Raw genomic sequence first — 99,212 nt, forward strand, 5'->3', positions numbered from 1 at the left:
CTTCGCCCCGACGCTCCGCTACCATGACGGCTGGTTTTATATGGTGACTACCAATCTGGGCGGAGTCGGGAACTTTTTCGTCAAAACACAAAACCCGGAAGGGCCATGGTCCGATCCGATCCCCGTAGCCCAGAATGGCATAGACCCGTCACTGCTGTTTGATGACGATGGCCGGGTTTATTTTCAATCTTCGCGGACTGGCGACCAGGGGGAGGGGATCTATCAGTGCGAAATCGATATCGAGACTGGCCGCATGCTGACGGAAAGCCGTCTGCTTTGGAAAGGGACCGGAGGAGCGTATCCGGAAGCGCCGCATCTTTACAAGATTAACGGACTCTATTATTTGATGATTGCCGAAGGCGGAACCGAATACGGGCATATGGAGACCATCGCCAGAAGCGTGCATCCTTATGGGCCCTATGAGTCTTGCCCCCATAACCCGGTTCTTTCGAACCGGAGTTTGAAAAGCAGCATTCATGCGGCCGGCCATGCGGATCTCATCGAAGCGCACGACGGAAGCTGGTGGGCGGTTTGTCTGGGCATCAGGCCGGTTTCTTATCCGATGGGCCACCATTTGGGCAGGGAGGTTTTCCTTGCGCCGGTTGAATGGACGAAAGAGGGCTGGCCGCTTATCGGGAAAGAGACGCATCTTGAACCGGTCATGGAAGGACCTTCCTGGACGGAAGTCCAATGGCCAGCCAAGCCGGTAAGAGACGATTTTAATGAATCCCGGCTCGGGATGGAATGGAATTTTCTGCGCAATCCCAAACCGGGCAGCTGGTCCCTCGTCGAGCGCCCGGGATATCTGGTGCTGCATGGCCATGAAGCGACGGTGGATGAAACGAAAGCGCCCGCTTTTATCGGCCGCAGGCTGTGCCATTTCAGCGCCAGAATCGAGGCCCGGGTCGAATATGAACCGGCTCATGACGGAGAGGAAGCAGGATTAACGGTATACAAAAACGATAAACACCATTATGATCTGGTCATCAGAAAGATAAACGGCCGGAAAAAGCTTGTCTTCCGCCGGACCGTCGGCTCCATGAAAACGGAGGATATTCGGGACTGTCCGGAAGGGTCGCTCGTTCTTCAAATTCAGGCCCATCCGGAGAAGATTGAGGCCTTTGTCCGGTCATCCGGGTCGGACCCCATCAGGATGGGAGAGGGGGAAACCCATCTGCTGTCTACCGAGATCAGCGGCGGTTTTACCGGTGTATACATCGCCATGTATGCCACGAGCGAGACGGGGACGGCGGCTCCAGCCTCTTTTGACTGGTTTGATTACGAACCTGCTGAATAACCCCGTCTGACTGAACACGAAAAGACATCCGAATCCTCGGTTCGGGTGTCTTTTTGCCGCTGAGCGCACAAGCTGTGCGTGCAAAAAATGAAGGCGCAGGCCTCCCATCCCTGTTTTCCGATTAGGCAGCTCAACGCTGCTGCCGGAAGGCTTTCGGAGAGAGGCCGAAGGTTTTTCTGAACTGGCGGGTAAAATAGTTGCTGTCATTAAAACCGCTTTCATAAGAAATTTCCGTAATTGAAAGCCCGGTTTGCTTAAGCAGCGTACAAGCCCGCTCCAGGCGAAGGCGCAAGAGATAAGCCATAGGCGTTGTCTGGTAATAAGACCTGAAGATGCGGTTGAGGTGCCTCACGGAGATGTCCGACCTCTTTGCGATGTCTTCCAGGGTGACCGGATCGAGATAATGATCTTCGATATAGGAGATGGCATTGGCCAGATGCATCAGGCTGTTGTCGACGCCTTTCTCCTGGTGATCGTATTGCCTGGACAAATAGACGACAAGCTCCATGAACCGGGAGGCCAGCAGGGTCTGGTAGCCGTGCAGTTTATTCTCATATTCCTCAATCATGCCCGAAACTAAAACCGAAATGTGCTCCAAACCCGGGATCGACATATTGAGTTTGCTTTCGTACGTCTTAAAGCTCCGGTAAAACGGCTCCAAAATAAAAAGCGCCTGAAAGCCGTTCAGCGTCCTTAAATCCGGTCCGGCCGTCTTGAGCATTTCCGGTTTGAACATGATGTTGCAGATTTTAAAATCATGAGGATCCTTATACGCATGCGGGGTGTCGCCGTTAATGACAAACACGTTTCCTTTTTTAATAAACGTTTCTTCCTGATTGACGACATGCGTCGCATGCCCGTTCAAGACAATCACGAGTTCTGAAAAGTCTACATGCCTGTGATAGCTGGTGTCTTCGTCATGCCCCCCGTATTGAATAAAAAAAGGAAATTGCTCATCCGTCGTAAACCAATTAAGATAGACTTTGCTCAAATGTCTCCCACCTGACTCTGAATCTTTGATGTCTATATCATGCTATTAGGTGACTTGAAAATCAAGGTTTATCACCCAACCCTGAACTAAAATAAGTCCTGTAGCGGAAGATTGAAAGCGGCTACAAAAGTGAGCCTGCTTCTTGAGACAAGGCGGGTTTTATGGAGCAGGACGCAGCAACGTACAGTAAATAAAGGGGGAACAAGCCAAGATGACTGGAAACTTGACGAAAAAGTTCGGAAGTATGCTTCTGGCCGGCATGCTTTTGGTAGCTGCGGGCTGCAGCAATTCCAGCAGCAATCCCGGAAATTCCGCAGATGCGGGCAGCGGGGACGATACGAGCCCGATTACCTTCTCGTTTTTCGGTGCGGATGCCAGTCCGAACTGGAACAATATGCAGGATGAGATCGGCAAAGAAATCACGGCCAAAACCGGAGTAACCCTGAATGCCGAATATGATGTAGGCAGCGGCGGCGGACAAAGCAAAATCGCTTTGATGGCGGCAAGCGGCCAATATCCGGACCTGATTTATGCCAAAGGTGAACTCGGCAAGCTGGTGGATGCCGGAGCCGTCATCGATTTAACCGATCTGATCGACAAATATGCGCCGCACATCAAAAAAGTGATGAGCGAAAACATGAACCGCATGAAATACAGCAAAGACGACCCGGCCATTTACGCCATTCCGACCAATGTAGGCGTAGACCAGCAGTATTTTGATGCGGACAGCGGTTTTGAGGTGCAGCTTCGCGTCCTGAAAGAGCTGGGCTACCCTCAGATCAAAACGGTGCAGGATTTTGAAAACGTCCTCAAACAATACGTGGCCAAACATCCGACTACGGACGGGCAGCCTACTATTCCATTGACTATCAATGCAGACGACTGGAAAATCATGATTACAGTGACCAACCAGGCGAACAACACGACAAACGGCACGTACGACGGCGAATATTATGTAGATCCGGATACTTATGAAGCTATGCTCCATTACAAACGTCCGGAGGAAAAAGAATACTTCCGCTGGCTGAACCATATGTACAACGAAGGTCTGCTGGATAAAGACGCGTTCGTGCAGAAGGAAGACCAATACAAGTCTAAAATTTCCAGCGGCCGGGTACTCGGCCTGACTTCCGTGGAATGGGAATATGCGGATGCGGAGAACGCCTTGAAAACGGCGGGCAAAGATGAATATACGTACGCTCATTTTCCGGTCACGATGGGGGAGCAATATAAAGATCATGCGATGCAGTCCTTTGGGGTAGACGGTTACGGAATCAGTATTACAACGGCCTGCAAGGATCCGGTCCGCGCGATCAAATTTCTGGACTGGCTGTCTTCCGATGAAGGACAAGTGCTTCGGAATTGGGGCATTGAAGGCAAACAATATCAGGTTGAGAACGGCAAACGTGTGATCCCCGAGGACGTGCAGAACCGAAAAGTGAACGACGCAGCCAACTTTACCAAGGAAACCGGTATCGGTTTGTATTCCATCTTCGGCGTCCGTTATGGAGACGGGGTCAAAGATTCTACGGGCAATTATTACACCACCAACTTCCCGGAGCAGATCATCGCGGGTTATACGGATGCCGAAAAGGAAGCGCTGGCTGCTTATCATGCGACTACCTGGAAGGACCTCTTCCCCAAAGAAGATGAATTTCCGGTCAAAGAATGGGGCGCTTTATACAATATGCAGGTGCCGACCGACGGGGATTATCAAATCATCTATCAGAAAACGCAGGATATCATCCGAAAACGGATTCCGGAAGCGGTGCTCGCAAAACCGGCCGACTTCGATAAAATTTATGACGGCTTCATTGAAGAGCTGAACAAAGCGGGAGCCGAGAAAATGGAGCAGGAATACACACAGCTGGTTAAAGACCGGGTATCGGTTTTTACCGGTAAAGACATCAAATAGAGAAGATAGGCAAGTCCAATTGAGTAGAGGATTTAAGAACGGAATAAGAAGCGAGGACCCGGACCGGAAGGTCCGGTTTTTTTTGGCTTCCAACGCGCCAAAGAACCTGAAAAAAGCGGGATTTACCGCCTTTTCCTATCGGAAATGCGATTTTCTTTTTTTTGAATTATTCCAATTTTACGCCTTGAAAAGGAAAGGGAAACCGGACTATAATACCCCAGGATGACCTAAACTTTTTTTAGAAAGGAAACCTGGATAATGGCAGTTGGATTGGCTGTGATCGCCGGAATGATAATGTTTTGGCTTATTCGTCAGCATTGGCCCGTGCGTAATCTTTCTTTTTTTGAAGCGCAGGACTGGAAGAACAACAAGAAGCACTGCCCCGAGATGAAATTGCTTGATGTCAGGGACGCTTCGGACTTTCAAAATCTACATCTTCCTTGCTCGGTTAATATTTCGCTGGGCCGGCTTCCTTTCATGTGGAATAAGGCGTTGTCCCCGGAGCAATGCGTGGTCATTGTATCCAACCGCACCTTTAAGACTAAAAAAGCAGCTAGAATTTTAAGGAAGCAGGGATTCCAGAGGCTGTATGCCATTCGGGGGGATATTTTCAGACGTGATCCCCTTGTTGTGGAAGGGTTAAAATCGGATTGCCCCAATGGACACGGATTCAGTCTTTGAGATAGATGTATGATATAAACAAACAACGAAAAGAAACAACGGCGCCTCCCGTCCGCATTTCCTGTACTTTCAGGTCATGCGAAGCGGGAACGCCGTTGTTTTTCTTTTTGTTCTTTAGCGCGTATTTAAGCTTTTACTTTTCATTCAGCTTCCACAAAGCCGGCGTGTTTGGCGGCTCCCAGGTAACGATGGAAGTGTGGGCCTGAAGGCAAGTGTATGTTTTTCCCCCGTAAGTCACTACATCCCCGACATGGTAGGAAACGCCGGCAGCCCAGCCGGAAACCCCCGGAGGCGGAGTTGGCGATGGGGTAGGCGTCGGGTTAGGTGTTGGGGTTGGTGCAGGGCTAGGACTCGGCGTTGGAGTTGGGCCGGGCGTCGGTGTAGGAGTAGGGGTAGGACTTGGGGTAGGATTCGGCGTTGGCGTAGGTCCCGTTCCGCCGTTCAGGTCCGTATTTAACTTGTTTTGCAGCGTTTTGTTGCGGTCGCCGCTTAGCTCCCAGAACATGGCGCCGCGCAAACCTTTGGACTTCAAATAAGAAATTTTATAGCCTATGGATTCGGAATCGTCATAACTGATAAAAGTTTTTGTGGAAGGATTATAAAGATAAGGTACTTTAGCTGTATCGTTCCAGTAGCGGGTGTAACCATTTTTATTAATATAGTTGGCTTCGAGATCGTAAAAATCATAGCTGCCGTTCTCCCAGGTGCCGGTATTGGATAGGCCGGATGAGACCTGATATTGACCGTTGCCCGAGCTTGGGGCTCCGCTCCAACCGCGTCCGTAAAAAGGCATGCCCAACACAAGTTTACTGGCGGGTACGCCGTTCGCCAGGTAGGTGGTGACGGCTTTGTCGATATTGAAGTTTTGAGGATCCGTCAAACCCGAAGAGCTGGCTGCAGGATCATAGTACAGCGGAGCGTTATGCCCGGTGGTGGTGTTCCAGGCTCCGTTAAAATCATAAGTCATGATATTAATCCAGTCCACGACTGACGCGATCCCGGCCAAATTATTGTTGGCTGCATACGACGGGCTAGCGCCGGATGCGATGGTGAGGAGATACGTCTTGCCGTCTGCTTGCCCGGCTGCATTCAGCTTCTCGCGAATCTTTTGCAGGAGGAGAACGTAGTTCTGTTTATCTTCTGCGCGTACGCTGTTCCCCGCGAGACCGCCGCTTACCGGGTACTCCCAGTCCAAATCCACGCCATCCATTTGGTATTTGCGGATGAAATCGACGGCGGAGTTCGCAAAAACTTCACGTGTCGCAGCCGTTGCGGCCACGTCTGAGAAGCGGTTCGACCAGGTCCAGCCGCCTACGGAAATGACGGTTTTTAAATTCGGGTTCCGTTCCTTCAGCTTCCAAAGCTGCTTCAGATTTCCTTTGATGGGGTCGTCCCACTTGTCGCCGTCAAAGCTTTTTCCCGTATCGATCCAGGGATCGCCCAGGACAATGGTTCCGTTAGGAACGCTAATGGCCTGGCCTTGTTCATTCTGACAGCTCCAGGTTACCGGGTTCGGTCCCGTCGGATCAGGGTTGCCATGGATGCCGTTCCAGCAAATATCCGCAAAGGCGTAATTAATGACGTTCATTTTGGAGGGATCGATATCCGTTACATTGTAGCCGCGCGCATAAGCGGCCCATGAAGGGTAGTAACCGACCAGCTTGTAATCCTGAGCGGCCGTAGCGGTTTTGACGGATGAACCCAAAACGGGGAAAAGGGTGAGCACAAGCACGGCAATCATTCCGATAGAGAAGGTTTTACGTAAACGCTTTTTCTTAAAGAACATTGCGATTTACCTCCCTTGTCTGAGATTAGGCAGCACATCCCGATCGATTGAACGCTGAAAAATCCAGACTCACCCCCTCGGAAGACGAATTTACCTTCACTTGGTTGATGGACTGGTGAAGAGAAAACGAAAAATCCGGGTGAAGGTATTTCTATTTTCATCCAGATTTCTCCAGGGGTCTAGGGATAAAATCCAACAATAATGGGGGAATTATCAGCAATACCCCTTTTCATCGACTGACAAGCAGAAAACGCACAGGCGCCTTATCCTTGGGCATCCGTTTTTTTATATTTTAAGGCCGTTGAAGCCAAGCCGGTAACGCTGCAGCTCCTTTTATTGAAATCTCGGAGAGGGAGGTTTATTCTATACAAAGAGAAGAAACAGTCTTAACGAAAGATTCGGCTGATGGGTGGTTTAACGATGAATAATGGGGAATTTCAAACGGTGCTCGACCAGATGCGGCTTCAATCCGGCTATGACTTTATGGCCTTGGCGCTGGTAGAATCGGCCGAATTCAATTATGTAATCAAATGGAAATTTGCATCCGGAAATTTAAACGAAGGTTATAAACGGATTGTGCTTAAATCAGGCCGGGGGGTCCCCGGAATCGTGTTCAAGACGGGCAAACCGCTGACGATCCCTTTTGTGCCGGATTTTGTGAATCCGGAGGACCTTTTTCAATATCCGATTATCAAGCTGGAGGAGTTGTCCAGCCTGGCGGCGGTGCCGGTCTGGCATGACGGGCGCGTTGCGGGAGTTCTTCTCGGCGCTTACCGAAGCGGACAGCGGGTGGCTTCCTCGTCTGCAGACGAACTGCATGCCTATGCGGCCGGTGGACTCGCGGATTTAAACGGGAAGGAAAGGATGCCAAGTTGATGACCGAAAATAACATGCAGATGGACGCTTTGATGACGAGGCTTTATGCCGGCAGCATGGAGGCTATTCTTTTCTTTGACCAGGATGGAAATGTACTCGCCATGAATCCCGCTGCGGAGAAAATTATGTCGGACCAAGCCATAAAGCAGCTGCTGCAGGGTGAGGAGAACGGCATATGCGAGGTTTGCAGAGGGTTTACGAGCGAGACGGAGCAAAGAACCTGTTCGAACTGTTACATGCAAAGCCAAGAAACCCGGGATTTCAGTTCCTTTCAGGTTTTTATCGATACCAGGGATGAAGGAATTCTGCCTTATACGGCTTCTTTCCAAACACTGGACGCCGGGCGGGGCATTCGGGTGCTGATGCTCAGAGGGTTGACCAAGCAGTATCAAACCCAGGAAAGATTGTACCAGAACAAGATCATGAAACATGTCATCGAAGCTCAGGAGAATGAGCGGAGACGGATCTCCCGCGAACTGCATGACAGCGTGGCCCAGGAGCTGATGAGCGCCGTGGTGGATGTCCGAGTGCTCAAATATTTAACCGACGATACGAAGCTCCTGACCAAAATGAATCAAACTGAAGCCTTGATGACCCGGCTGCTGGACGACATCCGGAACTTATCCGTGGAGCTCCGCCCGGCGACGCTGGACGACTTTGGGCTGGAGGCCGCCTTTAAAACGCATTTTAAACGGATGGAGCAAAGCTACGGCCTGTTAATTGATTTTACCTCTTCTTTGGATCAAAAACGGTACTCCAGTGAAATCGAAACGGTGGTGTACCGGATCTGCCAGGAAGCGGTGCTGAATGCGCTCAAATATGCGCAGGTCGACCGTGTGGAGGTGCTGCTGGAGGAAAGAGACGGCTCGCTGCAGCTGATCGTCGAAGACCGGGGAGCAGGGTTCCAGCCGGGGCAAGAGCCGCAGGGCACAGGTTTGGGGCTGTTCGGGATGCAGGAGCGCGCCGAGCTGGTCGGCGGAGTCTGTCGCATCTTGTCCAAGCCGGGGGAAGGGACACGGGTTACCTTGCAGGTGCCCGTCCCTCCAGCGGAGTAAGGAGGGGAGAAACTTTTTTATGAAAATTGTAATTGCCGACGATCATGCGGTTGTCCGCAGCGGCTTCTCCATGATTTTAAATTTCCAGGAGGACATGGAGGTAGTCGGGACTGCGGCGGACGGGCTGGAGGCTTATTCGGTTGTGGCTAAACACCGCCCGGATATTCTGATCATGGACCTCAGCATGCCGCCGGGCGAAGGCGGACTTATCGCCACCGGAAAAATCAAAGAGGATTTTCCGGATACAAAAATACTGATCCTGACCATGTATGACGATGAGGAATATTTGTTTCACGTTTTGAAAAGTGGCGCTTCCGGTTACGTGCTGAAAAATGCGCCGGAAGATGAATTGCTGTTTGCCATCCGCACGATTTACGGCGGCGATATTTATATTCAGCCCAAAATGGCCAATTCTCTGGTAAAGCAGTGGATGAAGACGGATCAGAGGGATTCGTCGGAGGATCCTTTTGAGCTGCTTTCCAGACGGGAGATCGAGATTTTGCCTTTAATCGCCAAGGGTTACGGGAACAAGGAGATTTCGGAGAAGCTTTTCATTTCCGTAAAAACCGTAGAAGCGCATAAAGCCAAAATCATGGAGAAGCTGAATTTGAAAAGCCGCCCTGAATTGGTCGAATACGCCTTAAAGAAAAAATTGCTGGGCTTTTGATCCTTCTTCTCAAGGAGAAGGAAAGTCCTGAAAGAAGCAGCGTTTTTCTTCTGGGCATTTTTTCATTAGGGAGAACCCTATAGACCACGCAGGAAAAAGAGCTTATTCGTAGCGGGACTCCCCTCAAATTCAGGCATTTCCCTAATAGGTTCGCCTACAAGGGTGTGATACATTTAAATCAGATAAGTGAATGAAATCACAAACTTGGAGGGAGTCTCATGGCGAGGGAAAAGCTGCTGCTGATAGGGAACGGGATGGCGGGCGTAAGAACGGTTGAGGAAATCCTGGATCGGGACGCCGAACGTTACGACATTACCATTATCGGGGAAGAAAACTATACCAATTATAATAGAATCATGCTTTCCAATGTGCTGCAGAACAAAAACACAATAGAGGAGATTATCACCAACCCGGCAAGCTGGTATGCCGAACAGCGGATCGAGCTGGTTCATCACGATCCGGCGGTGAGCCTGGACTCTGGGGCCAGGAAGGCGCGCACCCAAAGCGGCAAAGAAATCGGCTTCGATAAATGTATTTTGGCGACGGGTTCGAGATCGTTCATTTTGCCGGTGGAAGGTTCAAGCCTGGAAGGCGTTTTGGGTTTCAGAACCATTGACGATACGCTGAGCATGCTCGAAATGGCCAAAAGCTACCGGAAAGCGGCTGTTATTGGCGGAGGACTTTTGGGGCTGGAGGCAGCCAAGGGACTTGTTGATCAGGGCATGGACGTCACGGTCGTTCATCTGGAGAAATGGCTGATGGAAACCCAATTGAACGAAATGGCCGGCAAACTGCTGAAAGCGGATTTGGAGCAGCAGGGCCTGAAGTTCCTTATGGAGAAAAAAACAAGCCGAATCCTTGGCGACACCCGCGTCACGGGAATTGAATTCAGCGACGGCTCCATACTGGAAGCCGATATGGTCATCATGACCGTCGGCATACGCCCGGAAACGACTCTGGCCCGTCACGCAGGTTTAACCGTAAACCGCGGGATTGTCGTAAACGATTGGATGGAGACTTCCGCTTCGGGCATTTATGCGGTTGGCGAATGCGCCGAACACCAGGGGAAAATATACGGACTGGTGGCCCCGCTGTTTGAGCAGGGCAAAGTGCTGGCCGACGTTCTAACCGGGAGTGAAACCGCCCCTTATGGCGGAAGCACAACCTATACGTCGCTTAAAGTTTCGGGCTGCGATCTTTTTTCGGCAGGAGAGATCAAGGAAGTGGGCGGCGTAAAAAGCATAGAAGCCTATGATGGCCTGGCTAACAGCTATAAAAAGCTGTTCATCCAAGACAGCCAGGTAGTCGGCATCGTCCTTTACGGAGACACCTCCGAAGAGAACCGTTACTTCAAGCTGCTGAAGCAGAAGCAGGATATTTCGGCATTCACTTCAGTTTCCCTGCTGTCTGCAGGCGGCGGATGCTGCGGGGGAGCCGCTGCGGACGATGTGACCCAGTGGGCCGATGATGAAACGGTATGCGGCTGTAACGGGGTAACTAAAGGCACGATTCTGCAGGCGATCCGAGGCAAGGATCTCAAGTCGGTAGCAGAGGTAACCAAAGCGACCAAAGCTGGCGGTTCGTGCGGAAAATGCAAGGGCATGATCGGAGACCTGCTGACCTGTGTATTGGGCGATCAAGTGGCCACAGCGCCGACGGGCATTTGCGGCTGCACGGACCTGTCGAGGGACGAAATTGTGCTGCAGATTCATGAGAAAGGACTGACCACCACGGACGAGGTTTACGAGCAGATCGGATTCCGAAACCGGGAAGGCTGTCCGAAATGCCGGCCTGCCGTCAATTTTTACCTGAATGTCGCCTTTCCGAAAGAACATGCGGATGAACCGGCTTCCCGTTTCGTCAACGAACGTCTGCATGCCAACATCCAGAACAACGGCACGTTTTCCGTCATTCCGAGAATGCGCGGTGGACAAACTACACCTCAGCAGCTGATGCAAATTGCCCGTGTAGCTGAAAAATACGAGGTGCCTCTGGTCAAAGTTACCGGCAGCCAGCGGATCGGACTCTACGGCGTCAAGAAAGAAGACCTGCCGAACATGTGGGAAGAGCTGGACATGACCTCGGCTTCCGCTTACGCCAAAGCGGTGCGTTCCGTGAAGACCTGCGTCGGCGCCGCTTTCTGCCGGTTCGGCACGCAGGATTCGATGGGTCTCGGCATCAAGCTGGAGGAGCGTTATGAATTTATCGATACGCCGCACAAATTTAAAATGGGCGTGTCGGCTTGTCCGCGGAGCTGCGCGGAAACCGGAGTGAAAGATTTTGGCGTCATCGGCGTCGAAAACGGCTTCCAGATCTACATCGGCGGCAACGGCGGGACCGAGGTGCAGGAAGGTCAGCTGCTGACAACGGTCGAAACGGAGCAGGAGGTCATCGATATTTGCGGGGCTTTCCTTCAATACTACCGGGAAACCGGCATTTACGCCGAACGGACGGCGCCTTGGCTGAAACGGATGGGCTTTGACCCTGTGAAAAAGATTTTGTTAAGCGCGGAGCAGCGCGCCGAACTGCTGAAACGCTTGGATGAAGCGGTGGAAGGCAAACGCCGGAATCCTTGGCAGCAAGTCGTCGAAGATCAAAAACTTCAAAAAGACCTGTACACGGTCGTAAGGGGATAATCCGGATGCCAAAAACAAAAGTTTATGTTGCCAAACAGGAGGAGCTCCTTCCGCGAATCGGATACAGCGTGGTTTGCGGGGAGCGGAAGATAGCCGTTTTCCGTCTGAGCGACGGCCGCATCAAAGCATTGGAAGACGTCAGCCCTTATCGCGAGGGTCCTTTGGCGGAAGGAACGGTTTCGGGGGAATACGTATATTGCCCGCTCTATGACTGGAAAATTTCCCTGCTGGACGGCCAGGTGCAGGAACCCGATCACGGAACGGTCGCTACCTTCGAAACGCTGCTGGAAGACGATAAGGTATACATTTGGGTATAACGCGTTTAGCGGCGAAACCGCCCAATTAGAGGCACTCCAACCAAACGGGTGCCTTTTTTTGCGGGATTTGGTATGCTTACGAAGCAGTGTTTAGCGTTGTTCGAAGAGCCAAACTTAAGGAGGAAATCTGCGCTATGAGAATCGAAATGAATGCCTGGACGGAGCGGAAGCTAAATGAATATTTAAAGGGAACAGCGGGCTGCTTTAAGTTTTATTATGATACGCAGGACTGCGGCTGCAATGGCGTGCTGGTTCTTCAGCTTTTGGATCGGCCTCTGGAAACCGATGTGAAGGCTGAGGCCGATTCATTTACCATTGTCGTTGACCGCCAGCAGCTCCAGCAGTTTGATGAAGTGATGCGGATCGAAGCGGATGCCAGTTATCCTTCCTTCAAGGTAAGCAGCGATGCTTCTTTGTACAGTTCGAATGTAAGAATCCAGGATCTGCGGAGCCGTTAAGCTCTCTTGGCCTAAAAAAGCCTCCGGGTGGAGGCATACTTGACATTAAATAAATGATCGTTTAAGGAGAGTTTACAAATGTCGAAACCCAAAGTATGGATGATAACGGGAAGTTCAAGAGGGCTTGGCCGAAGTATAGCGGAAGCGGCATTGATGAAAGGGGATTATGTGATTGCCACTGCGCGTAACCCGAAATCCTTGGACGATTTGGTTCAACGATACGGGAATCAAATCCATCCGCTTGCTTTGGATGTTAGGGACGAGCAGGCCGTAATTAAGGCAGTTGAGCAGGGCGTTCAAGTGTTCGGGAGCTTGGATGTTATGGTGAACAATGCCGGTTATGGGGATATTGCTTCCATAGAAGATGTTAAGATGGATGATTTCCGGGCAAAGCGCGAAGGGGGCAGTTGGAGGTTTCTCGGAGGTGCTGGCGCAGGAGGTAGCCCCCTTTGGGATCAACGTTACCGTGATTGAACCCGGCGGCATGCAGACGGATTGGGCGGGTTCTTCCATGACCATTCCTCCGATTAGCGAACCTTACGAGCAGACAGTAGGCACCTTCGTAAAAATGATTCGGGAGCATGCCGGACAGGAGCCCGGCGATCCCGCCAAAATCGCGGAGGTGATTACAAAGCTGTCCGAAATGGAAGAGCCGCCCGTCCGCCTCTTGATCGGCAGTGATGCCGTTGCTTATGCCGGGGCCGCGCAGCAAGCACGGGCGGCATCGGATTTGAAATGGCGGCACTTGAGCGAGTCGGTTAACTTTACTTCTTAATCTCAAACCAATAGAAACGTCAGGTTAGGGAATAAGGTCGTTCTGGAATTTAGTTGCATTTAATGTCCGGGACGGCCTTCACCGTTTTCAGGAAGACCAATCACACTTCCTTCATCAAGTCCAGGCGCTGGAAGGCGGCCAGGGCCTGCAGCGCTGCCTGCCTGTTTTTTTGATAATCCAATTGGTAGATATAGGAGTAAAGGACGTTTAGTACATACTCAAGCGTAATTTGGGAATAGAAGGTTCCGATTTTGGCAAGCGGATCTTCATCGTCCGGCAACTGGATGCAAATAGAGCTCAGTTCAGCCAGCTCGCTTCGGGGGGATGAAGTCATCGTGACAAAAGGAATGCCCGAGCTTCGGAAATGCCAAGCAGCCTTAATATAAGGTTCGTATTGTCCGCGGTAGGTCAGAAAAAGAGCGCAGTCTTCAGGGGTCATATTCATCATATGATAGGCCCACTCAGACCGCTCGGTAGCCAGGATGACATATTTATTGATTTTGATCAGCCTGTTTTTAAAGCTTTCGGCCCGGATCTGAGAATCGCCTTTGGCGAAAATAAATATTCGGTTTGCTTTTTTTAAAAGAACGGCCGCCTCGTTCAGCTTGCTGCCGTCTAATAAATGGTAGGTTTTATCTATGCTTTCCTTCATCAGCTCCGCCATTTCCTTGGCCATTTGCTCGGCCGAAGCTCCCGGCCGGAAAGGCAAATTAGGGTCCACGCCGGCAACCTTTTCAATCGACGCTTGGAATTCCTGGGCGAGTTTGATTTTAAAATCCTTGAATCCGGGCAAGCCCAATTTCTGAGTGAGCCGGATGACGGCGGAATGCGAGGTAAAGGTGAGCCGGGCCAGCTCCTGCACGCTTAAAGGCAGGCAGCTTTCGCGATGCTGCAGGATATAGGCGGCAATGCTTTGCTCATTAGGCGTAAAACCTTTCATTTCCTGGAGTAATTTCAGTGTCTTCATCCTGTTCACCTCTGACCCATTTTAGCAGAGAGTCTGCAAAACTCCAAAATGAACAAATTGTTCAGCCCCGGCTTCTTAATCTATAAAATCCGTTGAACGAAAATACCATTCTATCGTTTATCTCTTAATAAATCGTCACATTCTTCTTATAATCAGGATATAGAAGACAGGAGAGTGGATTGTAATGAAATTAGGTATAGCAGGTTCAGGAAAAATCGTTATGGAGCTGTTGAGCTTCATCCATGAGATTCCTTCGATTTCAGTCACGGCGATTAGCGGTACTCCCAGAAGCCGCGAGAAACTCCAACAAATCCGGAATCAATACGGAATTCCGGCTGTTTATACGGATTACGACCGCATGGTGGAGGACACGGAGAATCAAGTCGATACCGTATATATTGGCGTTCCCAACCATTTACATTTTGATTTGGCCAAAAAGGCGCTTCTAAACGGCAAACATGTCATTTGCGAGAAGCCTTTTACCTCCAATTTGCAGGAGTTCCGTGAGCTTGAACAGCTGGCAGGAGAGCGGAAGCTGATGCTGCTTGAGGCGATCACAACGATTCATTTGCCCCATTACAAATCCATTCGGAAGCGGGTTGAAGCACTTGGACCCGTAAAAATTGTGCAGTGCAACTACTCCCAATATTCGTCGCGATACGACGATTTCAAAAAAGGCAACATCCTGCCTGCTTTTGACCCGGCGATGTCCGGAGGTTCCCTGATGGACATTAATATTTATAATATCCACTGGGTAATCGGGTTGTTTGGCCGTCCCGAGCATGTAGAGTATCTGGCGAACATGGAGAATGGGATCGATACGTCCGGCGTGCTGCTGCTGGACTATGGCCGGTTCAAGGCGGTCTGCGTCGGGGCGAAGGACAGCTCCAGTCCGTCCTTTTGCAGCGTACAAGGAGAGAAAGGCAGTCTTTATATGGAGGGGTCGCCAAACGCGTGCGAAACTTATCAATATACCTTAAACCAACAGGATCCGATAACCGTTAATCATCAGGAACAGCGGCACCGGATGTTCCAGGAATTCGTGGCGTTTGAACGGCTGATTGGGCAGCAGGATTGGCCCGCTGTACAACAATTGCTGGACCACAGCGGACAAGTCATGGAGGTTCTGGAGGCGGCTAAAAAATCCGCAGGGCTGGCCTTTGCAGCAGATGCCCGTTAACGTGAAGAAGGGGAAAGGCCCGGCCTCTCGAAAGAGAGCCGGGCCTTTTGTCGGGATTAGAGCGATTTTCGGGGATTGAAGACCTTAAACCGGATTTAATTCCAATTCGTCGTTTTCATTGCTGTTAAAAACGCTGCGGTCTAACTCTCCTTCGGAATCGGCTACCAAAACGGAAGTGACGGTAGTGCCGGTAGCGTTTACGGCGGTACGGCCCATATCGATAATGGATTCTACCGCAACGACCAAACCGATACCTTCCAGAGGAAGTCCCAATGCAGTCAACACCACCGTGGTTGCAATGGAGGCGGGGCCGGGAACTCCGGCTACGCCTACGGAAGAGATGATGCTGACAAGGACAATCAGGACGTAATCGGTAAAGCTCAGGTTGATATTGTAGACATGCGCTACAAAAACCGAGACGATTGCCGGCCAAATGCCTCCGCAGCCGTTAAAGTTCATCGTTGAGCCGAGGGGGGCTACAAAGCTGGCTATTCGGGAAGAAACCCCAAGCCGTTTTGTGATGACTTCCAGGTTCACCGGCAGGGTGGCGTAACTGCTGCGCGTCGTAAAAGCTACTGCAATGGTAGGATACGCCTTTTTAAAGAAGCGTAACGGATTCAGCTTGGCTACAAAAGATATAAGGCCGCCAAAAACCAGGACAAAGTGGAGAATCAAAGCCACGTAGCTGACCAGAATCAGCATGGCTAGCGGTTTAAGCGTTTCAAGGCCATACCGCGCAGCCATTACCGCTATAAGCGCATATACGCCGTATGGCGTGAAACGAAGGACGAATTTGACAACCTGATGCAGAATCTCCGTCAGGGAAGCGAACAAGGTTTTTACGGGCTCGACCGTTTCGGGTTTTCGGGCTCCGACCTTGACGATGGCAATCGCGATGAAGATGGCAAAAATCAGTACAGGCAGCACCTTGCCGTCGGCCGCTTCACTAACCGGATTGGAAGGCACCTGATCCAAAATGACCTGAAAGAAGCTGGGAACTTCGCGGGCCTCGAAATTTTCAGGTGTGCTCGCCGTAAAACTTCCTGCAGGGTTCAGCGCAAGGGCAATCAGCAGGCCGATAATGGCTGCGACTCCCGTAGTCCCGAGGAACCAGGCGACGGTTTTTATGCCGATTTTCTTAAGAAACGCAATGTTGGTAATAGAAATAATACTGTTAATTACGAGTACAAAAACAAGGGGGATTACAATCATACGTATCAGACTTACATAAATGGACCCGATCGTGCTTACGCCTTCGAACTGCAGTTCAAACCGGTTGAAAATAAATCCGGCAACGAGTCCCAATCCCAGCGCGATAAGCACTCGGGTTCCAAAACCTACCCTCTTCTTAGCCAAATAATAAAGCAATGCGAGGATCACTGCCGATACCAGAAGCGTAATCCAGTTGTTCTGTATGGCATTGACCAGGTTGTTTTCCAATCCAAATCATCCTTTCTGTCGTTTAATCTGTTAATGTGACAATTCCTATGTAATTACTTTGTTTATGTCGTACGTAATATAACATCAACCCAAGTTTACTGTCAATCCTTAGAATTTATGTGGATTCAAACAATAAAAAAAACTTGAGCGTGCCGCTATATAATGTTCTAGAAGCGCATGATAAAATGGCAGGAACGGCCCTATTATAAAAGCCGTTTCCAATATGAATATAGATGAAAAGGAGTTCCCTAATGACCCCTAGCAGAACGAATCCCAAGGTCGACGAGTTTATAAGCAAAGCCGGAAAGTGGAAGGAAGAATACGAGAAGCTTAGAACGATCGTGCTTGACTGTGAACTGGCCGAAGATTTTAAGTGGATGCATCCTTGTTACACGTTTAACAATAAAAATATTGTTTTAATTCATGGCTTTAAAGAATATTGTGCCCTGCTGTTTCACAAAGGCGCCTTAATGGAGGATCCTCACGGAATACTAATCCAGCAAACGGAAAAAGTTCAAGCAGCGCGCCAGATCCGGTTCACGAATGCCAAAGAAATCACTGCGATGGAAAGTATTTTGAAAGCGTATATCAACCAGGCTATTGAAGTGGAAAAAGCCGGCTTGGAGGTAGCGTTTAAAAAACATACGGAATTTGCGGCTCCTGAAGAGCTGCAGCGACAATTCAATGAAAACCCCGCTTTAAAAACGGCTTTTGAAGCGTTGACTCCCGGACGCCAGCGGGCCTACCTTCTTTATTTTTCGGAGGCCAAACAATCGAAAACCCGGGAAACCAGAATTGAAAAATATAAGCAGCAAATTTTAGAAGGAAAGGGTTTGAACGATTAGGCTGTTATTCCATTTTAAGCAAACTGATTATATTCATAAGCCCAATTGCCTGGTCCATAAGCCGCATATGATGCGGTTTTTTTATTTGTATTTTTATGGTCTATACGTCTATTCCTGCTTCTTTATAACTCTTTCCAGGATCCTACAATTGACAGGCCCTAATTACGTGTACTATATTTGCTTTGTAAAATTTAATAGCTCACAATTAAATTATTTTTGAAAATATCGAGTGCAATTTTTGTTTGACTTTAGCAGGATTCTATTTTTCAAGGAGTGCGTAATGGATGTTTCAATGGTCAAAGAGCGAGGAGCGGTTGCACCGTTATGTAGGAATGGTTAAAGGCAAACATCTTTCTTTTATTACTCATTACTGGGGAGTAGCTCGTAATTTGCCGGCTAATGAAAGGCACAAGCACCCCTTTTTTGAAGTTTGTTATGTCATCGCAGGAGAGGGAACTTACGAGGAAGCCGGGTATATATTGCCTTTGGAAAAAGGGACTGCTTTTTGTTCCCGTCCGGATATTTATCATCAGATCAAGGATGTTAAGGATTTGGATCTTTTGTATATTGCATTTGAACCCGACAAAAACCTTTCGGAATCCCATGTTTATCAGGGTTATACGAAATCTCTTCTTCATGGGGCAATTAGTACGATCCTGCCGGAGCCAGCTCCGATTGCAATGTTATGGAAATCCCTCTTAATTCCCAATAACTGTGCCAACCCCGTTTCATCATCCCTGCTGTCCTCCATCGCTCACACGCTGCTTGTGTCCTTTACCGATCTTTTTGGAACGGAACCCGTCAAGGATGAAGCTATGATCACCGCAAATACTGCAACCCTTTTTATGAAAGCGCAGCAATATATTCGGAATCACATTAGTGACGTTTTATCGCTGCGGATGGTTGGAGAATCCTTAAATATATCTGAACGGCATCTGTCGCGTATCATTACGAGCAGCATTGGCAAACCTTTTTCAACATTAGTCAGGGAAGAGCGGATACGCGCTGCGGAGCAAATGCTTGCGTCCACAGATTTGCCGATTAAAGAAATAGCCTATCAAACCGGTTTTTCTTCGGTTCATTATTTCACGCGGGTTTTCGTTAGAACGAAGAAGATATCCCCGGCGGCTTTTCGTGAACATCTAAGAAAAATATAACCCGGCTTTCCTATGGCCTGATAATGCAAAATTGCGGCAGGACTCTGCAAATACTAGCAATAATAGAAATTATTATAATCAAATAGGAGTTGAGAAAGGCTCTGAAAACCTAACAAAAGATTTATGAAGACGGAGGAAACACAGATGAAAATGACGGCCGCTTTAACCGCAGAGAAAGGAAACGCCTTTGAACTAAAAGAGCTTGAGCTTGCGGAACCCAAAGAAAACGAAGTCCTCATTCGTATTATTGCAGCAGGCGTTTGTCATACAGACGCAGCCTCAAGAGACGGGCAAATTCCCGTTCAATATCCGATCGTGTTGGGTCACGAAGGTTCCGGCATCGTCGAAAGGGTAGGAAGCCAGGTAACCTCTGTTGTTCCGGGGGACCACGTTGTGTTGTCCTATGCTTCATGCGGCAATTGCGAGTACTGCTTGTCCGGAGAACCTGCTTACTGCAGCAGTTTTCTGCCTTTGAATTTCGGAGGAGGGATGGCGGACGGTACAACGCCGCTTCACCATCATGGAACAAACGTTAAAAATTTCTTTGGCCAATCTTCCTTTGCTACTTTCGCCGTAGCAAACGAAAGAAGTGTGGTAAAAGTCGGAAAAGAGGTTGATCTTGCGCTTCTGGGTCCGCTGGGCTGCGGCATTCAGACCGGGGCTGGGACGATTTTTAACGCACTCAGGCCGAAATTCGGTGAAAGCGTAGTTATTTTTGGGGCAGGCAGTGTGGGATTAAGCGCCGTTATGGCGGCCAAGCTTGTAGGCTGCTCGAACATTATTGCCGTTGACATCGTCCCGAGCAGGCTGAAGTTGGCACAAGAGCTTGGGGCTACCCATGTCATTAACGGGGAACAAGAGAATGCCGTCGCAGAAATTCGCAGAATCACGAACGGCGGGGCTGATTACAGTATCGATACTACGGGTTTGCCGGCAATCGGCATTCAAACCGCTGAAGCGATTCGTGTGAAAGGGACAGCTGCCTATCTCGTCCAAATGGCGGATTTGTCGCAATCCCCAACGGCTATTCTTGGCAAACATTTTGTTTCCTTATGGGAAGGCAACTCCATTCCGCAGTTGTTTATCCCGCAGCTCATTGAGTATTACCAAGCAGGAAAGTTTCCTTTCGACAAGCTTGTCCGGTTCTATGATTTTGAACAGATCAACCAGGCCTTTCAAGATTCAAAAACGGGTGAAACTGTAAAACCCATTCTAAAAATGCAGTAACGCCATGTTGTTCAGCGGACTCGAGTTTAAGGACAGGAATTATTTTAATTATCCGGAGGTTGTGCAAGATGGGGAAATACATTCTTACCGTTATATCTAAAGCTAAAGACGGGAAAGAGGAAGAACTTAGAAGCTGGTATAAAAACGTCCATATCCCTGAGCTTCTGCAGTTCTCCGGGTTTAAGAACGGAACCAGGTATTATAACGAAAACGCCGAAAAGCCCTATATGGCCATCTATGAAATTGTGTCAGAAGATATTCAAGAAACGATGGAACATTTACAGGCAAATTCCTCAAGCTTGACCTGGTCCGATTCCATCGATATGGAGTCTATCAGCATGCAGGTCTATGAGTTGTTGGATTGAACACGTTGGAAAATAAGAAGAAAGGAAAGATGAAATTGCTGCAAAAAAAAGTTTGGTTCATAACCGGTGCCTCAAAGGGGTTTGGTTTAACGTTAGTCAAAAAACTTTTGGAAATGGGCTATAGGGTTGCAGCCACCTCCAGAACAATCAATGAACTTGAGGCTGTTGTCGGTGTTCATGAGCATTTTCTTCCGCTCCAAATGGACGTAACGAATGAATCCGAGGTCAAGACGGCTATAACTGCGGCCGTAAAACGTTTCGGTCGATTGGATGTAGTCGTTAATAATGCCGGATACGCTCAAATCGGATCGTTTGAAGAGGTGCCGGATTCCCTAATCCGAAAAAACTTTGAAGTGAATGTTTTTGGTGTCTTCAGCGTGATCAGACATGCGCTGCCATACCTTCGGGAGCAAAGGTCGGGGCATATCTTTAATCTTTCGTCCATAGCCGGATATCAGGGGCAGATGGCAAGCGGGGTATATGCGGCCACAAAATTTGCTGTGGACGGGTTAAGCGAATCCTTGGCGCAGGAAGTCGCCCCCTTAGGAATCTTTGTTACATCGGTAAAACCGGGTTATTTCCGGACAAACTTCTTTTCCGAAGGTTCAATAAGCGCCGGCGGAAATCCAATCGTTGAATATGAGGCCATCAGACAAGGACAGGAGGCCGGTCTGCGTATGTTCGACAAGAACCAGCCGGGCGATCCTGCTAAAGGGATGGAGGTTTTAATTCGGGTTTCTGAATCGGACCATCCTCCGGTACATCTGTTTTTGGGGGCCGACGCGTATGCGGCCGCAGATCAAAAAATTGCGAATATTCAGCAAGAAATGCAAACTTGGAAAGCCTCAGCGAGTAAGACGGATTTTGAATAAAAAAAGAACAGGCCATCCTGCAAAGGATGGCCTTATATTTCCATATTTCCGTATTCAGGGAAGATGGAAAATCACCTTTTAGCGTTTGACCCAAGCCCCCTGCAAATCCATTTCCCGGATGCAGTCCTCCGAGTCCTGGCTGCTGTCTTCAATAAGCGGCGTCACCGCATAAATATCCATGTCTTCAGCGGCATGAGAACGTAAAATCGGATCCAGCGCATCAAGCTCATTCGTATCCTCGTCAAGCCAGCGGCTCATGTCTTCTTTGGACAGAATCGCGGGCATCCGGTTTTCGAACTCTCCGATCAGCGGGTTGGCCTCCGTCATGACCAAGGTAAAGGTGCGGAGAGGTTCTCCGCGCGTATCCCGCCAAATTTCGTAGAGGCCGGCCACCCCGAACATGTCCCTGTTTTTCATGACCACTCTTACCGGATATTCTTTTTTGCCTTCTTTTCTCCAATAATAGAAACCGTTGCACGGAATTACGCACCGCTGCTTGTCTATGATTTTGCGGTAGCTTGGATTTTGGTGCACATTCCTCAAATCAGCATTTACCGCGTCTTTTCCCCAGTAAGGCATAAATCCCCAGCGGAATTCATCCAGAATCCGGACTCCATTTTCCTGGAGCACAACAGGCGTGTGTTGCGTTGGGCTGATGTTATACCGGTTTTTATAGAAATACATCACCCGCTCAATTTCAAAATGCTCCTGAACCTCCGGCAGCTCGGCCGCCATGGAAAAACGTTGACACATGAATCAACAGCCTCCTTTAGGCCGTAGTATTTGCCAATGGTGGAAGATTATTCATGAGTTTGGGGAGGGGAATTAACCGAAAAGGCTTGATCTCCAAGGATATGGAAATAAATTCCGGTCCACTTTTGTACAAAATCTTGGTAAGGTAGGGGATAGCATTCAGAAAAAGGTGATGAGTTCAGCATGATTAAGAAACGTTGTTTATTCTGCGACAAGATCGTTCCAAGCCGGCAGGAAGGCGAATACGAGAGGTTTATCGGCTGCTTGTGTTCTCCCGGCGGCTCATACAGCTTGCGGGCAGACAGCTATGAACCTATTCAATCGCTGCCGCACCAGCAGAAACGCGACGTTCTGCATCTTATATCCGCTTATATCCGAGAGCAAACCGACCGTGGGGAACAGGTAGTCATTTCGGCCGATGATTTGGATTCCATAACGAATTCTCCAAAAATTCCAGTAACTATTGAAGATAAAGGCAACCGGCTGCTGCAATATTTGTACAGGCATTCCGAGGGCCCGGAAGAACCAGTCGTCATTCAGCCGCTTTCCAGCAGCTTTAATTTGACTTACTCCCATAATTTGCAGGAGCTGGTCTATATTCTCGACAAACTGGGCAGCGAGCAGCTGATCATCAGGGAAGGCATGACTTTCAAGCTAACGGAAAAAGGCTGGAAAGAAGCAGCCGCCACGGCCGGCGGCAAAAAATTCAAAAATTGCATGATTCTGCTTGCCAAAGAAGAGAATTATCGGACATTGTGGCAGGAGAGCTTATTCGCTAAAATCGAGCAGATGGGCTATTTGCCGCATTTGCTGCCGGCTGCGGGTTCACAAAACACCCTAGAAGGGGTCGCTGAGAGTCATGTTGTGATAGCTGATCTAACCGGCCAATCTCCGGATGTTTTTTTAGCGGCAGGATATGCGGTGGCTTTAAACATTCCGGTCATTTGGACCATGAGCGGCAAAGACACGGGTCCCTTTGAAGTTTCCTTTAAAGGGGTGCGGCCTATCGTTTGGAATACTTTAGACGAGCTGATGGTAATGATTGAACAGAGGCTGAACAAGTAGAGCAGGACTGATTATTTAACTGAGGACAGCGGCGTCCAGGATTCCCTAAGCATATCCGGATTGCCGCTGTTATTTTCGTTCTTTAATCTACCGGTCTTCTTGAAACAAACATTAAGGAAGGGTTAAAGCAGCGTGGATACCTCTGGATACAAATGGCTGATATGCTTCATGGTTCCTTTTAAATTCATAAGCGCGAACATTTTGGCTTCGTCCACGTTTTGGCCAACCAGGGCGTCGTATAAATTTTCGTGAATAGGTGTACTGTCGTCGTAAAGCTCAATATCCAAAATTAATTGACTCAAGATGGCCCGAAGAGCCGAGCTGAAGGTCCGGTACAATTCGATCAGCAAATCATTATGGGTCGCTTCAGCAATCGCTTTATGAAATTCAACATCAAATTCGACAAAGTCCGAATATTTGCCGTCCCGCAGGGCGTTGTTCCGTTTATCAAGAAGAGAGCGGATTTTACGCAAGTCCTCCTCATTTCGGCGGGCTGCTGCAAGGGAGCATACCTCAAGATCCAGCATTTTTCGGACTTCGTAAATTTGCAGCATCCCCGTTTGACGCATAGCTCTCTCTAGTGAATTCCCGGACTGCTCCGTAGATTTGACGAACGTGCCGTCCCCTTGTTTAACTTCCAAAATATCCGCATAAACCAGAATTTTTACCGCTTCTCTTACCGTCGAACGGCCAACTCCAAACTGTTCCATTAATTCCGCTTCGGTAGGCATCCGATCCCCGGCTTTGAATTGTCCTGAATAAATTTTGCTTTTTAGCTGCTCCAGCACCTCATCGACCAACTTTCGACGAGTTACGGTTTTAAAGGATTGATTATTATTCATCAGATCATCTCCTGGATAAAATTATAACACAACCGCCGCTATAGTGCCTAATCTGGGGAGTTATTGAGGAGGTATTCGATTCATTACAATCGCTTTCATCTCTTGACATCAGACATCTGATGTTTTAATCTGGTTCTATCTTAAACGGATAACCTCAAGGCCGCTTCATGAATCAAGTGGCCTCCCAGGCAGAAGGGAAAAGGATTGTCCGTGACATATCAACATTATTTCAGAGTAAGCGGGTGCTGCATCAGTGAACAAAAACAAATTAACGTTAATGATTATTGCCGTATTGCTTGTATCCATGAATTTAAGGCCAGCGATTACTTCCATTGCCGCTCTTCTTGAAACGATTCAAACAGAGCTCTCGATGAGCAGCACGATGGTCAGTTTGCTAACCGGAATTCCGGTGATATGCATGGGGGTATTTGCCCCGTTAACCTCTAGAATCAGCAAGCGGTTCGGGCTGGAACGCACCATTACGTATTGTCTGATTCTGATTGGAATCGCTACAGGCCTGCGTTTCTTTGCAGAAAACGTCGCTTTATTCCTGTTGACCGCGGGGGTGATCGGCATCGGCCTGGCGATCGTAGGCCCTTCCTTATCAGGGTATATCAAGCAGCAATTTCCCCGGTATGCCCATCTGATGATCGGCGTATATTCGGCCGGTATCGGACTGGGGGCCTCGCTTGGAGCGGGACTTACTTTGCCTGTGCAAAACGGGCTAGACCTCACTTGGCCGTCCGCTCTGGCCATTTGGTTTGTGCTGGTGCTTGTCGCCCTGGTTTTGTGGCTGGCGGCTACGCCTAGAATGGCTCATTTGAACGCTGACTCCAAACCGCAGAAAAATCCTTTTCCCTGGAAAAACAAACGCGCGCTGCTGGTGATGCTTTTCTTCGGATTGCAGGGCTGTCTGAACTATTCGATCACCGCCTGGATTGCGCCGATCTCCCAAATCAATCATCTTTCGGAGTCTCTTGCAGGCACGATAGTTACGGTTTATACCCTGATTCAAATGGGAGCTTCCTTGCTGATTCCATTCATCGCAACGAAAGTTCCGAAGCGTCTATTCTGGATGCTGTCCAGTGCATGTATACTGTTTGTCGGATTGCTGATGCTTAGTTTCCTAAACGGCACAAGTATTCCTTGGATCGCCGCCGTTTTGCTCGGATATGGCTCAGGCGGATTGTTTTATCTGGCGCTACTGTTACCTCTTGATGAAACCGGCAACGCCAATGAGGCAAGCTCCTGGACAGCCATGGTTCAATTTGGCGGTTATATCCTTTCCGGAATTGGCCCTATTTTTACAGGATGGATTCATGATCTTACTGGCAGTTACCCTATCTCCTTTATTGGATTAGCCGTTATCGGTTTGCTCGTGATTATCGTAAGCTTGCTGATTGGAAACAAAAGAGGAACAGAAGAGGGGAGGCCGGAACTCTCATGATCATTGATATCAAAGACGTAAGCTGGGTACGGCAGGGAACGACAATTTTGCAGGATGTAAGCTGGCAGGTTCAAGCTGGGGAGCATTGGTGCATTGTAGGGTTAAACGGTTCAGGCAAAACGACCCTCCTGAATATGATTAATGGTTATATCTGGCCTACGAGAGGAGAAATTTCCGTTCTGGGCCATAAATTCGGCGAGGTTGATCTCAGAGAGTTGCGCAAATCCATAGGTTGGGTTAGCTCTTCGCTTCAGCAGCGGCTGTACGGCAGTGAGACGGCACAGAATATTGTGCTGAGCGGCAAATTCGCTACGATCGGCTTATATGATCATACCGGGGAGGAGGATCAGGCGAAAGCCCATTCCCTCCTGAAGCTGCTTGGCTGTGACAAGTTAACAAACCGCCGATACGATACCTTTTCTCAGGGAGAACGGCAGCGGGTGCTCATTGCCCGGGCGTTAATGGCGTCCCCGAAATTGCTGATTCTGGATGAGCCCTGCACAGGACTTGACGTGTTTGCCCGGGAGCTTCTGCTAAGCATGGTCGACAACGTTAGCAGGCAGCCGGATGCGCCGACTTTTTTATTTGTGACTCATCATATTGAGGAAATCATGCCTGTGTTTCGAAAAACCTTACTGATCAAAGAGGGGAAAATATTCAGGGCTGGCGACACGCTCAGCTTGCTTAACAGCCAACTGCTTTCCGGATTTTTTGATGCTCCGCTTAAGGTAGAACGACGCAATCATCGGACATGGCTTTTGCCGCTGAGCAGTGCAATTCAAGATAAGCTCACCCGGAAATAACGGAAGGGGCAAGGACTGAAAACAAACGAAAAGAATTTCTGGCTTCCGTTATTCATTTTAGAGAGCGTTTGCATCCTTAAAGATCAGATGATCTGATATATGAGAATTGTTAAAGCGTGAGTGTTGAAGATGAAATAGAACTTTGAGGAGGTGGTGCCCAGTTAATTTATAAGGTCCATACGCTGTCGAACTGATATTTAATCAATCCATAGATTTGGAGGTAATAAGCAATGGAAACTAAAATGAAAATGATCTTGGATGTAGACACGGGAATCGATGATGCGCTGGCGATTCTGTACGCGGTTAAATCCGGAACGGTAGAGCTTTTGGGTGTAACGGCCGCTGCCGGTAATGTAACTGCCGCGCAGGCGGCGCTGAATTCCAGACAGGTCCTTGAGCTTGGGGGAGCCGATGTTCCGGTGTTTCAAGGAGCCGAGAAACCGCTTGCCCGGGAATGGAATGGCGGAGCCCGTCATGTCCATGGCGATAACGGAATCGGCGATTTCGAGCTTCCGGTTCCTGATGCCGCAAACCCGTCCGTAACAGCCGTAGATTTCCTGATCAACAAGATCAGTGAGCTCCCGAATGAAATCACTTTGGTTTGTACGGGATGTTTAACGAATTTGGCGCTAGCCCTGCAGAAGGAGCCTTCTATCTCAAGCAAGATCAAGAAGCTTGTCCTGATGGGGGGAGCCTTGAGGGTGCCCGGCAACGTGACCCCCAAAGCGGAAGCGAATATTTATGGGGACCCTGAAGCGGCCAAAATAGTGTTTGAATCCGGTATTCCTCTTACGATGGTAGGTTTAGACGTAACGATGAAAGCGCTTTTTAAAGAAGAGCATTTGTCCGAGCTGCTGGACAGAGCTCCGAACGAGCAGAAAGAGATGTTTGCTTTTGTTGAGCACATTCTTAAATTCCGATTTGAAGCCTACCTGCGCAAAAAAGGAATCAGCGGCACCGCCTTGCACGACCCGCTTGCGGTAGCGGTTGCCATTGATCCTGGTTTGGTGACGATCGTTGATACATTTGTACGGATCGGAGTGGAGGACCCGGTGGAATTGGGGGCTACCATTGAAGAGCAGCGGCCGTCGAGCACGGCCGTCCCTGCGCAGGTTTGCGTGGATGTGGACGTTAGTGCTTTTATAGAACGGTTTATCCAAACCCTAACGAAATGAGGACCTGAATATGCGGATACTTATTGCGATTTTTGGTTTAGCTCTGATCTTTCTCCTTTGTTATGCAACAAGCAGGGACAGACGGAACATTCGCTATCGTCCTTTACTTGTTATGGTTGCGGTACAGTTGATCCTTGCCTTTGTTCTACTGAACACAGGCATTGGATCGTTTCTGGTGCAGGGATTCGTATCCGTGTTTGCCAAGCTGCTTAATTTTGCGGCGGAAGGCGTTAATTTCGTGTTCGGCGGCATCGCCAACGACAACTCGGATCCCTTTTTCCTGAATGTGCTGCTTCCTATTGTGTTCATTTCAGCTTTAATCGGTATCTTGCAGTATCTCAAGGTTCTGCCTTTTATCATTAAATATATAGGGCTCGCGCTCAGTAAAATTAACGGGATGGGAAAATTGGAATCCTATAACGCAGTTGCCTCCGCCATATTGGGCCAGTCCGAAGTGTTTATTTCGGTAAAAAAACAGCTGCATCTCCTTCCCAATCAGCGTTTGTACACGCTCTGCGCTTCCGCCATGTCAACCGTTTCGATGGCAATTGTAGGCGCTTACATGCAAATGATCAAACCGGAATATGTGGTGACTGCTTTGGTTTTGAACCTCTTCAGCGGCTTTATGATTACTTCGATGCTTAATCCTTACGTGGTACCCGAAGAAGAGGATATAGTTACCGTGCAGGAGGAAAAAAAGCAGACGTTTTTCGAGATGCTCAGCGAATATGTCATGGACGGATTTAAAGTAGCTATCGTGGTTGCGGCCATGCTGATCGGTTTCGTAGCCCTGGTTGCGATGATCAATACGCTGTTCAGCTGGATCTTCGGGTTATCGTTTCAAGAGCTGCTGGGATATGGCTTTGCCCCGTTTGCTTTCCTTATGGGGATTCCCTGGAAGGAAGCGGTTGAGGCGGGAAGCATCATGGCTACCAAGCTGGTAACCAACGAATTTGTTGCTATGCTTGAACTGGGCAAGCATACGGAATTGTCTGCACGGGCTGCCGGAATCGTTTCGGTCTTCCTTGTATCCTTTGCCAATTTCTCGTCCATCGGGATTATCGCCGGTGCGGTGAAGGGACTTCATGAAGAGCAGGGGAATGCGGTCGCGCGTTTCGGCCTCCGTTTGCTTTATGGGGCAACGCTGGTTAGCTGCCTTTCAGCCACTTTGGCCGGTTTGTTCATTTAAAATCGGAAAAAATCGAAACGCAAAAAATGAGGGCGTTTACATGATAAAAATAGGCGTGATGGCCTGACGTTGATTTTTCTTGTGACGTCAGGCCATCACGCTTTGTTGAATATGGAGGGGAAGTTCAGCAACAAAAGTTTTGTCATTGCCTCGAAGGAGACCATGGACTATACAACATGGATTGCAGAGCCGAATAAACATTTACTAAAAACTTGAAGCTTAGGCCCAATGGGTCTAGAATATGAAATTGGAATGATTTTGAGGCGGCGTTGTCTCCCCGTACTTCCAGACATCCTAGATGAGAACGCTCCTGTGAAAATTGATAAAGACCTAACGAAATTCAAGGAGGATAACCATGCGTCAGACTCAGACTAGAGAAAGAAAACCGGACTGGCTTCGGATCTCGCTGGACACCGGGGAGGAATATAAAGAACTTAAGAAAATGATGCGCGGCCGGAAGCTTCATTCCGTCTGCGAGGAAGCGAAATGCCCAAACATTTACGAATGCTGGAGCCAGCGGACGGCTACCTTCATGATTTTGGGCAGCATCTGCACGCGTGCCTGCCGGTTTTGCGCGGTCACCAGCGGACTGCCGACGGAGCTGGATTTGGAAGAGCCGATGCACGTCGCCGAGTCGGTCCGTGACATGGGCCTGAAGCATGTTGTAATTACGTCTGTAGCGCGCGATGATTTGAACGATCATGGGGCATCGATGTTTGCGGCTACCATTCGGGCGGTACGCGAACTTAATCCTCTTACGAACGTGGAAGTGCTGATTCCTGACCTGGGGGGAGTGGGAGAACGCATTCAGGTTGTTCTCGATGCGAAACCGGATGTCCTGAACCACAACCTGGAAACGGTCGCCCGGCTTTCGGACAAAGTCCGGGCCAAAGCCAAATATGACCGTTCATTAAGCGTATTGCGCCAGGCGAAGGAGCTCCGGCCGGGTCAAACGACGAAGTCCGGCATTATGGTAGGGCTTGGGGAGACCAAGGAAGAACTCATTCAGGCGATGACTGACCTGCATGCGGCAGGCGTTGATATCATTACAATCGGGCAATATTTGCAGCCGACGCTGAAGCATATTCCGCTGGAACGGTATTACACGCCGGACGAATTTGCCGAGCTGAAGCAGGAGGGGCTGCGCATCGGATTTGCCCACGTGGAATCCGGACCGCTCGTCCGAAGCTCGTACCATGCGCACGAACAAGCCGAACATGCCAAAAGCCGGCAGCAGGAGCCTGTAGCAGAATAACGGAGGGAGATGCTATCCGATTTGAACGGGAACGAAACGTTAAACCCATGGACAGCGGAGGAAACGCCCGCATGGCGTTTTGTCCATACGGGCCGGCGTACCGGCGCCATGAATATGGCGATCGACGAAGCCATGATGATCGCGCAGCAGGAGGGGAAAGTGCCGCCGACCGTAAGGTTTTATAACTGGCTCCCTGGCACGCTGACGGTGGGGTATTTCCAGAAAGCCGAGAAAGAGATCGACTTCGCCGCCGTTGAACGTCACGGAGTAGGTTTTGTACGGCGTCCGACCGGCGGTCGGGCCGTCCTTCACGACCGTGAGGTGACCTATTCTTTGGTTGTGCCGGAAACGTATCCCGGCTTACCGGCACGGGTGGATGAAGGCTACCGCGTGCTGAGCGAAGGCCTTTTGTACGGCTTCCGGCGGCTTGGCCTGGATGCGGAGATGACGGGCGGCTACAGTCTGGCTGCCGGAGAAACGCCTCAATCGGCCCGGCTTTCCCGCTCGGCAGCCTGCTTTGATTCGCCGTCGCGGTACGAGCTGACGGTTGAAGGACGGAAGATCGCCGGCAGCGCACAAATGCGGACGCGGGGAATCGTGCTGCAGCACGGTTCGATCCCGGTTGAACCGCAGATTGATTTTTTGTTCGAGCTGCTTCATTTTCCGGAAAGCCGGACGAAAGAGCGCTGGAAACGGATCGTTGAGGAGAAGGCCGTAGCGATTAACGAAGTGTTAAAGCGGAAAAATGGCCGTCAAGTTACGTTGGAGGAAGCGGAGGAAGCCTTTCGCATCGGGTTTGCGGAAGCCTTTGGCGCTCCCCTTGTCGCTGAGCCGCTTTCGGAATATGAGGAGGAGCTGGCGGCAGAGCTGGTTCGAACCAAATATGGAACCGAAGAATGGAACCGGTCCAGATAAAGAAGTTTTAATATATTTAAATATATAAGCCGTTATCGTAGGTGAAACTTGCCTGATCGAAACGGCTTTTTTTCTTGCCTGCAGAATTCATTTCTTGGCGAATAGCGGCTGTCCAAGCATAAACCCGGAAAATGGTGAGAAGCTATGCGTGAAATCATTGGAGGTGAATCTGGCCGTGAATATGCAGCCACTGGCTCCTCATGAATCTCTGGAGCTTCATGAAGCGCTTAACTTTAAAACCTTATGCTTAGCGAAATCCAAATTGATGCAGGGGCTTGTTTTTGATCAGGAATTAAAAGCTTTGATGCAAAAAGACGTCGAACAGAACCTGAAGGCTATCGCAGAAATCCAGGCTGTTTATGCCAAAGCGCCCTTCCAGGCACCTGTTCCTCAAAGCCGTCCGACGCCTATTATAAACTAAGGGGAGAGTCCCATGAACCAAGATTATTTAGATCCTATAAATGCGCTTAATATGCCGGAAATGGCGGACATGACCCTGGCCATGGATTTTCTTGTCCGAGCTAAAGAAGGCGTAAGAAATACGGCAATTGCCCTGACGGAAACGGTTTCCCCCGATGTCAGACAGCTTCTGAAAAAGCAGTTAAGGGAAGGGATTGCCCTGCATCAGGAAATTTCCGACCTGATGATCCGCAAAAAATGGTTCCATCCTTACGAATTAAAGGAGCAGTACCAGCTTGATCAGCTATCCGCCAACAATACGGTCATGATCGGACAAATGAATTTATTTCCAAACGGCAGCAACCGCAAAGGCATGTTCGATCGAGTGCCGGACGAGCATCAAGGGGGGCACTACGCATGAAGGCCGTTACGTATCAAGGCATCAAAAACGTCGTAGTGAAAGACGTCCCTGCACCCAAGATCGAAAAAGCGGACGACATGATCGTAAAATTAACGAGTACGGCGATCTGCGGCTCCGATCTGCATCTCATTCACGGCATGATGCCAAACCTGCAGGAAAATTACATCATAGGGCATGAACCAATGGGGATTGTCGAAGAGGTAGGTTCGGGAGTTGCCCATTTGAAAAAGGGCGACCGGGTTATTATCCCTTTCACGATCGCCTGCGGCGAGTGTTTTTACTGCAAAAACCACTTGGAAAGCCAATGCGACAACTCCAATCCGAACGGGGACATGGGAGCCTATTTCGGTTATACCGGCAATACCGGCGGATACCCTGGCGGACAGGCGGAATATTTACGGGTTCCTTGCGCCAATTTCACGCATTTTAAAATCCCGGAAAGCTGCGAGCAGCCGGATGAAAAACTTTGCCTGATTGCAGATGCGATGCCGACGGCTTATTGGAGCGTTGATAATGCGGGCGTTAAAGACGGGGACACGGTAATCGTGCTCGGCTGCGGACCGATCGGACTGCTGGCCCAAAAGTTTGCCTGGATGAAGGGCGCAAAAAGGGTAATCGCGGTCGATTACGTCGACTATCGTTTAAACCATGCGAAACGGACGAATCAGGTGGAAACCGTAAATTTCGAGCAGGAGAAAAATGTGGGCAGTTATTTGAAGGAGATCACTCAAGGCGGAGCGGATGTCGTTATTGATGCGGTGGGAATGGATGGGAAAATGAACGATCTGGAGTTTCTGGCCACCGGCATGAAACTGCAAGGCGGAACGATGAGTCCCTTGGTCATCGCTTCCCAGGCTGTCCGCAAAAGCGGCACGATCCAGATCACCGGCGTTTATGGAGGCCGTTATAACGGTTTTCCGCTCGGCGATATCATGCAGCGCAACGTCAACATTCGTTCCGGACAAGCTCCGGTCATTCATTATATGCCCTATATGTATGAACTGATCCAATCCGGCAAGGTGGATCCAGGAGATATCATTACCCATGTCATTCCGCTATCAGAAGCCGAGCATGGCTACAAGATTTTTGATACAAAGACGGATAACTGCATCAAAGTCATTTTAAAGCCCTAGTTAAAGGGACAGGAGGCAGACATGAATTCGAGATACGGTTTGCATGAAACGTTGGAGGTTCACGAAATAGCCGCGTTCAAAACGGTATGCGCCACTAAATCCAAAGGCATGCAGATTCTGGTGACCGACCCGGAATTAAAAGCAATCCTGCAGAGGGATACAGAACTGTCCAAAATCCAGCTGCAGGAGCTCAGCACACTGCTGTCCAAAACCCAATAAAGGAGGTTTGAACGATGATTCCGTTCCTCGAACGTTTGATGGGAATGAGCGATTTGACCGATCAGATCATCGCCATGGATTTTTTGAACAACGCCAAAAGCGGGGTCCGCAATTACGCCATGGCCGTAACGGAATGCGCTTCCCCGGATATTAAAGCCGTCTTGACGAAACAGCTGGAAGAGGCCATTCAAACCCACGAAAGCATCGTTAACTATTTGGTGGGCAGGGGGTTTTACCACCCTTATCATGTAGACGAGCAAATTCAGCTCGATTTGCAAAACCTTCAAACGGCCGAAAGCATCCTTTAAGAAAAAACGAAACCGCCGGCAGATCAAGCGTCGGCGGTTTTTTCTAATCAGGCGTTCTGCCGTTGCTCCCGCCTTCGCGGCATGCGGAAGGTCAGCAGCAGGATGCCCAAACCGATGACAAAACCGGAAAGAGCAACCAGATGGAAATGGGCAGTCGTAATGTGTTTAGAGAATACGATGCCTAGCAGGCTCGACGAAAAAATCGTGCCCAAATAACGGGAAGTCATAAACAAACCTGAAGCGGCTCCCGTTTCCTCCGGCCTGGTGAAGGCATACAAGGAAGTTTGCATCGCAATATTGTTAAACCCGTTGCTGATCCCAAGCATCGACAACATGGCGAAAATAAACCAAGGCCCGGATCGGTCCCCGATGAGCAGCAGAAGCAGCGTGCCCAGCAGCAGGGTTGCCGAACCGGCAAGGAGAGCGGGTTTGGAGCCCTGCTTATCGATCCATTTTCCCGTCAAGGGAGCGATGATTACTCCAAAACCCGCAACGGCCAGCATGACTAAACCGGTCGTGCCCGAATCAAACTTCTGCACATGCTGAAGGTAAGTCGGAACCCCGAAAAAGACGGAATAAAACACAATGTTGATCAGGATGTACTGAAGATAAACAAAACTAAGATTCAGGTTGCTGACAAAACCGGATACATCGATAAAAGGTTCCTTCCGGCGTTTCTCGTAAAAGCAGAACCATACGGTAAGGGCCAGACTGATCAGCAGATAGCCCAGGTTCACCCGTTTCTCGAGGGACAAAAGGAACAACAGCCAGCCGACAATGCTGGCGGAAAACAGCAAAACGCCCGTCCAATCGATTTTGGCTCCGGCTTCCGGCCGTTCATCGGCCGGGAATAATTTCCACGCGAGCAGAAAGGATCCGATCAGGAACGGAAAATTAATGATGAAAATGGCCGGCCAGTCTCCAAGCTGCAGCATGAAACCGCCGATTGAAGGGCCAAATGCTGCGGAAATCGAAGTGAAAATCGACAGAATGCCAAGCGCCTGCGCCTGGTTTTGGGTAATCCGCTTTCGAATAATGCCCATGCCGGCCGGAAACAAAATCGAACTTCCAAATGCCTGAATGATCCGGAACAGGATCAGCCAAATAAAGTTGGGTGAAAAAGGGGCCAGCGCCGACGAGACGGCGATCAGCAGCAATCCGATGAGGAACAGCCTTTTCCTGCCCCAAGTATCGCTGAGTTTGCCCATAACGGGCTGACCTACGGCACTGGCCAAATAGTAAGTCGAAATCAGCCAGGAAGAATCGGTAAAGCTGAGCCCGAACTGCTCCTGCAGCCGGGATAAGGCCACCGAAATCATGGAGGAGTTCAGGGGATTAAGCAGGGTGCCCAAGGCGACGGTTACGACAAGCCATTTCGTATAGTCGCGGGTTTTCGTCATGTACAGCTCACCTCAGATTCATAAACAATGATATTTAAATAAATATATATGTTTTTAGCCGGAAAAGGAACCGTTTTTCTGCCCGTTCAGCAGGCTTTGCTTGAGATCCAGCATGTCCAGCACCTGCCAGGCGAATTGAAGATCAAAAAACACGGCATGCTGTTCGAGCCGGAGATCCAATATTTCCTCGATGCGTTTCATGCGATAGGCAAAGGTGTTGGGATGAATATCGAGCAGGCTGGCGGCTTCTTTAAACCGTTTGCCTGAGAGAATGAAAGCGTCCAGCGCTTTCAGCAGTTCGTTTCTTTTCGGGGAGGGGTAATCCAGGAGCGGCTGCAGCAAATCCCGCACAAATTGCAGCAGATTCTCCTGCGGCTGGTTCAGTATAAATTGTACGGCCCCAAGCTCGATATAATCTTTGATGCTGTTTTTATCTTTTCTTCTTTTGCTGTAAGCCACGCTTTGTTTTGCGTCCTCGTAAGATTGCACGAAGCCTTCGAAATTTTTGCAGACCCGCCCGATGCCGATGGAACACTGAATACCGGGATACAGCCTGCGCAGGGCTTCATGGAGCTGTTTGGCAACGATTCGGCTCCGTTTCAGCGCCAGAGCCTGGTCCAATTCCTTGGGCAAAGCCAAAATGATTACGTAAGCATTCAATTTATGCAGAACCAGGCTGTACCGATTGGCGCTCTGCAGCTCCGTTTCTATCGTTCTAAGCACGTAACGGTTTACGCTTTTATCCGGGATGACCGGCAGGCTGCCGGAAGGAAATTCGATATCCGCCACCATAAACACAAAGGAATCATCTGCGCTCAGTCCCATCGACTTGGCCCGCTCCCGGAGCGTTCCCACATTTTTCTCTGAAAACAGCTCATCCAGAAATTCATCCTTTAACCGCTGCTCGGTTTCATAAACCGCTTCCCTTTTTAGCAGCTCCATGGCGAGCACCAGGCAGCATTGTTCCGCCAGTACGATATCCTGATCGCTGAGCCTGAAGTTCACCTCCGACACGGCCAGAATCCCGAAGATTTCACTCGAGGCCACCACGGGAAATAACATGACGGAAGAGAAGGCCGTCCGATCCGGCCCGGTTTCCACCCGGCAGGACTCGCGTTTTCGAAGCACCTGCTGCAGCTCCGCCATAAAAGGCGGCGTATGAATATCGAAATCAAAATCATCGGGCGGATGTTCCGTAAGGACGTTCAGAAGACTGTCGAACAGAATGATCGGATTTTCAAGGGTATCGTATACGGCCGTCCCGAATTCAGACAGGGACTTGCCGCTAAGAATCAGACGCATCAGCCGATCATGGGTCTGATTGATCCGGTTCAGCTGCTGGTTCTGGGAATGGATGACATGGTTCAGCTCCTCGAGCTGTTCTTTTTTGCTTTTCTCCTCCTGGTAGAGATGGGCATTATCCAGGGCAACGGCCGCCAGATTGGAGAGGGCCGCGAGCAGGTTCAAATCATCATTCGTGAACGAACGGTGCGTGAAATTGTCGATCGTCATGACGCCGATGCACTCTCCGCGGATTAACAGAGGGGCGCACATCACGCTTTGGATGAGGAAGGCTTCCCCGATGGATTGTCTGACGGGTTCGAGCGACTGATCGTAAAAAACCTTGTTGGAGGGGCTCATCAAATCCGTGTTTCTCAATACTGTTTCCGAATTATGAAAAATCTGCGCCTGTCGGCTCTTCAGCGTAAGCCCGGTCATCGACTCGCCGGGAGACAAAATGACATGCCGCATCTTTTCCCATAAAAAACCGGAGCAGGCCATCGGCTTCAGCCGATCGGTTTGTTTATCGTAAATAAATAAAACGCCGGCGTCGGCAGCTTCGATTACGTTTAAAACCCGGTCCAGGATCCGGGTGAGCACATCGTCCAGCTTCAGGCTGGAAGTAAAATACTGCGCCGCTTCGATTAACAGTTCGTTTTGCGTCAAACGCCGCTGCAATTCGGAAACGGAGATGGAGGAAATCGGTTCAGACATTTCGATCACCCGCTTTCTCATTAAATAGGAGGCCAAACAGTTCGTCGTCTGCACTACGTGTTATTTTTAATGACATCATATCACGCCGGGAATAGAAAAACAGTTCGATTTTAGTCATTCAAACGAAAAAAATCATTCATTTTCGGAAAAAAACCGAACTTATTTAAGCTTTTGTATAATATAATTCCTTTCATAACCTGCTGACTTCTCTATGATGAAAGGTTACCTCACATTTAGAGTTTCAGCTATAGCGAATTTCAACCGGAGAAGGAGGAATAACCGATGAAACTGATTGGGATCGATGTGGGCGGGACATTCACCGACATTATCTTCACCGACACAACCGAAGGAACTTCTTATATTCACAAGGTGCCTACCACGAAGGAGGATCCCTCCATCGGCATGGTATCCGGCGTCAAGGAAATTTGCGAGCGGCACGGAATCGAGCCGGGATCGCTGGACCATGTTTTTCATGGGACGACCATCGCGACGAACGCCATTCTGGAGCATGACGGCGCGAAGACGGGCATGATTACGACGGAAGGCTACCGGGATATTCTGCATATCGGCCGGCATCAGCGGCCGCAGAACTATTCGATCCGGCAGGAGATTCCTTGGCAGGACCGGCCGCTTGTCGAAAGACGAAACCGGATGACGGTCAGGGAACGGCTCGTACCGGTAAAGGGGCAGGCCAAGGTGGAAACCCCTCTCGATGAAGGGCAAGTCCGCCAGATTCTGCGCGATTTCAAAGAGGAGGGCGTTGAATCCGTCATCGTCGGGCTGTTGTTCTCCTATTTGAATCCCGAGCACGAGGAACGGGTCGCCGAAATCATCCGTGAGGAGTATCCGGAGTTCTACATCACCACTTCCTCCGGGATTTCGCCGCAGTTCCGGGAATTTGAACGGTTCACGACCGCTGCGTTAAACGGTTTTGTTGGCCCGAAAGTGCAGACCTATGTCGATCAGCTTGAACGGCGGCTGAAGGAGGCCGGAATCCACTGCGATCTGCATATTATGTCCTCCAACGGCGGTGTAGCCACCGCAAAAACGGTCTCCGAGAAACCGGTGCTTACGCTGCTATCCGGTCCGGCGGCAGGCGTGTTAGGCGGCCAATGGGCAGGTAATCTGTCGGGCCGGGAAAGGCTGATTACGTTTGACGTCGGCGGCACAAGCGCGGATATCGCCATTATTACCGAGCATGGCTTCGGGGAGTCCTCCGCACGCGATACCTGGATCGCCGGGTTTCCCGTACAGATTCCCATGATCGACATTCATACGATCGGCGCTGGCGGAGGCAGCATCGCCCACGTTGACGGAGGCGGCGCTTTCCAGGTCGGACCGAGAAGCGCGGGCTCCTACCCGGGACCGGCCTCCTACGGACGCGGCGGGGAACAGCCAACCGTTACCGACGCGCATGTCGCGCTTGGCCATCTGGATCCCGAGAACTTCCTGGGCGGGGAAATGAAGATTTATCCGGAAAATGCCGCAAAAGCCGTCAAGGACTTGGCCGGACAAATCGGCCTGTCGCCCGAGGAGACCGCTGAAGGCATCCTGACCATCGTCAACAACAATATGGCGAATGCCATCCGGGCCAAAACGGTGCAGAAGGGCTACGATCCGCGCGGCTTCAGTCTGCTGGCGCTCGGGGGAGCCGGGCCGATGCATGCGGTGGAGGTTGCCAAAATATTAGGAATTCCGGAAGTCATCATTCCGCCGCATCCGGGAATCACGTCGGCGACCGGCCTGCTGACGACGGACTTGAAATATGACGCGACCCAAACCTTGTTCCTGCAAAGCGGGACGCTCGATTTAAGTTTGGTAAACACAGCCGTAAGCAAACTGGAGCTGGAGATTCGCAAACAGCTGGAAGACGCCGGTTTCTCCGGCAGTGACGTGGCTGTGCAGGGCTTTTTCGACTGCCGGTATATCGGTCAGGGCTACGAACTGCGCGTGGCTTTGCCTGCAGAACCTTTAAATGCGGGCAATATTGAGCAGGTATGGAATCATTTTCACCGGTTTCATGAAAGGGAGTACGGCCATGCCTTCGAAGGAAGCCCGATCGAAATCGTAAATGTCAGGCTGACCGGAACCGGGACGATGCCTAAAATCGGACGTCCTTCCATCCAGCCAAGAAATGATTTGGCCGATGCGCTTGTGAAGACGGAAAAATCGATTTTCCGGGTTCAAGGCGAGCTCCGGGAAGTGGATACTCCGTTTTACCGCAGGGAGCAGCTCCCGGTGGACACCGTTTTCAACAGCCCGTGCGTTATCCTGCAGAAGGATACGACAACCATTATTCCTCCGGACTGCAAAGTGAAGTTTGAGTCATCCGGAAACATCATCATCGAAGTGGGGGTATGAACAGGATGCAGAAAACAGATCATCGTCAGGCCATAGATCCGATCACCGCGCAGGTTTTGCGCGGGGCACTCGAAAACGTCGCCATCGAAATGGGTTACAAGCTTGCCCGCATGTCTTATTCCAGCATTATCCGCGAGTCCGAAGATTTCGGGTGCGCCCTGCTGGATGCGGAAGGCCAGCAGCTTTGCGAGTCAACGACCAGCACGCCGCTGCAGTCCGGGCCGCTCCCGGGATATATGAGGGGCATCAAAAAGATTATGGAACAGCGGGGAGACGTATTCCGCCCGGGAGACGTCATTATGCACAACTCCCCTTATTACGGGGCTTCGCACCAGCCCGATGTCGGTTTTTTCGTGCCCGTGTTTTATCAGGACCAGCTGATCGGCTTTTCTTGTTCGACAGCGCATCATCTTGATTTGGGGGCCTTAACTCCGGGATCGTGCGGGATCGTGGATGCGGTTGACGCTTATGCCGAAGGCCTTCAGTTCAAAGCGATCAAGGTTTATGACCAGGGCGTCCGCAATGAAATGATTTGGCGCCTGCTGAAGGACAATGTCCGGGCCGCCGATATGGTGGTCGGCGATATGGAAGCCCAGATCGCGGCATGCCGGATCGGGGCTGACCGTTATTTGGACATTGTCGAGACCTACGGTCTGGACACGGTACTCGCGGCCAGCGAGGACCTGATGGCCTATTCCGAACGGATGATGCGCAATGAGATCGCCAAGCTGCCGGACGGCATCTACCGGTCGGAAGGATATATCGACGGCTTTCTGGACAGTCCGGATCCGGAGAAAAAGGACCTCAAGCTTTGTGTGGCCGTAACGGTAAAAGGAAACGAAATCACCGTCGACTTGACCGGTACCTCGCCGCAGGTGTCCGACCGGCCGATCAATATGCCGCTCGAAGGGACCGTCGATATCGCCATTTATTTTACGCTTCGTTCCGTGCTTCTCGATTCGGATCTGTTTGGGCATATTCCGCAAAACTCGGGCCTGATGAGACCGATCCATATTATCGCCCCTAAGGGCACGCTGGTGAATCCGACGTTCCCGGCGCCGACGATCGCCCGTTTCTGTCCCGGCAACATGGTCGCAGACACGCTGATGCATGCGCTGGCGCAAATCGTGCCAGGCCAAGTGAGCGCCGGTATCGGAAACTTGAACGTTGTAGCCTACAGCGGCCTGAAGGACGAACAGTATTGGGTCTACATGGACATCATGGAAGGCAGCTACGGCGGCCGCGCCGAGAAGGACGGCATGGATGCCGTCGACACGCTTTACGCCAATACCCGCAACAATCCGATTGAGGATATCGAATCCCATTATCCGCTGCGGGTTACCCGTTACGAGCTGCTGGACCACTCGGCGGCGGCAGGCAAATTCCGCGGGGGAATCGGCTCGGTAAGGGAAGTGACGTTTCTCGAGGACGGAGGATTTTCCGTGGAAGGGGACGGGCAGAAATACAAACCCTGGGGTTTTGAGGGCGGCAGCGAAGGGTCGACTTGCCAGCTGATCATGCGCTCGGCGGATGGGCAGGAAACGAAATTGCCTTCGAAGATTCCGCATCACCGGGCCAAAAAAGGAGATTCCCTGACTTTAGTCGGACCGGGGGGCGGAGGTTACGGCAATCCGTATGAACGCAAACCCGAAGCGGTGCTTTCGGATGTGCTGGACGGCTTCATCTCTGCAGACGATGCCGAACGGCATTACGGAGTCGTGGTTGCCGAAGGAAACATCGATTGGAGCGCAACCCACCGGATTCGTGCTTAATAAATAGAAAATATTGGAGAGGTGAACGTTATGGAAACTGTATCCACCCGGGTTAATCATCCGGATCCTTCCCTGTATAACGAAGATTTGGCTCCGGTCCCCAAAGAAAAACGGACCTGGGATTGGATCAATTACTCCACCATTTGGATGGGCATGGTGCACAATATCGTTTCCTATGAGCTGGCGGCAAGCCTGCTTGGAATGGGAATGAACGTCTGGCAGGCGTTAAGCGCCGTTATTCTCTCCAATATCGTTTTGATAGCGGCCATCTGGCTGAACAGTACGGCAGGAACCAAATACGGCCTTCCTTTCCCGGTGCTGATCCGAGCTTCGTTCGGCTATCATGGAGCCCATTTCCCCGTCCTGATCAGGGCGTTCGTCGGCATTTTCTGGTTTGCCGCACAGGCTTATGCGGGCAGCAAAGCTGTCGGCGCCATAATCAGCGTCATTTACCCCGGCTGGGATTCGCTTGGCCGGATTGCTTTCCTCGGGATGGGGCTGCAGGACTGGATCAGCTTCGGGGTCTTCTGGCTGCTGCATGCCTGGGTCATCTCCCATGGCATGGAGCGGGTCAGACATTTCGAGATGTGGGCCGGGCCGCTGGTTATCGTGCTTGGCTTCGGACTGGTCGGCTGGGCCATCCGGGCCGCTGGAGGCGTAGGGCCGCTGTTTTCCATCCAGGGAACCTTAAGCGGCGGGTCTTTCTGGAACAGCTTTTTCCTTTCGGTCACGGGTTTGATTGGCGTATTGGCTACCCTGGTGCTGAACATTCCCGATCTGACGAGATACTCGCGGAGCCAGAAAGATCAGGTGGTGGGTCAGGCGATTGGATTGCCGGTCATGATGACGGTTTTTGCCTTCATGAGCATCATGATTACGGCGGGGACGATCATCGCATTCGGCAAACCGATCACAAACCCGGTCGATATTCTGCTTCAATTCCATCATCCTGTGGTCATCCTGCTTGGAGCTTTTTCCTTATTGGTAGCGACGCTTTCCGTAAATATCGTGGCCAATGTGGTTTCCCCGGCCTACGATCTGGTCAATTTGCTGCCTAAAAAGCTGAATTTCGTTAAGGCGGGCATGCTTTCCATCGTGATTGGTTTGTTCTTTGCTCCTTGGCTCTGGTACGACAACTCCTCGACGATTTATACCATACTCGGAGCCATCGGCGGAACTTTAGGACCCGTAGCCGGGATTATGATCACCGATTATTATTGGGTCCGCCGCCGTCATTACGATATTAGCAGCCTGTTCTCGAAGCAAGGGGACTTCAGTTATGTACGGGGATGGAATCCCCATGCTTATATCGCCATGGCAGTGGGCGTAGTTGCGGCACTGATCGGCCTGTTTGTCCCCGCGCTGTCGGTTGTGTATACGTACAACTGGTTTGTCGGCATCCTGGTCGGCGGGCTGGTCTATACGCTTCTGATGAGAGGAGAGCTGACCAAATCGGTGCCAACAGCCCGCGAAAAGGTGGACACCATCTGATTTCTTGCCGGGTTTGACGGTAATGATTGCCTAAAACAACAGAAGACAGAGGAGAACTTGACTATGATTAATGCTGCACGGTTGAAGGAACGAATTGAGACGCTTGGACGAATCGGCCGTTTACCGGGCGGAGGGGTGACTCGGGTCGCCCTTTCCAAGGAAGACAAGGAAGCTCAAGAAGTCGTATCGGCCTGGATGGAGGAAGCGGGGATGCAGGTGCGTCTGGATCACGCCGGCAATCTGATTGGGCGCCTGGGGGGCGTGCATCCTGATGAGGCACCTGTCGTGATCGGCTCGCATATCGATTCCGTTGTTAACGGAGGGAAATATGACGGCGTCATCGGCGTGCTTGGCGGCATTGAGGTAGTCCAGCATATGAAGGAAGAAAATATCCGCCCGCTGCGTCCTTTGGAAGTGATCGCATTCTGCGAAGAGGAAGGTTCCCGATTTCAAAGCGGGTTGTTCGGCAGCAGAGCCATGATAGGGGCTACGTCAGAACAGGATTTGCTGCTGACCGACAAACAAGGCATTTCCCGCCGGGAGGCCTTGGCCTTGTTCGGGCTGGAGCCGGACAGGATCCAAACGGAAGCGGTGCGTACAAAGGATGGAATCCGGGCTTATCTGGAAATGCATATTGAGCAAGGGCCAGTCCTTGAGAAAATGGGAGCGCCGGTCGGCATCGTGACCGGCATTGCCGGCCCGGCCTGGATCGAAGTGGTAGTCGAGGGGAAAGCGGGCCATGCCGGGACCCTTCCGATGGAAATGAGGCAGGACGCTTTTTTGGGAGCCAGTGAAATAGCGCTTTTGGTAGAGCAAACCTGCCTCTCCTTCAAAGGATCTCCGGTGGTTGGCACCGTCGGACATGTCGAAGTTAAACCCGGCGGCTCTAATATCGTTCCCGGATTGGCGTCCTTTTCAATGGATATCCGGGACATTGACGCAGGCCGGAGAAACGAAGTGATCCGGCAGGTTAAAGAAGGGGCCTTGCGGATCTGCGAGCAGCGCGGGCTCCAGGTGCAATTCCACGAAAGAATGGATGTGCCTCCGGTGCAGTGCACCCCGGGCATCGTGCAGGTTATGAAGGAGCAATCCAAAGCGATGAATTTGGTTTGTCCCGAGCTGGTCAGCGGCGCGGGCCATGACGCCCAGTTGATGGCAGCCATTTCGGATATGGGGATGATTTTTGTCCGCTGCCGGGACGGAATCAGCCATAACCCGGAAGAATTCGCCGAAACCGAAGATATTAAGCTCGGCACGGAATTGCTGTTCCGTGTAGCCAAACATTATGCGATGCAGCAGACGGTCGGGATGACGGAGAAAACATCCGCAGTCGGAGAATGAGTTCTGAGAAGCGGTTATGTGATTGAAGAATTAAAACGGATGGCTTTCAGCTGAAGGCCATTCGTTTTATTTTTTGCAGCTGTTAAGATGCCGCTCGAAAAAAAGTGAATTTCCGTTTGACTTTAAACGAACGATCGTTTATTATTGGCTCATGAGACCAAGAGATGATTCTAAAGTGGAAGCGATTATTGAAGCGACTATCGGACTGGTGAACGAGATCGGTTTTGCGGAAACGTCCATTTCGAAAATTGCGAAACGAGCCGGCGTAGCTGCAGCAACGATCTATATCTATTATGAGAACAAGGAGGACATGTTAAGCAAAATTTATTTGAAAGCGAAACAGATGATGAGCGAAAAGGTGTTCCAGCCTGTGGAACCATCCCTGTCACTAAGGGAACGTTTTGAATTTTTCGCCAAAAATTTTGTGCGGTTTATTCTGAATCACAGCGATTATTATTTGTTTATGGAGCAGGTATCGAACTCTCCGCTGCTTCGCAATTGGTGTCTTGAAGATACTACGCCTTTGTATCAGCCGCTGTTTGACTTGTACGAAGAAGGCAAACGACAGAAACTTTTTAAAGATGAGGATATTAACCTGCTGGTCGTTTATTCGATCATGCCGATCGCCCAGCTTGCCAAAGAGCAGCTTACGGGCCAATTTCAATTCGATGATAGCAAGCTGTCGGCGGCTGTTCAGATGAGCTGGGATGCGATTGAAAACAGAGACTAAATTTTTTTGCAGATTACTAAATGAATGATCATTAATAAAGAGTGGGTATTAGGAGAAGGGAGGCGAAACCGTAAAAAGCGGGAAGCCGCCTCCCGGCAAAATGGACGATGGGAAAGGGCGCTTATGATTTTTTATAAATGATTATTCGTTCATCTAAGTGAAGAACAAAACTTATTATTGGAGCGTGTAGTAAATGAAACTGGTTATTTTTGGGGCGAGCGGTCCTACAGGCCAACAATTGATGCACAAAGCGTTAAGGGAAGGCCACCAGGTTAGGGCTTTTGTCAGAAATCCGGGCCGAATTCCGTTTACGCACCCGCGCTTGGAAGTGCAGGCAGGCGATGTCCTGAACCCGGCAGACGTGGAACAAGCGATGCAAGGCCGGGAAGCGGTTTTGTGTTCGATCGGGGCAGGCTTCAGAACTCCACCTGATGTCTGTGCCGAAGGAACGCGGCTCATCTTATCCGCTATGCGGCAAAACGGAACCCCTCGAATCCTTGCCGTTACGGGACTGGGGACCAGCCGGGAAAGCCGCAAACAGATGCGTTTGAGGAACCGGGTGTTTGCCGGATTATCCTCCTTGTTATTTTATCAGGAGTTCAAAGACAAAGAAGCACAGGATAACCTGATCCGGCAAAGCCGGCTCGACTGGACGATTGTGCAGCCCCCAAGGCTTACTGACGAAATGGGGACGGAGGGCAGGTACCGGCTTGACATTCAAAATATACCGCTGTTAGCCAAGGTATCCCGGGCCAATGTGGCCGACTTCATGATCCGGCAGCTGGAAAGCGAAGCTTTTATCGGGAAATCAACCGTTATTTATGAATCTGAATGAAATCAAAAACTATAATTTAATGGAGGAATGGACAATGAATACGATGAACATGGAAAAAGGGGATCTTTGCTTAGTTACGGGAATCAGCGGTTATCTGGCATCATGGGTCGGAAAATATTTACTGGAAGAAGGTTTCCAGGTCAGAGGCACTGTTAGAAGCTTAAGCAACAAGGAACAGCTGAATAAAATGAAACAGCTCTTGCCCGGGATTGAATTCGTCGAAGCGGATCTGCGCAAGGAAGCCGGATGGGAAGAAGCGCTAAAGGGCGTCAAATGGGTATTCCACGTCGCAAGCCCGCAGGCGGTAAAAGCCGAACAGGACCGGGTAGGCGGTGCGACCCGGGGAACCGAATATTTGTTGAAAGCAGCCTTTCAAACGGACAGCGTGCAAAAAGTGGTGGTCACCAGCTCGGAGGCGGCCGTAGCCTACGGCCATCCTGCCAGTAAAGTTCATTTCAGCGAAGAGGACTGGACAAATACCGAGGTTGTTAAAGAGGACTACATGAAAAGCAAAACGCTGGCGGAACGGCTCGCTTGGGATATGGCCGGTGACCCAACCAAAAATCCGCGCGGCGTCGCCTTGGCGACCGTCTGTCCGGGGCAAATTCTGGGGCCCAGCCTGATCCCATGGGCACGTTACAGCAGCGGCAGCATTAAAGACATGGCCGAAGGAAAAACGCCGTTCGTATTCGACATGCTCTCGCATTACGTAGACGTACGGGACTGCGCCCGCATGCATATTGCCGTTATGAAGAATCCTGGCACAAACGGCCACCGGCACTTAAGCTTCAGCACAAAAGGAAGACTTACCGAGGTTCCCGGCATGATCCGCGAGGATTTCGGACACTTGGGCTTTAAGCCGTCACCTAGAAAAATACCCAAATTCGTGCTGTGGATGCTGCGGTTTGTTAATCAGGACGTAGATACGATTTATTCGCGAATCGGAACCACACAGGTTTATCAAACCCAATATCCGGCTGTTTACCGGTATCAATACACCGATCTCCGGCAGATGGTCCATGATACCATGGAGAGCCTGCTAGCCAGCAAGCTGCTGACTCCACGAAAATAACCGGAGTTAAGCTTAACTCTCCAGTCACTGCAAATCCGTGAACTAACCGGCAAAATAAACCCTGAACCGGCTCCATCCATTCTGGTTCAGGGTTTTATTTCGGTGACAAATACCACCTAACAACCCCCTTACCTTAACCTTTTGAATACCCGGATGTGCGCTTTCGCATAACTTGAATTGAATGAGAATAGGTCTAAAGGGACTTCACTGTCTTCCAGCCGGCGCGGCAAAATTGGATGCTCAATCCGCCAGGATTCTTACGAAACCTACCTGTGGTGTATTTATGGTCACTTGGGTTTCAGGAGTAAGATAGGTGGAATCCGATGTCTGAATGGTAAACAATCCGCTGCCGACGGATACCAGCACGCCCGTATAAAAGTTATTATCCAGAAAGACCTCGACATTCCTTCCGACGTATCCGCTTAACAATTGCTCAAAGTTCATAGCTTATGATCCTCCTCCATCCTGTAATGAGCCTTGTCACGATACCGAAACCAAGCTGGCGAGCGGGATAAGTACGATATTACCGGAAGGCTCCTGCAGCTGGAGCACATCACTTCCGACAAAAATCAGCGTGCCTGATGAGGAGCCGGCAATGGTGTCGATGGTTAACGTCTCGCCGATGCGCTCGGTAAAAAATTCAATGGTTCCAGGCGCAGCCGAGCCGCCGCGCACAAGCGTATAAAAGGCTCCGGAGGCATCCGCACTGCTGGAAGCAAGCGAAAATCCGCTGTCGAGAAGCATCCGCAGGACCGCGGCGAGGGAAGAATTCAAGGGAATTTCAGGAACGTTGCCGGCTGTGTTGACGATAGCAACGGTCATCGTTTTCCGCAAATAATGGTGTTCGGAACGAAGCAACACAATATCAGACATTTTTTAGCCTCCAATCCCAAATTGAATAAAAATGAATCTTCATCCGGCAGAAATTAAGCGACGGGAACGACACCTGGAAAACGGAAACCGATCAGCTGGCCTAAAAAGAAGTGCAGTTCTTCCCCCTCGGCGGATTCCAGAACGATAACCCCTCCGGGATAAATGGCGCGCAGGATTCCAGAACGATCGCTTAGGGCCTGCTGAGTCACTCCCTGCGAAGTAATAACTTCTATTCCAAGCGGATTGTCCAGAAACGGTTCCATAATATTGGCAAGGGACTGGATATAGTTTTGGAAAGAGGAGATTGGCGGCGGGGAAGTGATGCTCACTTCGGAAGCCGGCACATTGACCACAGGAGCAGGCTGGGCGGGAACAACGATTTGAGGAGCGGATGCTGTTGTCCGGACAGGACGTCTGACAGCTTTTCTGGACGAAGAACGTTTGTTTTTTTTCTTTTTTTTCAAAGGATGACAGACTGCGGGTTCGTCACAGCGCTCCTCCGGGGAGCTGATGTTTCGCCGTTTCTTTATGCTTGCCATTTCTCGGGCACCTCCATAAGTTTAGTCTTAGCATCTTACGGTATAGGTACAAAAGCGGTTAGGGACATTTGTCCAATCCCTAAGAAATGGTCATTGGCACAATTTTCATAAGGAAAGGGATATTATTAAGTTTATGGACATTCCGGGGGAGGGTGAACAGCGGCATGAAGATTTTGCTCCATGGAAATTACGGGGCCGGAAATACCGGCGATGACGCCATTTTACAGACTCTTGTCGACCGGATCTGCAGGATACTTCCCCATGCTGTCCTCACCGTCAGCTTGCGCAATCTAAAGCTAAAGCCCTATTTCGGCCGGATAAAAGTCCGCAGCATAAGCGGTTTTGACATCAAACAGCTCCATTATGCGATCAGTCAAAGCGATCTGGTGATCGTTGGCGGAGGCGGATTGTTCCAGGATGATTCCGGTTTTTCGGCCCTTCAGCTGTTCCGGAACGGACCCCGGTGCGCTGCAGGCAGGGAAGCCATTTCTTATTGCGGCGGTCCGGTTTTTATGGCCAAAACGCTGGGAAAACCCGTGATTTTGTATGGAATAGGGATAGGACCTTTCCGGACGGAGGAGGCGCGCCTGGCCACCGGATGGATTTGTGGTTTGGCGGATGCGATTACCGTCCGGGATCACGGATCGCTTGAGCTGCTGCAGGAGCTTGGCGTAGCCCGGGTCAAGCTGGCGGCGGATCCCGCAGTCCGGCTGGGCGAAGAGGAGACTGGAGCCAGCACCGATTTCGGCTTTGAATCCAGGGGCCAGGGGAGACGGTCCCTCCAACTGGGGGACAGCGAGATTCCCCGGATCGGAATCCAATTGCCGGAAAAGACCCCTGACAAGCACGACCAAACAGATGAGGACGAAAACCTTTTATTAGATGCTGTTCAGCAGTTGATTATGGAGCGAGGTGCGCGGATTACCCTATTTCCCCTTAATATCAGCGGGCGAGAGGAAGAGCCGGCCAAAAAGTTTACAGCCAAATGGCCTGTTGGAACGGTCGAAATCATGAGTGATATGGAACTGACACCTCTGAACCTGAAAGAACGGCTGGGTCAAATGGATGTTGTGATTGCGATGAAACTGCATGCCTCCCTACTGGCCCTGTCTGCAGGTACTCCAGCTATCGGTTTGTCCAAGGATCCCGAGGTATCCGCTTTCTACAAGGAGCTTGGGTTATCCGAGCTGTGTGTGAATAGCACCCAAGAAAATTCAGCGAGTTTGCTGCCGCTTGCTAATCGGATACTGAATGACCGGCACGGCTGGGAAAAGAAGATCAACTTGTCTATGAGAAGGCTGAAGATTCGCGAGCTTGCCAATTTGGAAATGCTTAGAGCCTATTTATTTCGATAACAAGCATAACGTCCGCTTGCGGAATGAAAATGCTACAGGCAAGCCGGGGCTGTATCTTTCCTGTCGAGCTCCTTATAATTGGGAGTAGGGCTATGTTTGCTAGAAAGACGCCGAACCTAATCCTAGTATTTTATTGAATGGACATCCGCAGCAGAGGATAAGCATCAGGCTTGTCCTCTTTGAATGGAGCAGCTTAGGGTGGAGGGATGAACCGGCAAACGGATCCGGTTTTGCCAGGAGGCTCCTTAGCTGAAATTGACAATCTTACGGCGGGAGAATAAGATTATCAAGTGTATAAAAGCTAGCTATTGATCTTAGAATAGAAGCTTACTTATAATAAACACCCGTGTATTTTTATAGACGATCAATCAGGCAGGGAGGAAAACAATGAGCAGCAAGGAGACTACACGCCAGCAAATTTTGGAGGCTTTTCGATTTAGACACGCTACAAAATCCTTTGATCCTGACCGTAAAATAGCGGAAGAGGACTTCCAGACGATTCTGGAGGCCGGAAGATTATCGCCAAGTTCGATTGGCCTGGAGCCATGGAAGTTTTTGGTTGTGCAAAACGCTGAGCTTCGCGACCGTATTAAAAGCGTATCCAGGGGAGCACAAGGGCAGCTTCCGACAGCCAGCCACTTTGTCGTGATTTTGGCCCGCAAGAACGGCCGCTACGACACCGAATATTTCTGGAACCAGATGACCCAGATAAAAGGCATTCCGGAAGAAGCTGTTCACCAAATGATGGAACGGTATTCCACGTTTCAGAAGGTAGACCAAAACCTTTTCGAAAGCGAACGTGCCTTGTTTGATTGGGCTTCCAAGCAAACTTACATCGCGCTCGGCAACATGATGACCACTGCGGCGCTGCTCGGCATCGATTCCTGTCCAATTGAGGGTTTTGTCCAAACCGAGCTGAACAAGCTGCTTGAGGAAGAGGGCTTGCTCGAAGACGGCACCTACGGCGTAAGCGTCATGGCCGCATTCGGTTATCGGGCGCAGGATCCGCGTCCGATAACAAGAAGAAGCCAAGAAGACGTCGTTCAATGGGTGAATTAAACCGCAGCTCTGAACTCAAATGAAACTGTATAGCTATAGCTAAGAAACCGCGATATTCGCGGTTTTTTTTGAAGAAAAACAGGAGCAGGCCAGCTATTTTTTTAGCTTATCCTTATAGTTAATGAGATTGATGTTTCACGACATAAATAAAGAAGGTGAGGAAAAAAACTCCGTTTTCTTTAAGAGATTGACGTTTTTTTGCCGGGTGGGTAAAGCGTGCGGATGATGACTTCCGGAAGGATCAGCAGCAGAACGATCGAGCTGTAAATACCGATCATATAACCGGTAACGTAGTCAAGATCAAAAACGGTCTGAACGAGGGAAGCCGAAAGATGAATGGACAGATTGGTAAAACAAAAGGCATAACTTCGGATCATCCAGTTCCGGTGACGGTTGATTTGTTTCTTTCTGATATGTACAATCGCCATCACGGTTATAAACGGCCATATGAGGTTCAAGGCATTGAACCCTATGCTGCTAATTTTCCCACCCGTCGCATAAGGAGCCAGATATCCGGAGGTCAATACTACAACAAACACGGACACGAGATAAACGTAGCCGTTCATGCGATGGAACTTTCTGCTCTTTCTAAAGATTCGATCGGAAAAATTGAGAAGTCCTGACGCCATGGCGATACAGGCAAAAGCAACGTGAACGTACATCACGTTCAGCCAAACTGGCAGGTTAAAGCCAAGGGATCCTTTTTTCAGACTGGTTTTATGGCTCAAAAATCCGATCGCGCCCGGATCCACCACGTAATTTTTCGCCAGCGCATACAAAATAAAAAAAAGACTGACCGCAACTAAAAGCCCATATAAAATTGGCCGTTTCTTTATCATCTATTTCGCAACCCCCGCGTCTATTTTTGAAAAATTTCCTTATGCCAGCCATTTCGGGCCAGCAGCCCTTCAGTCATGGCAAATTCAAGTTTACCATGTTTTTCGATTGCATGCCCGCTGCACAAAAAACATATAAGCGGCAAGGACACGCAGTCGCATCGGATCAGGTTGTCTTCGAACCGTTATGTCGCGGGAATCTTCCAGAAGCCAAGCGGCCGGGGGAATCGGTGCACGAAAAGAGACTCCTGCCGCTTTAACCGGCAGGAGATAGGGCGCTTCATCCCGGATGAAACGAATCGGCCCCTCTGTATAGGAACTGCTTTCGTTTCAATTTAATAGGAAGCGGGCATTATTTTTAAGTAATGATGGTGATGGTAGGAGCGGAGATCGTAGGCTGCGTTGCGATTGTAGAGGCGACGTTGCCAAAGCTATTGATCTCCACTTGCACCGGAACACCTTCACCGACATCGATCGCGGCTAAAACCAGACTCGCTGTCGTCAAGGTGGAAAGCGACTGCTGTTGGAGCACGCCGTTGATATATACGTTAAAATAATCGCTGCCGGTCAAGGCAGGAAATGCGGTGATGGCCGCATCCGCATCGTCGACAAAACTCCCGGCCAGCATGGTCGTATCCGTTTCTCCGATCATATCAGCGGTTACAGCGGAAAAATATCGGGTGATAGCCGGCGTAACCGTGGTCGTAATAACCCCGCCCGTGGCAACCGGCACGGAAGCTGTAGCGGTAAAGACAGGTTTTACAACTGGCATGATATTCACCTCCTGAATTAAACGTTATCGAAAGGCTCGATACATAACATAATAATGATAGAAACCTCCCAACAGGAACGGCATTATACCCTAAGAAAATATATTTATGAGCGCGTGGGATATTTATCCATTTCGTCTCTCCACGAACGCACATAGGATAATACGGGCGAATAACGTGGCTGCACAGAATTCCGTAGGGGAGGAGTAGCTGTTGGCGAAACTGAATTGCGCTGCCGGACAAAAAAGGAAAGAGCGTACATCAAGCCGGAAAAAGAGGAAGTCGACATCGGGATCAAAGCGCCCCCATCATCGAAATTCCCATAGTGAGATCGAACGATGCAAACAACGTTTGCGGAGAATGGAGCTTTTGCTTCAGCAATACCGCCGGGAGATCATGTGCCTGCATCCGGATACCGGCTGCTGTCCGCCCGGCAGGCCCGGGGAAATCGGGCAGCCTGAGCATCCAGGACGGGCAGGCCCCCGGAAACACCAGGGATCGGGGGGAGAGGCAGGGCCAAGGGGACCGGTCCGGCCTCCGGGTTTTGGCATTGGCGGCTGCCCCGGAACGGGAGGACCGGAAGGACCGCCGGGATCACAAGGCGAAGCGGGGCCTCAAGGAGCAGCGGGGCAACGCGGAGATCCCGGGGAAGCGGGGCGGTCCGGCCCGCAAGGACCGCAGGGGCAAGCCGGGCCGCCTGGCCCGGAAGGGATTGCGGGACAGTCTGGGCAGCCGGGCGATCCGGGGGAGAGCGGGCGAGCGGGATCGCAAGGGCCCGCAGGGCCAGTCGGCCTGCCGGGAGCGCAGGGCGCAGCAGGCCCGATAGGCCCGCAAGGACCGCGGGGTGCAGCAGGGCCGATTGGGCCACCAGGCCCTCCGGGGGCCGCTGGACCGTTAGGGCCGGCAGGAGCGCAGGGACCGGCAGGGGTTGCTGGTCCGTCAGGCCCTCAGGGTGCAACAGGGTTAGCCGGGCCCCAAGGATCCCAAGGCGATGCCGGTCCGACGGGGCCGCCAGGGCCACCAGGCCCTCCGGGGGGCGCAATCCTGGTAACGCCGAACGCATTTCGTTATTTTTATTTTCCGCCGGACGATTTGGAAGAAGAGGTCATCTCGATCTCTGCCAGTGAATTTACGGATGACGAGGGGAATACGCCGGCTGAATTTGCGGCGGTTGGCAGCGAAAGCTACTCCGATCTGTTTATTAATGGCGTCATTCAAGAAGGAAGGCTTTTTGAATTGTCACCCGCTGTTCTTACGCTGTTTCCGGGTAACTCGCTGATAGGGGCCGGAACGCCGATTATTCTTGAAATCGTGCAAATAACTGCCCAAGCTATAGAATCAGGTTAGCCGGAACCTCTGGTTAGCCTATTTTTTATGCGTATGCGAAGAATTTTGCAGACCAGCGTCGCTTGTCTTTTCCTTTAAGACATCTCACATTTGTCCATTTTTTTTCGGTGCCTCTTATACTACAATGATGAAAAATCTAATTGATAACGATTATCAATATCGGAGGACAGCTTCTTATGAAAAAACGAAACCTATGGGCAGCCGTGATTTTGTTGGCTGGAATTTCGCTGATTACAGCGTGCGGAAATAACGGCAATACTTCTGCCGCCAATGGGCAGCCGGCAGCTTCGGGCAATGCAGCACAGACTGCTTCAGCCACGGAGTCCGCAGCATCTGATAACGGTGCGGGGAATGCTTCAGCCGCGGAATCGACCCGGACTTATACGGACGCTGGCGGCAAGCAGATTGTCATTCCAATCGCCCCTTCCCGCATTGCCGCAATCAACTACGTTGGCGATCTCCTGGCTTTAGGCGTTAAACCTGCCGAAACGACCGATTATAATTTAACTACCTTCAAGAAGGAGCTTGAGGGAGTAGACAGCGTGGGAGACCGCCCGGTCAGCACCGAAAAGCTGCTGTCTGCCGCTCCTGATCTGATCATTACGGACGATACCGGGGATGCGAGCGAAACGGAGCAGCTGTCGAAGATTGCCCCGACGGTATCGATTCCTTTTTGGAGCACGGACCCGTTTGACCATTTAAACCAATTGGCGAAACTGCTGGGCAAAGAGCAGGCGGCCAAAGAGTGGCTGGATCAATATCAGGCCAAGGTCCAGGAGACGAAGAAACGGATAAGCTCCAAGGCAAAGGAAGGAGAAACCGCCCTTTTGCTGATTGTATCCGGGAAGGATATAGGGGTCTCCGGCATTCGCAACGGAGGATTTACTTTATACCGCCAGCTTGGATTTCTTCCTCCCGAAAAGCTGAAGCCCATGCTGCAGAAAGATGAAAATTTCGGATTTGAGCCGGTGACGCTGGAAGGCATTACGGAATTTGACGCGGATCATTTGTTTGTGGAAATGGACGACGACACGGAGCTGACGAAGCAAACCTTTGCCGATCTCCAAAACAGCCCGATCTGGAAATCGCTCAAAGCGGTCAAAAACGGCAAAACTTATACGGTAACCAACCAGTGGGGGCTCGGGGACGCCCTATCCTATATGGCGCAGCTTGACGAAGCGGCGCAGCAAATCGCCCCGTAATTTCGGAAGTCCTTTCAACGGAAATGTTGGGAGGACTTCTTTTATTTTCCGGCATCCTTTATAATGGTTTTAAATGATAATTATTCTCAATTGGTAGTCGAGGTGTTCCGATGCATTTAGAAAAGTTAATGAAACCTTTGCTGCGTGAACTGCTGGCGATAAACGGGCAGGCGGAGCCTGCTTATAAAATTTCGACCAGGATTTCGGCCGGACAAGAACAGCTGGTGGGCGATCCGGACAACGCCTTGCTTCTAACAGCTGCAAAAGGAGGAAGCCTTTGGGTTGAGATTGAGAGCGCAGGAAAGGGGCCATACGAAATACGGCAAGGCGAATGCCTGCTGCTGGCTTCCAAAAAGCAAATACGGATTTTTGCCAAGGAGGAACTGGAGTTAGGGGTTTATACATTACCTTCTATAAAAATGCCGCCAGCTGCGGCGGTTATGCCGCTAAGGAAACCTTTGGCCAGAAGAATTTTGAAAAAGCTAAACTCGCTGCCGCTGGAAACGCTTATCGGTGAAGAGCTTAAAATCAAACCGCTTATAGACGCTGAAACAGCAGAGAACAGGGAGAATACGCTAATGGCGGTGCAGCGCACCATTGAAGAACTGCGTCAGGATTGCAAAACACAGGTGTCGATCACCGGGCTTGCCTCGCGTGCCGGAATCGGTACCTGGCAGTACAGGCAGCTTTTCAAGAAGCTGACCGGGCAAAATCCGGTCGATTTCATTACGGAGCTGCGGATCAACCGGGCTCGGGAGCTTATGCTGCAAACTTCCGGAAAACTGGCGGATATTGCCGGAAGCGTGGGTTTTCAGGATGAGTATTACTTTAGCCGCCGCTTTAAAAAAGTGGTAGGCAGCTCTCCCGGGCAGTACATTCGCAGCGGCCGCTCCAAATTTAAAATCGCCGCCTTTTCCCATCTGGGGGACCTTTTGACGCTAACAGCGGGTCCAATGGCCGCCGAGAAACCGCTGCTTGATTCGCTGGATCAAAACAGCGCTGCGGTAATTGAAGGGATAACGCCTACGGCGGAAGGATTGGAACGGCTTGCCAGTTTGCGTCCGGATCTAATTCTAGTAAACGCTTATACAGATCCCGATTTTGTCCGCGAGCTGCGAAATATAGCGCCGACGATAGCGATGGAGCTGAAGGGAAATATGTTTGCCAATTTGAAGGAGCTGGCTTATTTGCTGGACCGAAAAAAAGAAGAAGCGGCCTGGCTCGACCGCTACGCCTTCAAAGCCGAACAAGCGCAAAAAAAATGGAGGAAAGGGAAGGGAGGGGAGACGGCCATCGTGTTTCATGCGGTCAACAACCGCCTTTATTTGCACCGTCCCGAAGAACTGCCCGTCCTGTATGATGTGCTTGGTTTCGAGGTCCCTTCCCGTTTAAGAAAGCTGATGGCCGAACGTTCTTCCCGGCTATTTGTCCCCGCGGATTCTTATACGGAATATGAAGCGGACCGAATTTTCATTACCTATGGGGAAATGGAGGGAGCGAAGGAAACCTATCTACGGGTGGTTCAAAGTCCGGATTGGAGCAGGCTGGACGCCGTTCGTCGCGGCAACGTTTATTTCTTGGACCGGCCGTGGATGCTTGACGGCTCCATAGCGCTCGAATGGCAGCTGGATGGTCTGGACAAGCTGTTTAACCGCAAACCTGGCGGGCTGTTGTTATAGCGGAGAACTGCAAGGCAACGGCAATCGCGATCCGATCCACCCAGCCCTATCCGGAAAAAAACTCCGTTTGACTTGCCCCATACGAGGCGAGATCAAACGCCTGTTACTAGCCTTTTCGCCCTTATACCGGCTTCACGGAAGAGCTCCTCTTCGTCGATCGTAAGCAGCCGGCGGCCGCGCATCAGGATCCGGCCGTTTACTATGGTGGTGTCGACGTCCGCGCCGCCGGCGCTGTAGGCAAGCAATGCTTCGATGTTATGGACAGGCTGCAGATGCGGTTTCCGTAGATCGATCATAATCAGATCGGCCTTTTTGCCTGCCTCAAGCGTCCCGATCTCCCGCTCCAGGCCGAGCAGCCTGGCGCTTTCGCGGGTAGCCGCCCGCAGCGCGGCGGCGGCCGGCATCTGCGCCGGATCGCCATAGTCCAGCTTTTGCAGCCAGGCCGCAGCCTTGATCTGCTCAAACATGTCCAGGCTGGCGGCGCTGCCGGCTCCGTCGGTGCCCAGCCCGACGGTAATGCCCTGCCGGGTCATCTCTGTAACGGGCGCTATTCCGCAGCCCAGCTTTAAATTGCTGACCGGGTTGTGAGCCACTCCTCCGCGCATGCCTTTTATGCGGCCGATATCGCGGCGGGTCAAATGCACGCCGTGAGCCAGAAGCACATGCAAGCGCTCGAACAGGCCAAGCTCATATAGATATTCGGTTGGCGTCTGTCCGTATTTTTCCCGGATTCGCATCACCTCTTCCTTGGTTTCCGCCAAATGGATATGCAGCGGAATCCGTCCTTTCTCGGCCAGACGGATCACTTCTTTAAGCGGTCCGGGCGGGCAGGTATAAGGCGAATGCGGAGCAAGCATCGTCGTAATTCTTCCTTCCGCGCCGCCGGACCAGCGCTCGACCAAATCCATCGCTTCCTCAAGCCGCGATCCTTTGTCGTCCTCCAGAAAAACGAGGCCGCGCGCCAGGGAAGCCCGCATGCCGGTCTCCCGAACGGCGGCCGCAATTTCGTTCATGTGAATGTACATATCGGCAAACGCCGTGGTGCCGGATTTAATCATCTCCGCCAGGGCGAGTTTCGCTCCCCAATAAATATCTTCCGGCGTCATGCTGGCTTCGGCGGGCAGCATTTTTTGCTCCAGCCAATCCATCAGCGGAAGATCGTCGCAAAAACCGCGCAGCAGGCTCATCGGCGAGTGCTGGTGGGCGTTAACCAGACCCGGCATCACAGCGAAGCCTTCTCCCTGAATGACTTCATCCGCCGGAAACTCGATATGCGGGCCCAGATGGGCAATCCGGTCTCCCTGAATCAAAATATCTCCGGTAAACGGCGGTTCCTTCCGCATGGTTAAAATAACGGCTCCTTTGATCAATAGACTCATGTTCCAACCTCCGTTTTTTTGAAATGCGAAGCTATGAGTAAAGGGTACACATTAACGTTGGGAGAAGGTCAAGCGCATGAGTTCCCGGCGTAGAGAAAGATTTGGTGTTGGCGTGTCGTTGTATCGGATATACCGGTCATACCCGGACATACCGATCAATCGGCCATCGGCTTTTTCAGAAAAAACTTTACTTTGACGTAAGGGTAAGGTTTAATCTAAACCTATTAAGAAGAGGAAGCGGGACAAGGGAAGGGGAATGGAGGGTGCGGATCAAGGAGTTAGCCGACAGGCTGAACATCTCGGCACGGGCGGTTCGATTTTATGAAGACAAAGGGCTGATCCGTCCGCAAAAGCAGGCTGGGAACGGCTACCGGGAATTCGGCGAGCAGGAGGTTTGGCGGCTGGAAACGATCATTTCGCTCCGCGAAGCAGGGATGAGCGTGTCGGATATAAAAGAGGTCCTAGAGAAAACGGAAGAAGGGGAAGCAGCCGAGCTGCAGTATTATTTGGAGCTTCACCGATCCGTGCTGTTTGCCAAATGGCTCGAGCTCAAGCAGCTCATTGAAACAACGGACGGCATGATAGAAGCCGTATCGAACAATCAAAGGTTGCCGCTGGAGGTCCTTTACCGGCTTGCTGAAGGCTCAAGAAAGCTTCGCGAGCAAAGAAACAGCTGGAGCGACGAGTGGGGATACGACCGGCTCGCCCGTTTGCATGACCAAAGAGTGCAGACGGATACTGAACATTATCGGGACTACGATTGGGCGCTGAAGCTGACCACAGAACGAATCTCACCGGCCAAAGGGGAAAAAGGGCTGGATGTGGGCGCAGGAACCGGCAATTTGGCCGGAAAACTGCAAAACCGCGGTGCGGTCATGTCCGCGGTGGACCAGTCCCGGGAAATGCTAAACATTTTCCGCCAAAAATTCCCGGAAATCGAAGCCAAATTAGGCAATTTCCTTGCGCTGCCTTTCATGGACGGAAGCTTTGATTTTGCCGTATCCAGCTTTGCCTTTCATCATTTGAATTCACGGCAGATTCCGCTTGCCGTTCAGGAATTGCGCAGAGTTTTAAAACCCGGCGGCCGCATCTGCCTGGCTGACTTGATGATCAACACTGACAACAGCGAAAACAGCGAAATTAGACCGTATCCTGTTTTATCCCGGCTCGCCAGCGAGTTTGAACGCTTCGGATTTAAGGTTGAGGTTCAACGGCTGAATGATCGGCTTCATCTTTTTTATGCCACAGTTCAGAAATTAGACGCCGTACGAAAGGACTGCGAGGAGAAGAGCCACTGAGTGCAAATTCCGACATGCCGGAGGAGGGGAAAATATGACCGAAAACGCGCTGCAAATAGAGCCCTTAGAGAAGAGGGCTTTGCTAAGCTTAAGCGGAAGCACGCTGAAGCTTATAGCCATTTTTTCCATGCTTGTGGATCACATTGCCGCAGTCATTATAACCAACCCGGAATTTAACGCCAATAACGGCGTGCTTGTTCAGGCTGGTCACTATATGAGGATGTTCGGGAGGCTGGCGTTTCCGATCTTTTGTTTTTTACTGGTGGAGGGAATGCTGCACACGCGGAATAAAAGAAAATATGCCCTCCGTCTGGCCGGCTTTGCCGTCCTTTCCGAACTTCCGTTTGATCTTGCATTCAGCGGGCGGATAGTCGATTTAGGCAAACAAAATGTCTTCTTCACTCTATTAATAGGTTTGTTAGTGCTGTTTGGCTTTGAGACCGTCAAAGACCGGTGGACCACCTCCAAACGGTTCCCCCTCAGGGTTATCGTCGGCCTGTTCGCTTCCACGATACTGACGATTGTTTATCTGGTTCCCTCTGTGCTGCAGATATTTAACCTGTTATCCCGCTTTTGGGGCCCGGCGAATCATATTCAATTTTCGGCGATGGGAATAAATATCCTGGTGGCGGTCATTGGGGCAGCCTGGATAGCGGCTTACCTCGTTATGGGCTCCCGTTTTCCGCTCCATAGGGTCAATTCCGCTTTTGTTTATCCGTTCGTTTTGTTGATAGGCATGCTGCTCGCAACGGTTCTGAGGACTGATTACAACGGGTTTGGCGTGCTGACGATTGCCGTCATGTACCTGCTTCGCAGCCATCGTTTAACTTCCATGATCGGCGGCTCCGTAACCCTTACCCTTATGGCCTGGAATGAGGTTTGGGCTTTTCTTGACGCGGGCATCCTTTATTTTTATAACGGAAAACGCGGCTTGAAGCTCAAATATGTATTTTACCTTTTTTACCCGGTTCACTTATTTATTTTATATATCCTGGCCAGCACATTAAAAATATTCTGATCTTCCGGCCGCCAACCTCCGATATCCTCCTCCAAAAAGAAAAGCTCCCTCTAACCAGCGGTAGGGGGAGCTTAAACGTTTGATTCAGGCTTCAGGATTCCAGATCAAATTCAAATCACGGCACAGTGCTGCAGCAGTTTCATCACGGCTTCCCGTTTGACGGGTTTGCTGATATAGTCGTCCATTCCGGCCTCCAGGCATTTTTCCCGGTCTCCCTTTAAGGCGTTAGCCGTGACGGCTACGATGCGGGGGCAATTTTCTTTAAATTCCTGCTTCAGAATCCGCGCAGCTTCCAGACCGTTCAGAACAGGCATATGCAGATCCATAAAAATAAGATCAAAATGTTCTCGGCGGACCCATTCGATCGCTTCGGAACCGTTGTTCACTACAGTCACCGTATGACCCATTTTTTCAAGCATTTTGCTCATAACCAGCCGATTGATGGGATTGTCCTCTGCAAGCAGAATATTCGATTTCATCATATGATTTTGAAGCGAGTTCAGATCTTGTCCATGCGGCAAGCTTGCAGCTTCCTTGAATTTAATGGAAAAAACAAACGAAGAGCCGTGTTTGCCGTCGCTCTCGGCATGGATTTCGCCGCCCAGCAGTTGGACCACTTTCCGGCTGATGGCAAGCCCCAGGCCAGTGCCTTCATGCTTGCGGTTCATAAAGCTGTCAATTTGAGCGAAGGGTTCAAAAATATCGTTCAGCCGTTTTGGATCGATGCCGATCCCGGTGTCGGAAACGGTAAAAGTCAGCTTGTCCCGGCTCTCCTCCAGCTGGACTCTAATCGAAATGCTGCCTTCCGGCGTAAACTTTACCGCATTCCCGAGAAGGTTAATCAGCACCTGCTTAAGCCGGTCCGAATCCCCATAAATATGATCCGGCACATCATGATTCAGGGTGTAGGACAACGCCAGGTTTTTCTCCTCGGCTTTGCTGGAGATGACGGAAAAACACTCCTTGATGCATAACCGCAAATCGAAATTTTCTTCCTGAAGTTCCGTTCGTCCGGCTTCGATTTTGGACAGGTCCAAAATGTCGTTAATGATGCCCAGCAGCGCTTCTCCGCTATGGCGGATAACCTCGATGCAATTTCTGTGTTCTTCGGTTAAATCCGTCATATCAAGCAGAATATCGGTCATTCCGATTACTCCGTTCATAGGCGTCCGGATTTCATGGCTCATCATGGCGAGAAATTCGCTTTTGGCTTTATTGGTGGTTTCGGCCGCTTCTTTAGCGAGCAGCAGCTTTTTTTGCTCGGAGATATCTTTGCAGATCAGGTAAAAACCTATGTTTTGCCCGCTCACAAAAATAGGGGCTATGCTGGCCAGGACTTCGACCGAGCTGCCGTCCTTGGCGTACATTCTTTCAATCTCATGTTCGATGGAATTGTCGTAAAGAGACTTTTCAAGAATTTTGGTTACCTTTTCTTGCCCGATCAAATTCGAAAGCTCCATGCCGATCAGCTCGGTTTCAATGTCATATCCGGTCAGTTTTTCGGCCACTTTATTGGTATTGATGATTCGCCCGTCGAGGCCAAAGGAAATCACGGCATCATGGTTATATTTCTTGAGGGATGTATAACGTTCGACAGACTCCTGGAGCCGCCGTTCGGATTCCTTTTGTCTGGTGATATCCGTCATTTGGGAAATGTAATATTTCGGCTTGCCCGTCTCATCGCAGAACAGCTTGACGGAGAGGAGTACCCACATAATGTCGCCATTTTTCTTGATGTATCTTCTTTCAATCTGGACTTCATCGTTCCCGCTCATCAATTCCCTTAAACCGGCAATGTCGGTTTGTGCTTCATCCGGGTGGGCGAAGCTGCCGATCGGCTTCCCGTCAAACTCTTCTTTGGTATAACCGAACATTTTCTCCATGGCAGGATTTACGGTCAAAATGAGGCCTTCGGGTGAAATAAGGCCAATTCCGAAAGAAGCATGATCAAACACTTGTTGATTGAAGGTGATTTGGTTCAAGTTTACGCGATGCATCGTTTACCTCCATTGATCTCCATATATTTAGCCGTGCACTACTTTATTATTAGGGCGTTTCAACCATCTATTAACCAGATTAATTACCCGGATTTAAGCTTGCTTGAAACAGGGGGATTTTACCTATTTCCGCGGCTAATCCAAATTTGAAAAATCCGGTTGTTTGGCCTATCATGAAAGCGTTAGCGAATGGTAAGGCGAAATATTAAGCGAGAGGTGAATGGAATGAAATACAGAAGACTTGGCAAAACCGAACTAAACGTATCTGTTGTAGGCGTAGGAACCTGGCAATTTGGCGGTGACTGGGGGAAAGATTATACCCAGAAAGAAGTTGACGACATTTTGAACCGAGCAAAAGAATTGGGCATTAACCTGATCGATACGGCAGAGTGCTATGGCCCTCACCATCTCTCGGAAAGTTTTATCGGCGATTACCTATCACGGGGCCGGCGGGAGGACTGGATCATTGCCTCCAAATTCGGCCATCAGTGGCATGACCACTGGGAGCATGCCTGGAACGTCGATCAAATCCGTGTTCAGCTGGAAGAATCCCTTAAAGCCTTGAAAACGGACTATATTGACCTGTATCAATTTCATTCCGGCCCGGATGAGGTATTTGATAACGATGCGTTATGGACGATGCTGGACAAGCAGGTGCAGGCCGGGAAGATCCGCAACCTCGGTATTTCGATCGGCAGCAACGACAATTTGCATCAGACCAGCCAAGCCACTGAGCTGAACGCTAAAGCAATTCAAGTCGTTTATAACCGGTTGGACCGCAAGCCGGAGGAGCGGGTATTTCCTTCGTGCGAAGAGCAGGATCTCGGCGTGCTGGCCAGAGTTCCGCTGGCCAGCGGTTTTCTGAGCGGCAAATACAAGCCAGGGGCCGTTTTCGAAGACAACGTACGGAAAGGCCGCGACCGGCAAGAAATCGATGAGAAGCTCCGGCTGGTCGAGCAAATCAGACAAAACGAAGTACCTGAAGGGGTAGGCATGGCGGAGTGGGCATTGGCCTGGTGTCTGAAGAATCCTGCGGTCAGCTGTGTCATCCCGGGCTGCAAAAGTCCGGAGCAGGTAGAAGCGAATGCGCGCGCAGCGGACTTGGAGTTATAAGTTAGGGCTATAACTTAAATGGAGTTAAGGTCAAGGAATGAACAGCGCCCCGAAATGACAACATAAGGAAGTAGTAAACATCTCTATTTCCGGAGGAGGGCATCTGTCATGGCTGACCAGAAGAGAAGAAAAGAAGCGGCCTGGAAGTCACGCAAGCAGGATCAGCATCCCCATGGTAAAATCAAATCGCTGAAGGAATTGTCCGGCGAATATGAGGAGAAGCCTACTACGTAAAAGACAGGAAAGACTGCCGGTAATTGTCCGGCGGTCTTTTTATACTTCGTTTTAACGTGAAATAGACAAAAACTACATAATTTGTTTACTGTGTTTTTAAACAGTGCTATTATGGACTCAGGCCAAAACCTTAAACTTACAATCAAAGGAGCTCATCCAATGACTCAAATATCGCAATCGCAGGATCATCAGACTGTTGTTTTAATTAACGTTTTTACCGTCGATCCGGAAAATCGGGAACGCCTAATAGAGCTGCTTACCCAAGCGACGGACGTCTCCGTTCGGTTCGCTCCCGGGTTTATTTCCTCCAGTCTCCATCAAAGTTTGGACGAAACAAAAGTAACCATGTACGCTAGATGGAGAAGCAAGGAAGACTATGAAGCCATGCGCAATGACCCTAGGCCCCTTCCTTATCTCCAGGAAGCATTAACCTTTGCCAAATTTGAACCGGGCATGTATGAGGTAGTCAAAACCTTTGAAGCTGCTGCTGTCGAATAAAGGGTTTTAGAAGAATCACGGAAAGCCGTGTCAATTGCACGGCTTTTTTTATTTTTGGAGTCAGCAGGCGCGGTCATCTTTCAAAAAGGCTCCTTCACGCGTTCCCATATCGAAAGGAGAACGACGGTTATTTGGTTCCTCTGCGGAAGGCGCTTGGGCTGACTCCGGTCGCTTTTTTGAAAGTGCGGGAGAAATGGGGGAGATCCATGCCCAGCCGTTCCGCCGTGTCCGATATGGACAGGTCCGAGAAAGAAAGCAGGCGTTTCGCTTTATCCATTCGTTTTTGCTGCACATATTGCATGGGCGTTACGCCCATCAGTTTTTTGAAATAAGGGATGAAATAGTTCGGATGAAGATGGATGACTTCCGCAAGCGTATCGATTTCCATAACCTGATCCAAATGTTCATCGATATAATGGAGCACGCTGCCGAGCTTGATCCGTTCTTCCTGAAGCAGGATACGGTTCAGCTCTTCCGAATATCCCGATTTCTCCAGGCAATAGGCCAGCAAATGGAGAAATGCCGATTTTATGCGCAGCGGAGCCAGATAGCCGCCTTGGCTGAAATGTAGTTCCATCTCCATAAAAAGCTTGCGGGTTTCCTCAGGGTCTTCGGCGTCCACGATAACCAGCTTTCCGTCCGGAGGAAACAGCGGCCATTCCCCGATTTGAGCATCGAAATGGCAGAAATGGCGGGCGTAGGGCCTTTCGCGGGAAGTCCGCGTCGTTTGTACGGAACCGGCAGGCATAATCATCAGTTGTCCGGGGCGCGGAGAATAACTTTCTCCGTTCAGCACGACGTTTCCTTCTCCATCGGCGATATAATACAGCCTGCAAAAGGACGGGATCTCATCCGTTCGGTTCCAACCTCCAAAATGGGATCTCGAATGAACCAATGAAACGGATACCGCCAGGTTTTCCATCAAACTTTCGGTGAAGGATAATAATGTTTCGGACATAACAAGAAAACCTCCTGATTCATTCATCCCTTACATTATAATCTAAAAATTTGGCAGGAACACCTTAGTATTGTGCAAATCTGTCTTAGTTTCAACCATTCAACTTCCAATGAAAGCGTTATATTCTCTATCCATAAGAATAAGATCACAAGGAGGTTCTCCAAAAGAATGAAGAAGGTTCGATTCGGAATTATCGGAATTGGCAATATGGGCAGGTCTCATGCTGTCCAGCTGCTGGATCAGGTTGAAGGAGCGGAGCTGGCTGCGGTATGCGATATCTCGCCGAACGCTCTGGCTTGGGCAGAAGATCGTCTGCCGCAGACGGTACAGAAATTTAATCAACCCGAAGCCATGATCAAATCCGGGAAGATCGACGCGGTGATCATTTCTACTCCGCACTACGATCACCCTACGCTTGCGATTAAGGCCTTCGAAGCCGGACTGCATGTGCTCATCGAGAAACCGGCAGGCGTTTACACCAAAGCGGTCAGAGAAATGAACGCCAAAGCTGCTGCTTCCGGGCAGGTGTTCGGTATCATGTACAACCAGCGGACCAATCCGCTCTATCAAAAACTTAAAGAGCTGATCTCTTCCGGTGAATTGGGGGAAATCCGGCGGACCAACTGGATCATCACCAACTGGTATCGTTCGCAGAGCTACTATGATTCGGGCGGCTGGAGAGCGACTTGGGCCGGGGAAGGCGGCGGCGTGCTGCTCAACCAGGATCCCCATCAGCTTGACCTATGGCAGTGGACCACGGGGTTAATGCCTAAGAGGGTTCGCGCCTTTTGCCATTTCGGCAAATACCGCGATATCGAGGTAGAAGACGACGTGACGGCTTATGTGGAGTATGAAAACGGGGCAACCGGCTTGTTCGTTACAACCACTGGAGAAGCGCCCGGCACTAACCGGTTTGAGGTGACAGGAGACCGGGGGAAAATCGTTGTGGAAGACGATAAGCTTGTCTTCTGGCGGCTGCGTGTTTCGGAGCCGGAGTTTAACGCGTCCTATAAAAATGGTTTTGGCGCGCCGGAATGCTGGAGATGCGAGATTCCGGTCCCCGCCGGGCACGGCGAGCAACATCTGGGCATTCTGCGGAATTTCACCAATGCGATTCTGCACGGTGAAAAGCTGATTGCGCCGGGCGAAGAGGGCATATTGGGACTGACCTTGTCGAATGCCATGCATTTATCCGCATGGGAAGATGATTGGGCGGATCTTCCGCTGAACGAGGATCGTTTCCATGAGCTTCTGCAAGAAAAAATCGAAACTTCCAAATATGAAAAGAAACCGGCCGCCGGCCGTACGCTGGACGTCAGCGGAACTCACTAAATCTTTAAGTTTTCATCCCATTTAGAATGAATATGAAAAAGGAGGATCTCAAAAGATGAGACCCGAAAACTTGGCCGTACAGTTGTATACTCTGCGGAAATTCACCCAAACCGAAGAAGGATTAAAAGAGACTCTGCTGAAGGTAGCGGAAGCCGGCTACCGGTCCGCCCAGGTTTCGGGTATCGGCCCCATTCCGGCTGAAACCGTCAAAAAGCTGGCGGATGACGCCGGTTTGTCCATATGCGCGACCCATATACCGTGGGAGCGGCTGGTCAATGAGCTCGATGCCGTCGCGAAGCAGCATAAGCTGTGGAACTGCCGCTATGTCGGCCTTGGCTCCATGCCTGAATCGTTCAGGGGTTCGGAGGAAGGCTACAGAACCTTTGCCGCGCAAGCCGGAGAAATCGCAGCAAAGCTGAAAAACGAATACGGCCTTCAGTTTGTTTATCATAATCATCATTTTGAATTTGAACGGTTCGGGGATAAAACGGGCATGGAAATTCTGTTTGAAGAAACTGACCCGGCCTCTTTCGATTTTGAGCTTGATCTTTACTGGGTTCAGGCCGGCGGAGGCGATCCGGTGGAATGGATCCGCAAGGCTGAAGGAAGGATGCAGGTCGTTCATTTCAAAGATATGGCGATCTTATCCGGGAAACAGGTTTTCGCCGAAGTCGGCGAAGGAAACATGAATTATGACGCGATTATCCAAGCCTGCGATGAGACCGGAGTAGAGTGGAGGATCGTCGAACAGGATGAGTGCCAGCGGGATCCGTTCGAGAGCGTATCCATCAGCTTGAACTATCTGCTTGGGAAATGCGAGGGGGTTAAGGCTTGAGCGCACAAGACGGCATGATGTACGCCCCGGTCCATGAAGCCAAGCCAGTCATTGAACCTGGCGGCTTTGTTGTGGCGGCCATGGCGCTGGATCACGGCCATATTTACGGGATGTGCAACGGGCTGCTGGAGGCCGGAGCCACGCTGAAATGGGTGTTCGATCCGGATCCCGTCAAGGTAAAGGAGTTTACGGAGCGTTATGCAGGGGTTCGGGCGGCACGTTCGCCGGAAGAGATTTTGGAAGATCCTGAAGTCAGGCTGGTAGCCGCGGCGGCCGTACCGAATGAGAGGGGGCCGCTGGGACTGAAGGTGATGGCTTCAGGCAAAGATTATTTTACTGACAAAACGCCTTTCACCACACTTGCTCAATTAGAGGACGCCAAACAGGCGGTCGCGGGAACCGGACGCAAATACATGGTTTATTTCAGCGAACGGCTTCATGTCGAAAGTGCCGTATACGCGGGCAAGCTGATCGAGGAAGGCGCCATCGGACGGGTCATTCAGGTTATTGGTCTGGGACCGCACCGCTTGAATGCCCCGACCCGTCCGGACTGGTTTTTTGATAAAGAGAAATACGGCGGCATTCTTTGCGACATTGGCAGCCACCAGATCGAGCAGTTTCTTTATTATGCCGGCTGTAAGGATGCCAAGGTGCTGCACAGCAAGGTGGCGAACTATGCGCACGCCGAATATCCGGAGCTTGAGGATTTCGGAGACGCTGCCCTCGTCGGCGACAACGGCGCTTCGAATTATTTCCGGGTGGACTGGTTTACGCCGGACGGCCTAAGCGTTTGGGGCGACGGCAGGTGCACCATTCTTGGAACGGAAGGGTATATCGAATTGCGAAAATACGTGGATCTCGCCCGTTCCGGGAGCGGCGATCACGTTTATTGGGCCGATAAGAAAGGCGAACACTACGCGGATGTCAGCGGAAAGGTCGGGTACCCGTTTTTCGGGGAGCTGATTCTGGACTGCTTGCACCGGACCGAAAAAGCCATGACGCAGGAGCATGTATTCAAAGCAGCCGAGCTTTGTCTCCAGGCGCAAAAGCAGGCGCTGACCCTCACGGGCAAGGAAGGACATTTGCTGCAGTTTTAACGAGAGAGGCGATAGAGATGAAGGAAATAGGAGCAGCCATAGTAGGCTGCGGCAGTATTTTTCCGGTTCATGCCAAGGCATTGGCCGGACTGGAGGGGGTTCGTCTGCGGGCCGTGGTCGATACGGACCCGGAACGGGCGAATCTCGCCGCACGGGAGTATGGCTGCGAGGCCTTAACGGACTACCAGGAATTGCTCCGGAATCCGGATATTCAGGTCGTTCATTTATGCACGCCGCATAATCAGCATGCTCCAATGGCGCTTTCTCTGCTTAAGGCCGGTAAACACGTGCTGACCGAAAAGCCGATTTCCCATACGGTACAGGAGGGTATAAATCTGGCCGAAGCCGCTGCGGGCAGCGGGCAGCAGCTGGGCGTCTGCTTTCAAAACCGGTATAACGAAGCGTCGGTCCGAATTAAAGAGATGACGCTGTCTGGCGAATTGGGCAGGCTGATTGGCATGAAAGCGGTCGTGACCTGGTTCAGGGATGAAGCCTACTACACGCAAAGCCCGTGGCGCGGAAGCTGGGATTCGGAGGGCGGCGGCGTCCTGATGAACCAGTCGATCCACACGCTGGATTTGCTGCAGTGGTTCGGAGGCGAAATCGAGACGGTCCGAGGCAGCGTGACTACGGATGCGTTAGGTGATTTTATCGAGGTGGAGGATACCGCCCACGCCCGCATTCGTTTCTCGAACGGAGCAGCGGCGATCTTTTATGCCACAAATGGCTATGTAGAAAATTCGCCGGTCGAGCTGGAGATCGTCTTTGAAGACGGCAAGCTGGTCCAGCGGAACGACTCCCTCTACCTCGTGAAGGATGGGGTGGAACAAACACTGTGCGGCGCCTCGGCCCCCGGAGACTCTCCCGGGAAATCCTACTGGGGCAGCAGCCACGCCAGCCTGATACACGATTTCTATTCCTGCTTGGAGAAAGGGACCCCGTTTTCGATCGACGGGTGGGAGGGACTTAAAGCGGTTAAGCTGGCGGCCGATATTTACGCATCCTCCGGTTTGAACAAGCCCGCAAAAGCGCCTACTCCTTGAAACAGGGATAGAAATGGAAATGGAAAAACCCGCCTGATAGCAGGCGGGTTTTGTCTTTTAGCCGTTAAGCTGATTAAAGATTTCCTCACGCTCTTCACGGGTAGCCCGGGACGTAAGATGAGACCATCCGTAAGTCACTTCCTGGGATCCTGCCGCGAGTCCTTTCATCACTTCGTCCGCAAATTCGTCTACCGTTACTCCACCTGCATTCTTTTCCCGGCTTCCAAGATCCGTTTGGGTAAGCGGAGCATTAATTTCGATAACTTCAATGTTATCTTTCTCAAGCTGATTGCGCATGCTCCATGTCAACGAATGAATAGCTGCTTTCGTCGCGCAGTAAACTGGAATAGTGGCAAGCGGAACATAAGAAAGCCCTGAAGTAACAGTCATAATCACAGGGTGGTCTTTTCCCTTAAAATGCTGCGTGAACAGCATCGAAAGATGGAGCGGCGCTTCCAAGTTAATTGCGATTTCAAGCGCAGTATCTTCCCAAGGCTCGTTGGAATCGAGATCCATATAACGCATAATGCCTGCGTTATTAATCAATACGTTTAAGTCCGGGTGGTCCTGTGTAACCTGTTCGTAAAGCTTCACGCGATTTTCCGCTTTAGACAAGTCAGTTTGGTAGATATGAAGCTGGGGAAGCTTCGCTTTGGCTTCTTCGAGCTTGTCCGCTCTTCTGCCGCAAATAATGACCTCATTGCCGGTTTTGATGAATCTTTCGGCGAGCGCGAAACCGATGCCGGTTGCGCCTCCCGTAATAAGAATGGTGTTGGAATCTTTTTTCATGTTCATGCTCCTTCTTGGGGAATTGATTAAGTTTTTGCTTTCACATAAAATATCTTATATATGAAAAAGCAGGCTAAAAAGGTGACTGATTATACTGGTATCGCCACTCCCCTGCCTAAGTTTGAAGCTAGGAGGAACGTGGGTTGGAAAATAAAGAAATGATTCGCAATATAGAATTGGCTCATTTCCTTCGCAGCCGGCGCGAGCGGATCACGCCCAAGCAAGCCGGGATCCCCGAAGGGGGACGCAGACGGACGCCGGGTCTCCGGCGCGGGGAAGTTGCCGAGCTCGCCGGGATCAGCCTGGAATGGTACACCTTTCTGGAGCAGGGGCGCCCGATTCAGGTATCCAGGGAATTGCTCGAAAATCTGGCGGTAGCGCTTCAGATGGACACCGAAGAAAGAAAATATCTGTTTCTTCTTGCCCACCGGCAGCCGCCTCCGGTGAAAGAAATTCCCCAAATCAAGGTAAGCCCCGTTTTACAGCGGCTTCTGGACGAGCTCGGCACCAGTCCCGGCTGCGTCATGGATGACCGGATGAATATTATTGCCTGGAATGAAGCGATGTTTTTGCTGTACGAAGACTTGAATAAGGGATCGGAAAGAGGCCGCAACCTGCTGTGGATCACGTTTGCTTCGGAAAATTTCCGTATAATGAAGGGGAATCAGTGGGAGGAGCACGCTCGGCAGACCGTCGCCCAATTCCGTAATGAATATGCCCGCCATGTCGATGACCCTTGGTGGAGCGAACAGGTCAGGGCTTTATCCGAAGCCAGCGAAGAGTTCAAGAAACTCTGGGAGCTTCACGATGTGCTGAACTACTCGCACGCTCACAAAATCCTTTATCATCCTGTCGTCGGCGAGCTGGCTTTTGATTATATTACCTTTCAAGCCTCCCCGGATATTCCAGACCTGCTGATCGCTATCCATATTCCGCTTGAGGATGGGGTTACAAGGGACAGAGTGCGGAAGATCATGGAGGAAAGACGTTTAGCCGTAAAAACGCAATAAAATCAAGCTCAAAAAAATCCAAAACCTTTTGCCGCTGATTCGTGGCAGAAGGTTTTTTTTGATTGAAACAATAAAAACATACTTAAAATTAATAATTATTTATTGATTATCGATAAATTACGTGGTAAATTCTATTTGAAGAAAACAAGTGAGGTGTAATTTATGGAACGCGTATCAACCCTCTTTTTAAAGGCGGCCGTATGTCTGTTTGGGCTCGTAATTTTGGCTTTGTGCGTCTTAGGACTGCCGGCAATCGTAAAAGGGCTGGACGGTTATTTTCCGGGCTCCTGGCTGTATCCGACTTTAATTGGCATGTATGCCTCAGCCATCCCGTATTTTACGGCTTTGTTTCAGGCTTTCAAACTTCTGAGCTACATAGACAAAAACACCGCCTTCTCGAATTTGTCCGTGAGAGCCTTGAAAATCATTAAATTCTGCGCTTTTGTCATCAGCATTTTGTACGTGGCGATTCTTCCTTTCTTGTACCTCATGGCAGATATGGACGACGCTCCGGGCATCATCGTGATCGGGCTGGTCATTATTTTCGCCTCCCTGGTCATTGGCGTATTTGCAGCCGTGCTTGAGAAGCTTTTAAGAAATGCCGTCGATATGAAATCCGAAAACGATTTAACGGTCTGAGGTGAACACAATGGCGATTATTATCAATATTGACGTGATGCTGGCCAAGCGGAAAATGAGCGTAACCGAGCTGTCGGACAGGGTAGGAATTACGATGGCAAATCTCTCTATATTAAAAAACGGCAAAGCCAAAGCGATTCGTTTCTCCACCCTCGAAGCGATTTGCAGGGCTTTGGACTGTCAGCCGGGGGATATTATGGAATATAAAGCGGACGAAGGCTTTTAAGGATGATCCTGAAGCGTACGAGGTGATAAAGTCAATGAAACCCATCGTACAACTGTTGCATTTTGGTTATCATCAGGCGATGAGCTGCCTGTTTCCCGTTGCGATTTTTACAACATTAGCCGTGTCCGGGTACATCCGGTTCCCCTGGATCCATCGTTATGATCTCATTCTGCTGATCCTGCTGGCCGTGCAATACGTGATGTACCGGAGCGGCCTCGAAACCTTTGATGAAATTAAAGTGATAGGCGTATTCCACTTAATCGGATTAGCGTTGGAAATCTACAAGGTTCATATGGGATCGTGGTCGTACCCGGAACCCGCGTTCACCAAAATCTTTGGTGTACCGCTATATAGCGGGTTTATGTATGCGAGCGTGGCCAGTTATATGTGTCAGGTATGGCGCAGGCTGAGGATGGATATGACCGGCTGGCCGGGCCTTTATTCCGCGGGGCTGCTTGGCGGCGCCATCTATCTGAACTTTTTCACGCATCATTTTATTGCGGATTTCCGCTGGTGGCTGACGCTGCTGGTGCTGGTTGTCTTTTGGAGAACCTGGATCCTTTACCGCGTGCGGAATACGACCTACCGAATGCCGTTAACGCTGGCTTTTTTCCTTGTAGGGTTCTTTATCTGGCTGGCCGAAAATATAGCTACTTTTTTCAACGCCTGGAAGTATCCGGACCAGTACCAGGCCTGGCACCCGGTCAGCGTAGGCAAAATCAGCTCCTGGTTCCTTCTGGTCATTATCAGCGTAATTATTGTCGCCCAATTAAAACACGTCAAGGCGGGCAGAACTGTGAAGAAACCGGCAAAAGGAACAGCGAATGAAACCGAATGAAGCAGGGGACGAAGCGGAAGCGGCTAAAGACGGCATGATAAAGCATTTATGATAGCGTGTTCATGCCTGATTTTGCTACAATAGGAACGTTGGGATTTATTTGTAAAAAAATAAGGAGGCTACGTTTATGAACAAACGTCCGCTCGGCAGAACGGGCCTGCAGGTCAGCGAAGTCAGCTTTGGCACCTGGGCGATTGGAGGCTCCTGGGGACAGACCGATGAAGCCGAATCGCTCCGCGCTTTGGATAAAGCCATGGAGGAAGGCGTTAACTTCTTTGATACGGCCGACGTATACGGCGACGGCCGAAGCGAGCGGCTGCTCGCCCGGGCCACTAAAGGCAAGGAAGATCAAATTCATATCGCTACGAAATTTTGCCGTCAGGGGGACATCTTTGATCCGCAGGCTTATTCGGAGCAGCGTGTGCGCCAGTGGTGCGAGGACAGCCTGAAACGGCTGGAGCGCGACACAATTGATTTGTATCAAATCCACTGCGCGCCGTTTGAGATTCTACAGCAGGGGGCTGTGTTTGAGGTGCTGGACAAGCTGCAGCAGGAAGGTAAAATCCGCGCTTACGGCGTCAGCGTCGAGACCGTGGAAGAAGGATTGTTCTGCCTGGAGAAATCCGGCGTGCAGGCTTTGCAGATTATTTTCAATATCTTCCGGCAGAAGCCGATCGCGGAACTTCTTCCCCGCGCGAGCGAACGCGGCGCAGGGCTGCTGGTCCGCCTGCCCCTTGCGAGCGGCCTGCTGACCGGCAAATTCACGGCCAACTCTACCTTTGAAGCAGAGGACCACCGGAACTTTAACCGCGACGGAGCGTCGTTTAACGTCGGCGAAACGTTTGCGGGGCTGCCTTTCGAGAAAGGCGTGGAACTCGCCTCCCAGCTGGGCTGGATGGCGGAAGGCCGCGGCAACATGACGCGGGCCGCGCTCCGCTGGCTGCTGGACTTTAAAGAAATCACCTGCGTCATTCCGGGCTTCAAGAACGTCCGGCAGGTCGAGGATAACCTTGGCGTAATGGCCGCGAAACCGTTCAGTGCGGAGGAACACGAGCGGCTGCGGGAATTTTACGTGGATCAGGTTCACGATCATATTCGCGGCGCTTATTAAGAGAAGGAACGAAGGGAGCCCCTGGGGCTCCTTTTTTCTGCGAGTCTTGGGTGTTGGAATCCTGTACGGATTGGTGGTAATGTGGGTATTGTAGTTTATTATTCGGGAAGAAATGGAATCCGTCAGGAGGCAGGTTGAGTGGAAAAAAAATCGTTCGACTTTTTCTGGTTAAACGAGCCCCAAAATTACTTGATTAAGGAAGACCAAATTGTCATACATACCGACCCGGGCACCGATTTCTGGCAGCGGACTTACTATGGGTTCAGAAATGATAACGCTCCGGCTTTATTGTTCAAGATGGATGAACCGTTTTTTTCTTTTGAAGTGAAAACCGAGTTCGACAGCAAACACCGTTTTGATCAATGCGGAGTGATCATCTACCAGAATAGCGATAACTGGTCGAAAGCTTCAATTGAATACGAAAATGATGAATATCAGCGGCTAGGGAGCGTAGTGACGAATCACGGATTTTCAGATTGGGCTACCACCGATATCGAGGCGGCCGTTAAACAGATGTATTACCGGGTCAGCCGCCGGGAAAGCGATTTTCTGATCGAACAATCGTATGACGGAGCGGCTTATAAGCAAATGCGTATTTTTCATTTATTTGAAGGGGCTGGAGAAATTCAGCTCGGGATCTATGCCTGCAGCCCGGAGGACTCCTCCTTCAAAGCGGTGTTTAGCGAGATCAAGCTGACGGAATGCAAATGGAAAACGCATGAATGATTCTGGGAAGTAAAAAGAAGAGGATTACGATCCCGGAAGGGAAGGAATCCAAGAAATTGAAAAAAAGCGAAAAGCTGCTTCAGCCTGATTTACCCGGGCCGAAGCAGCTTTTTTATTTTAAAGGATATCCGCTTGACCCATTCCAATGAAACCTTTATTGTAACACTTATTAAAAGACTTGTGATAAAGGAGAAGAAGGAGGGACAGCCGTCATGAATCCCGTCATCCACAATACGATACAAGTTAAAAAAATGAATCAGGAGCTGGTCCGCCAAGCTCTTAAAACCATGAATCAGGGTACCAAAGCACTGGTCGCGCAGGCAACGGGCTTAAGTATTGCGACCTGCGGAAGCATCCTGAACGAATTGAAAGAAACCGGCGAGTTATTGGAGCTGGACCGGGAAGAATCCAGCGGCGGCCGGCCGGCCAAATGGTATAAGTACAATATGGACTTTTCCTATATTGCCTGCCTGATCATTAAAGTCGGGACGAAAGCCCACTCCCTTACCTACCGGATTGCTAATCTGGCAGGAGAAACGATCCATGAGGGTTACCAGGAAAATGCAGTGATGGATCCTCCGGTAATCCATGATCGGATTGACCGGCTAATCCGCCAATATCCGCAAATTCGAGCCGTCGGCATCGGAGTGCCCGGCGCTGTTCATCAAGGAATCGTAAATGTCAGCGAGATCCAGGAGTTGATCAACGTCCCTTTGGAAGCGCCTATCCGGGAAAAACACGGGATTGAAGTCATTATCGAAAATGATATGAATCTGACCGTGTACGGCTATTACCGGAAGCAGGCCTATGAAGAAGATCAAACGGTGGTGGTCGCCACTTTTGACCAGAGCTGCTTCCCCGGATCAGGAATTATGGTGAATGGACAAATCCATAGAGGCAAAACCCGTTTCGCCGGAGAAATCGCCTTTTTGCCTTTTGGCATATCTCCCGAGGAGCAGTTCCGACAGCTGCATGACCGGACTACTTTTCACGTATTGGCTGGTCGCGCCGTGTCCAGCTTGATTGCAGTGCTAAATCCGGAGACGGTTGCTCTAACGGGAAGTTTGGTGGACCAGTCCGGGCTGGAGCTCATCCGTCAGGAATGCCTGAAGGCGATTCCGGAGATGCATATGCCAATGCTGACCATGCTCGAAAGCCCGGATGAGGATTATAGGCATGGATTAATAACCATGACGCTGGAAAGCCTGGCCTACTCACTGAGGTTAGTAGAAAAAAGAAGGTAAGCAAAGTCACAATCTGATCGTAAAAAAAGAAAAGGAGCCCTAACCATGAAAACTGAAAAACAAAAAATGCTGGATGGCGAGCTGTACGAAGCCTGGGATCCCGAGTTGACACGCGAGCGCGCTTATGCCAGAAAGATGACCCGGATGTACAATCAGACCGCCGAAACGGATGAGGAGCTGAGAATGCGGATACTTAAAGATCTCCTCGGATCGACGGGCGGCAGTTTGGGGATGGAGCCGAACATCCGGTTTGATTACGGTTATAACATTCATGTCGGCGAAAACTTTTTTGCGAACTTTGACTGCACCATTCTGGATGTCTGCGAGGTTCGCATAGGCGATAACTGCATGTTCGGCCCAGGCGTTCATATTTACACGGCCACACATCCCGTAAATCCTTACGAACGAATTAAGGGACCCGAATACGGCAAACCCGTAACGATCGGGAACAAGGTATGGGTGGGCGGAAGAGCCGTCATTAACCCGGGAGTAACGATTGGCGATAACGTCGTGATCGCTTCGGGAGCCGTAGTCACCAAAGATGTTCCGGCCAACGTGGTGGTAGGCGGCAATCCGGCGAAAGTGATTAAACAAATCGAAATTTAAATCAAAATTCACCCAGACTTCGACCTAATTTGGCATAGAATTCATTGGATCGATCCTCAAGAAACCCCTGCAAAATCGTGGGGGTTTTTGCTGCTGGTTTCTCGAAATCCGATAAGAAAGATTATTTTTCAAAAAAAAGGAATTGATTGCACCGCTTTCCCGTGCTATATTGATAACGATTCTCATTATCATTTACATAGGGGTGGATTCATTTTGTATAAGTCTACGAGATTTTATTTATTCCTGGTCTTTGTACTGGGAGCAGCTTTACTGCTCGGAGCATGCGGGCAGACTGGAAGCAATGGAGCTTCTTCCGCAGGGAACGCGGCTTCCGAAACGCCGGCTTCCGCTGAAACTGTCATTTTCCATGCCGGAAACGGGGATGTCGAGGTTCCCAAACAGCCGCAGCGCATCGTCGATTTAACGAGCTTCTACACCGGCTATTTCCTGGCTCTGGGCGTAAAACCGGTGGGCGTTGTGTCCGGACCGATGGAGAATCCCTACCTGGCAGGCAAATTGGACGGCGTTGAAGATATCGGCACCGATCCTACGCCGGAAAAAATCCTGGCGCTGAATCCCGATCTCATCATCACTTACACGGGTACCGAGGGAATCGATAAGCTGGAGCAAATCGCACCGGTCGTCGCCATCGAATACGGCAAGAAAAACTATAAAGACCAATTGATCGATTTTGGCATATTGACCGGCAAAGAGGAAGAGGCCAAAACCTGGGTAGCGCAATGGGAGCAGAAAATCAATGACTTGAAGCCGAAGGTGCAGGAGGCGGTAGGCAGCAAAACCGTTTCGATCCTCAATCCTTACGCCAAAGGACTCTATGTATTCGGGCATAACTATGGACGAGGCGGGGAGATCATCTACGGCGAATTCGGCCTGAAAGCTCCGCAGGCGGCCCAAGCAGCGGCCATCGACAGCGGTACAGGCTGGGCTTCGATTTCGTTAGAGAAACTTCCAGATTTCGCGGGAGACATCATCTTCACTTGTCCCTGGTCGGGAGATACAAGCGATCCGAAGGTCGTTTACGACAGCGCCATCTGGAAGGGGCTGCCGGCCGTGAAGAACGGACACGTGTTCCAGCTGAACCCTAAAGGCGACACCTACAACGATCCGGTCTCGCTGGAGGCCCAACTCCAATTTATTACGGATTCGCTGTTGTCCGTACAAGGTTAATAGAGGAGCTCTGACAGCCAGCTAAGGCGTTTGTCAGAGCTTTTTGACAGCGCTCGGAAATACGAAAACTTGAAGTAAATCCTTGTACCTGGATAAAACGAAAGGAGGACGAATCCATGCTGGATTTTCCTTTGTTCTCTAACGAATCCATAGGAAAAGAATGGCCTTCCGGGGCTCGTTTCAGCCTGACCCATGCGGTTAAAAGAAACTATCACCACCATGGCAATGATCTCATCTTCGCGGAATGTCCGTCGCCTATGCTGATTACCGGCGTACAGCGGCATGGACATCTTGTCATCGACGGGAGGGTGTTCGCCTTGTCCCCGGACAAGATTTATGTCGTGCCTCCCGGACCCCGACTCGAATTTGACTCCCCCGGCGGAGGCAAACAATCCCTGTTTCTTTTTCAGTTCGATATTTCGCTGCCGGAAGAGCTGCCCATGCCGGACGTTTCCGGCGACCAGGCGGCTAATGGAATAAAACGCTCCATACAAATGACAGGCCTCGTTCCTTCCCCTGAACGAATGTTGAGGCTTTGCGGAAAAATCATGGATCACTGGAACACAGGCGATCCCGCAGACCGGTTTGCAAGTCACGCCGGATTTCAGGACCTGCTTCATATGCTGCTGAAAAAAACGGAACCCCGCGAAAATACCCTGGAACAGGTTCGCGAGTATATGGAGCAGCATTACCCGGAAGCCATTACGGTTGAAGACTTGGCGCGGCTTGCCGGCATGAGCCGGTATTATTTCATGAGATCCTTCAAAGAGCGTTTTGGTCAAAGCGCCATGGAGTATCTCACCGATATCCGGATCAACCGAGCCAAACAATATTTGGAGGAAGGCGGCACACTGCGGGAAATTGCAGAGAAAGTCGGTTACAAAGACTCGCAGTACTTCAGCAGCCAATTCAATAAGTATGTCGGGGTTCCGCCAAGTATTTACACGGCCAACCGCAGCAGCCGGATCGCCGCCTACAGCTGGCCCAACATCGGCCATTTGCTGACGCTGCAGATCATTCCTTATGCCGCACCGATCGATCAGTCCTGGACGGATGAATACCGGAAGAAATATAAATTCGACGTCAAAATCCCGCTGAGCCACGACTATGATTTTAACCGCGATGCGTTATGGCGCGCTCGTCCGGATAAGATCATCGCGCTGGATGAGATGATTCCCGACGATGAGAAAGCAAAGCTGCTCGAAATTGCTCCCGTTTTGTTTCTGCCTTGGCATCAGGAAACCTGGAGAGGCCATCTGCTGATGACCGCACAGTTCCTGGACCGGGAGAAGGAAGCGGACAAATGGCTGGCCCGTTATGACGAGAAGGCCGCAGCCGTCAGGGAAGCCGTTCCATCCGCTTTTAAGCAGGGTTCTTTGCTTATTGCCAATTTCAGCTCCAAAGGCATCAAAGTATGGGGCAAAAAGGCGGGTACGGTTCTTTATGACGATTTGGGAATTGCATCAGCTAAAGGGGTAGAGCAGATCAGGTTTACCGAATTCGTATCGGTTGACCAATTGGGGGCATTCGAAGCCGACCTGCTGCTTATTCATGTCATGAAGGATCCGGCATCATCCCAATTATGGGCTCAAACGCAGCGGTCGCCCGTTTGGCAAAATCTCAAAGCCGTCCGGAGCGGTCATGTATTTCTGACATCAAGCCCGGCCTGGGTAGCCGAGCCGATCCTGGAATACAACGCATACCGACACGATCATCTGCTTGATGAGCTGCTGCAGGTATTTCGTGCTCTGTAACCTGCAAAATCCGGCATTTTTTCATATTCCAATCCGAACAACAGGTGATATATAATCTCATTATCGATAATGATTATCACTATCAACAACGGAGGGGAACATGAACGTGAATAACACAAAGAGACCCGGAAGCGCAGCTTCAGCTGCGGTAAAAGGGCGTAACCCATGGAAGGCCGTAACTATGCTGCTGGCTCTGATGCTGTTGATGGCCGTGGTCAGCGCTTGCGGAAATAAAGGAGCTTCCGGCGACGCAGCCGGGACGGCTGAGGCAGCCAAGTCAAACACCGGGCAAGCGGCCGTCGAAACTGCCGAGCCGAACAGCGCCGGCGATGCGGACAAGCCTATTATGATTAAACATGCTTTTGGGGAAACGGAGGTTCCGGCCCATCCGCAGCGGGTTGCTGTGTTCGGATTAGAGGACCTTATGCTGTCGCTGGGTGCACCGATGGTGTATGCCTTTGATTTCAAAGGGTATTATCTGGATGACCAAATCCGGAAATTGAACATTCCGGTATCGGAAAGCCCGGATTTCAAGCCGAACCTGGAAGCCATTCTGAAGACGAATCCCGATTTGATTCTGGTTCAGAAAAATTCGATTGATCAAAAAGGATACGACGAGTTAAGCAAAATTGCTCCTACGCTGGCTTTCGCGCCGGATGATTGGAAAACCTCCGTCCTCGAAATCGGCAGAGCTTTGGGGATTGAAGATAAAGCCAAGGCCGTTATCCAAAGCCACGAAGATATGCTGCAGCAGGCTAAAGATAAAATCGTTCAGGCGGTGGGGACGGATAAAACCGTTGCTTTCATCCGTCCTTCGGATAAGGACCTGCAGCTCTTCTTCCCAAGCTTTAACCTGGTTTATACCGAGTTTGGCCTGAAGCCTGACGCAAGCGTCGAAGCCCTCCAGAAGAAAGCCGAGGATGATTGGGGCATTAATTTGTCCCTGGAGGATTTGCCTTCGCTCACCGCGGACTACATATTTGCCATCTACGGAGGATCGATCGATACGGAAGAAAATTTCCAGAAAGCCGTCCAATCCTCCAAGCAAATCGAAAAACTGCAGCTTTGGCAGTCCATTCCTGCCGTGAAAAAAAATCAGGTCTTTAAAGTCTCGGCGAGATCTTGGATGTCTTCCGGCCCGATTGCGGAAAGCATGGAGGCCGAAGATGTGGTGAGTGCCATTACGGGAAAACAATAGGTTTTCCTCCCATCCACGCATGCCTATCAGGGCCGCTTGTGCTGAAGCGGCCCTTTCATATTGTTCATTCTGATAGAAAGGCGGGTTCCCATGAGTTTAGGCAAAACAGAGATAAACCCGGCTGAGCCGGAGAAAAAGCTGAAAACCGTTTCGCTGAAATCACGGCCGTGGACAGCCACCTTTATTCTTGTCGGCGGAATTATAGCCCTCCTTCTGAGCATTGGTGTCTCCGTATCGTTTGGAGCGGCGGACATTCATTTTTTGACCGTCTGGCAAGCCGTTTTTCATTATAACCCGAATTTGACGCAGCATCAGATCATCCAGGAGCTCCGGCTGCCGCGCGTGCTTGCCGGGGCTATGGTCGGAACCTCCTTCGCCGTGGCCGGGGCAATTATGCAGGGAATGACGCGTAACCCGCTTGCAGATTCGGGGCTGCTTGGCTTAAACGCCGGCGCAGGATTTGCTTTGGCGATGTGTTTTGCTTTTTTCCCGGGACTGCCGTTTATGTTCTTGATTTTATATTCGTTTCTTGGAGCGGGCATCGGCGCAGGGCTGGTATACGGCATCGGTTCCATGGCCAGAGGGGGATTGACGCCGCTGCGCCTTGTTCTGGCCGGGGCCGCTTTATCGGCTCTGCTGACCGCGCTTAGCGAAGGCATTGCCCTTTATTTTCGCATCGGTCAAGATCTGGCTTTCTGGTACGCCGGAGGAATCGCCGGTACGGGCTGGCTTCAGTTAAAAATCATGTTTCCCTGGGTGCTTGCCGCCTTGATCGGAGCCATCCTGTTGTCCAGATCGATCACGATGCTCAGTTTGGGAGAGGACGTCGCCAAAGGTCTTGGCCTGAGGAGCGGGGCCGTCAAACTTGCGGGCACCGTTGTCGTCCTGATCCTGGCCGGAGCCGCCGTATCGGTCGTCGGAGCAGTCGGTTTCGTCGGCCTGATGATTCCGCATTTGACAAGGAAGCTGGTCGGCGTCGATTACCGGCTCATCATTCCGTGCTCCGCCGTGCTTGGCGCTTTGCTGGTCGTTTGGGCCGATCTTGCGGCACGGATGGTGAATCCGCCTTACGAGACGCCGATCGGCGCGTTGATCGCTCTCATCGGCGTCCCGTTTTTCCTGTACATCTCGTTTAAGGAAGGGAGAGGGATCTAGGATGCCAGCTACAACCGAAAGTTTGCCTGAAAGCGGAAAGTCTCCGGAGGCAAAACGGAAGCAGAGGAAGGGGATTCTGATGCTGCTCATCCTCGGCCTCTTGATTATCATGGCGTTCATCCTGAGCATGAACACCGGATTTATACGTCTATCGCCGATGGATACGCTGCGGACGTTATTTGGAGGCGGATCCTCTAAGGAAAACCTGATCCTGTTCGAATTCCGCCTTCCTAGGATCGTCATTTCAATACTGATCGGAGCGGGGCTTGCCGTATCCGGCTGCATCCTGCAAGGGGTGTCGCGCAACGCCCTTGCCGATCCGGGAATTCTCGGCATCAACGCCGGGGCGGGACTTGTCGTACTGCTGTATGTGGCTTTTTTCCCGACTCCGGGGGACGCTCCGGTCTTTATGCTGCCGTTTCTGGCCTGGATCGGAGCGGGGCTGACAGCCGCCGTCATCTTTGTCCTTTCGTACAAACGTCATCGGGGGCTGCTGCCGACCAGGATGCTGCTGACCGGCGTCGCCGTCGCCGCAGGCATCAGCGCGGCAACGATTGTCATTACGCTCCGGATCAGTCCCGAGCAATATCAATTCGTGGCTACCTGGATGGCCGGCAGCATCTGGGGAACAAACTGGAAGTTCGTGTTGGCCCTGCTGCCTTTTATCGTGATCCTGCTTCCGTTTGTTTTCTATAAAGCGAGAACGATGAACGTGCTGAATCTCGGCGAAATGACGGCAACCGGCCTGGGGGCAAGGGTATCGAGAGAGCAGGTGGTCCTGCTTGCGGCCGCCGTCGGATTGGCCGGTTCATGCGTGGCTGTAAGCGGCGGCATCGGATTTGTCGGCTTGATCGGGCCTCACGCAGCAAGGAGGCTGGTTGGAGCAAAACATCAGCTGCTGCTTCCCGCTTCCGCACTCATGGGTTCGCTGATGGTCATCGTCGCCGATCTGCTAGGCCGGCTGATTTTGCAGCCATCGGAAATACCGGCGGGAATCATTGTCGCTATCATCGGCGCGCCGTATTTTCTGTATTTGCTGGCCCGTTCGCGGGCATAAAAGGCTTTATATCCATAATCCATGATCGGATTCATTCGCAGGTGCCGAGTACAAAGAAGGGAGGCGGAGCCCGTGTTATGGAAGTTTTTTTCCTATTACAAGCCTTACAAAACGTTGTTTCTCGTTGATTTTTGCTGTGCGGTTTTTTCCGGGCTGCTGGAGCTGGGATTTCCGCTCGTCGTGAACAAGTTTGTCGACAACCTGCTGCCTAGCGGCAATTGGCCGGTTATTTTCTGGGCATGCGTGGGGCTTCTGGCCGTATACGGCTTTAACAGCCTGCTGCAGTACGTCGTGACTTATTGGGGACATCAGCTCGGGATCCATATCGAAACGGACATGAGAAAAAGATTGTTTAATCACGTCCAGAAGCTGTCGTTCCGATTTTTTGACAATAACAAAACCGGCCATTTGATGGCCCGCATGACGAGCAATCTGATGGAAATCGGGGAAATGGCCCACCATGGACCGGAGGACCTGTTTATCGCCGTCATGACCCTGGTCGGCGCCTTCGTGCTCATGCTGACGATCAATTGGAAGCTGGCCGTCCTGGCCGTGGTGATTATACCGGGACTGGTCTTCCTGGCCCTGCATTTCAACCGGAAAATGATTCGCGCCTTTCAGCGGATGTTTAAAGACGTCGGCGAATTCAACGCGAGGGTGGAGGACAGCATCGGCGGCATTCGCGTCGTGCAGGCGTTTACCAACGAGAGCTTTGAATCGGAACGTTTTGCCGAAAATAACGAGCAGTACCGGCAAACCAAATTTATTTCCTACAAGATTCAGGCACAGAACCTGTCGATCAGCTATTTTTTAATGCGGCTTATTATATTATTCGTGTTGGTGTGCGGCACCTGGTTTGTCATCCGCGGGGAAATGACGAGCGGGGAGTTCGTAGGATTTCTGCTGCTGTCGAACGTATTCCTGGGGCCGATTAATAAAATCAACGCCGTGATCGAAAGTTATCCCAAAGGCATGGCCGGTTTCAAAAGCTACCTGGAGCTGCTGGAGACCGAGCCGGATATCGCTGACGCGCCGGATGCGCTAGAGGTTCATCATCTTCGCGGCGACATCCGGTTCAGCAAGGTCACGTTTGGTTATGAAAATGAAGCCAAGGTGCTCAAAGATATCGATCTGACTATCCGTGCGGGTGAAACCATTGCTTTCGTCGGCCCGTCGGGTGCGGGCAAAACGACGCTGTGCAGTCTGCTGCCGCGTTTTTATGATGCCGGTTCCGGAGCGATTACGATCGACGGCATTGATATCACGCATATGAAGCTCGCTTCGCTGAGGGGGCAAATCGGGATTGTCCAGCAGGATGTTTTTCTGTTCTCAGGCACGATCAGAGAAAATATCGTCTACGGCAACCTGAAAGCCTCGGATGAGGACATTTGGGAAGCGGTAAGGCGCGCCCGCCTTGATGAATTTGTCCGCTCGCAGCCGGAAGGCTTGGAGACCGTCATCGGGGAGCGCGGCGTCAAATTGTCCGGCGGACAAAAGCAGCGGCTGGCCATCGCCCGGATGTTTCTGAAGAATCCGCCGATTCTGATTCTGGATGAAGCGACGTCGGCGCTCGATACGGAAACGGAAAAGGCCATCCAGCAGTCGCTGAGCGAACTTTCGGAGGGACGGACGACGCTGGTCATTGCCCACCGGCTGGCTACGATCAAAAACGCGGACCGGATCGTCGTCGTCACGGAGCGGGGCATCACCGAGCAGGGGAAACACCAGGAGCTGGTGGCTGCCGGGGGCGTTTACAGCCAACTTCATGAAGCCCAGTTCGGCTCTTAATAAAAAGATAAAGTTAAATTCTATCCTTTATGGACCGCGCCTGGCGCGGTTTTTTTCAATTCTAGCGAATCAGACTATTAAAAATCTTTAATCTTAGGGGGATCAAACTTTAATTTGTCGGGTTGTGAAGAAAGCGCTTACTTCTATAATTTGGTTATAGAGGAGGTGGAATCCAAAAGGAATGGATGATCAGATTGAGCTGTAATTGCGAGGGAAGCAGCGATCAGTCCGCAAGAAGGCAAGCATTCACCAAACTCTCATTTTAGGAGGTAGATTTATGCTTAAATTCAAAAAGAAAATGTTGACGGCGCTCCTTACGGCAGCCATGAGTTTCAGCTTGTTCGGGGCAACCACCCATGCAGCGACGGACTATTGGCAGAATTGGACCGACGGCGGCGGCACCGTAAATGCAACCAACGGATCCGGAGGCAATTTCAGCGTTTCGTGGACAAACAGCGGCAATTTCGTAATCGGCAAAGGCTGGCAAACCGGGAACGCTTCGCGGGTAGTCAACTACAATGCGGGTGCCTTTTCGCCGTCCGGCAATGGTTATTTGGCTTTTTATGGATGGACAAGGAATTCCCTCATCGAATATTACGTGGTCGACAGCTGGGGAACTTACAGACCTACAGGAACCTTTAAAGGAACCGTTACCAGCGACGGAGGCACCTATGATCTGTATACGAGCACGCGCTACAATGCGCCTTCGATCGATGGAACCCAGACCTTTACCCAGTACTGGAGCGTAAGACAGTCGAAGAGACCGACGGGAAGCAACGTGCAAATCAACTTTAACAACCACGTTAATGCCTGGAAAAGTAAAGGCATGAACCTGGGCAGCAGCTGGGCTTACCAGGCCATGGTCGTAGAAGGTTATCAAAGCAGCGGTTATGCCAATGTAACGGTATGGTAATTTAAACCGGCCCTATCCTTATTACCGGGTTTAGTTTCTATTGGCTTTAACGTTTCAGAGGGCCTTCGGCCTCACCGCCGCGGGCCCTTTATTTTTCGAAGGTTAACCTCTTTCCTGACTATCAGGTGTAAAGGAGAAATCAGTATGAAAAAGAAGCCGTTAACGGCCTTTATTCTGGCACTAACCGTTCTCATTAGCGCTTGCTCGCAGGTGAAGTCCGGAAAAACGGACAATAACCCCCATCCGGACGATGGCTTTATATTCGTTAAAGGCGGGACTTTTACCTCGCCCCAATCCAATGAGGTTGGAAGAAACGTTGTTTTATCGGATTTTTATATCGGCAAATATGAAGTTACCCAAAAAGAGTGGACCGAGGTCATGGGAAATAACCCTTCCCAATTCCCGGGCGGCAGCTTGCCGGTGGAGATGGTCAGCTGGTACGACGCAGTTGAGTATTGCAATCAAAGAAGCCTAAAAGAAGGTTTGGAACCTTATTACGATATAAATAAAAACCAGCAAGACCCGGATAACAAAAGCGAATATGACAATCTGAAATGGACGGTTACGATTCATAAGGGTGCTGACGGCTATCGTTTGCCGACGGAAGCGGAGTGGGAATATGCTGCTGGCGGGGGACAGATGACCAAAAATTACGCCTACAGCGGAAGCAATCAGGCGGATGACGTGGCCTGGTACTGGAGAAACGCCGGGGACCGATACTTGTCAGGAGACTGGAGCTGGCCGGCCATCGAAGCCAACCACGGTCAACCCAAACCTGTCGGCGGCAAGAAACCGAACGAACTAGGTCTATACGATATGTCGGGCAACGTGAGGGAATGGTGCTGGGACTGGTTCGAAGACTCGGATACGATAAAGGGCTCCTACAGAGTGGTGAAAGGCGGCGGCTGGATTGGCGATGTCAGCAGCGGGGAGGTTTCCTTCCGGGGCAAGTTCGAGGCGAACGGTTTTGGCCCGGATCAGGGCTTTCGTGTAGCTCGCGGAGGGAAGGAGAACTAACAGGGAACCGGCCGTTCAGGTCCGCAAAAGATGGGATAGGACAACTTGCCTCCCGAATACTGCTTAAGGGGAGGGGATGAAGATTGAATAAACCCAAAAAGGTATTCGTGCTGTATCTGAACGGCAAAACCCTGAATGCCATAAAAACAGTAGTTTTTATAGACCTGCTGTTAGGCACGGGACTTTATTTCGCGGCAAAATTAGTAACGTCAAGCATACTGCTGGCATCTTTAGGAAGCATGGCCGGAAGCGAAGGCTATAAATGGCGATTAAGGCGCTGGAGAAAGCGGGTTATCACCGTTCCCAAAAGCGACTGGCAGCTGATTTCGGGCAAAACGATCCGGTAAAATCGTAAGAAAAACGTTATTAAGACGTTAGGTGGTACCGGCACACTTCTACGAAAGTTAGGCGCATTTAACAAAAGGTTCTTGCCCTATTAAACAAATGCGAATAGAATAAAAAACATCTGCTGATGCCGTATTCATCACTATTTGCCCGTAGAGGAGTTAACGAGACCATGTCGCAATTTGAAAATGTAACGGTTGTTAAAGAAGCTAATGTTTATTTTGACGGTAAAGTCACCAGCCGCGCGGTCCTGTTCGTAGACGGCACGAAAAAAACGCTTGGCATCATGCTGCCCGGCGAATACGAGTTCGGCACCGACTCCATCGAGATCATGGAAATTTTGGCTGGCGATCTGAAAGTACTGCTTCCAGGGGAAACCGAATGGATACATATTCAAGACAAGGGCGAATTCACCGTTCCTGCAAATACGAAATTTAAACTTCAAGTGGCGGCCGTTACCGATTACTGCTGCTCTTATATTCAAGAATAATAAGGTTAGGGGCTGCATCTCTGGTTGAGGAGGGCGGCTTTTTTTATAAATATTCATTTTTCTTCCCCCATTGGGACATCCTAATCCGAGGTTTTGCAGTTTGGTTGTTTCGGTTAAAGGAGGGAGAAGGATGAAAAGAGCTCTTGACGGACAATCCATACTGCTGCTTGCAGTGAATGGATTGTTTGTTTTATCCGGAGCATTGTCCGGTACATTCCTGAACGTATTTTTGTGGAAAAGCAAACAGGACTACGCCATGCTCGGCTGGTTTACGGTCAGCCAGCAAATTGCGCTTGGTCTCACCTTCTGGATTGCGGGGAAATGGGTGAAGGAGCATAACAAAATGAATGCGCTCCGCGTCGGAACGGCCTTATCAGGTTTATTTTATCTGCTGGTGCTGCTGGCGGGCAGAAACGCCGTGTTTTATATCTGGCCGCTGGGGCTGCTGCTCGGAGCGGCGCTTGGCCTGTACTGGCTCGCTTTTAATGTGGTAACTTTTGAAGTAACGGATGCGGACAACCGCGATATGTTTAACGGATGGATGGGCCTGTTGGGTTCGGTCACAGGCATCGTCGGCCCGTGGTTTTCGGGCTGGGTCATTTCGCGGATGCAGGATAATGTAGGCTACCGGCTAATTTTCACCATATCGCTGGTGATTTTTGGAGTAGCCGTGGTATTCAGCTTTTTTCTGAAAAAACGGAAGCTGGAGGGCCATTACCAGTGGGGAGCTCCTTTTCGCGAGCTCATACGCTCTGGGAGTCCATGGCGGCGCGTAGCTCTCAGCTTGGTCTCACAGGGGCTTCGGGAAGGCGTGTATTCCTTCCTTATCGTGCTGCTGGTATATGAGGCGACCCTCCAGGAATGGAAACTCGGGCAGTTTTCACTGATCACCTCCGCCGTATCCTTGGTAACTTTCTGGATTGCCGGCAGGTGGCTCAAACCCCGCTACCGGTATGCGGGCATGCTGGTTGGCGCACTGCTGCTGGCGGGTTTTATGATTCCCTTGCTGTGGAGTTTGCAGTATGGCATGCTGCTTGTCATGGGCATCGGCATGGCTGCATTTCTGCCGCTGTATATGATTCCTATGGTATCGGTCAGTTTCGACCTGATGGGAGCAAGCGAGGAGAGTGCCAATAACCGGGTTGAGCTCATGGTGCTTCGCGAGCTGTGCCTGATGAGCGGACGTTTGGCAGGCATTCTGCTTTACGTGGTCGTGTTATCGATCAGCGATGCTCCAAAAACCATAACCTGGCTTCTTATCGGGTTGGGATTTGCGCCTTTATTGGGCTGGCTGTTCATGAGAAAACAGCTTAAGGAAACCACGGTTGAGGGGACGTAGAGGGGATCAGATCTTCCCGCGAATATCGTCATCGGGCTCCGGTGTTTTCCGAACATGCATTTCTTTTTGGAAGACGCTGCAAGAAGCAAAGAAAAAAGCGAAGTTATCCCTAATGGGAGGAGCTTCGCTTTTTTACATTTTAATTCGCAAGAGATGAAAGCGTTTGCTATTCTAACAACTTTATTAAATAAAGACGATTGACGCCGCAAAACAACCGATGATATGATCAGGTTATTAAAATAATAAACAACGGTTTAGTATAATAAACCATTTGGCTGGAGGCAGGAATGGAAAGAAAATACTGGGTTCCGGCTTTGGAGAAAGCAAACGATATTTTGCTGCTGATCAGCGAGCATCCCGCGGAGCTCAAATTGATCGATTTGTCCAAACAGCTGGAAATCAACAAAAGCTCCATGTTTACGCTGCTGAACACGATGGAAACGCTTCAATGGGTAGTTCGTGAAAATGACGGCACTTACTCGTTGGGTTCCAAGCTGGGCGCTTGGGGCAACGCGTTTTTCAAGCAGTTCAGTCTCATTGATCGTTTCCGGAAGGAAGCGGCTATAACGAAGCAGACTCTTCTTGAGACGATCCAGCTTGCCAAACTGGAGCAGCAAGAGGTGTTATATCTCGCCAAGGAGGAAATGCCATCCCCCGTCAGGATTGCTTCAGAGCCGGGCAAAAAGCTGCCCGCCCATGCGACGGCGCTCGGGAAAGCCATGCTCGCGTGGCTGGATCACGCGGAACTTGGTGCCTTATATGCCGAAGATGAGCTCGCGCCGAGCCTTACCCAGCATACGCTGCGTTCCCGGGAAGAGCTGCTCCGGGACCTCGCAGCCGTGAGGGAGACCGGCTATGCGTTTGATATGGAAGAGGCGGTGATGGGCTTCTGCTGCGTAGCTGCTCCAATCCGCGACGGTGACGGGCGGGTCGTGGCCGCGATCAGCTGCTCCATGTTTAAGCATGAGTGGGAGCAGAAGCGGGAATTGGCCAAACAAGAAATTTGCGCTCTGGCAAAAAGGTTGTCGCAATCCTGAAGCTAGAAAGTGGTAAACCTCTACTAATTATGAATGAGGAGTTGAAAGCCATGAGACTGCAGAACAAAATCATACTTATCACCGGTTCCGGTTCAGGGATCGGCAAAGCGACGGCGCTTCTGTTCGCCAAGGAAGGCGCGACGGTCATTGTCAACGATTTGGCGGCGGATAAGGGCCGGGAGACGGTGGAGGAGATTACGTCGGAAGGCGGATCGGCTGTATTTATCCAAGCCGATGTGACCGTCCCTGAATCGGTAAAGTCGATGGTCGACGAAGCGATCGCAAAATTCGGCAGGATCGACGTTCTGTTCAACAATGCCGGGGTCAGCGGTGTCGGCGCCATTCATGAGGTAGAGCCGGACGCGTGGGACCGCGTGATCAACATCAATATCCGCGGCGTCTTTTTGCCGAACAAATACGTGATCCCTCACATGATGGAGCAGCAGGGCGGATCGATTATCAATATGTCCTCCTGCATTGCCGAAATCGGTTTGGCCCGCCGGGCCTCCTACTCGGCGACCAAAGGAGCCGTTCTCGCTTTAACGAAGTCCATGCAGGTCGATTACGCCCCTTACGGCATCCGCGTAAACGCCTTATTGCCGGGTACGGTGCTAACGCCGTTTGTCGAAGACTATTTGCGCACTTCCTATGACGATATGGAAGAAGGCTACGAATCGCTTAAAAAACGCCAGCTCAGCGGCGATCTGCTCCGTCCCGAGGATGTGGCCAAGGCAGCGCTGTTTCTCGCATCGGACGATTCGAAATTCATGATGGGTTCCCCTCTTTATATTGACGGCGGCGTCGTCTTTGGCAAAAACGTATAACGTCTATTCTAGAATCGGAGGTTAATGAAATCTTATGAAGCTACTTACTTTTAACGAAAATGGATTACAGCAGTTAGGCGTTAAAACGGACAGCGGCGTTGTACCTATTATGAAAGCGCTGCAAAAGCTTCCGGCCAAGGGCAGCGGCGTACCGACAACGGTCCACCAAGTCATCGAGGGAGGAGAAACGGCTTTATCCGCTTTGCAGGCGTATGTGAACGAGGTGCTGGCAGCAGGCGAAAGCAGCTGCCTCTTGGATGAAGCCCATTTGACTTATGAGCCATGCGTCCCGAATCCGAACAAAATCATCTGCGTAGGTCTCAACTACCGCAAGCATGCGGAAGAAACGAATGCGCCGATTCCGGAGTACCCGATTTTGTTCAACAAATTCAACAATACGCTGACCGGGAACGGTCATGATGTCCCGCTGCCGGTTAAAGTGACGAGCAAGGTGGACTATGAAGCGGAGCTGGTTATCGTGATCGGCAAGGAAGCGAAATACGTGTCCAAAGAAAACGCGCTCGATTACGTATTCGGATACTGCAACGTCAATGATTTGTCGGCCCGCGATCTGCAAATGCGCACCCATCAATGGCTGCTGGGCAAATCTTGCGACGGATTCAGCCCCTTGGGTCCCTACCTGGTAACGGCTGACGAAGTAGGCAACCCGAATGATTTGTCGATCCGCTGCATCGTGAACGGAGAGGTCCGTCAGGACTCGAACACTTCGGATATGATTTTCCATTGTGATGAAATCGTCAGCTACATCTCCCAGCATATGACGCTTACGCCGGGCGATATTATCCTTACAGGAACTCCGGAAGGGGTCGTGCTCGGCTATCCGGAAGAAAAGCAGGTTTATCTGAAAGACGGCGACGTCGTGACGATTGAGATCGAGAAGCTTGGATCCTTGACGAATCGTATGGTGAATGAGCAAGCCTAATTTTTATATAAATAGGGGGTGCCCTGAATGTCTAAAGCTATTGAAGCCGGCGCCAGCGCAATTGTCATGGATGCCCGGGATCATGTGGCAACCGCGATTAAAGATTTACAGGCCGGAGACCACATCACGTTTCTGAAAAATGATCAAGCCACGGAGCTTGTGGTGCTTGACCCTATTCCTTTCGGGCATAAGGTGGCGATTGAAGATGTGCCTGCCGGAACGGAGATACGCAAATACGGAGAAGTCATTGGCCGTACGACAGCCGCCATTCTCGCCGGCCAGCACGTTCATGTGCATAACGTCGAGGGCATCCGCGGCCGCGGCGATCAGGCAAATGCCAAACAAGGAGGAACACAGTGATGACTCACATAATGGGATACAGAAGACCTAACGGCGATATTGGCATCCGCAATCATCTCTTAATTATTCCTACGGTCATTTGCTCCAATCAAGTAAGCAGCCGGATCATGCAAATGGTGCCGGATACGGTTGCCATCCCGCATCAGCACGGCTGCAGCCAAATCGGGGCCGACAAGGACCGGACCTTTGATGTGCTGGCCGGTACGGGCCGCAACCCGAATGTCGGGGGCGTTATCATCATCAGCCTCGGCTGCGAGGTTGTCGATCCTCAGGAGCTTGCCGAAGCTATCCGCCCTACGGGCAAGTTCGTCGAGGTCATCGACATTCAAGCGGTGGGCGGTTCCGTCAAAGCGATCCAGCATGGCGTTGAGCTGGCCAAGGAAATGCGGGCTAAGCTTGATCAGATGCAGCCGGAGCCGGTAGCGCTGAGCGAGCTGATCATCGGCGTCAAATGCGGCGGTTCGGACGCAACCTCCGGCCTCGCATCCAATCCGGCGCTTGGCGCGGCTGCCGATACGCTTATCCAGCAGGGCGGAGGCGTCGTTATCGGGGAGACAACCGAAATCATTGGCGCTGAACACATCCTGGCTTCCCGCTGCTCGACACCGGAAACGTCGAATAAGCTCTACCATATCGTAGACCGGTTCGAAAAAGAAGTAGAACGGATGGGCGCCGATATGCGCGGCGGCAATCCAAGTCCGGGTAATATTGCGGGCGGTTTGACGACGATCGAGGAGAAATCGCTCGGCTGCATCAGCAAATGCGGCACGGCTCCGATCCAAGGCGTGATCGAATATGCGGAGGATATTCCGAAGCATGGCCTGTACTTCATGGATTCCCCGGGGAACGATATCGAATGCGTATCCGGCATGGCTGCCGGCGGCGCGCATCTGGTCTGCTTCACTACCGGACGGGGAACGCCGACCGGCTCGGCCGTTATCCCGGTCATTAAAATTACGGGGAACACACGGATGTTTGAACGCATGTCCGACAACATGGACGTGAATGTCGGCGAAATGCTGGACGGCACGCTCAGCCTGGAGTCCGCGGGCAACCGGATTTGGGAAGAAATTGTGGCGGTTGCAAACGGCAAGCTGACCAAAGCGGAAATATTGGGCCATACCGAGTTCAGCATTAACCGAATTGGACCGAGTTTATAATTCATCCGCGTAACCGGCACAACAAATGAAACCATAGGAGGCTATTGGAAATGGGAAGATTAGCTGACAGAGTGGCTCTGGTGACTGGAGCAAGCCGGGGAATCGGGGAAGCTATTGCCATCCGGCTGGCGGAAGAAGGCGCGCATGTGGCGATCAATTATACGTCGGATCGTTCGCGCCCGCTTGCGGAGAAAGTGAAAGAGCAGGTTGAAGCTCATGGCGTGAAAGCGATGGTTGTCCAGGCGGACGTAGGCAATAAACAGCAGGTCGAAGCCATGTTCGAGCAAGTGCGCGGGCAGCTGGGCGAGGTGGAAATTCTCGTCAACAATGCCGGCATCGCTCCGTTTGAGCCGTTTATGCAGGTCTCGGAGGAAACGTGGGACCGCACCTATAACACCAATGTCAAATCAATATTCGTAGCCTCGCAGCTGGCGGCGAAATCGATGATCGAGAAACGTTACGGCAAAATCATCAATGTACTTTCGACGGCCAGCTTGATGGTCACAAGCCCGGTCATTCCGCATTACCAATCGTCCAAGGCTGCTGCCCATATGCTGACCAAAGGGATGGCGATTGAACTTGGCAAATACAATATCAATGTCAACGCCGTAGGTCCAAGCACCGTAGATACTGACATGTGTACCGACTTTCTGGCTGATCCGGAGATTCGCGCCAAGGAAATCGAAGCCAACCCGATGAAGCGGCTCGGTACTTCCCGGCAGATCGGCGACGCCGTGGTGTTCCTCGCCTCCGAAGAGGCCATGCAGATCAACGGTCATCTGCTGATGGTCGACGGCGGACTCACCGTCAAAGCCGCTCAGCCTGACGACCATATGGAGCACTGACAATCATTCATGAGAGGTGCATCATGAAAGTATCTTTATTCATAACCTGCCTAAGCGACGCCATATACCCCCGAGTGGGGGAAGCGATGGTCCGGCTGTTGGCCAAATATGGCGTGCAATTGGATTTTCCCGACGTTCAAACCTGCTGCGGCCAGCCGGCCTACAACAGCGGGTATTGGGACGAAGCCAGGAAAGCGGCGAAAACGGTGCTGGATGCTTTTGAGGACAGCGACTTTGTCGTTTCCCCGTCCGGTTCCTGTACTTATATGGTTCATCATTATGCCCATCTGTTTCAAGATGATCCCGTCTACTTGGATAAGGCTTTAAACCTGCAGAAAAAAACGTACGAATTCACCCAGTTCCTGGTTCACGTTCTTGGGATTACGGATGTCGGCGCCGTGTTTCCGCATAAAGTCACTTATCATCCGTCCTGCCACGGCAGCAGGCTGCTTGGCATCAAGGATGAGCCAATGAAGCTGTTAAACGGGGTCAGCGGACTCCAGTTTGTTCCTCTTCCTTTTGCGGAGGATTGCTGCGGATTCGGCGGTACTTTTGCGGTCAAAATGTCGGATATTTCAGGCGCTATGGTCACGGAGAAAGCCGATCACGTGAAGGAAACGGAAGCGGAAGTGCTGGTGGGTCTGGATATGGGATGTTTAATGAACATCGCCGGCAATTTGCGTTACCGGGGAGAGCCCGTTAAGGTCATGCATTTGGCCGAGTTGTTATACGAAGGAGTGACCCGGTCATGAACAAGACGAGTTCCGCGCTCAAAACGGTAAAGGAAAGAGCGGACCTGGCACTGAACGACGAGTTTCTGCGCAAAGCGGTCCGGTTCACGACCGAAAGGCTTCGCAGCGGCAAAAAAAACGCCTCCGAGGAACACGGCCGTTGGGACGAATGGCGGGAGCGCGGCAGACAAATCCGGCTGCACACGATCGCCCATTTGGACTATTACTTGAATTTGTTCGCCGATAACGCCCGCGCTAACGGGGTTCATGTCCATTTTGCCGAAACGTCGGCGGAAGCGGTGACAATCGCTTTGGCTATTGCCGAACGCAAATCCGCAAAGTCCGTTGTGAAATCCAAGTCGATGGTAACCGAAGAGCTGCATCTGAATCATGAGCTGGAGTCGATCGGCGTAGAAGCCATTGAGACGGACCTTGGCGAATACATCATTCAGCTTGCAGGCGAAACGCCTTCCCACATTATTATCCCGGCTATTCATAAGAACAGGTATCAGATCGCGGAAATGCTCTCTGAGGTCGCAGGGGAAACGCTGCCGCCGGATACGTCGATTCTCGCCGGCTTCGTCCGCAAGAAGCTGAGGGAGAAATTCCTTGAGGCCGACATCGGCATGACGGGCTGCAACTTTGCGATTGCGGAGACCGGCTCGATGGTTCTGTTTGAAAATGAAGGCAACGCCCGCATGGTCACGACGGTTCCCAAAACGCAAATCACGTTAATGGGCATGGAGCGCATCATCCCGTCCTGGTCCGACCTTGAGGTTATGGCCACGTTATTGCCCCGTTCGGCGACCGGTCAGAAGCTGACCGTCTATATGTCGGGGATAACCGGGCCCAGAAGAGAACAGGACGCCGATGGGCCGGAAGAAATGCATCTTATTATCGTGGATAACGGCCGCTCGCTCCAGCTTGGCGATCCGGAATTCCAGGAGCTGCTGAACTGCATCCGCTGCGGCGCTTGTTTGAATGCATGCCCCGTTTACCGGCATATCGGAGGCCATGCCTACGGGGGAACCTACAGCGGTCCGATCGGTGCTGTGCTGACGCCGGCTCTAAAGAAAAACGTAGCCGAATGGGATGATATCGCGAGCGCTTCCAGCTTGTGCGGCGCTTGTTACGAAGCTTGTCCGGTTAAAATTCCGCTGCATGACATGCTGGTCTCTTTACGCCGCCGCAAGGTGGAAAGCGGGCACAGCCCTTCCATGGAATCCGCGGGCATGAAAGGTTTTGGAGCCGTGATGGCGAATTCCAGACGGTTCAAGCTTGTGCTCGGGCTTGGCAAAATGGGACAAAAGCTGGTCGCAAGAAACGGGGAAATCCGGTCGAAGCTGGGTCCCTTGAAAGGCTGGAACAACTACCGGGTTGCGCCGAGTTTGCCGAAGGAGTCTTTCCGGGACCGCTGGGGAACGCTGGAGCGGGAAATCCGTCATGGCCTGCAAGAGCTGGATCCAGCCGTTCGGGCAAGGATGGAAAACCTTGTGAAGGAAAGGGAAAGGAGAGGTTTCCATGGCGAATACGGAGAATACGGAAAATAGGGAGAACACCCATCAGGAATGGCTGGATTCGCTGAAGAGAGAATCGCTGGCCAAGCAGGAAATGTTTATGAACGGCATTGCCGGCAAACTGGGAAGGCCTCGTATGACCGAGAAGCCGGAGCATCCTTTTCGCGGTGCTCCAGACTTCTGGAACACGTTTGAATGGCCATTGGAAGAGCGAATCGAAAGGTTTACTGCAAATTTCCAAAGTGCCGGAGGGCATGTAGCCAGATGCCTTACGATGGAAGAAGCCAAAACGTTTATCGCCGGCAAAGCGAGGGAAACAAGCGCTAAATACATCATTCGTCAGGATCAGCCGGAGCTTGACGCCTTGGGACTGGAAAGCGAGCTTCCCGGAGCAAAGCTGACGGTTTGGAATCATGAGCAGGAACCTGCTGAACATGCACAAGAGGAGGACTGGAAAGCACGGGCTGCGGAAGCGGATATGGGGATTGTGCTCGTTGATTATGCTACCGCTTACACCGGCTCGATGACCGTGCTGTCCTCTAAGGCCAAGGGCAGGTCCGTCAGTCTTCTTCCTACGATTTTGATGGCCATTCTTCCCGTGGAGCGGCTTCGCACAAGGCTCGGCGAAACACTGGTTCATTTTGACTTGGCCGGAAGAGAAAATCTGCCTGCAGGGATTCATTTTATTTCGGGGCCCAGCCGTTCGGCCGATATTGAAAATGACCTTACCATCGGGGTTCACGGCCCCGGGATCGTTTATGCCATCCTGGTAGGGTAGGGTAAATGGATGACAAAAACAAAAACAGTACGAATCCAGGAGGGAGTCCCTTGTTAATCGGTATATCCAAGCTGATTTCGCCTGACCTGATTAAAATACTCATGGAAATGGGCCATGGCGACGAAATCGTCCTCGCCGACGCTAATTTCCCTGCAGCAAGCGTGGCGCAAAGGCTGGTCCGGGCTGACGGCCATTCGATTCCGGAGCTGCTTGAGGCCATTCTTCGCCTTGTCCCTCTTGATTCTTACTCTTCAAAACAAGCAGCGCTAATGGAAGTCGTCCCCGGCGATCCGGTGGAGACACCGATTTGGGCCATCTACGAGGAAATCATCCATAGGCATTATGGCCAAAACCAGCCGTTCGTCGGTTTCGAAGTAGTGGAGCGATTTGCGTTTTATGAACGGGCTAAAAAGGCTTATGCCATCGTAGCTACGGGGGAATCCGCCCAGTATGCGAATATCATTTTGCGAAAAGGAGTGATTACGGCTCATGCGGATTGATGCTCATCAGCATTATTGGAAGCTGGCCCGAGGGGATTACGATTGGATCACTCCCGATATGCCCGTATTGAACCGTGATTATCTTCCCTCCGATCTGGCGCCTCATCTCAAAGAGCACGGGCTGGACGGCTCAATCGTCGTTCAAGCTGCCCAAGCGGTGGAAGAAACAGATTATTTGCTGTCGTTAGCCGGTGAAGAGGAATCTATTCTCGGGGTAGTAGGCTGGCTTGATTTACAAGATCCGTCCTACAAGGAAAACCTTGAACGGTTTCGGCGTCACCCCAAATTTGTGGGCATCCGCGTCATGATTCAGGAGATGCCCGATGCGGCTCTGATTCTCCATGAGCCCTTTATCGAGGCCTTCACCTATTTGGGTGAGCAGGGCACGCCCGTCGACCTGCTGGTCACCTCGGGCCAGTTGGACTCTCTCGTTCAATTGATCGATTTAGTGCCGAATTTGCATGGCGTAGTGGATCATATAGCCAAACCGGACATTGCCAAACAAAGGCTCGAACCGTGGAAAAGTCAAATGAGGCAGATCGCCGGGCATCCGAATGTGTACTGCAAATTATCCGGAATGGTGACCGAAGCCGGCCATCGGCATTGGCAGCCGTCTGATTTCGCGGCGTATATTCATTCTATTTTGGAGATATTTGGCCCTGATCGCGTGATGTTCGGAAGCGACTGGCCGGTTTGCCTGCTCGCGGCGAGTTATTCGCAAGTGTTTGAGCTTTTGAACGATCAGCTGCCGCAAACCTTGACCGCCGGGCAGAAAGAGAATATTTTTGGCCATAATGCAAGCCGGTTCTACAAATTGAAAGCGCTGCGGCAAACCTGATATAAGCATAGAAAGGAGAGGCGCGGAATAAAAAGCGTATGCCAGCCAAAGTTAGCTGAGTCATGCGATAAAAGTGGGGCAAGAGCTCTGCTTTTTTTGCGTCAATAAAAAATACAGTGTCTTCAAGCAGAGGATATGTTACCTTATACTGGGAAAGAAAAGTTCAGCAAGCGACCTTGGAGGTGGATTTATGAAAGCGCTTTTTATTGGAGGAACCGGAACGATCAGCTCGGCCATTACCCGGCAGCTCATCGAACAGGGAAGTGAGTTGTATCTCTTGAACCGCGGTTCCAGGAATGATGAACTGCCGGCCGGCGTGAAGACTCTTATTGCCGATATTCAAGATGAAGACAAGGTGGCCAAGCTGATTCAGGATTTGGAGTTTGATGTGGTTGCGGATTTTATAGCTTTTGTACCAGAGCAGCTGGAACGGGACTACCGGCTGTTTAATGGCAAAACAAAGCAATTCATCTTCATCAGCTCGGCTTCCGCTTATCAGACTCCGCTGTCCGATTACCGGATCACCGAGGGCACGCCTTTGTCCAACCCGCTGTGGGAATACTCCAGAAACAAGATTGCCTGTGAAGAATATTTGATGAAGCAATATCGCGAGCAGGGTTTCCCCGTTACGATTGTTAGGCCAAGCCATACTTATGATGAGCGTTCCATTCCGCTGGGCGTCCATGGTAGCAAAGGAACATGGCAGGTTGCCAAACGAATGCTGGAGAACAAGCCCGTTATCATTCATGGCGACGGGACTTCCTTGTGGACAATGACGCATAATAGGGATTTTGCAAAAGGGTTTATCGGTCTCATGGGCAATATTCATGCCATCGGCGAATCGGTGCACATTACCTCCGATGAATCCGTAACCTGGAATCAAATTTATGAAATCATCGCAAGCAGCCTGGGCGTCAAACTGCAAGCCGTGCATGTGTCATCGGTGTTTCTGGCGGCCTGCAGCACCGAGGATTACCGGGGCGGTTTGTTAGGCGATAAGGCTAATACAGTGGTGTTTGATAACTCCAAGATCAAAAGGCTGGTTCCGGAATTTACAGCCACTATCCGCCTTGATCAGGGAATTAAAGAAACGGTGGACTATATCCTGACCCATCCTGAATATCAAACAGAGGATCCGAAATTTGACGCCTGGTGCGATAAAGTCATTCAAGCTTTGGATGCCGCTGCAGACGCAATCAAAGACTGAACGGAAAGAGGGACAAGGGGACAGGGTGAACTGTACCCTTTGTCAAGGACACTTGTAAAAAAAGGGACTTGTGGTTTTAAGCCGCAGATAAAAGATGATTCCTGTACTGTACAGGAGTCATCTTTTTACGTCCCCATTGATATCTGTGG

General features: G+C 50.9%; 99 protein-coding genes (1 of these 99 running past the window's edge). 82 read left to right on the plus strand and 17 right to left on the minus strand.

The window, feature by feature from the left end; translation table 11 throughout:
- On the plus strand, nt 1-1,297 hold the 3' portion of the coding sequence (locus tag AC3ZPD_RS02680) for a glycoside hydrolase family 43 protein (protein WP_490982711.1). 215 nt of this gene lie to the left of the window's left edge; only the last 1,297 of its 1,512 coding nucleotides appear in the window; its start codon lies beyond the left edge, outside the window; the stop codon is at nt 1,295-1,297.
- Nucleotides 1,298-1,427: 130 nt separating this feature from the next.
- On the opposite strand, the gene AC3ZPD_RS02685 is transcribed toward AC3ZPD_RS02680, so the two are convergent.
- Complete coding sequence (locus tag AC3ZPD_RS02685; protein WP_490982712.1) at nt 1,428-2,288, minus strand: helix-turn-helix domain-containing protein; 861 nt, start codon at nt 2,286-2,288, stop codon at nt 1,428-1,430.
- 211 nt (nt 2,289-2,499) lie between these two features.
- Here AC3ZPD_RS02685 and AC3ZPD_RS02690 point away from each other — a divergent pair, with 211 nt between their 5' ends.
- Nucleotides 2,500-4,203 (plus strand): ABC transporter substrate-binding protein, encoded by a 1,704-nt coding sequence (locus tag AC3ZPD_RS02690; RefSeq protein WP_490982713.1) that lies wholly within the window; start codon nt 2,500-2,502, stop codon nt 4,201-4,203.
- A gap of 258 nt (nt 4,204-4,461) precedes the next feature.
- Nucleotides 4,462-4,884 (plus strand): rhodanese-like domain-containing protein, encoded by a 423-nt coding sequence (locus tag AC3ZPD_RS02695; RefSeq protein ID WP_490982714.1) that lies wholly within the window; start codon nt 4,462-4,464, stop codon nt 4,882-4,884.
- Nucleotides 4,885-5,017: 133 nt separating this feature from the next.
- On the opposite strand, the gene AC3ZPD_RS02700 is transcribed toward AC3ZPD_RS02695, so the two are convergent.
- Nucleotides 5,018-6,670 (minus strand): glycosyl hydrolase family 18 protein, encoded by a 1,653-nt coding sequence (locus AC3ZPD_RS02700; protein WP_490982715.1) that lies wholly within the window; start codon nt 6,668-6,670, stop codon nt 5,018-5,020.
- A 420-nt stretch (nt 6,671-7,090) separates the two neighbouring features.
- Between AC3ZPD_RS02700 and AC3ZPD_RS02705 the strand changes: the two genes are divergently transcribed.
- The 8 genes from AC3ZPD_RS02705 to AC3ZPD_RS02740 all read left to right on the plus strand — a co-directional run bounded on the left by AC3ZPD_RS02705 (nt 7,091) and on the right by AC3ZPD_RS02740 (nt 13,454).
- Nucleotides 7,091-7,546, plus strand: a complete 456-nt coding sequence (locus AC3ZPD_RS02705) for a GAF domain-containing protein (protein ID WP_490982716.1) — start codon at nt 7,091-7,093, stop codon at nt 7,544-7,546.
- Nucleotides 7,546-8,601: a sensor histidine kinase gene (locus tag AC3ZPD_RS02710; RefSeq protein WP_490982717.1), complete on the plus strand. Its 1,056-nt coding sequence runs from the start codon at nt 7,546-7,548 to the stop codon at nt 8,599-8,601. The genes AC3ZPD_RS02705 and AC3ZPD_RS02710 overlap by 1 nt, the downstream gene beginning before the upstream one ends.
- 19 nt (nt 8,602-8,620) lie before the next feature.
- Complete coding sequence (locus AC3ZPD_RS02715; RefSeq protein WP_490982718.1) at nt 8,621-9,268, plus strand: response regulator transcription factor; 648 nt, start codon at nt 8,621-8,623, stop codon at nt 9,266-9,268.
- 218 nt (nt 9,269-9,486) lie between these two features.
- Complete coding sequence (gene nirB, locus AC3ZPD_RS02720) at nt 9,487-11,904, plus strand: nitrite reductase large subunit NirB (RefSeq protein WP_490982719.1); 2,418 nt, start codon at nt 9,487-9,489, stop codon at nt 11,902-11,904.
- Between the two features lie 5 nt (nt 11,905-11,909).
- The gene (nirD, locus tag AC3ZPD_RS02725) at nt 11,910-12,221 is read left to right on the plus strand and encodes a nitrite reductase small subunit NirD (RefSeq protein WP_490982720.1); all 312 of its coding nucleotides are present in this window, start codon (nt 11,910-11,912) and stop codon (nt 12,219-12,221) included.
- A gap of 134 nt (nt 12,222-12,355) precedes the next feature.
- Entirely contained in the window at nt 12,356-12,679 is a 324-nt protein-coding gene (locus tag AC3ZPD_RS02730) for an iron-sulfur cluster biosynthesis family protein (RefSeq protein WP_490982721.1), read from the plus strand.
- A 78-nt stretch (nt 12,680-12,757) separates the two neighbouring features.
- The gene (locus AC3ZPD_RS02735) at nt 12,758-13,153 is read left to right on the plus strand and encodes an SDR family NAD(P)-dependent oxidoreductase (RefSeq protein ID WP_490982722.1); all 396 of its coding nucleotides are present in this window, start codon (nt 12,758-12,760) and stop codon (nt 13,151-13,153) included.
- Nucleotides 13,104-13,454, plus strand: coding sequence for a Rossmann-fold NAD(P)-binding domain-containing protein (locus tag AC3ZPD_RS02740; RefSeq protein ID WP_490982723.1), 351 nt, complete (start codon nt 13,104-13,106; stop codon nt 13,452-13,454). The genes AC3ZPD_RS02735 and AC3ZPD_RS02740 overlap by 50 nt, the downstream gene beginning before the upstream one ends.
- Nucleotides 13,455-13,554: 100 nt before the next feature.
- Here AC3ZPD_RS02740 and AC3ZPD_RS02745 read toward each other — a convergent pair whose 3' ends face one another.
- Nucleotides 13,555-14,421, minus strand: coding sequence for a MurR/RpiR family transcriptional regulator (locus AC3ZPD_RS02745; RefSeq protein WP_490982724.1), 867 nt, complete (start codon nt 14,419-14,421; stop codon nt 13,555-13,557).
- A gap of 184 nt (nt 14,422-14,605) precedes the next feature.
- On the opposite strand from AC3ZPD_RS02745, the gene AC3ZPD_RS02750 reads away from it, so the two are divergent.
- Complete coding sequence (locus AC3ZPD_RS02750) at nt 14,606-15,601, plus strand: Gfo/Idh/MocA family protein (protein WP_490982725.1); 996 nt, start codon at nt 14,606-14,608, stop codon at nt 15,599-15,601.
- A gap of 84 nt (nt 15,602-15,685) precedes the next feature.
- Here the strand turns inward: AC3ZPD_RS02750 and AC3ZPD_RS02755 are convergent, their stop codons facing one another.
- Nucleotides 15,686-17,041 carry a dicarboxylate/amino acid:cation symporter gene (locus AC3ZPD_RS02755; protein ID WP_490982726.1) on the minus strand — a complete coding sequence of 452 codons (1,356 nt, stop codon included), beginning with the start codon at nt 17,039-17,041 and terminating at the stop codon, nt 15,686-15,688.
- 251 nt (nt 17,042-17,292) lie between these two features.
- On the opposite strand from AC3ZPD_RS02755, the gene AC3ZPD_RS02760 reads away from it, so the two are divergent.
- The 5 genes from AC3ZPD_RS02760 (at nt 17,293) to AC3ZPD_RS02780 (ending at nt 21,507) form a co-directional block, all read left to right on the plus strand.
- Nucleotides 17,293-17,886 (plus strand): YdeI/OmpD-associated family protein, encoded by a 594-nt coding sequence (locus tag AC3ZPD_RS02760; protein ID WP_490982727.1) that lies wholly within the window; start codon nt 17,293-17,295, stop codon nt 17,884-17,886.
- A 284-nt stretch (nt 17,887-18,170) separates the two neighbouring features.
- The gene (locus AC3ZPD_RS02765; protein WP_490982728.1) at nt 18,171-19,043 is read left to right on the plus strand and encodes a helix-turn-helix domain-containing protein; all 873 of its coding nucleotides are present in this window, start codon (nt 18,171-18,173) and stop codon (nt 19,041-19,043) included.
- 144 nt (nt 19,044-19,187) lie between these two features.
- Nucleotides 19,188-20,270: an NAD(P)-dependent alcohol dehydrogenase gene (locus AC3ZPD_RS02770; protein WP_490982729.1), complete on the plus strand. Its 1,083-nt coding sequence runs from the start codon at nt 19,188-19,190 to the stop codon at nt 20,268-20,270.
- 68 nt (nt 20,271-20,338) lie between these two features.
- Entirely contained in the window at nt 20,339-20,635 is a 297-nt protein-coding gene (locus AC3ZPD_RS02775; protein WP_490982730.1) for a DUF4286 family protein, read from the plus strand.
- Between the two features lie 29 nt (nt 20,636-20,664).
- Complete coding sequence (locus AC3ZPD_RS02780) at nt 20,665-21,507, plus strand: SDR family NAD(P)-dependent oxidoreductase (RefSeq protein ID WP_490982731.1); 843 nt, start codon at nt 20,665-20,667, stop codon at nt 21,505-21,507.
- 78 nt (nt 21,508-21,585) lie between these two features.
- Here the strand turns inward: AC3ZPD_RS02780 and AC3ZPD_RS02785 are convergent, their stop codons facing one another.
- Nucleotides 21,586-22,260, minus strand: a complete 675-nt coding sequence (locus tag AC3ZPD_RS02785) for an SOS response-associated peptidase (RefSeq protein ID WP_490982732.1) — start codon at nt 22,258-22,260, stop codon at nt 21,586-21,588.
- A gap of 183 nt (nt 22,261-22,443) precedes the next feature.
- On the opposite strand from AC3ZPD_RS02785, the gene AC3ZPD_RS02790 reads away from it, so the two are divergent.
- On the plus strand, nt 22,444-23,325 hold the full coding sequence (locus tag AC3ZPD_RS02790) for a hypothetical protein (protein ID WP_490982733.1): 882 nt from the start codon (nt 22,444-22,446) through the stop codon (nt 23,323-23,325).
- Nucleotides 23,326-23,447: 122 nt separating this feature from the next.
- On the opposite strand, the gene AC3ZPD_RS02795 is transcribed toward AC3ZPD_RS02790, so the two are convergent.
- Nucleotides 23,448-24,167: a FadR/GntR family transcriptional regulator gene (locus AC3ZPD_RS02795; RefSeq protein WP_490982734.1), complete on the minus strand. Its 720-nt coding sequence runs from the start codon at nt 24,165-24,167 to the stop codon at nt 23,448-23,450.
- A 253-nt stretch (nt 24,168-24,420) separates the two neighbouring features.
- Between AC3ZPD_RS02795 and AC3ZPD_RS02800 the strand changes: the two genes are divergently transcribed.
- The 11 genes from AC3ZPD_RS02800 to AC3ZPD_RS02850 all read left to right on the plus strand — a co-directional run bounded on the left by AC3ZPD_RS02800 (nt 24,421) and on the right by AC3ZPD_RS02850 (nt 33,431).
- The gene (locus AC3ZPD_RS02800) at nt 24,421-25,614 is read left to right on the plus strand and encodes an MFS transporter (RefSeq protein WP_490982735.1); all 1,194 of its coding nucleotides are present in this window, start codon (nt 24,421-24,423) and stop codon (nt 25,612-25,614) included.
- Complete coding sequence (locus AC3ZPD_RS02805; protein ID WP_490982736.1) at nt 25,611-26,417, plus strand: ABC transporter ATP-binding protein; 807 nt, start codon at nt 25,611-25,613, stop codon at nt 26,415-26,417. Before AC3ZPD_RS02800 ends, AC3ZPD_RS02805 begins: the two co-directional genes overlap by 4 nt.
- 230 nt (nt 26,418-26,647) lie before the next feature.
- Nucleotides 26,648-27,592 carry a nucleoside hydrolase gene (locus AC3ZPD_RS02810; RefSeq protein ID WP_490982737.1) on the plus strand — a complete coding sequence of 315 codons (945 nt, stop codon included), beginning with the start codon at nt 26,648-26,650 and terminating at the stop codon, nt 27,590-27,592.
- Between the two features lie 10 nt (nt 27,593-27,602).
- Nucleotides 27,603-28,781, plus strand: a complete 1,179-nt coding sequence (locus AC3ZPD_RS02815) for a NupC/NupG family nucleoside CNT transporter (protein WP_490982738.1) — start codon at nt 27,603-27,605, stop codon at nt 28,779-28,781.
- A gap of 355 nt (nt 28,782-29,136) precedes the next feature.
- Entirely contained in the window at nt 29,137-30,036 is a 900-nt protein-coding gene (gene lipA, locus AC3ZPD_RS02820) for a lipoyl synthase (RefSeq protein ID WP_490982739.1), read from the plus strand.
- Between the two features lie 108 nt (nt 30,037-30,144).
- The gene (locus AC3ZPD_RS02825) at nt 30,145-30,951 is read left to right on the plus strand and encodes a lipoate--protein ligase family protein (protein ID WP_490982827.1); all 807 of its coding nucleotides are present in this window, start codon (nt 30,145-30,147) and stop codon (nt 30,949-30,951) included.
- A gap of 175 nt (nt 30,952-31,126) precedes the next feature.
- Nucleotides 31,127-31,372 (plus strand): spore gernimation protein GerQ, encoded by a 246-nt coding sequence (locus AC3ZPD_RS02830; protein WP_490982828.1) that lies wholly within the window; start codon nt 31,127-31,129, stop codon nt 31,370-31,372.
- A 12-nt stretch (nt 31,373-31,384) separates the two neighbouring features.
- Nucleotides 31,385-31,771 carry a spore coat protein gene (locus tag AC3ZPD_RS02835; protein ID WP_490982740.1) on the plus strand — a complete coding sequence of 129 codons (387 nt, stop codon included), beginning with the start codon at nt 31,385-31,387 and terminating at the stop codon, nt 31,769-31,771.
- The gene (locus tag AC3ZPD_RS02840; RefSeq protein ID WP_490982741.1) at nt 31,768-32,904 is read left to right on the plus strand and encodes a zinc-dependent alcohol dehydrogenase; all 1,137 of its coding nucleotides are present in this window, start codon (nt 31,768-31,770) and stop codon (nt 32,902-32,904) included. The genes AC3ZPD_RS02835 and AC3ZPD_RS02840 overlap by 4 nt, the downstream gene beginning before the upstream one ends.
- Before the next feature lie 21 nt (nt 32,905-32,925).
- The gene (locus AC3ZPD_RS02845) at nt 32,926-33,123 is read left to right on the plus strand and encodes a hypothetical protein (RefSeq protein WP_490982742.1); all 198 of its coding nucleotides are present in this window, start codon (nt 32,926-32,928) and stop codon (nt 33,121-33,123) included.
- A 14-nt stretch (nt 33,124-33,137) separates the two neighbouring features.
- Nucleotides 33,138-33,431, plus strand: coding sequence for a spore coat protein (locus tag AC3ZPD_RS02850; RefSeq protein WP_490982743.1), 294 nt, complete (start codon nt 33,138-33,140; stop codon nt 33,429-33,431).
- 47 nt (nt 33,432-33,478) lie between these two features.
- On the opposite strand, the gene AC3ZPD_RS02855 is transcribed toward AC3ZPD_RS02850, so the two are convergent.
- On the minus strand, nt 33,479-34,831 hold the full coding sequence (locus AC3ZPD_RS02855; protein ID WP_490982744.1) for an MFS transporter: 1,353 nt from the start codon (nt 34,829-34,831) through the stop codon (nt 33,479-33,481).
- A gap of 54 nt (nt 34,832-34,885) precedes the next feature.
- The gene (locus tag AC3ZPD_RS02860) at nt 34,886-36,826 is read right to left on the minus strand and encodes a GAF domain-containing protein (protein WP_490982745.1); all 1,941 of its coding nucleotides are present in this window, start codon (nt 36,824-36,826) and stop codon (nt 34,886-34,888) included.
- 282 nt (nt 36,827-37,108) lie between these two features.
- Here AC3ZPD_RS02860 and AC3ZPD_RS02865 point away from each other — a divergent pair, with 282 nt between their 5' ends.
- The 7 genes from AC3ZPD_RS02865 to AC3ZPD_RS02895 all read left to right on the plus strand — a co-directional run bounded on the left by AC3ZPD_RS02865 (nt 37,109) and on the right by AC3ZPD_RS02895 (nt 46,428).
- On the plus strand, nt 37,109-39,187 hold the full coding sequence (locus AC3ZPD_RS02865) for a hydantoinase/oxoprolinase family protein (RefSeq protein WP_490982746.1): 2,079 nt from the start codon (nt 37,109-37,111) through the stop codon (nt 39,185-39,187).
- Between the two features lie 5 nt (nt 39,188-39,192).
- Complete coding sequence (locus AC3ZPD_RS02870) at nt 39,193-40,959, plus strand: hydantoinase B/oxoprolinase family protein (protein ID WP_490982747.1); 1,767 nt, start codon at nt 39,193-39,195, stop codon at nt 40,957-40,959.
- Nucleotides 40,960-40,989: 30 nt separating this feature from the next.
- Entirely contained in the window at nt 40,990-42,450 is a 1,461-nt protein-coding gene (locus tag AC3ZPD_RS02875; protein ID WP_490982748.1) for an NCS1 family nucleobase:cation symporter-1, read from the plus strand.
- A 63-nt stretch (nt 42,451-42,513) separates the two neighbouring features.
- Entirely contained in the window at nt 42,514-43,791 is a 1,278-nt protein-coding gene (locus AC3ZPD_RS02880; RefSeq protein ID WP_490982749.1) for a M20 family metallo-hydrolase, read from the plus strand.
- Nucleotides 43,792-43,966: 175 nt separating this feature from the next.
- Complete coding sequence (locus tag AC3ZPD_RS02885) at nt 43,967-44,521, plus strand: TetR/AcrR family transcriptional regulator (protein WP_490982750.1); 555 nt, start codon at nt 43,967-43,969, stop codon at nt 44,519-44,521.
- A gap of 193 nt (nt 44,522-44,714) precedes the next feature.
- A complete protein-coding gene (locus tag AC3ZPD_RS02890) occupies nt 44,715-45,356 on the plus strand; it encodes an NAD(P)-dependent oxidoreductase (RefSeq protein WP_490982751.1) in 642 nt (213 codons plus the stop codon).
- 34 nt (nt 45,357-45,390) lie between these two features.
- Complete coding sequence (locus AC3ZPD_RS02895; RefSeq protein WP_490982752.1) at nt 45,391-46,428, plus strand: NAD-dependent epimerase/dehydratase family protein; 1,038 nt, start codon at nt 45,391-45,393, stop codon at nt 46,426-46,428.
- 240 nt (nt 46,429-46,668) lie between these two features.
- Here AC3ZPD_RS02895 and AC3ZPD_RS02900 read toward each other — a convergent pair whose 3' ends face one another.
- From AC3ZPD_RS02900 to AC3ZPD_RS02910, 3 genes are read right to left on the minus strand one after another with little or no spacing between them, the layout of a single operon-like run.
- Nucleotides 46,669-46,872 carry a hypothetical protein gene (locus AC3ZPD_RS02900; RefSeq protein WP_490982753.1) on the minus strand — a complete coding sequence of 68 codons (204 nt, stop codon included), beginning with the start codon at nt 46,870-46,872 and terminating at the stop codon, nt 46,669-46,671.
- Nucleotides 46,873-46,908: 36 nt separating this feature from the next.
- Nucleotides 46,909-47,301 (minus strand): hypothetical protein, encoded by a 393-nt coding sequence (locus AC3ZPD_RS02905; RefSeq protein ID WP_490982754.1) that lies wholly within the window; start codon nt 47,299-47,301, stop codon nt 46,909-46,911.
- 53 nt (nt 47,302-47,354) lie between these two features.
- The gene (locus tag AC3ZPD_RS02910; protein WP_490982755.1) at nt 47,355-47,840 is read right to left on the minus strand and encodes a hypothetical protein; all 486 of its coding nucleotides are present in this window, start codon (nt 47,838-47,840) and stop codon (nt 47,355-47,357) included.
- A gap of 164 nt (nt 47,841-48,004) precedes the next feature.
- Between AC3ZPD_RS02910 and AC3ZPD_RS02915 the strand changes: the two genes are divergently transcribed.
- Nucleotides 48,005-49,195 carry a polysaccharide pyruvyl transferase family protein gene (locus AC3ZPD_RS02915; protein ID WP_490982756.1) on the plus strand — a complete coding sequence of 397 codons (1,191 nt, stop codon included), beginning with the start codon at nt 48,005-48,007 and terminating at the stop codon, nt 49,193-49,195.
- Nucleotides 49,196-49,582: 387 nt separating this feature from the next.
- Nucleotides 49,583-50,254: an NAD(P)H-dependent oxidoreductase gene (locus AC3ZPD_RS02920; protein ID WP_490982757.1), complete on the plus strand. Its 672-nt coding sequence runs from the start codon at nt 49,583-49,585 to the stop codon at nt 50,252-50,254.
- A gap of 179 nt (nt 50,255-50,433) precedes the next feature.
- Here the strand turns inward: AC3ZPD_RS02920 and AC3ZPD_RS02925 are convergent, their stop codons facing one another.
- Nucleotides 50,434-51,090, minus strand: a complete 657-nt coding sequence (locus AC3ZPD_RS02925) for a DUF2306 domain-containing protein (RefSeq protein ID WP_490982829.1) — start codon at nt 51,088-51,090, stop codon at nt 50,434-50,436.
- Between the two features lie 358 nt (nt 51,091-51,448).
- The gene (locus AC3ZPD_RS02930) at nt 51,449-51,862 is read right to left on the minus strand and encodes a DUF4183 domain-containing protein (RefSeq protein ID WP_490982758.1); all 414 of its coding nucleotides are present in this window, start codon (nt 51,860-51,862) and stop codon (nt 51,449-51,451) included.
- Nucleotides 51,863-52,185: 323 nt separating this feature from the next.
- Here AC3ZPD_RS02930 and AC3ZPD_RS02935 point away from each other — a divergent pair, with 323 nt between their 5' ends.
- From AC3ZPD_RS02935 to AC3ZPD_RS02950, 4 genes are all read left to right on the plus strand, one after another.
- Nucleotides 52,186-52,686, plus strand: a complete 501-nt coding sequence (locus AC3ZPD_RS02935) for a hypothetical protein (RefSeq protein WP_490982759.1) — start codon at nt 52,186-52,188, stop codon at nt 52,684-52,686.
- A 266-nt stretch (nt 52,687-52,952) separates the two neighbouring features.
- A complete protein-coding gene (locus tag AC3ZPD_RS02940) occupies nt 52,953-53,207 on the plus strand; it encodes a DUF4183 domain-containing protein (protein WP_490982760.1) in 255 nt (84 codons plus the stop codon).
- Nucleotides 53,208-53,383: 176 nt separating this feature from the next.
- Nucleotides 53,384-54,409, plus strand: a complete 1,026-nt coding sequence (locus AC3ZPD_RS02945) for an ABC transporter substrate-binding protein (RefSeq protein ID WP_490982761.1) — start codon at nt 53,384-53,386, stop codon at nt 54,407-54,409.
- Between the two features lie 110 nt (nt 54,410-54,519).
- Nucleotides 54,520-56,088, plus strand: a complete 1,569-nt coding sequence (locus AC3ZPD_RS02950; RefSeq protein WP_490982762.1) for an AraC family transcriptional regulator — start codon at nt 54,520-54,522, stop codon at nt 56,086-56,088.
- 92 nt (nt 56,089-56,180) lie between these two features.
- Here the strand turns inward: AC3ZPD_RS02950 and AC3ZPD_RS02955 are convergent, their stop codons facing one another.
- Nucleotides 56,181-57,467, minus strand: a complete 1,287-nt coding sequence (locus AC3ZPD_RS02955) for an amidohydrolase (RefSeq protein WP_490982763.1) — start codon at nt 57,465-57,467, stop codon at nt 56,181-56,183.
- Between the two features lie 263 nt (nt 57,468-57,730).
- Between AC3ZPD_RS02955 and AC3ZPD_RS02960 the strand changes: the two genes are divergently transcribed.
- On the plus strand, nt 57,731-58,765 hold the full coding sequence (locus tag AC3ZPD_RS02960) for a MerR family transcriptional regulator (protein WP_490982764.1): 1,035 nt from the start codon (nt 57,731-57,733) through the stop codon (nt 58,763-58,765).
- Between the two features lie 34 nt (nt 58,766-58,799).
- Nucleotides 58,800-59,783: a TraX family protein gene (locus AC3ZPD_RS02965; RefSeq protein ID WP_490982765.1), complete on the plus strand. Its 984-nt coding sequence runs from the start codon at nt 58,800-58,802 to the stop codon at nt 59,781-59,783.
- 110 nt (nt 59,784-59,893) lie between these two features.
- On the opposite strand, the gene AC3ZPD_RS02970 is transcribed toward AC3ZPD_RS02965, so the two are convergent.
- A complete protein-coding gene (locus tag AC3ZPD_RS02970) occupies nt 59,894-61,780 on the minus strand; it encodes a PAS domain S-box protein (protein ID WP_490982766.1) in 1,887 nt (628 codons plus the stop codon).
- A 225-nt stretch (nt 61,781-62,005) separates the two neighbouring features.
- Here AC3ZPD_RS02970 and AC3ZPD_RS02975 point away from each other — a divergent pair, with 225 nt between their 5' ends.
- The 3 genes from AC3ZPD_RS02975 to AC3ZPD_RS02985 all read left to right on the plus strand — a co-directional run bounded on the left by AC3ZPD_RS02975 (nt 62,006) and on the right by AC3ZPD_RS02985 (nt 63,625).
- Nucleotides 62,006-62,893: an aldo/keto reductase gene (locus tag AC3ZPD_RS02975; RefSeq protein ID WP_490982767.1), complete on the plus strand. Its 888-nt coding sequence runs from the start codon at nt 62,006-62,008 to the stop codon at nt 62,891-62,893.
- A 108-nt stretch (nt 62,894-63,001) separates the two neighbouring features.
- Complete coding sequence (locus AC3ZPD_RS02980) at nt 63,002-63,127, plus strand: DUF6254 family protein (RefSeq protein ID WP_490982768.1); 126 nt, start codon at nt 63,002-63,004, stop codon at nt 63,125-63,127.
- Between the two features lie 159 nt (nt 63,128-63,286).
- Nucleotides 63,287-63,625, plus strand: a complete 339-nt coding sequence (locus tag AC3ZPD_RS02985; protein ID WP_490982769.1) for an antibiotic biosynthesis monooxygenase family protein — start codon at nt 63,287-63,289, stop codon at nt 63,623-63,625.
- A gap of 127 nt (nt 63,626-63,752) precedes the next feature.
- On the opposite strand, the gene AC3ZPD_RS02990 is transcribed toward AC3ZPD_RS02985, so the two are convergent.
- Nucleotides 63,753-64,583: a helix-turn-helix domain-containing protein gene (locus tag AC3ZPD_RS02990; RefSeq protein ID WP_490982770.1), complete on the minus strand. Its 831-nt coding sequence runs from the start codon at nt 64,581-64,583 to the stop codon at nt 63,753-63,755.
- A gap of 168 nt (nt 64,584-64,751) precedes the next feature.
- Between AC3ZPD_RS02990 and AC3ZPD_RS02995 the strand changes: the two genes are divergently transcribed.
- The 4 genes from AC3ZPD_RS02995 to AC3ZPD_RS03010 are packed head-to-tail and all read left to right on the plus strand — an operon-like array spanning nt 64,752 to nt 68,890.
- Complete coding sequence (locus AC3ZPD_RS02995) at nt 64,752-65,915, plus strand: Gfo/Idh/MocA family protein (RefSeq protein WP_490982771.1); 1,164 nt, start codon at nt 64,752-64,754, stop codon at nt 65,913-65,915.
- Between the two features lie 55 nt (nt 65,916-65,970).
- On the plus strand, nt 65,971-66,750 hold the full coding sequence (locus AC3ZPD_RS03000; RefSeq protein WP_490982772.1) for a sugar phosphate isomerase/epimerase family protein: 780 nt from the start codon (nt 65,971-65,973) through the stop codon (nt 66,748-66,750).
- On the plus strand, nt 66,747-67,847 hold the full coding sequence (locus AC3ZPD_RS03005; RefSeq protein ID WP_490982773.1) for a Gfo/Idh/MocA family protein: 1,101 nt from the start codon (nt 66,747-66,749) through the stop codon (nt 67,845-67,847). The genes AC3ZPD_RS03000 and AC3ZPD_RS03005 overlap by 4 nt, the downstream gene beginning before the upstream one ends.
- Before the next feature lie 17 nt (nt 67,848-67,864).
- Entirely contained in the window at nt 67,865-68,890 is a 1,026-nt protein-coding gene (locus AC3ZPD_RS03010; protein WP_490982774.1) for a Gfo/Idh/MocA family protein, read from the plus strand.
- A gap of 57 nt (nt 68,891-68,947) precedes the next feature.
- Here the strand turns inward: AC3ZPD_RS03010 and AC3ZPD_RS03015 are convergent, their stop codons facing one another.
- Nucleotides 68,948-69,679, minus strand: a complete 732-nt coding sequence (locus tag AC3ZPD_RS03015; protein WP_490982775.1) for an SDR family oxidoreductase — start codon at nt 69,677-69,679, stop codon at nt 68,948-68,950.
- 143 nt (nt 69,680-69,822) lie between these two features.
- Between AC3ZPD_RS03015 and AC3ZPD_RS03020 the strand changes: the two genes are divergently transcribed.
- The 31 genes from AC3ZPD_RS03020 to AC3ZPD_RS03170 all read left to right on the plus strand — a co-directional run bounded on the left by AC3ZPD_RS03020 (nt 69,823) and on the right by AC3ZPD_RS03170 (nt 99,063).
- The gene (locus tag AC3ZPD_RS03020; protein WP_490982776.1) at nt 69,823-70,689 is read left to right on the plus strand and encodes a helix-turn-helix transcriptional regulator; all 867 of its coding nucleotides are present in this window, start codon (nt 69,823-69,825) and stop codon (nt 70,687-70,689) included.
- A 162-nt stretch (nt 70,690-70,851) separates the two neighbouring features.
- Nucleotides 70,852-71,328 carry a DUF2975 domain-containing protein gene (locus tag AC3ZPD_RS03025; protein WP_490982777.1) on the plus strand — a complete coding sequence of 159 codons (477 nt, stop codon included), beginning with the start codon at nt 70,852-70,854 and terminating at the stop codon, nt 71,326-71,328.
- 10 nt (nt 71,329-71,338) lie between these two features.
- The gene (locus AC3ZPD_RS03030) at nt 71,339-71,554 is read left to right on the plus strand and encodes a helix-turn-helix domain-containing protein (RefSeq protein WP_490982778.1); all 216 of its coding nucleotides are present in this window, start codon (nt 71,339-71,341) and stop codon (nt 71,552-71,554) included.
- A 34-nt stretch (nt 71,555-71,588) separates the two neighbouring features.
- On the plus strand, nt 71,589-72,392 hold the full coding sequence (locus AC3ZPD_RS03035) for a DUF817 domain-containing protein (protein ID WP_490982779.1): 804 nt from the start codon (nt 71,589-71,591) through the stop codon (nt 72,390-72,392).
- Nucleotides 72,393-72,519: 127 nt separating this feature from the next.
- Entirely contained in the window at nt 72,520-73,503 is a 984-nt protein-coding gene (locus tag AC3ZPD_RS03040) for an aldo/keto reductase (RefSeq protein ID WP_490982780.1), read from the plus strand.
- Between the two features lie 138 nt (nt 73,504-73,641).
- Entirely contained in the window at nt 73,642-74,229 is a 588-nt protein-coding gene (locus AC3ZPD_RS03045; protein ID WP_490982781.1) for a DUF1349 domain-containing protein, read from the plus strand.
- A 212-nt stretch (nt 74,230-74,441) separates the two neighbouring features.
- Nucleotides 74,442-75,473, plus strand: a complete 1,032-nt coding sequence (locus AC3ZPD_RS03050; RefSeq protein WP_490982782.1) for an ROK family protein — start codon at nt 74,442-74,444, stop codon at nt 75,471-75,473.
- Nucleotides 75,474-75,518: 45 nt separating this feature from the next.
- The gene (locus AC3ZPD_RS03055) at nt 75,519-76,079 is read left to right on the plus strand and encodes a sugar O-acetyltransferase (RefSeq protein WP_490982783.1); all 561 of its coding nucleotides are present in this window, start codon (nt 75,519-75,521) and stop codon (nt 76,077-76,079) included.
- Between the two features lie 213 nt (nt 76,080-76,292).
- Nucleotides 76,293-77,267, plus strand: coding sequence for an iron-hydroxamate ABC transporter substrate-binding protein (locus tag AC3ZPD_RS03060; RefSeq protein ID WP_490982784.1), 975 nt, complete (start codon nt 76,293-76,295; stop codon nt 77,265-77,267).
- A 116-nt stretch (nt 77,268-77,383) separates the two neighbouring features.
- Nucleotides 77,384-79,021, plus strand: a complete 1,638-nt coding sequence (locus AC3ZPD_RS03065; protein WP_490982785.1) for a helix-turn-helix domain-containing protein — start codon at nt 77,384-77,386, stop codon at nt 79,019-79,021.
- A 106-nt stretch (nt 79,022-79,127) separates the two neighbouring features.
- Complete coding sequence (locus AC3ZPD_RS03070; RefSeq protein WP_490982786.1) at nt 79,128-80,219, plus strand: ABC transporter substrate-binding protein; 1,092 nt, start codon at nt 79,128-79,130, stop codon at nt 80,217-80,219.
- Between the two features lie 90 nt (nt 80,220-80,309).
- Nucleotides 80,310-81,374, plus strand: coding sequence for a FecCD family ABC transporter permease (locus AC3ZPD_RS03075; RefSeq protein ID WP_490982787.1), 1,065 nt, complete (start codon nt 80,310-80,312; stop codon nt 81,372-81,374).
- A gap of 79 nt (nt 81,375-81,453) precedes the next feature.
- Nucleotides 81,454-82,431 carry a FecCD family ABC transporter permease gene (locus tag AC3ZPD_RS03080; RefSeq protein ID WP_490982830.1) on the plus strand — a complete coding sequence of 326 codons (978 nt, stop codon included), beginning with the start codon at nt 81,454-81,456 and terminating at the stop codon, nt 82,429-82,431.
- A 72-nt stretch (nt 82,432-82,503) separates the two neighbouring features.
- Nucleotides 82,504-84,219, plus strand: a complete 1,716-nt coding sequence (locus tag AC3ZPD_RS03085) for an ABC transporter ATP-binding protein (protein WP_490982788.1) — start codon at nt 82,504-82,506, stop codon at nt 84,217-84,219.
- Between the two features lie 277 nt (nt 84,220-84,496).
- On the plus strand, nt 84,497-85,132 hold the full coding sequence (locus AC3ZPD_RS03090) for a glycoside hydrolase family 11 protein (RefSeq protein WP_490982789.1): 636 nt from the start codon (nt 84,497-84,499) through the stop codon (nt 85,130-85,132).
- A gap of 144 nt (nt 85,133-85,276) precedes the next feature.
- A complete protein-coding gene (locus tag AC3ZPD_RS03095) occupies nt 85,277-86,149 on the plus strand; it encodes a formylglycine-generating enzyme family protein (RefSeq protein ID WP_490982790.1) in 873 nt (290 codons plus the stop codon).
- An 83-nt stretch (nt 86,150-86,232) separates the two neighbouring features.
- On the plus strand, nt 86,233-86,496 hold the full coding sequence (locus AC3ZPD_RS03100; RefSeq protein ID WP_490982791.1) for a hypothetical protein: 264 nt from the start codon (nt 86,233-86,235) through the stop codon (nt 86,494-86,496).
- 170 nt (nt 86,497-86,666) lie between these two features.
- Nucleotides 86,667-86,984, plus strand: coding sequence for a pyrimidine/purine nucleoside phosphorylase (gene ppnP / locus AC3ZPD_RS03105; RefSeq protein WP_490982792.1), 318 nt, complete (start codon nt 86,667-86,669; stop codon nt 86,982-86,984).
- A gap of 130 nt (nt 86,985-87,114) precedes the next feature.
- Nucleotides 87,115-88,323 carry an MFS transporter gene (locus AC3ZPD_RS03110; RefSeq protein ID WP_490982793.1) on the plus strand — a complete coding sequence of 403 codons (1,209 nt, stop codon included), beginning with the start codon at nt 87,115-87,117 and terminating at the stop codon, nt 88,321-88,323.
- A 287-nt stretch (nt 88,324-88,610) separates the two neighbouring features.
- Complete coding sequence (locus AC3ZPD_RS03115) at nt 88,611-89,360, plus strand: IclR family transcriptional regulator (RefSeq protein ID WP_490982794.1); 750 nt, start codon at nt 88,611-88,613, stop codon at nt 89,358-89,360.
- Nucleotides 89,361-89,410: 50 nt separating this feature from the next.
- Nucleotides 89,411-90,184 (plus strand): SDR family NAD(P)-dependent oxidoreductase, encoded by a 774-nt coding sequence (locus AC3ZPD_RS03120; protein ID WP_490982795.1) that lies wholly within the window; start codon nt 89,411-89,413, stop codon nt 90,182-90,184.
- Nucleotides 90,185-90,218: 34 nt separating this feature from the next.
- Entirely contained in the window at nt 90,219-91,127 is a 909-nt protein-coding gene (locus tag AC3ZPD_RS03125; RefSeq protein WP_490982796.1) for a fumarylacetoacetate hydrolase family protein, read from the plus strand.
- A gap of 27 nt (nt 91,128-91,154) precedes the next feature.
- On the plus strand, nt 91,155-91,487 hold the full coding sequence (locus AC3ZPD_RS03130) for a UxaA family hydrolase (protein WP_490982797.1): 333 nt from the start codon (nt 91,155-91,157) through the stop codon (nt 91,485-91,487).
- Nucleotides 91,487-92,647 carry a UxaA family hydrolase gene (locus AC3ZPD_RS03135; RefSeq protein ID WP_490982798.1) on the plus strand — a complete coding sequence of 387 codons (1,161 nt, stop codon included), beginning with the start codon at nt 91,487-91,489 and terminating at the stop codon, nt 92,645-92,647. The genes AC3ZPD_RS03130 and AC3ZPD_RS03135 overlap by 1 nt, the downstream gene beginning before the upstream one ends.
- Before the next feature lie 50 nt (nt 92,648-92,697).
- Complete coding sequence (locus AC3ZPD_RS03140; protein WP_094092978.1) at nt 92,698-93,492, plus strand: SDR family NAD(P)-dependent oxidoreductase; 795 nt, start codon at nt 92,698-92,700, stop codon at nt 93,490-93,492.
- Nucleotides 93,493-93,515: 23 nt separating this feature from the next.
- On the plus strand, nt 93,516-94,244 hold the full coding sequence (locus tag AC3ZPD_RS03145; protein WP_490982799.1) for a (Fe-S)-binding protein: 729 nt from the start codon (nt 93,516-93,518) through the stop codon (nt 94,242-94,244).
- Nucleotides 94,241-95,773 (plus strand): LutB/LldF family L-lactate oxidation iron-sulfur protein, encoded by a 1,533-nt coding sequence (locus tag AC3ZPD_RS03150; protein ID WP_490982800.1) that lies wholly within the window; start codon nt 94,241-94,243, stop codon nt 95,771-95,773. Before AC3ZPD_RS03145 ends, AC3ZPD_RS03150 begins: the two co-directional genes overlap by 4 nt.
- Nucleotides 95,745-96,518 (plus strand): LutC/YkgG family protein, encoded by a 774-nt coding sequence (locus AC3ZPD_RS03155; RefSeq protein ID WP_490982801.1) that lies wholly within the window; start codon nt 95,745-95,747, stop codon nt 96,516-96,518. The genes AC3ZPD_RS03150 and AC3ZPD_RS03155 overlap by 29 nt, the downstream gene beginning before the upstream one ends.
- Nucleotides 96,519-96,568: 50 nt before the next feature.
- Nucleotides 96,569-97,018, plus strand: a complete 450-nt coding sequence (gene fucU, locus AC3ZPD_RS03160; RefSeq protein WP_490982802.1) for an L-fucose mutarotase — start codon at nt 96,569-96,571, stop codon at nt 97,016-97,018.
- On the plus strand, nt 97,008-97,856 hold the full coding sequence (locus AC3ZPD_RS03165) for an amidohydrolase family protein (RefSeq protein ID WP_490982803.1): 849 nt from the start codon (nt 97,008-97,010) through the stop codon (nt 97,854-97,856). Before fucU ends, AC3ZPD_RS03165 begins: the two co-directional genes overlap by 11 nt.
- Before the next feature lie 190 nt (nt 97,857-98,046).
- On the plus strand, nt 98,047-99,063 hold the full coding sequence (locus AC3ZPD_RS03170; RefSeq protein WP_490982804.1) for an SDR family oxidoreductase: 1,017 nt from the start codon (nt 98,047-98,049) through the stop codon (nt 99,061-99,063).
- Nucleotides 99,064-99,212 lie beyond the last annotated feature (149 nt).

Source organism: Paenibacillus mobilis, assembly GCF_058267595.1.

Bases quoted from the DNA above. Each gene is read 5' to 3' on its own strand.
- AC3ZPD_RS02690 (WP_490982713.1), top strand. From the start codon at position 2,500: ATGACTGGAAACTTGACGAAAAAGTTCGGAAGTATGCTTCTGGCCGGC.
- AC3ZPD_RS02695 (WP_490982714.1), top strand. From the start codon at position 4,462: ATGGCAGTTGGATTGGCTGTGATCGCCGGAATGATAATGTTTTGGCTT.
- AC3ZPD_RS02700 (WP_490982715.1), bottom strand. From the start codon at position 6,670: ATGTTCTTTAAGAAAAAGCGTTTACGTAAAACCTTCTCTATCGGAATG.
- AC3ZPD_RS02705 (WP_490982716.1), top strand. From the start codon at position 7,091: ATGAATAATGGGGAATTTCAAACGGTGCTCGACCAGATGCGGCTTCAA.
- AC3ZPD_RS02710 (WP_490982717.1), top strand. From the start codon at position 7,546: ATGACCGAAAATAACATGCAGATGGACGCTTTGATGACGAGGCTTTAT.
- AC3ZPD_RS02715 (WP_490982718.1), top strand. From the start codon at position 8,621: ATGAAAATTGTAATTGCCGACGATCATGCGGTTGTCCGCAGCGGCTTC.
- nirB (WP_490982719.1), top strand. From the start codon at position 9,487: ATGGCGAGGGAAAAGCTGCTGCTGATAGGGAACGGGATGGCGGGCGTA.
- nirD (WP_490982720.1), top strand. From the start codon at position 11,910: ATGCCAAAAACAAAAGTTTATGTTGCCAAACAGGAGGAGCTCCTTCCG.
- AC3ZPD_RS02730 (WP_490982721.1), top strand. From the start codon at position 12,356: ATGAGAATCGAAATGAATGCCTGGACGGAGCGGAAGCTAAATGAATAT.
- AC3ZPD_RS02735 (WP_490982722.1), top strand. From the start codon at position 12,758: ATGTCGAAACCCAAAGTATGGATGATAACGGGAAGTTCAAGAGGGCTT.
- AC3ZPD_RS02745 (WP_490982724.1), bottom strand. From the start codon at position 14,421: ATGAAGACACTGAAATTACTCCAGGAAATGAAAGGTTTTACGCCTAAT.
- AC3ZPD_RS02750 (WP_490982725.1), top strand. From the start codon at position 14,606: ATGAAATTAGGTATAGCAGGTTCAGGAAAAATCGTTATGGAGCTGTTG.
- AC3ZPD_RS02760 (WP_490982727.1), top strand. From the start codon at position 17,293: ATGACCCCTAGCAGAACGAATCCCAAGGTCGACGAGTTTATAAGCAAA.
- AC3ZPD_RS02765 (WP_490982728.1), top strand. From the start codon at position 18,171: ATGTTTCAATGGTCAAAGAGCGAGGAGCGGTTGCACCGTTATGTAGGA.
- AC3ZPD_RS02770 (WP_490982729.1), top strand. From the start codon at position 19,188: ATGAAAATGACGGCCGCTTTAACCGCAGAGAAAGGAAACGCCTTTGAA.
- AC3ZPD_RS02775 (WP_490982730.1), top strand. From the start codon at position 20,339: ATGGGGAAATACATTCTTACCGTTATATCTAAAGCTAAAGACGGGAAA.
- AC3ZPD_RS02780 (WP_490982731.1), top strand. From the start codon at position 20,665: ATGAAATTGCTGCAAAAAAAAGTTTGGTTCATAACCGGTGCCTCAAAG.
- AC3ZPD_RS02785 (WP_490982732.1), bottom strand. From the start codon at position 22,260: ATGTGTCAACGTTTTTCCATGGCGGCCGAGCTGCCGGAGGTTCAGGAG.
- AC3ZPD_RS02790 (WP_490982733.1), top strand. From the start codon at position 22,444: ATGATTAAGAAACGTTGTTTATTCTGCGACAAGATCGTTCCAAGCCGG.
- AC3ZPD_RS02795 (WP_490982734.1), bottom strand. From the start codon at position 24,167: ATGAATAATAATCAATCCTTTAAAACCGTAACTCGTCGAAAGTTGGTC.
- AC3ZPD_RS02805 (WP_490982736.1), top strand. From the start codon at position 25,611: ATGATCATTGATATCAAAGACGTAAGCTGGGTACGGCAGGGAACGACA.
- AC3ZPD_RS02810 (WP_490982737.1), top strand. From the start codon at position 26,648: ATGGAAACTAAAATGAAAATGATCTTGGATGTAGACACGGGAATCGAT.
- AC3ZPD_RS02815 (WP_490982738.1), top strand. From the start codon at position 27,603: ATGCGGATACTTATTGCGATTTTTGGTTTAGCTCTGATCTTTCTCCTT.
- lipA (WP_490982739.1), top strand. From the start codon at position 29,137: ATGCGTCAGACTCAGACTAGAGAAAGAAAACCGGACTGGCTTCGGATC.
- AC3ZPD_RS02825 (WP_490982827.1), top strand. From the start codon at position 30,145: ATGAATATGGCGATCGACGAAGCCATGATGATCGCGCAGCAGGAGGGG.
- AC3ZPD_RS02835 (WP_490982740.1), top strand. From the start codon at position 31,385: ATGAACCAAGATTATTTAGATCCTATAAATGCGCTTAATATGCCGGAA.
- AC3ZPD_RS02840 (WP_490982741.1), top strand. From the start codon at position 31,768: ATGAAGGCCGTTACGTATCAAGGCATCAAAAACGTCGTAGTGAAAGAC.
- AC3ZPD_RS02845 (WP_490982742.1), top strand. From the start codon at position 32,926: ATGAATTCGAGATACGGTTTGCATGAAACGTTGGAGGTTCACGAAATA.
- AC3ZPD_RS02850 (WP_490982743.1), top strand. From the start codon at position 33,138: ATGATTCCGTTCCTCGAACGTTTGATGGGAATGAGCGATTTGACCGAT.
- AC3ZPD_RS02855 (WP_490982744.1), bottom strand. From the start codon at position 34,831: ATGACGAAAACCCGCGACTATACGAAATGGCTTGTCGTAACCGTCGCC.
- AC3ZPD_RS02860 (WP_490982745.1), bottom strand. From the start codon at position 36,826: ATGTCTGAACCGATTTCCTCCATCTCCGTTTCCGAATTGCAGCGGCGT.
- AC3ZPD_RS02865 (WP_490982746.1), top strand. From the start codon at position 37,109: ATGAAACTGATTGGGATCGATGTGGGCGGGACATTCACCGACATTATC.
- AC3ZPD_RS02870 (WP_490982747.1), top strand. From the start codon at position 39,193: ATGCAGAAAACAGATCATCGTCAGGCCATAGATCCGATCACCGCGCAG.
- AC3ZPD_RS02875 (WP_490982748.1), top strand. From the start codon at position 40,990: ATGGAAACTGTATCCACCCGGGTTAATCATCCGGATCCTTCCCTGTAT.
- AC3ZPD_RS02880 (WP_490982749.1), top strand. From the start codon at position 42,514: ATGATTAATGCTGCACGGTTGAAGGAACGAATTGAGACGCTTGGACGA.
- AC3ZPD_RS02890 (WP_490982751.1), top strand. From the start codon at position 44,715: ATGAAACTGGTTATTTTTGGGGCGAGCGGTCCTACAGGCCAACAATTG.
- AC3ZPD_RS02895 (WP_490982752.1), top strand. From the start codon at position 45,391: ATGAATACGATGAACATGGAAAAAGGGGATCTTTGCTTAGTTACGGGA.
- AC3ZPD_RS02900 (WP_490982753.1), bottom strand. From the start codon at position 46,872: ATGAACTTTGAGCAATTGTTAAGCGGATACGTCGGAAGGAATGTCGAG.
- AC3ZPD_RS02905 (WP_490982754.1), bottom strand. From the start codon at position 47,301: ATGTCTGATATTGTGTTGCTTCGTTCCGAACACCATTATTTGCGGAAA.
- AC3ZPD_RS02910 (WP_490982755.1), bottom strand. From the start codon at position 47,840: ATGGCAAGCATAAAGAAACGGCGAAACATCAGCTCCCCGGAGGAGCGC.
- AC3ZPD_RS02915 (WP_490982756.1), top strand. From the start codon at position 48,005: ATGAAGATTTTGCTCCATGGAAATTACGGGGCCGGAAATACCGGCGAT.
- AC3ZPD_RS02920 (WP_490982757.1), top strand. From the start codon at position 49,583: ATGAGCAGCAAGGAGACTACACGCCAGCAAATTTTGGAGGCTTTTCGA.
- AC3ZPD_RS02930 (WP_490982758.1), bottom strand. From the start codon at position 51,862: ATGCCAGTTGTAAAACCTGTCTTTACCGCTACAGCTTCCGTGCCGGTT.
- AC3ZPD_RS02945 (WP_490982761.1), top strand. From the start codon at position 53,384: ATGAAAAAACGAAACCTATGGGCAGCCGTGATTTTGTTGGCTGGAATT.
- AC3ZPD_RS02950 (WP_490982762.1), top strand. From the start codon at position 54,520: ATGCATTTAGAAAAGTTAATGAAACCTTTGCTGCGTGAACTGCTGGCG.
- AC3ZPD_RS02955 (WP_490982763.1), bottom strand. From the start codon at position 57,467: ATGAGTCTATTGATCAAAGGAGCCGTTATTTTAACCATGCGGAAGGAA.
- AC3ZPD_RS02965 (WP_490982765.1), top strand. From the start codon at position 58,800: ATGACCGAAAACGCGCTGCAAATAGAGCCCTTAGAGAAGAGGGCTTTG.
- AC3ZPD_RS02970 (WP_490982766.1), bottom strand. From the start codon at position 61,780: ATGCATCGCGTAAACTTGAACCAAATCACCTTCAATCAACAAGTGTTT.
- AC3ZPD_RS02975 (WP_490982767.1), top strand. From the start codon at position 62,006: ATGAAATACAGAAGACTTGGCAAAACCGAACTAAACGTATCTGTTGTA.
- AC3ZPD_RS02980 (WP_490982768.1), top strand. From the start codon at position 63,002: ATGGCTGACCAGAAGAGAAGAAAAGAAGCGGCCTGGAAGTCACGCAAG.
- AC3ZPD_RS02985 (WP_490982769.1), top strand. From the start codon at position 63,287: ATGACTCAAATATCGCAATCGCAGGATCATCAGACTGTTGTTTTAATT.
- AC3ZPD_RS02990 (WP_490982770.1), bottom strand. From the start codon at position 64,583: ATGTCCGAAACATTATTATCCTTCACCGAAAGTTTGATGGAAAACCTG.
- AC3ZPD_RS02995 (WP_490982771.1), top strand. From the start codon at position 64,752: ATGAAGAAGGTTCGATTCGGAATTATCGGAATTGGCAATATGGGCAGG.
- AC3ZPD_RS03000 (WP_490982772.1), top strand. From the start codon at position 65,971: ATGAGACCCGAAAACTTGGCCGTACAGTTGTATACTCTGCGGAAATTC.
- AC3ZPD_RS03010 (WP_490982774.1), top strand. From the start codon at position 67,865: ATGAAGGAAATAGGAGCAGCCATAGTAGGCTGCGGCAGTATTTTTCCG.
- AC3ZPD_RS03015 (WP_490982775.1), bottom strand. From the start codon at position 69,679: ATGAAAAAAGATTCCAACACCATTCTTATTACGGGAGGCGCAACCGGC.
- AC3ZPD_RS03025 (WP_490982777.1), top strand. From the start codon at position 70,852: ATGGAACGCGTATCAACCCTCTTTTTAAAGGCGGCCGTATGTCTGTTT.
- AC3ZPD_RS03030 (WP_490982778.1), top strand. From the start codon at position 71,339: ATGGCGATTATTATCAATATTGACGTGATGCTGGCCAAGCGGAAAATG.
- AC3ZPD_RS03035 (WP_490982779.1), top strand. From the start codon at position 71,589: ATGAAACCCATCGTACAACTGTTGCATTTTGGTTATCATCAGGCGATG.
- AC3ZPD_RS03040 (WP_490982780.1), top strand. From the start codon at position 72,520: ATGAACAAACGTCCGCTCGGCAGAACGGGCCTGCAGGTCAGCGAAGTC.
- AC3ZPD_RS03050 (WP_490982782.1), top strand. From the start codon at position 74,442: ATGAATCCCGTCATCCACAATACGATACAAGTTAAAAAAATGAATCAG.
- AC3ZPD_RS03055 (WP_490982783.1), top strand. From the start codon at position 75,519: ATGAAAACTGAAAAACAAAAAATGCTGGATGGCGAGCTGTACGAAGCC.
- AC3ZPD_RS03065 (WP_490982785.1), top strand. From the start codon at position 77,384: ATGCTGGATTTTCCTTTGTTCTCTAACGAATCCATAGGAAAAGAATGG.
- AC3ZPD_RS03075 (WP_490982787.1), top strand. From the start codon at position 80,310: ATGAGTTTAGGCAAAACAGAGATAAACCCGGCTGAGCCGGAGAAAAAG.
- AC3ZPD_RS03080 (WP_490982830.1), top strand. From the start codon at position 81,454: ATGCTGCTCATCCTCGGCCTCTTGATTATCATGGCGTTCATCCTGAGC.
- AC3ZPD_RS03090 (WP_490982789.1), top strand. From the start codon at position 84,497: ATGCTTAAATTCAAAAAGAAAATGTTGACGGCGCTCCTTACGGCAGCC.
- AC3ZPD_RS03095 (WP_490982790.1), top strand. From the start codon at position 85,277: ATGAAAAAGAAGCCGTTAACGGCCTTTATTCTGGCACTAACCGTTCTC.
- ppnP (WP_490982792.1), top strand. From the start codon at position 86,667: ATGTCGCAATTTGAAAATGTAACGGTTGTTAAAGAAGCTAATGTTTAT.
- AC3ZPD_RS03110 (WP_490982793.1), top strand. From the start codon at position 87,115: ATGAAAAGAGCTCTTGACGGACAATCCATACTGCTGCTTGCAGTGAAT.
- AC3ZPD_RS03115 (WP_490982794.1), top strand. From the start codon at position 88,611: ATGGAAAGAAAATACTGGGTTCCGGCTTTGGAGAAAGCAAACGATATT.
- AC3ZPD_RS03120 (WP_490982795.1), top strand. From the start codon at position 89,411: ATGAGACTGCAGAACAAAATCATACTTATCACCGGTTCCGGTTCAGGG.
- AC3ZPD_RS03125 (WP_490982796.1), top strand. From the start codon at position 90,219: ATGAAGCTACTTACTTTTAACGAAAATGGATTACAGCAGTTAGGCGTT.
- AC3ZPD_RS03130 (WP_490982797.1), top strand. From the start codon at position 91,155: ATGTCTAAAGCTATTGAAGCCGGCGCCAGCGCAATTGTCATGGATGCC.
- AC3ZPD_RS03135 (WP_490982798.1), top strand. From the start codon at position 91,487: ATGACTCACATAATGGGATACAGAAGACCTAACGGCGATATTGGCATC.
- AC3ZPD_RS03140 (WP_094092978.1), top strand. From the start codon at position 92,698: ATGGGAAGATTAGCTGACAGAGTGGCTCTGGTGACTGGAGCAAGCCGG.
- AC3ZPD_RS03145 (WP_490982799.1), top strand. From the start codon at position 93,516: ATGAAAGTATCTTTATTCATAACCTGCCTAAGCGACGCCATATACCCC.
- AC3ZPD_RS03150 (WP_490982800.1), top strand. From the start codon at position 94,241: ATGAACAAGACGAGTTCCGCGCTCAAAACGGTAAAGGAAAGAGCGGAC.
- AC3ZPD_RS03155 (WP_490982801.1), top strand. From the start codon at position 95,745: ATGGCGAATACGGAGAATACGGAAAATAGGGAGAACACCCATCAGGAA.
- AC3ZPD_RS03165 (WP_490982803.1), top strand. From the start codon at position 97,008: ATGCGGATTGATGCTCATCAGCATTATTGGAAGCTGGCCCGAGGGGAT.
- AC3ZPD_RS03170 (WP_490982804.1), top strand. From the start codon at position 98,047: ATGAAAGCGCTTTTTATTGGAGGAACCGGAACGATCAGCTCGGCCATT.